This window comes from Eikenella longinqua (genome assembly GCF_001648355.1).
In the GTDB taxonomy this organism is placed as follows: Bacteria; Pseudomonadota; Gammaproteobacteria; order Burkholderiales; family Neisseriaceae; genus Eikenella; species Eikenella longinqua.
In genome coordinates, this window is sequence record NZ_LXSL01000032.1 from 52,838 (window position 1) to 163,549 (window position 110,712).

A 110,712-nucleotide genomic window follows, 5' to 3' on the forward strand; every position below is an offset into this window, starting at 1 on the left:
GAGCACCTGCCGGTATGCGCCCACCAGAATGTGCTGGCCGTTATCCGCATGGGCAAAATCGCCGCTGCCGCCAAAGGTACGCGCCCGCCCGCCGCACTGCCGCCCGGCTTCAAACAGGGTGATGCGGGCATGGCCGCACAGTGCTTCCGCCGCCGCCAGCCCCGCCCAGCCGCCGCCGATCACCGCCACACGCGGCGCGGCATTCATGGCTTAAACCCCAAGAGCCAGGTTTTCAGGGCGATGCGCGCCTTGCGCGGCTTCGGAATCGCCAGCTTGTAGCGCAGCACGTTAGCGGCGCCGTCGCGCTCGATTTCGTTGAGCAGCGCGTAATAAATGGCGGCCATCACCAGCCCGGCCTTCTGGCCGCGCCGCTCGGCAGCAGGCAGCAGGGCCACGGCTTCGCGGTAGGTTTGGCGGGCGCGGGCTACCTGAAAAGCCATCAGCTCGGCAAATTCCGGGCTGCCTTTGCGTTGCAGAATATCGGCGGCGGGCACGCCGAAACGCTGCAAATCTTCCACCGGCAGGTAAATCCGCCCCAGCCCGGCATCTTCGCCCACGTCGCGGATGATGTTGGTGAGCTGCAGGGCGAGGCCCATTTTGTCGGCATAATCGAGCACGGCGGGATCTTGGAAACCGAGGATGCGGGTAATCAGCCTCCCCACCGCGCCGGCCACGCGCCGGCAGTATTGCTGCAAGGCGGCGAAATCGGCATAGCGGGCGGGGCTCAAATCCATTTCCACGCCGTCGAGCACGGCGGTCAGCTCGTTTTCAGGTAGCCCGAAGGTGGGGGCGACTTCGCGCAGGGCTTGGTTTACGGGATGCTCGGGCAGGGTGGCGCCGTGGAAGATTTTGGCCGTGTCTTGCCGCCACCAGGCCAGCGTTTGCGCGGCCACGGCGGGGTCGGAGCAGTTGTCGGTCGCGTCGTCGAGCTCTCGGCAGTAGGCATAGAGCACGGTCATGGCGCGGCGTTTTTCCGGCGGCAGGAAGCGGAAGCCGGCGAGGAAACTGGAGCCGCTGGCTTCGGCTTTTTGGCGGCAGTAGTCGAATGGGGTCATAAAATCTTCATCAACATGCTAATCAAACTTGGAGGCTACCTGAAAAACAGGCAGTTTGTTTTAATGATGGCTGCGGGCTTTCATTGCACGGCAGCCGATATTTTCAGGTAGCCTCAAATGCGGGAAAAGGCTACCTGAAAAATCGGCAAACCGGTTTTCAGGTAGCCCCTCCCCCGTTTGCATGGCAAGGCCTATTCCCTGCTGGAGCCCACGCGGATGCCGTGCTCCATCTGGCCGGCTGGGGCGCTGCCTTTGCCGCCTTTCTGGTTTTCGGAGAGGCGTTGCAGGTAGCCTTCGTCGATGTCGCCGGTGGCATAGCAGCCGTTGAAGCAGGAGCTGTCGAAGCCTTCGATGGCGGGGTTGAGCGCACGCACCACGTTTTCCAAATCGGCCAAATCTTGAAACACCACGCCGTCGGCGGAAATTTCGGCGGCGATTTGCTCGGCGTCGCGGCCGTTGGCAATCAGCTCGCTGCGGGTGGGCATGTCGATGCCGTACACGTTGGGGTAGCGTACTTCGGGCGCGGCGGAGGCGAAATACACTTTGCGGGCGCCGGCGGCGCGCACCATTTCCACAATTTCGCGGCTGGTGGTGCCGCGCACGATGGAATCGTCCACCAGCAGCACGGATTTGCCGGCAAATTCGCTGTCGATGGGGTTGAGCTTCTGGCGCACGGATTTTTTGCGCGTGGCCTGGCCGGGCATGATGAAGGTACGGCCGATGTAGCGGTTTTTAATCAGGCCTTCGCGGTAGGGTTTGCCCAGGTGCATGGCCAGCTGAAGTGCGCTGGGGCGGCTGGTGTCGGGGATGGGCATCACCACGTCGATTTCGTCGGCATTCAGGCTGCGTTTCACTTTTTCGGCCAGAGTGACGCCCATATCGAGCCGCGCCTGATACACGGATACGCCGTTCATCACCGAATCCGGCCGCGCGAAATACACGTATTCAAACAGGCAGGGCAACAGGCGCGGCGCCTCGGCGCATTGGCTGCTGTGAAACTCGCCGTTGAAGCCGATAAACACGGCCTCGCCCGGCGCGATATCGCGCACCAATTCATAGCCCAGGCTGGGGAACACGATGGATTCGGAAGACACCATATAGGCGGTGCGCCCTTCGCCGTCGGTGTGTTTGCCCAACACCAGCGGGCGGATGCCGTGCGGGTCGCGGAAGGCGAGCATGCCGTAGCCGGCAATCAGTGCCACCACGCCGTAGGCGCCACGCACTTGGCGGTTGAGCGCGGAAACGGCGTGGAAAATATCGCCCACTTCCAGCTCGGTGCGGCCGCCCATGATGTGCTGCAACTCGCTGGCCAGCACGTTGAGCAGCACTTCCGAATCGGAGCCGGTGTTGATGTGGCGCAGGTGGCGGCGGTGCAGGGCGGCATAGAGCTCCTCGGTGTTGGTGAGGTTGCCGTTGTGCGCCAAAACGATGCCGAAGGGCGAGTTCACATAGAAAGGCTGCGCCTCGGCGCTGCTGCCGGCATTGCCCGCCGTGGGATAGCGCACATGGGCGATGCCCGCGTTGCCCACTAGGTTGCGCATATCGCGCGTGCGGAACACATCACGCACCATGCCGATGTCTTTGTGCATATGAAACATATTGCCCTCGGCCGTTACGATGCCCGCCGCATCTTGCCCGCGGTGCTGCAACACCTGCAAGCCGTCATACAGCAACTGATTTACCGGCTCATACGCCACCATGCCCAACACGCCACACATAAATTCACTCCCCCGGCTCTTGCCGGTAATCAACATGATCCGCCATAAACGGCGGCAGATAGGGCACGGCCAGCTTGGCCAGCCCCTCGAAAACGAAAGCGGTTTGCGAATGCCGCCATTCCTCGCTGGCGGGCAAATCGGTAAACGCGCAGGCCAGCACCACCAGCGTGACCGCCAGCACGCCCTTCACTGCGCCAAATAGCCCGCCCAGCAGGCGGTTTACCCCGCCCAAGCCCACCGCGCCCGCAGAAGAAGTGAGCACGGTTTGCAGCAGGCGGAACAATAACCTCGCCAGCAAAAACACGCCGATAAACGCCACCACCACAGCCAACGCCGGCGGGCGCAGGCTACCTGAAAGCCAATCGCCCACCGGCGGGGAAAGCAGCTTGGCCGCCAACAGCGAGCCCAGCCACGAAACCAGACCCACCAATTCGGCCACCACGCCGCGGAACAGCGAAATCAGCGTGAAGGCCGCAATCACAAACAGGGCGGCATAATCGAATAAAGTCATCAGCGCTCCAGCAGCATGCCGTCCAAACCCTGCGCCTTAATCTTGCCCAGCGCCTGATTGGCGGCCTGCCGGTTGGGATAAGAGCCGGTGCGCACACGGTAGAGCGCGTTGCTGCCTTTATTGGGCGGCGCGGCCACATAGGCGCTCACGCCCGCATCCGCCAGCCGTTTCTGCACCGAGCGCGCCTGCTCCTCGCTGGTATAGGCGCCCACTTGGATCACCATACGCTTGTCCGGCTGGGCGGCTTGGCCCTCGGCCGCTTTGCCGCCGGAAGAAACCTGGTTGGCGGCACGGTTGTTCAAAATATCTTCCGGAGAAAGGCGGTTGTTGCGCCGCTCGGGCTTGCGCTCTTCATTGCGGCGCGAACGTTCGGCGGGCTTGCTTTCCGGCTGGCGCGCGCGCGGCTGCTGGGCAGCGGGCTGCTGCGGTTTCTCGGCTTCGGCACGGCGGGGATGCTCTGCGGCTGGCTTGGCCGGTTGCGCGGCTGGCGGCACAGCAGGCTTAGCCTGCGGCACGGGCGGCTCGGGGCGGTTGTTTTCCGCTGCCGCTCGGCGTTCCGGCGCAGGTTTGCTTTCCGCACGCGGCTCGGGTGCCGGGCGGCGCGCTTGGGCGGGCGGGTTGGCGGCGCTGCCTGAATTGGCCAGTGGATTGGGCAGCACGGCGGTTTGCGTATCTACCGGTTTGGCAGGCTGCACGGGCGGCGGAGCGGGCTGTGCAGCCGGCGGCACCGGCTCGGCCACCACCACTTCCTGCGGCGCAGACACCGGCTGCGGCGGCATTTCCACCGAAGTATCCGCGCCATCGGGCACTTCCGCCACCGGCTCGGGCAGCGGCTGCACGTCCACCACGGCGGAAGCTGCGGTTTCGCCGCCGCTCACGGTTACTTCGCCGGGTGCGGCGTTATTCTTATCGCTGCCCAGCACTTTGGCCAGCAGCAGCGCCACCACGGCGGTGAGCAGCAGCGCGCCCACCAGGCGGCGGCGGTTTTTGCGCTTGATCTGCTCGTATTCTTCCAGATGGCGCCAATTGGGGTTGGATTGCGGGGGCATAACTGATTATTCCTGTTGCGACGGCTTTCCCTAGCCAGCCGATTTTTTCCCCAGCCAGGCAGCGAGCCTCAGCAGTACAGGCAGCACGGCAAGGCGGGCTCACGCCGCAGGGGGAAAGAAGTGGCTTGGCTACATGATTTCGGCCACCGTGTGAAACGAACCAAATACGACAATTCTATCATTTTCGCCTGCCTCCGATAAGGCGGCGCGGTAGGCCTCGGCCACGCTGCCAAACAGGCGCACATTGCCGATGCCGGCGGCTTGCAGGTGCGCTTGCAAGGCTTCTGCCGAGAGGCCGCGCGGCAGCGGCAGCGGCGCCACCAGCCATTCGTCGAACTGGTCTTGCAGCAGCTCGAGCACGGCGCCGATGTCTTTATCCGCCAGCATGCTGAACACGGCCAGCCGCTTTTGCGCGAAAGGCAGCGCGATGAGGCTGCGGCGCAGGGCGCGGGCGGCGTGCGGATTGTGCCCCACATCCAAGATGGTGAGTGGGCGGCCGGGCAGCACTTGGAAGCGCCCGGGGTGCTGCACATCCAGCAGGCCGCGCTTGATGGCGCCGATATCTACCGGCAGGCGCGCGTTCAGGCATTCGAGCACGGCCAGCGCGCAGGCGGCATTGCCGAGCTGATAAGCGCCGCGCAGGGCGGGAAAGGGCAGCGCGTTGCGCTTGCGGCTACCTGAAAACTGCGGGCTGTGCTCGGGATGGAAGTGAAACGACCATTGCTGCTGCTCCAGTTTGCTGAAGCCGAAATCGCGCCCGGCCAGGAGCAAATCGGCGCCGATGGCTTCGGCGTGGCGGCGCAGCGATTCGGGCGGCGGGTTTTGCCCGCAGATGGCGGGTTTGCCGGGGCGGAACACGCCGGCTTTCTCAAAGGCGATGGCTTCCACCGTGTCGCCCAAGAAGGCTTGGTGATCCAAATCGACGGAAGTGACCATGGCCACGTCGGCATCGAAAATGTTTACCGCGTCGAGCCGCCCGCCGAGGCCGACTTCCAAAATCATCACGTCTACTTCGGCGCGGTGGAAAATATCCACGGCGGCCAAGGCGTTAAATTCGAAATAGGTGAGCGCGGTGTTGCCGCGGGCGGCTTCGATGCGCTCGAACGCGGCCACGATGGCTTCGTCGGAGGCAGGCCGGCCGTTTACGCAGATGCGCTCGTTGTAGCGCAGGATGTGCGGGCTGGTGAGCATGCCAGTGGAGAAGCCGGCGGCGCGGTAGATGCTTTCCAAAAAAGCGCACACCGAGCCTTTGCCGTTGGTGCCGGCCACCACAACCACGGGGCATTGCGGCTGCAGGCCCATGCGTTCTTGCACGGCGCGGATGCGCTCCAAGCCCATGTCGATGCTGCCGTGGCTGTGGGCGGTGCCGCCGGTGTAGGCGGTTTCGAGGTGGGCGAGCCATTGGGGGAGTGTTTTCATTTGTTCGGCCTTGTTTGCGGGGAGGCTACCTGAAACTGGTGTCTTGCGGCGCAAGGCAGCGTTTCTGCGTGGCTAAAAAACGGCGGGGCTGATGTTTCCACTGTGCCAAGAGATTGTATTCAGGCGGCCTGCTTCAACTGATTCAGGCTACCTGAAAACGGTTAAACCTTTTTCAGGTAGCCTGCGGCGGCATTATACCGCAGCCCGGTTTATAGCGGATTAGCTTAACTTCCGCTACGGCGTTGGCTCTCCTTGCTGTATTGCTCGTACTGTCTGCAGCTCGCCGCCTGGTATCGGAAGCATGTTAATCCGCTATTGGCTTGTGGCACTCGGCAAAGCGGCGGCAATCAGCCCACTCATGGCGGCATCGATTTGCGCGGCCACGTTTTCCGCCGCGCCCAAATTGCGCCCGGCCACCAGCGGCAGCACACGCCGGTAGCACACCTGCACGCACCCATTTTGCTCGCACACCAGCACTTTCAGCGGTAGCTCGGCAGCCAGCAGCAAATCGGCCTGCATCAGCGGCGTGCCCTTGGCCGGGTGGCCGACAATCAGCAGGCAGGCGGGCGCGAGCGGCAGGCCGTGTTCGTCGGCCAAACTGGAATGAGGGATTTCGGCAAACAGGGTGAGCCCTTGGGCGGCAAAAGCCTGTTTCAAAGCGGAAAGCGTTTTGACAAAGTCTAAACGGCTGGGCAGGATGAGGTAGTTGGGATTGCTCATGAAATTGGCCTTATATATGATTGCGCCGATATGCAGTATGGTTTTGCAGATTAATACTGCTGATTTTAATGCAGCGGAATTATAGTGGATTACCTTTAAACCAGGACTGCATTGCCTCGCCTTGCCGTACTACCTGTACTGTCTGCGGCTTCGTCGCCTTGTCCTGATTTAAAGTTACTCCACTATAGAAATAAAAATCGCCGCTTTATCCGTTTTACCGAGAGATTCGGCTTCAACACGGCAATACGCTTTTCCGCCCGACCACATTCAATCACGGAGTGTTTATGAAACCCTATATCAAATCTTTTTTCCTGATTCTTGTGCTGTTTCCGCCGCTGCTGGCGGCATCCGCATTGATGATTTCGGAAGGTTTTTCAGGCAATTCGGCGGTGAGTTTCACATCAGCCGATTTCCAATGGTATTTCAATTTGTTTATCTGGCTATGGTTTTTCAGTCTGCCTGCGGCGCCGGTGTATGCCGGGCTGGCGGCGGCGCTGAAGCTGCGTCGCGGCTGGCGCGCGGCGGCAATATCGGCGGCGTTGGGCTCGGGGCTGGCGGCTGTTTCGATTGCGGCGGGCGAACTGACGATGGGCGACGGCTTTGTGGAATGGGACGTGGTGGCGAGCGCGGCAATATGCACGGGGATGGCCGCTGCGGTGATATCGGCATGCCTGCCCAAACACGCAACCGTGGCGGATTAAATGCGGGCATACAGCCCCGTTTTTTCAGGTAGCCTGTCTCTTTAAGGCGGCCTTTATCCAATCATGGTGTTTGTGTCAATCCTGCATATCCGCCTGCTTGGTTTGCTTCCTCCGCGCCTGCCCCCACCGCGCCCACACGCGCAGGCGGCGCAGGCCTTCGGCATCGGCGGAATCCGGCCACACGGCCTGGTGGAGCCGCCGCCCGCTATCGGTGTGCCAATGCAGGATTTGCAGCCACGGCAGCACCACGCCGCCGCGCAGGGTGGCGGCCACGGCAATCTGCTGCGGTTGCAAAAACAGCACCGCCCCGCCGCCGCTGTCCACCGCCAATCGGGTAATCCGCAGCGGCCGGCGCAGGGCGTGCCAGGCGGCGAAGGCGGTGAGCGCAAGGCCGAGCCAGCGCGGCCAGCCGGCGAAATACAGCAGCCAGATGGCGGCCAGCCACAGCCACGCCGCCGCGTGCACGATGCGCCGCAGCCGCGAGGGCTTGAAGGCTACCTGAAAAGGCTGCACGGCATCACATCATATTGTCCACAACGGGGCTGACGCGGATGTCGTCGTCGTCCAAATCCAGCACCATGTCGTGAAATTCGAGGTCGAAGAAGCGGGCAAACAGCTCGGGCGTGAGCTCCGGCCACTGCTCCTGTGGCACTTCCCAGGAGGCGATTTCGCCGCTGAGGATGTTGCGCCAATGCTCGCCAAAGAGGCCGGCGCTCTCTTCGGGCGTGTCGGTTTGCTCAATCAGATACACGCTGCAATTGCTGCGGATTTGGGAAAGGGTGAGGTCGGGCAGGTCGTCGCCGGTGCTTTTGAGCCAGGTGAGGAAGGCTTCAGTGGGCTTCACCACCACGGCGCTGCGGTCTACGAAATACATGGGGGTTCCTTGGGTGTGAATTGGGATGGTTTCAGCCAGCCTTTGGGCGGAAGTGCCGCAGGCTACCTGAAAAATTTGCGCTGCGGAATAAGCAAGCGGCTTGGCCAATCGGATTTTCAGGTAGCCTGTTTGCCAGCGCAGGCTACCTGAAAATTGCGGCGATAGCGGATTAACCTAACTTTCGATACGGCGTTGGCTCGCCTTGTATCGAAAGTGTGTGAATCCGCTATAGTTTACAGCGGATAATCGTAATCCACCACCAGCGGGGCATGGTCGGAAAATTTTTCCTGCTTATACACGTGGGCGGCTTGGGCGCGCCCGGCCAGGGCGGGGGTGGCCATTTGGTAGTCGATGCGCCAGCCCACGTCTTTGGCGTAGGCCTGGCCGCGCTGGCTCCACCAGGTGTAGCCGGGCGCTTCGGGATAGAGCGTGCGCCAGATGTCCACCCAGCCGAGCTCGGCAATCACTTTGCTGATCCACTCGCGCTCTTCGGGCAGGAAGCCGGAGTTTTTCAAATTGCCTTTCCAGTTTTTCAAGTCGATGTTTTGGTGGGCGATGTTCCAGTCGCCGCAGATGACGATATCGCGGCCTTGGGCTTGCAGATCGCGCAGCATGGGGTAGAAGGCATCGAGAAAGCGGAATTTCACTTGTTGGCGTTCGTCTGAGCTGCTGCCGGAGGGCAGGTAGAGCGAAATCACGGATAAGTTGCCGAAATCGGCCTGCACAAAGCGGCCTTCGGCATCGAATTCGGCAATGCCCATGCCGGTTTGCACGCGGTCGGGCTCTCGTTTGCTGTAGAGCGCCACGCCGGAATAGCCGCGTTTTTCGGCGCAGTGCCAGACGCCGCGCATGCCGTGCGGGGCTTGCATGCTGTTGTCCAAATCGGCTTCTTGGGCTTTGAGCTCCTGCACGCACACGATGTCGGCGCCGCTCTGGGCGAGGTAGTCGTGAAAACCTTTTTTATAGGCGGATCGGATGCCGTTTACGTTGGCGGAAATAATGCGCATGATGGTTCCAAATGATGGGTGGATGAGGGGGAAAAGGCTACCTGAAAAACGGTTTTCAGGTAGCCTGCTTGGCCAAGGTTTGCCGCCACACCAGATAATCACGCAGGGGCGGCATGGGCGGGTTGATGCAGTGCGGGCAGATGCCGGTTACGTCTTCATCGTCAAACTCTTGGTGGAAAGCGTCGGGATCGAAGCGGGATTGCTGCAACACGGCCTGCGCCAGCGCCTGCTGCTGCACCACGTCGAATTCGTAGCCGAGCAAAATTTCGGCCAGCAGGCCGGTCTCGGCGCGGCTGAACCGGGCGCTATTGGATTGAATCAGGCGGATGTAATCGGCATTGCGGATTTTTTGTTGCAGTAAAACGGAGATATCCATGAAGGAGAAGACTACCTGAAAAAGGTAGGGAAATTCGGTTGAAGATTTGGTTGGAAATATGGGATTTTATTCAATGCAGCAATTCGCAGTTTTTATCGATATTGTTTCCGCCGGGGAAGACGGTTTTATTATCGCAACGGCTGCTGCTGCTTTCGCAAAGGCGCACAGTTTGGTCTTGGTTAATCAGCAATACGCGAGGTTCTTTGTTCACATCGAAAGCCACGGCTTTAATCGTATATTTATCGCCCAGCACGCCGCGCGCATTGCCTTGGAATTTGATGCAGAAATGGGCGGTTTGGGTAACCGGGATAGCCGGCCAAGAGGTGGAATTGGCTTTGAAAGTGCGGTTTCGCGTATAAAAGCGTTCCATTGCCCGGCTGTTTTCCAACAAAGCAGCATTCGCTTCTTCCAAACGCGATTTGCGCATAAAAGATTGGTAGGAAGGATAGGCAATCACCGCCAAAACCGCCACAATCGAAATGATCACCAGCAGCTCGATTAAGGTGAACCCGCGCTGTGTGCGAACAGATAAGCCGCTCATCTTGCTGCTCCTTATAAATAATGAAGCGGCAGTATAAACGGCTTTGGGGAGAAAGGGAATAGCTTGTTATCAGTATTGCTCGCAGTTGCTCGTGTTGCCGTCGCTATCAATATTGCACCGGTTTAAAATACCGATGCTGTTGTAATAGATCCCTTTGGTTTCACGAGAATTTCTAGCATTTGGCCTGGCGATGATTTCGTAGCTATCCGCTTTTGGCGAACCCGGGGCAAACGTGATATCAAAAAAATCTGTGCTCACCGGTGCTGAAGCCTGATTACCTGCGGTAGTATCATTCAGCGTTCTGGCTTTAGAATACAAACGCTCCATACTCCGAGCCTTATCCATGATGCGCGCTTTTGCTTCCTCCATGCGCGCTTTTCGGATGAAAGAGTCATAGCTGGGGAAGGCAAGCGTTGCCAAAATACCAATAATGACCACAATCATCATCAGCTCCATCAGAGTAAAGCCCTGCACTTTTGATTTATTCATTATTTTCCCTTCAACGTCTTTACACCCCAGCAAGCACCAATACTTTTATTTTTATGGTGTAACCCACTATTTTTCAAACTGCAATTAAACAGGCTACCTGAAAGCAGGAGCTTTACGAAACCCAAACCGCCCGTAAGCATCTTTCCCTACTTTTCAGGTAGCCGCTCCCTTTAAATCCTAATCCGGCTGGCTTCTCGCCCGGTAAATCTCTTCCTTCATCTGGCGTATTGCAGCCGGCAAACCCAAAAACAGCGCCTGTGCAATCAGCGCATGGCCGATATTCAACTCGCGAATCGGCAGAATACGCGCCACCGGTGCCACATTGTGAATCGTTAAGCCGTGACCGGCGTTTACCACCAAGCCCAGTTCCGAAGCGAAGTATGCCGCTTCTTCCAACCGCAGCAACTCACTTTGCCGCACCGTATGCGAAACCGCATCGGCATAGGCACCGGTGTGCAGCTCAATGGCTTGCGCACCAACATCACGTGCCGCGCGGATTTGCTGCTCGTCGGCATCAATAAACAACGACACGCGGATACCAGCTGCATTCAGCTTCTGCGTAAACTCTGCCACCTTCTGCTGCTGCGCCAACACATCCAAGCCGCCTTCGGTGGTCACTTCCTGCCGTTTTTCCGGCACGATGCACACATCTTCCGGCTGCACCTGCAAGGCGTTTTCCAACATTTCTTCGGTAAGCGCCATTTCCAAATTCATCCGCGTACGGATGGCTTGTTTGATGGCAAATACATCTACATCTTTGATGTGACGGCGGTCTTCACGCAAGTGCAGAGTAATCAAATCGGCACCGTGGGTTTCCGCCACCAACGCCGCTTCCAGCGGGCTGGGGTAAATCGTGCCGCGTGCATTGCGCACCGTGGCAACGTGGTCGATATTTACGCCTAAAAGCATATTCCGTCCTTTCCTGAATACCTAGTCGGCATCATAAATGACACACGCTTAAATTATATAAGCAACATGCGTGCCATCCATCATTACTTCTTACAAAACATTGCCGACACTATACAATTCAATCAAATCGCTCTCAATTACACCAACTACTTGGAGTCACTTACAAATCCCAAGGCTACCTGAAAGCCTGTATCTGCTGCAACACCTGGCGCGATTTAATCCCCTCCGGCAGGCGGGAATCCAGCAGCAGGCGGGTAATCTGCCGCGCCTGCTGCAAGGCGGCGGCATCGGCAAATTCACCGCTATCCAGCTGCATCAGCACTTCGCCGCACGCCGCCACGCCGCTCTGGATTTCGTGCGCAGGCAAGGCGCGGCGCTGTTCCAGCGGCAGCACGGCGTGTTCGGGGCGCAGCCAGTATTGCCGTGCGGCCTCCACCGGCCTGCCATCGCTGTCGTGCCGCAAATCGGGCGCATAGCCGGACAGCGTGAGCAGCGCCCATTCGAAGCGGCGCAACGCGGCGGCATGGTTCGGCTCGCTGCACAAGGCGCGCATAACTTGGCGCAAAGCCTCATACAGCGCGGGCTGCGGGTCTTCGCGCGCGGTGAGCTTCTGCACCAGCTCGTTCACATACAGCCCGCTGAGCAGCGCCTTGCCCTGCGGCTGCGGCCAGCCACCCAGCCATTCGGCGCGGTGCAGCGTTTTCAGCTCTTCCCGCCCATACCAGGCTACCTGCACCGGCACAAACGGCACCAGCACGCCGCGCAGCTCGCTCTGCCGCTTGCGCGCGCTGCGCGCCACCACCGTCACCCGCCCGTAGTCGCGGCTGTAGAGCTCCGCCAGCAGGCTGGTTTCGCGCCACGGCGTGGCCGACAGCAGGAAGGCCGGCTGGGAATCGATGCGGTTGAGCTGTTTCATGTGGGGTATCAAAAGGATGAATAGAAGCCGGCCTGTGCGTTCGGCCGGCATTTTTCGCTTCGCGGGCGCTTGGCCTTAGCCGCGCCAAGGTATCGTTTTAGCGAATGCGCCCCGCTCATTTTTAACTCCGTTGAAGCTCACGTTTTCAGGTAGCCTTTATGGGCGTTGAAAATGGCGGTAGCGGTTTGCCTGCAAACGATTTGGCCGGTTTTCAGGTAGCCTGAAGCCGGTTTGGCTGGGCTTTATCTGCGGCGGCCCTCGCCCGGCAGCGGCATATCCACCCACTTCATCACCGAGGCTACTTCCGCTGCGTTCAGCTCATAAAACTGCCCGCGTTTCAAACGGTTAGGCAAAGCAATCGGCCCGAAGCCGGTGCGCACCAGGCGGCTCACGGTGAGGCCGAAGTGCTCGAAAATACGGCGCACTTCGCGGTTGCGCCCCTCTTTGAGCACCACATTATACCATTTGTTCGCGCCCTCCCCGCCCTGGCTGTGGATGCGCTCCACCTGCGCCAGGCCGTCTTCCAGCATCACGCCTTCGCCGGTGAGCTGGCGCATCTGCTCGATTTCCAGCTCGCCCAACACGCGCACTGCATATTCGCGCTCCACCTCGAAGCTCGGGTGGGCGAAACGGTTGGCCAGCTCGCCGGAAGTGGTGAGGATCAGCAGGCCGCTGGTGTTGATGTCCAAGCGCCCGATGGCCACCCAGCGGCTGCTCGCCGCCTGCGGCAGGCGGTCGAAAATGCTCACGCGCCCTTGCGGGTCGTCGCGCGATACGATTTCGCCTTCCTGCTTGTAATACAAGATGATACGCGGCAACCTATCCGGCCATTTCAGCTTCACCACGCTGCCTTTCACCAGCACTTGGTCATCCGGCTGCACCTTGTCGCCCAGCTGCGCCGGCTTGCCGTTTACCGAAACCCAGCCGTTTTGAATCCACTCCTCCATCTCGCGGCGCGAGCCCACGCCGGAAGCGGCCAACGCCTTTTGCAGGCGCACCGGCTCGATGCCGCTCAAATCTGAACGCTGCTCCTGAAGCTGGCGCACGCGGCTCTGCACTTTCTGGTTAGCTGGGCGCACGGCCAGCTTTTTCGCCCGCGCCACACGCGTTTTCGGCGCAGAGGGTGCGTTGCCCGCTTTGTCGCGCGCCTGTCGCTTGGGGCTACCTGAAAATTTTTCATCGGCGCGGCGTAGGCCAGGCTTGCTGGAAGAGTTTTGTTTTTTCATCGGGTTATCCTAACTCGTGATATTGATCGACGGTTCTTCTGCGGCACGGGGCGGCAGGGTTTCTGTGAAAAAGGCTACCTGAAAATGTGAACTTACACGGAGTAAAAATCAGCAACGCGACTTTCGCCCAAACCATATTTCGGCAAAACCATAGCGGAATTTTTGTGCGGCTCAAGCGGCAAGCCGATAGACAATGGAAACGGCGTTTCTCGGCAGCGGCAAAGGGCAGTTTACGTTTGCGGCACAATGTGCCGTAGATTGGCGTTTTTGCGGATTACTCTACAAACGCACGATTCGGTTGGCGCTGAAGTTTCAGCCACCCTGAAGCTGCCTGTTATTTTTAGTTTCGCAGAAATTCCACTCCCTTCGGAAACATCGTTTTCAGGTAGCCTGCTGCCGGGGGAGGCTATCTGAAAATCTGTGCGGCCGTTTGCATGGTTTAGTGGCGCTGCACTTTGCGCACTTGGGGGATGGTGTAGAGGGCGTGGATGATTTGGCGCAGTTGGGTGTGGTCGGCCACTTGGAGGTCGAAGCGGAATTCGATGAAGCCGTCGCCGTTTTCTTTGGCTGAGCTGAGGGTGTCAACGGATTCGATGTCGGCGCCGTGGCCGGATACGGCTTGGGCCATGGCGGCGAGCAGGCCGTGGGCGCGTTTGGCGGATACGGTGATGCTGGTGGGGTAGTGTTTTTTCTGTTCGATGCCTTCCCAGTTGGCGTCGAGCTGCTGCTCGGGCGGGGCTTTGAGGGTGTTGGGGCAGGTGTCGCGGTGGATGATGAGGCCGTGGTCTTTCACCAGGAGGGCTTTGATGCTGTCGCCGGGGATGGGGCGGCAGCAGGGGGCGAGCTGGATGCGGCCGCTGTCGCTGCTGCCCACGCTGATGGGGGCGATTTTCACGCTGCTGCTGTTGGGCTGTTTGCCGGCGAGCTCGGCGATGTGCATGGCCACGGATACGGGGGCGAGCCTGCCCATGCCCACGTCGTAGAGGATGTCTTCGAAGCTGGTGTTTTTGCGGCTGAGGTCGTCGAGGTAGCTTTGTTTGAGGTCTTCGGAGAGGAGCAAATCTTGCGGAAGCAGGCCGGTGAGGGCGCGCTGGAGGAGCTGCTCGCCGAGGCGCACGGCGTCGCCGCGGTCGATGTGTTTGAGCTTGTTGCGGATGGCGCTGCGGGCGCGGCCGGAAATGACGAAGTTGAGCCAAGCGGGGTTGGGGCGGGCGATGTTGGAGGTGATGATTTCCACGCTGTCGCCGGTGCGCAGGCGGGTGCGCAGGGGCACCATGGTGTTGTTCACGCGGGCGGCGATGCAGCGGTGGCCGATATCGGTGTGCACGGCGTAGGCGAAATCCACGGGGGTGGCGCCTTCGGGCAGCACGAGGATTTTGCCTTTGGGGGTGAACACATACACTTCGCGCGGGAACAAATCGACTTTAACATGCTCGAGGAATTCGATGGCGTTGTCCCCCTGGGCTTGGAAGTCGAGGATGTTTTGCAGCCATTGGTGGGTGCGCTGGGCGGCGGGGTCGTTTTCGGCGTTTTTGTAGAGCAGGTGGCTGGCCACGCCTTCTTCGGCCACTTTGTCCATCTCGCGGGTGCGGATTTGCACTTCTATCGGCAGGCCGAAGGGGCCGACGAGGGTGGTGTGCAGGCTTTGGTAGCCGTTGGCCTTGGGGATGGCGATGTAGTCTTTGATGTGGCCGGGCTTGGGCTTGTAGAGGCTGTGCAGCGCACCGAGGGCGGCGTAGCAGGCGGGGATGTTGTTCACAATTACGCGGAAGCCGTAGATGTCCATCACTTCGGAGAAATGCAGTTTTTTATCCTGCATTTTCTTGTAGATGCTGTAGAGGTTTTTCTCTTTGCCGCGGATTTTGGCTTCGATGTTGGCGCTCACCAGGCGCTGGCTGAAGGCGCTCAGCACTTTGCCCACCACGTCGCGGCGGTTGCGGCGGCTGGCTTCGCGGGCGCGCTCGAGTACGGTGTAGCGGTTGGGCAGCAGGTATTTGAAGGAGAGGTCTTGCAGTTCGCGGTAGGCGTGGTTCAGGCCAATGCGGTTGGCGAGCTGGGCGTAGATTTCCAGCGTTTCGCGGGCGATACGGCGGCGGCTGTCGGGCTTTTTGGCATCGAGCGTGCGCATGTTGTGCAGGCGGTCGGAAAGTTTGACGATGATGACGCGGATGTCTTTGGTCATCGCCATGATGAGCTTGCGGAAGCTTTCGGCCTGGTGTTCGGCCTGGCTGTCGTATTCGAGCTTTTCGAGCTTGGAGAGGCCGTCTACCATGTCGGCGATGGCTTGGCCGAATTCGGCGGCAAGCTCTTCTTTGCTGGTGCCGGTGTCTTCGAGCACGTCGTGCAGCACGCCGGCGCAGAGGCCTTGGGCGTCGATGTGCCATTCGGCGAGCTGCTGGGCCACGGCCATGGGGTGGGTGATGTAGGGCACGCCGCTGTTGCGGAATTGGTTTTGGTGGGCGCGGATGCCGAAATCGCAGGCGCGGTTGAGCAGGGCTTGGTCTTCGGTTTTCAGGTAGCCTGCGGCGCGCAGCAGGGCTTGGCGGCTGCGCTCGATGATGAGGTGGTAAACTTCGTTGATTTGCCGGCGGCAGCGGTTGAGCTGGGCTTCGCGGCCTTCGCTGCCGGCGGTGTGGATGTGGTGGTGGATGATTTCGGTGCACACGTCGCCGAATTGGGGCTGGAGCAGCCCGATGTCGGCCTGGGTGCCGAGGTCTTCCATGGCGGTTTGAATCAGCACGGCGCACAGGGCGTGCACGCGTTGTTTTTCTTCGGCCAGGGCGGTGGCGAGATCGAAGGCGCGGGCGAGTTTGTCGGTGTGCCCCTGCTGCTCGGCGGTTTGGTAAACGTAGGCGCAGGCGGCTTCCAAGAGCGCCCAGCGTTCCATTTTTTTCAGGTAGCCTGTTTGGGCAAACAGGGTTTCCCGCAGGGCGGCGATGGAGGGGTTGTAACCGATGCTCGCGGCAATCATGATGGCTCGGGATTACTTGTTGCGCGAGAGGATTTCTTCGCCGATTTGGCCGGCGGCGATTTCGCGCAGGGCGGTGACGGTGGGCTTGTTGTTGCGGATGTCGTCTACCAGGGGCATGGAGCCGTTGGCGAGCTGGCGGGCGCGGTAGGCGGCGGCCAGGGTGAGGTTGAAGTGGTTGGGGATGCGGCCGATGCAGTCTTCTACGGTAATGCGTGCCATGGTGTGTTCCTTATATGTGTTGGTGAAAAGGGATAAAGGGTTTCAGGTAGCCTTTTGGCAGATGGGGCTACCTGAAAAATATCAGGCGTTTTCGCTGCTGCCAGCGAGCAGTTGGTGCACAAAGGGCTCTTGGTTTTCGCGGCGGAAGCGCTGGGATTTGATGATGTGCAGCAGGGCGTTTTCGGCGGCCACGAGGTCGTCGTTGACCACGAGGTAGTCGAACAGGGCGGCCTGCTCGATTTCGCTGCGGGCTTCGGCCAGCCGCCGGGCGATGACTTCGGGGGCGTCGGCGGCGCGCTGGCGCAGGCGTTGCTCCAGGGTTTGCAGCGAGGGCGGGGCGATGAAGATGCTGTGCGCCTGCGGCAGCTGGCGGCGGATTTGCTCGGCGCCTTGGGTGTCGATTTCGAGGATGACATCTACCCCTTGGCGGGTGAGGCTTTCTAGGCTTTGGGTGCTGGTGCCGTAGTAGTTGCCGTACACTTGGGCGTATTCCACGAATTGGCTTTCTTCTATCATGCGCTCGAATTCGGGCACGCTCACAAAGTGGTAGTGTTTGCCGTTTTCCTCGCCGCGGCGCGGGGCGCGGGTGGTGTGCGACACGGACACACGGATGTCGGCATGATGCTGGAGCAGCCGGGAAATCAGCGTGGTTTTGCCGGTGCCGGAGGCGGCGGAGATGACGAAAATGTTGCCTTGCATGGTGTGAAATGTTTTGGTGTGGAGTTTGGGCGTATTATCGCATAGGGTTCAGGCCTTTGAAAGGGCGGCCGATAGGGCTTTTCAATCTGCCCGCGGCTGGTTTTCAGGTAGCCTCAACTTGGCCTGCGCGGGCTTGGGGCTACCTGAAAACCAGCCGCCCCCGCGCTTTTGCTTTTGCGGGAAACGGGGTAAAATCGCGCTTTCCAAAACGGGCATTGCATCATGACTAAATTTATTTTCGTAACCGGCGGCGTGGTATCTTCATTGGGTAAAGGTATCGCCGCCGCTTCTATTGCGGCCATCCTCGAATCGCGCGGGCTGAAGGTAACCATGCTCAAGCTCGATCCCTATATCAACGTGGATCCGGGCACGATGAGCCCCTTCCAGCACGGCGAAGTGTTTGTAACCGAAGACGGCGCGGAAACCGACCTCGACCTCGGCCACTACGAGCGCTTTATCGACGCCACGCTCACCCGCGCCAACAGCTTCAGCGCCGGGCAGGTGTATGAAAACGTGATTGCCAAGGAGCGTCGCGGCGATTATTTGGGTGGCACGGTGCAGGTGATCCCGCACATCACCGACGAAATCAAACGCCGTATTCACGAAGGCGCGGCGGGCTACGACGTGGCGATTGTGGAAATCGGCGGCACGGTGGGCGACATCGAATCGCTGCCGTTTTTGGAAGCCATCCGCCAGATGCGCAGCCAGCTCGGCCGCGCCAACACGCTGTTTGCCCATTTGAGCTATGTGCCCTACATCGCCGCAGCGGGCGAAATCAAAACCAAGCCTACGCAGCACACCGTGAAGGAAATGCTCAGCATCGGCCTGCAGCCCGACATCCTGATTTGCCGCATGGATAGGGAGCTGCCCGACGACGAACGCCGCAAAATCGCCCTGTTTTGCAACGTGGAAGAGCGCGCCATCGTGGGCAGCTACGACGTGGAAAGCATCTACGAATGCCCCGAAATGCTCTACAACCAAGGCATCGACACGATTATCTGCGAGCAGCTGCAACTGAACGTGAAGCAGGCGGATTTGACGGAATGGAAGAAAATCGTCCGCGCCATCAAAAACCCGCAGCACAAAGCCAATATCGCCATGGTGGGCAAATATGTGGATCTCACCGAATCCTACAAATCGCTCAGCGAAGCGCTGAAACACGCCGGCATCCACACCGAAACCGAAGTGCGCATCACCTATATCGACAGTGAAACCATCGAGCAGGAAGGCACCGCCGGCCTCAAAGGCTTTGATGCCATCCTTGTGCCCGGCGGCTTCGGCACGCGCGGCGTGGAAGGCAAGATTGCCGCCGCCCGCTATGCCCGCGAAAACAAAGTGCCTTATTTGGGCATCTGCCTCGGCATGCAGATTGCGCTGATTGAATTTGCCCGCCACATGGCCGGCATGGAAAACGCCAATTCCACTGAGTTCGACTTGAAAACGCCCTATCCTGTGGTGGCGCTGATCGACGAATGGCAAACCGCCGACGGCGCGGTGGAAAAACGCGACGAACACGCCGATTTGGGCGGCACCATGCGCCTGGGTGCGCAGGAAGTGGAACTCGTGCCCGACAGCCTCGCCGCCGCCGTGTATGGCAGCACCCGCATTAAAGAGCGCCACCGCCACCGCTACGAAGTGAACAACCATTTCGTGCCCGCGCTGGAGCAGGCCGGCCTGGTGGTGAGCGGCGTATCCAGCGGTCGCGAACGCTTGGTGGAAACCATCGAGCTGCCGCAGGGCGAACATCCGTGGTTTTTTGCCAGCCAGTTCCACCCGGAATTCACGTCCACCCCGCGCAAAGGGCATCCGCTGTTTACTTCGTTTATCAAAGCGGCCTTGCAGCATAAGGAATAGGCGCGTGTGCGATTGAATAAAGGCTACCTGAAATTTTCAGGTAGCCTTTTGCTTAATACACTAGAAAGGAACGAAACTCATGACCGAGCAAGAACTGATACGCTGCTTCCAGCAAGCTCTGGCCGATATTGCCCGGCTGGCCGGCGCCATCGGCGAGCAGCACTGGCAGCAGGCTTTTTTCGATAGGGCGCGGCAAACGCTGGCCAACGAAGCCCTGCCAGCGCGCGAACGCCTGCGGCTGGCCTGCGAACAGAGCCATGTGTTCGGCGGCATGGGCTCTTGGAACGATTCCCCGCCGTTTTCGCCCTTCACCAGGCGGTAGTTGAGCCAGGCAAACACGGGGGCGGCGAGGAAGGCGGTGATCATGGCGAATTTGAGCAGCTCGGCTATGGCGCCGCTAAACCAGAAAATCATTGCCAGGCCGGAGCCGGCCACCCAGATATTCCAGGCAAAAAGCTCGATGTTGCCGGTTTTGTCGCGGCCGCGCAGCAGGCGGATGGGCTCGGCGATGGCGCGGGCGTAGCCGTCTACTACGGTGATGGTGGTGCCGTACATGCAGGCAAAGGCGATGAAGGCCACCAGCGGGCGCGACCAGCCGCCAATGGTAACGGCATACATATTAATCAGCTGGCTGATGTATTTGCCGCCCGCCATCTGCACTTCTTCGCCGTTGCCGTATTGTACATAGGCGCCCAGGGCGAGGAACACCACGGCCAGCACGGCGCTGGTGATGAAGCCCACGTTGAAATCGAAAATGCCGTCGCGGTAGCTGGAGGGGTTGAGCCGCTGCTTTTCGGTCACCCACAGCGAGTTGATGGCGGAAATCTCAATCGGCGCGGGCATCCAGCCCATCAGCGCAATCAGAAAGCCCAGGCCGGCCAGCGTCCACGGCGTGGGCTCGACAAAATCGGGCTTCATCTGCATGCCGCGCGACATGGCGATGGCGGCGGCCACAGTGGCGATGGTGAGGCTCACGATGATGAGCTTGGATACGTTGTCTAAGGCTTTATAGCGGCCGCTGGCGAGGATGATCAGGCAGGAAGCCATAATCAGCGCAGACACGGCGCCCGTGCCCAGCGTGAGCGAGGGAATGGCCATTTTCACGATGGCGGCGGTAACCACTGCCACCGCGCCGGCGTTGATGGTGGCCGAGGCCACGCACAAAATCAGGAACACCCACAGATAAAAGCGGCTTTTCTCGGCATAGCCTTCAATCAGGCTTTTGCCCATGTCCAGCGTGTAGTGTGCGCTGAAGCGGAAAAACGGGTATTTGAACAGGTTGGTGAGGATGATGATGAGCGCGAGCTGCCAGCCGTAGAGCGCGCCGGCCTGGGTGGAGGCGATGAGGTGCGAGCCGCCCACGGCGGCCGACGCCATCATGATGCCGGGGCCCAAGGCGTTGATTTTGCTTTTCCAAGTGGAAGTGTGCGTGTGGTGTTCAGACATGGTTCTTTTCCGCCGTTGCGGGCGGCCTTCACGAAAAAAGGGCGCATTTTAACGTAAATCAAAACGCGCTTCGATAAATATTTGGCTATTTTGTGTTTTATTTTTGGGGCTGTACTAGATTAGCAGTGATGTTACCCTCAAAATATGAAGATAACTCACTGCAAATTAAAGAAGAAAGCACAAAAAGAACTGCTCCGTTTTTTGTGTTGGAAGTTACCGCCCGTTCCTCTGCCGATATTTTAGGCATACAACCCAACTCTGCTATCCTGTTCTACCACAAAATTCGCCAAGTCATCAGCCATCATCTGGCACTGGCGGCCGATGAAATTTTCGCCGGCCCGGTCGAATTGGACGAAAGCTATTTCGGCGGACGCCGCAAAGGCAGACGCGGGCGTGGTGCGGCAGACAAGGTAGTGGTATTCGGCATCCTGAAACGACAAGGACGGGTCTATACCATTGTGGTGGATAACGCCAAGTCTGAAACGTTACTGCCTGTCATCAAAAAGAAAATCATGCCGGACAGCATTGTCTATACCGACAGCCTGAGCAGTTACGACAAGTTGGGCGTGAGTGGTTTTATCCATCACCGTATTAACCATTCCAAGGAATTTGCAGACCGTCAAAACCACATTAACGGCATTGAGAATTTCTGGAATCAGGCAAAACGTGTCTTACGCAAATACAACGGAATCGACCGCAAATCTTTCCTGCTGTTCTTGAAAGAATGCGAATTTCGGTTTAACTTCGGCACACCGTCCCAACAGCTTAAAATCCTGCGGAGATGGTGTGGAATTTAGGGCTAATCTAGTACAGCCCCATTTTTAAAAGAGAAAGTTTATATCCATGCAGTATTGGCCACTGTTGGCTTGATAAGCAGCGATATGAAGCTGATAGAGATATGTCTTGATGAAGATAATGAAATAATAGAATTCCATTTCTCATTGGCCAGCATAAACAATATGGAGCTTGGCCTCATACAGGATATGATAGACGCCTATATCGACAGGAGCACCTTTACCGGAAATGTGATGATGCATTTTTTAAACAAAGAAATAACGAAGGCTATATTGAAGGCTATTTGCAGGAAAGAATGATATTTTTATAATCAGCAGCAGCTTTTAGCGTGTGAAAAAACAATTGGACGATCACGCGGCTACCAAATATTTCCAGGCTCTCCAACCATGTCCCCCGAACAGCAAAACGACATCCTCAGTATCAACCAAGTGCAGCTCCTCCTGGCGGAAAAACGCACCGCACTGGCGGTGATGCGCACCGGCATTGCCGTGCTGGCGCTGCCGCTTTCCATTTTCAGCGTGCTGATTGCCACTTCCCGCTGGTATGACGTGATGGATGTGTGGCTGTTATTGATGTTGGTGATGGGTATCAACTCGGGGCTGGCGGTGTTCGGCGTGTATCTGATTGCCCGCTCCATGCGCCGCATGCGCCAATACGACCGCCTGATTGTGGAAATCAAATACAGCCACGATTCGCTGCGGCCGCTGATTAAGTCTTAGCCGGTTGCGGCTGCGCGGCAATGTAAGGTTTAGCTGCGCAAAAAATCGTTTCACTCATTTTCAGGTAGCCTCACACAGAAAGGGAAAAAGAATGGAACCCGTGGAATTACAAGATATTCCCAAGTATTTCTGGAAGACATCCAAGACCTCACGCAGGCCTTTCCGCGTGAGTTTCCCCACCTGTTTCGGCAAATCAAAGAGTACTTGGGCATTGCCGGCAAACACATCTACATCACCGATTTCGTGGAAGACCAAAATCAAGAAGACAGTTTCTACGGCTATTTTTTCGACGCGCTCAACAGAAAAATCTATCACTATGCCTTTGAAGGCGAGAAAACAGCGTTCCGTGAAGCAGATATGGCCGCGCTCACGATGCGGGACACTTTCAGCATCAAAGTGCTGCATCTTCTGGCATATAGCGAATCAAATTAGCTTTTGATACCAGGCAGCGAGCCGCAGACAGTACAGGAGTATGGCAAGGCGGGCTAACGCCGTAGCGAAAGTTAAGTTGGTTCGCTATGGCGGGCAAATAAAAAGAGCGGGGCGACAAGCCCCACTCTTTATTTTTCAGGTAGCCTATCTAACGAGGCTACCTGAAAAATTCTGCATCCTTAGCCCTGCCGCTTTTTCGCCAGCAGCGCATCCAGCGACCATGTACCGCCGCCCGCCGCCGCCAGATACAGGAACACGAAGCTATACAGCGCCGCCGCCTCGCCGCCGTTCATAAACGGCACCAGCGCATGCCCGCCGCCCGCAACGTGGCCGATAAAATAAGCCACCGCCATCTGGCCGGAAAGGATAAACGCCGCCGGCCGCGTGAACAGGCCGAGCAACACCAGCAGCCCGCCGCCCAGCTCCAGCATCCCGGCCACGCCGTAGAGCGAGAAGAGCTGCAGCCCGTCGAACATCGCCACATGCGGCAGGCCGAGCAGCTTGGCCGTGCCGTGTAGCATAAACATATAGCCCGCGGCAATCCGCAGAACAGACAGTACCATCTGGCGGCAGTTTTCCAGATTCATGATTTTTTCCTCTTCAAAGTGATGAAACAAAACATATGTTGAAAGTACGGAACGCAGTATAATGATTTCCCAAAATCATAACCACAGCCGTATAAACAACACAGTTTTTCCCAAAGAGAAAACATGGATACCCTACTCAGCATGAAAGTGTTCTGCCAAGTGGTGCACAGCGGCAGCTTCACCCGCGCCGCCGAGCAGCTCGATATTTCCGTGCCCATGGCCAGCAAACACGTGGCCCACCTCGAGCGCAGCCTCAACGCCCGCCTGCTCTACCGCAACAACCGCCGCCTCAGCCTCACCGAGCAGGGCGAAGCCTACCACCGCGACTGCCTCGCCGCGCTCGATATGCTCGAGCAGGCTGCCGCCCGCGCCGCCGGCAGCACCGCCCGCCCGCAAGGCCGCCTGCGCGTGAGCATTCCCGTGTGGTTTGCCAACCCCGTGTTTGCCGGCTGGATGAGCGAATACCGGCAGCGCTACCCCGAAGTCTCCCTCCAGCTCACGCTCACCAACCACAGCGTGAACCTCGACGGCGACGGCGAAGACATCGCCCTGCGCCTCTCCAAGCAGCCCGCGGAAAACCTGATTGCCCGCGCCCTGGCCGAAATCGAGTTCTGCCTCGTGGCCGCCCCCGCCTACCTCGCCGCCCACGGCACGCCCGCCGCCCCACAGGATTTGGCGGCGCACCAAGCCATCCTGCCCAGCTACACCGACGTATCCAGCCTGCCGCTGCGCCGCCACGGCGAAACGCACACCGCCGAGCTGCAAGCCGCCATCTATAGCAACAACACGCAGATGATCTACCAATTGGTGTGCGCCGGCGCCGGCGTGGGCTACCTGCCAGAATGGCTGCTGCGCGCCGACATCCAAACCGGCCGCCTGCGCCGCCTGCTGCCGGATTACCAAGCCGCACCCCTGCCGTTTTACGCGGTTTATACACAGCGCAAGCTTTTGAGCGCCAAGGTGCGCAGTTTTATTGATTTTATGGTGGAGAAAGCGGCGGGTGAGGCTACCTGAAAAATATAGCGAACCAACTTAACTTTCGCTACGGCGTTAGCTCGCATTGCCGTACTACTTGTACTGTCTGCGGCTCGCTGCCTGGTATCGAAAGCCAATTTGATTCGCTATAGTGCGGCGGAATCTAAAAGGCTACCTGGAAACCGGTGTTGGATTTTCAGGTAGCCTTTGGGCGCTTAACCTGCGCCGCTGGCATAGCGCAGGAAGGCTTCGAGGCTGGCGGCTTCCCGGGTGCAATCGCCGCTGTCGTGGTCGGGCAGCCATACCGCGCCTTGGTGCAGCACGAAACAGTTGCCGCTGCCGTCGCCGGCGAAGGCGATGCCGTGTTGCAGCAGGCCGGCGGGCAGGGTTGCGTGTCCGGCAAAATGGCGGCGCAGCCATTCGGTGTTTTTTATAGTGGATTAAATTTAAATCAGGACAAGGCGACGAAGCCGCAGACAGTACAAGTAGTACGGCAAGGAGAGGCAACGCTGTACTGGTTTAAATTTAATCCACTATACCACTTGCGGCAGGCTGTCGATTTCGATGCCGAGGTCGCAGCCGGTGCCGAAGTGTAGCAGCAGGGCGCGGTAGGGCGGGGGAAAGGCGGTGCCGAGTTGTTGTTCGGCGGCGGCAATCTCGGCTTTGGTTACGGGGGTGCCGGAGAGCAGCTCGTCGGCCAGGCCGTCTTGTTTGGCGTATTGGGCGCGGATGCGGGCTTCGAGCTGGGTGAGGAAGGTGTGGGGCATGGGGTTTTTAGCGGAGGAGTAAGGGGATAGGCTACCTGAAAAACGGGCGTGGCCGTGGCGAATAGGTTGCTGCACATGTTGTGCCTGTCAAAATGGGTTTCAGGTGGCCTTGGGGCGGGATAACAGGCTACCTGAAAAATAGCAAACGGATGGCAACCGGCCTAGTGTGCCGACTTATCCAGCCACACCCGCCGCGAGAGGGTGAACAGCAGCGTGATGCCGCACAGGGTGGAGGCCAGCATCATGGCGGGCATGATGCGCGCGGAGCCGTCGTGCAGCTGGGTGGCGAGGAAGCCCATGGCGGCGGCAATCAGCACCTGGCTGGAAATCAGCACGCCGTTGGCGCTGCCACCCTCGGCCTTGAAATAACTCATGAAGCAAGCCTGCGTATTGGCCACAATCAGACCCTGTGCGCCCACCGACAGCATCACCAGCGGCGCCAGCAGCCACAGCGGCGGCCGCGCCAAACCTTGCGAGAGCAGCATCATCAGCAAATTGGCCGCCAGCTGCACCGCGATGCCGATGAGCAGGATATTGGCCGGATTGCTGCCGCTCTTCAGCCGCCAGGCCGTTACGCGGTTGAAAAACACCATGGTAATGATATTAAGACCGAACAGCAGCGTGTAGAAGCCGTTGCTCAAGCCGTAAAACTTCATATACAGCGAAGGTGATTCGGTGAGGAACACAAACATCGAAGAAAAGCTGAACGCCTGAAAAAACAGAAAGCCTAGAGATTGCGGCTTGGCAAACACGCTGCGGTAGCCCGTGAGAATAATCCAAAGCGCCGAGCCCGCAGGCCGCGCCGTCGGGCGGTTGGCCGGCAGGAAACGCCATTGCAGCAGCCACACCACCCCCGCATACGCCAGCAAAAACGCAAACACCGCCCGCCAGCCGCCGATAAGCTGCATCAGCCAGCCCACCATCGGCGCCAAAACCGGCGCCGCCATCATAATCACCCCGATCAGCGCAAACATCTGCGCCGCACGGCGCCCTTCATAATGATCGCGCACAATCGCCCCGCCGCTCACCGCCACCATGCCCGCGCCGAAAGCCTGCACCATCCGCAGCAGCATCAGCTGAGGCAGCGTTTGCAAAATAATCAGCCCGAAGCTGGCCAAAAGATACAAGCCCAGCCCGGCCAGCACCACCGGCCGCCGCCCCTTGAAGTCCGACCACACCCCGCCCAGCAGCACCCCCGCCGACTGCCCCACCAGGAAAATGCTCAGACTCTGCTGGATGTCTGTTTCACGCACGCCCAAGCTGGCCGCCATCGCCGGCACGGCAGGCAGATAAGTGTTGATGGAAAACGGCATCACCGCCGCCATTGCCGCTAAAAGCAGCGCCATTTGTTTGTCGGAAAGATGGGAGGGGGAAGAGGTGTTCATCAGAAATAAAATATTGAAAATCAATAAAAATCATCGGATAAAGTAATACGCCACATAGCCGCTGAAGGCCGCCAGCGGCAAGAGTTGCAACAGCGCGCGCCGCTTGGCCGGCACATCCTGCCGCAAATGCGCCGATACCAGCGCAAACAGCACATATTTCAGCAAAAACACACAGGCGCAGCACATAATCACGCCATTTTGCAGATAGCCCGTAGCATCCGCCGCCGGATTCAGCGCAAACCACAGCGCCAACAGCAGCGGCAGCAGGCACACGGCCAGCCAGCTTCGTAGTGAGGGAGACATAGCGATTCCTTATTGATGGTTGTGTGGCGGCAGCCGGAGGCTACCTGAAAATGTGCGGGCTACCTGAAAGCGTTGGCTTCAAGGCCATGAAAACGCAGTGCAGTGGCGTTTCTGGGCGGCTAAAAAGATTTTGGCTACGGCTTGCCGCCTAACCCGGCCGTGCGGGCTATATTTTCAGGTAGCCCATTATATCGCCGATTGCCGCCCGCCGTGCCGCGATAGCCGCAATTTATCGCCCGCGCCGCCCGAATGGTTATTCTGTTGGGCAGGCTATATAATTCCGCCAGTTTCACCGCACAAGCCCGCCCGCCATGAGCCTCATCACCCACCTGCGTCCGGCACGCATCCAAGACTGCGAACACATCTACAACGCCCACCAATACGCCGTGCGCTACACCTGCGCCCGCAACTACAGCGAAGCCGTGCTGCAAGCCTGGCTCGCCCTGCTCAGCCCCGACAGCTACCTCGACACCCTCGGCGACGAGCGCAAGCGCCTCTGGGTGATCGAATTCAAACACCACATCCAAGGCTTCTTCCAAATCAACCTGCAAGAATCCCAGCTCGACGCGCTGTATGTGCACCCCTTCGTGCAGCGCCAAGGCCTCGGCACCGCCCTGCTCGGCCGTGCCGAAGAGCTGGCCTACCAAAGCGGCCTGGGCATGCTCAAGCTCTACGCCTCGCTCAATTCCGAGCCCTTCTACCTGCTCAACGGCTACCAGCCCCTAGGCGAAGCCGTGCTGCCGCTCAACCCACAAGTGGGCATCGAATGCCGCCTCATGCGCAAGCTGCTCACTAATCTTTAAATACTGGCTTTCAGGTAGCCTGATCGATTTCTAGGCTACCTGAAAATCTACAATACGGGTCTATCCCAGATTTGCTTTTTAGCTAGTCCCAAAGCCCATCCCGCCCCATCGCAAGGAGCCGCTATGAAACCCACGCCCATCCTGCTTGCCCTGTTCGCCTTGCCCGCCTGCACCTATCTCGACGGCCCCGGCGGGCGTTTCTTCTCGCTCGATTTGCCGGTGGAGAGCACCCACACCGTGAGCCGCACCGTGCGCGTGGATGCCTCCCCCGGCACCACCGTGATCATGAGCGAAAGCTCCCCGCTCGACGGCTACTACCGCCCCGCGCTCAACCCCGGCAGCGGCGGCCGCACCCTGCTGCGCCAAGCCGCCGACAACGCCTGCCTCAGCCTCGAGCGCGGCAGCGTGCCCGCTTATCTGGTGAGCCAGCCCTGCCACGGCCGCAACAACCAGCAGTTTATGTTTAACGGCCCGCGCCTGAGCGTGAATGGGCTGTGCCTGGAAGCCGTGGGCGGCGCCGGCAGCCCGGTGGCCGCCGCAGCTTGCCATCATGGCCAAAGCCAGCATTGGTTTGCCGAGGGCGGCCACATCCGCAGCGCCGCCAACGGCCTGTGTTTGGAGAGCGGCGGTGGCGCGGTGCGCCTGCAATATTGCAATAACGGCATGGGGCAGCGGTTTTACCGATAGTTTGGTTGTGGGTTGTGTGGAAGTGAAGGCTACCTGAAAATCATCCACTAGGTTTTCAGGTAGCCTTTTGCTCGGCTGTATGCACGGTATTTCAGCGCTGATGCTCAATAGAAATATTGCCGCGAATCGGCACGGCGGGGCGCCAGTTGCCGGTGCAGATGGTGGAGCCGGCGCTGGTGTGGCAGCTGCGGTGTTCGGTGTAGCCGATGCCGCCGCGGCTGTATTGCTCGGTGGTTTGGATTTGCCCGCCGCCGTATTGGCTGCCGCCGTTGTAGAAGTAGTAGCTGCGGCTGGGGTAGTAGGTGGGGGCGTCTTCCGGCCAGGTGGAGTAGTAGCCGGAATAGGGGTTGATTTGCAGGTTGATTTGGGTGTGGGTTTCGGCTGCGGCGGCGCTGCTGAAGAGGGCGGCGCAGAGTAGGAGCAGGGTGGGGCGCATGGTGGTCTCCCTAGGGTGGATGGGCGGGTAGTGCCAAGCGGCGGCGGGAAGTGCTATAGTTAAACCGTTCCTTCCGGCAGGCGGCGGAACGGGCGGCTTGGCCTGAGTTGGAAGGGTAATTGCTATGTTAATCATAAGCGCACGGCCCGATTCCGCCCGGCAGTGTGCCGATTATTATAACTATTTGCCGGGAAACGGTTTATGCTTTACAAAGCGTTTCCCTTGCAATCTCCCCTTCACTATTTTCAGGTAGCCTTATGCCCCAGAAGCCCCCCATCCTTTGCCGCGAACTGAGCCTGCTGGCTTTCAACCGCCGCGTGCTGGCGCAGGCGCGCGATCCGCAAGTGCCGCTGTTGGAGCGGCTGCGTTTCCTGTGCATCGTGTCTTCTAATTTAGACGAATTTTTCGAAGTGCGCATGGCGTGGCTGAAAAAGGAAAACCAGCTCAACCCGCACACCGAGCTCGACAACGGCACCACGCCCGCCGAAACCATGGCCGCGGCCGCCGCCGAAGCCAAAAAGCTGATTCAGGAACAGTATGAGCTGTTCAACCAAGAGCTGATTCCCGCGCTGCGCGAAGAAGGCATCTTTTTCTACCCGCGCCGCCAGTGGACGGCCGAGCAGCGCGCCTGGATTGAAAGCTATTTCGACCGCGAGCTCTTGCCCATCCTTACCCCGCTGGGGCTCGACCCTTCCCACCCCTTCCCGCGCCTGCTCAATAAATCGCTCAACTTCGCGGTGGAGCTTTCCGGCAAAGACGCGTTCGGCCGCGCTTCCGGCATGGCCGTGGTGCAGGCGCCGCGCATCCTGCCGCGCGTAGTGAGGCTACCTGAAAACTTAAGCGGCGGCGGCTACGGCTTCGTGCTGCTTTCCTCCATCCTGCACGCCTATGTGCACAAACTCTTCCCCGGCATGGCCGTGGAAGGCTGCTACCAATTCCGCCTCACGCGCAACAGCGAGCTCACGGTGGACGAAGAAGACGTAACCAACCTGCGCGCTGCCGTGCAAACCGAGCTGCGCGGGCGGCAGTATGGCGACGAAGTGCGGCTGGAAGTGGCCGACAACTGCCCGCCGCAGGTGGCCGAATTCCTGCTGGCGCAATGCAACCTGAGCCCGAACGAGCTCTACCAGGTGGTGGGCCCCGTAAACCTGGTGCGCCTGATGGCCGTGCCCGATATGGTGGACCGCCCCGATTTGAAGTTCCCGCCCTTCTCCCCCGGCCTGCCCAAAGATGTGCGCAAAGACCAGCCGATGGCCGAAGTGCTCAAACGGCAAGACGTGCTGCTGCACCACCCCTACCAATCCATCGCCCCCACCGTGCGCTTCATACAAGAAGCCGCCGCCGACCCGGATGTGGTGGCCATCAAAATGACGATTTACCGCACCGGCACCCATTCCGACCTCGCCCGCGCCCTGATTGCCGCCGCCAACGCCGGCAAGCAGGTAACCGTGGTGGTGGAGCTGATGGCGCGGTTTGACGAAGAAAACAACGTCAACTGGGCCAAACGCTTAGAGAGCGCTGGCGCGCACGTGGTGTATGGCGTGTTCGGCTACAAAGTGCACGCCAAAATGGCGCTCGTGATCCGCCGCGAAGGGGGCGGCCTCAAACGCTACGCCCACCTCGGCACCGGCAACTACCACCAAGGTACCTCCCGCATCTACACCGATTTCGGCCTGCTCACCGCCGACGAAGCCATCACCGCCGACGTGAACGCCATCTTCATGGAAATCACCGGCCTCGGCCAGCCCACCCGGCTCAACAAACTCTACCAAAGCCCCTTCACCCTCAGCGATATGCTGCTGGAGCGCATCGCCGCCGAAACCGCCGAAGCCCGCGCCGGCCGCCCCGCCCGCATCATCGCCAAGATGAATTCGCTCATCGAGCCCGGCATCATCCGCGCCTTGTATGAAGCCAGCCGGGCCGGCGTGCAGATTGATTTGATTGTGCGCGGCATGTGCACCCTGCGCCCTGGCGTGCCCGGCCTTTCCGAAAACATCCGCGTGCGCTCCCTCATCGGCCGCCTGCTCGAACACGCCCGCGTGTTTTACTTCCACCGCGGCGGCCGCGAAGACCTCTTCATTTCCAGCGCCGACTGGATGGGGCGCAACTTCTTCCGCCGCATCGAAACCTGCACCCCCGTGGAAAACCCCGCGCTGAAAGAACGCATCGTGCGCGAAGCCCTCACCCTCGCCCTGGCCGACAACCGCAAAGCCTGGCTGATGCAGCCCGACGGCAGCTACCTCCGCGCCCAGCCGCAGGCCGGCGAAGCCGTGCTCGACGCGCAGGAAACCCTGCTAAACGAATACCGGCGCAAATAGCGCGGGATGTAAAAAGGCTACCTGAAAAAGTTTGGCAAACATTTTTCAGGTAGCCTTTTTTTTGCTTGCGCGGCGTTATTTCTTGGCTTCCGGCGCGGTTTCGGCGAGCACGGTGCCGGCGAGGTAGTCGTGCAGAAACTGGCGGGAGGGATGGATGAGGGCGAAGCCGAAGGGCAGTATCCACCAGGCCAGGGCGAGGCCGGCGAGGGTTTTGGGCGGCAGGGGGGTGAGCTGGCGCAGGATGCCGAAGGAGGCGAGCGGCAGCAGCAGGAGCAGGAGGGTGGCCCAGAGGAAGCGCAGGCGCAGTTGGCGCAGGGCGGGGCGGCTGCCGGCGGGGGTTTGCAGCCGGAGGCGCCACACTTTCATGGGCAGGGTTTGGCCGCGCGGGCTGTGCCAGCAGAGGCGGAAGTAGCCCCACCATGTGGCGAGGATGATGAGCGCCACGGCGGTTTCGGCGGCAAGCGGCACGGTGTGCAGCGCCATATTGGCGGCGGCGGGGATGAAGGCAACGCAGGTTACGGCAGCGAGCAGCAGGGCTTCGTAGCCGAGGGCGGCGAGGCGGCGGGGGAGGGAGGCGGGCGTGGGCGGGGTCATGTGCGGTGTGGGCGGGTTCAATTGAATTTCGATACCAGGCGGCAAGTATAGGGAGTATGGCAGGGGGCGGCAATGCGGGGGCGGGTTTTAAGGTAGCCCGCTGTAGAAGGAATGGATGGCTTGGGCGTGCCGGCTGAGGCTACCTGAAAATGGGTCGAGCACGAGGTCGGCGGGGAGCTTGCGCAGCCAGGTGAGCTGGCGTTTGGCGAGCTGGCGGGTGGCGGCGATACCTTGGGCGATGAAGGTGCTGCGGTCGGTATCGCCGCTGAGGTGTGCCCAGGCTTGGCGGTAGCCCACGCAGCGCACGGCGGGATACTCGGGCGTGAGCTGGGGGTATTGGGTTTGCAGTTGGCGCACTTCTTGGAGGAAGCCTTGCTCGAGCATGGCGTGGAAGCGTTGCTCGATGTTGAGGTGCAGGCGTTCGCGTTGGGCGGGGATGAGGGCGATGCTGTGCAGGTTGAGCGGCGGGGCGGCCTGCTGCTCGGCGAGGTGTTGGCTGAGGGGGCGGCCGGTGAGTAGCCACACTTCGAGGGCGCGTTCGATGCGCTGGCTGTCGGCGGGCTGGAGGCGGGCGGCGGTGGCGGGGTCGGTTTGTTGCAGTTGGGCGTAGAGGTGGGGCAGGCCGTGTTGTTGTTTTTGCTCTTGCAGCCGGCGGCGGATTTCGGGGTCGGCGGCGGGCAGGCTGTTGAGGCCGCGGGTGAGGGCGTGGTAGTACATCATGGTGCCGCCCACGATGAGGGGCAGGCGGCCGCGTTCGCGGATTTGGCGGCACAGGCGCAGGCAGTCGGCGAGGAAGTCGGCCACGCTGTAGTTTTGCGGGGGGTCGATGATGTCGATGAGGTGGTGCGGCACGGCGGCGCGCTCGGCGAGGCTGGGCTTGGCGGTGCCGATGTCCATGCCGCGGTAGATCAGGGCGGAATCGAGGCTGATGATTTCCAGCGGGATGCGGCCGGCCAGCTCGAGGGCGAGCGCGGTTTTGCCGGCGGCGGTGGGGCCGAGCAGGGCGAGTGCGGATGGCGGGGGCGGGGCGGGCATGAGGCTACCTGAAAATGAGCGAAGCGAATTTCTGCGAAGCTAAAATAAGCAAAGCGCGTTTCTGCGAAGCCAAAACGCGGCTGCAACCAAGTTAAAACTCAGATGAAACGGGCAGGGCATTCTAGCAGCGCAGTGGGGAAACATAAACAGCGGATCATGCCCGCGCACTGGCTGCACTTTCAGGCTACCTGAAAATCGGGTAGAGTTCTGCCTGAGTTTAACTTTCGCTTACACCCCTTATGAAGCCCAGCCAATTTCGCCGCATCGGCATCGTTACCCGCCCCCACACCCCGGAGCTGGGCGAAACCCTGTGCGAGCTGGTGTCGTTTTTTTTGACCAACGGGCTGGAAGTCTTGCTAGACGAAGAATGTGGCAGCGGCCTGCTTTCCGCCGATTTGGCGCCGTGCTGCCATCGCGTGGGCAAAGAAAACATGGGCGAGCGCTGCGATTTGGTGCTGGTGCTCGGCGGCGACGGCACGTTTTTATCCGTGGCGCGCCAGCTCGCCCCGCACCGCATCCCCCTGATGGGCGTGCACCTCGGCCACCTCGGCTTCCTCACCCAAGTGCCGCGCCAAAGCATGATTGAAGACATCTCCCGCATGCTCGCCGGCCAATACCTGCCCGAAGAGCGCATCATGCTCGAATGCAGCGTGCAGCGCGACAACGAGCCCGGCAGCACCCTACTCGCGCTCAACGAAGTGGCCATCAGCCGCGGCGGCGTGGGGCAGATGATTGAATTTGAAGTATTTATCAACCAAGAATTCGTGTATACCCAGCGCTCCGACGGCCTCATCGTTTCCACCCCCACCGGCTCCACTGCCTACGCCCTTGCCGCTGGTGGGCCCATTTTGCAATCCACCCTGCGCGCGCTCACCCTCGTGCCCATCTGCCCGCAATCCATGACCAACCGCCCCGTGGTGGTGCCCGACAGCTGCGAAATCGAAATCCTCATCACTAAGGCCGACAGCGCCCGCGTGCACTTCGACGGCCAATCCCACCTCGACCTGCACAGCATGAACCGCCTCACCATCCGCCGCTACCGCAACACCCTGCGCGTGCTCCACCCCACGGATTACCAGTATTACAAAACCCTGCGCCAGAAGCTGCATTGGGGCGAGCAGCTAGTGTAGGGCGGCGGTTGAAGCTAAGAAGGCTACCTGAAATTTTCAGGTAGCCTTCCCTCCGCTCAAACCTCTTCCACCCCTTCCACCACCGCCGTCTCCCCCTCAATCCGAAACGCCACCTCCCAGCTCCCCACCGCCATCTTATACACCCGCAGCGGCGCATCCTGATAAGCCGGGCGCGGGTCTTGCGCAATGCTCTGCTCCACCAGCAGGCAGATTTCCGGCGGCAGCTCATCCTTCCCCGCCCCTTCCGCCCACACCACCCGCAGCGGCACCGGCGGCGCAGGCGCAAAGCCCGCCGCCGCATCCGGCTTCGCCTCCACAAACGGCAGATACGGCTTAATATCCAACACCGGCGTGCTATCCAGCAAATCTGCCCCGCCGCACCACAGCCGTACCCCGCCCTCCGTATCAATCCGTTCCAGCTTCAGCAGCGAAAGCCCCAGCGGGTTTGGCCGAAACGGGCTGCGCGTGGCAAACACCCCCATCTTCCGGTTGCCGCCCAAACGCGGCGGCCGCACCAAAGGCTGCCAGCCCGCCCCCGCCACCCCGTGAAACACAAACTGCACCCACACATGGCTGAAAAGCTCCAGCCCCCGCACACAATCCGCCGAAAACTCCGGCAGCAGCTCAATACACACCCCCGCCGCCGGCACCAAGCCCGGCTGGCGCGGCACCCCAAACTTCTGCTTATAAGGCGAACGCACAAACCCCACCGCCCGCAAAGAATAAATATCACACATCATCACACCCTATATATAGACACAACACAGCCAAAAGGTTACCTGAAAACGAGGTTTCGGCAAAGCCGAAGCCGAGTTTCAGCGCAGCTAAAACTTTGTGAGGCAAAGCCGGAACCTCATTTTCAGGTAGCCGCATCAGGCTAAGGCTACCTGAAACGCCATTCCCTCCACTATAAAAAAGCGGCAAACCAAAAGCCCGCCTCCCGCCCTGAAAACCATTTCCCCGCCGCCATACCAAAAACCCGCCCAAAATCGGCAGCACGCGCAAATTGACAGGTCGGAACCCCTAAAACGGCAAACTATGCAAAAAGCAGGGCCAAAAACTGACGATAAATGTCAGTTTTCCCTGCGCGGCAATGGCAGGCAAGAAAATTTTTAGACAATACGGCAAAGCTGATATTGATATAAAATCTATATAAATCAATATACTGCTAAAGATGTGCGCCAAAAATTTCAAATTGTGGCACAGCCGTTGCTTTACCTTTCTTGTGGCGATGGCAAACAAGCCTAGCCGAATTGAAGTTTAGTTGTCTCCTTTCTTTTGGTTGAAGTCCCCGGGTCGCAAGATTCGGTTTTATGTAAGTTCCATTTTTTAACAAGGAAAATGTCATGTTGAAACAAGTACAAAAAGGTTTTACCCTGATTGAGTTGATGATCGTTATCGCCATTATCGGTATTCTAGCCGCTATCGCCCTGCCGGCTTACCAAGACTACGTTGCCCGCTCTCAGGCTACTGAAGGCTTCAAAGCTACCGCCGGCGTACAGACCGATATTGCTACTTTCTATGCTGACCAGAACAAATGGCCGGATAACAGCACTTCCGCCGGTAAGGCAATTTTGGATGGTGCTCAGGCTCTGGAAGGTAAATATTTCGCTGCAAAAGGTGTTTCTGTAGACAGTACCGATGGTTCCATTTCTATCGTATTCAGTTCTGGTGCTAACGATGGTGAGACTCTGAAACTCAAACCGACCGCAGTTGCTGCTACTGGCCAGATTTCTAAATGGACCTGCTCTGGCTTCGCTAACAAGAGCCGTATGCCCACCAGCTGCCAGTAATCATTTAGTGGGATAACCTAACTTGGAATCCTTAGTTGGTTTCCTGCAGCCCCTCTCCGGGTTCGGAGAGGGGCTGATTTCTCAAAATGGTAGATAAAATTATATAGTTGGATAAATCATGAATAAAATAAGTGCAAATAGGGGGTTTACGCTGATTGAGCTGATGATTGTAATTGCGATCATTGGTATTTTGGCCGCCATCGCTTTGCCAGCCTATCAGGATTATATTGCCCGCGCCCAAGCCGCCGAGGCATTAAAATCCACAGAAGGGCTGAAAACCGATATCGGCACATATTATTGGCTAACTGGCGAATATCCAAAAGCCGGAAATCCCATTATGGCTACTGCTACTGCATTGGAAGGCAAGTATTCTCAGGCCGGAGGCACACAAATTACTCCCGACAATGGAGTGATCACGGTAACCTTCAATAAAGGTGCAAATAATGGCAAGACGGTTGTTCTTACCCCAACCGCAAACCTAGGTAACCGCCAGATCATCACTTGGAAATGTAGCGGAACGGTAGGCGAAACGCGCTTGCCGGGCTCATGCCAGTAATTGAAATGGGTTGGATAAGATTTAAAATAAAGCGCAGACCGTGATGAGATTTAGATTAAAGGCGGCAGGCATCCATTTGCTGATTTCGGCCGTGGTGGCTTTAATCGGCATCGGCTTGGTATTTTGGGTGTGGCATCCCGCTCCGCTGCAAAAAGCGGTGGGGGTAACGCATATCTTCTTGATGATGCTGGGCATTGATGTGGTGTTGGGCCCTCTGCTCACATTATTGGTGGCCAGCAGCAAAGAGAAGAAAACGCTGAAGTTTGATTTGAGCGTGATCGCGGCGGTGCAATTGGCAGCTTATTTATACGGTATGTACAGCATTGCCGTGAGCAGGCCAGTGTATATTGCATTCGATACATTGCGCTTTGAAGTGGTGCAGGCAGATTCGGTGGTGCGCGTGGCAGAGAAAACGATTTTGCCGGCATACCAATCTAATTCTTTGTTTGCGCCGCAATGGGTGTCGGTGCGGCCATATAAAGATGCGGCTGAGCAAAGCCAGCGAACCTTTATGGAGCTGCAAGAAGGCATTTCCCCATCCATGCAGGCGGATTTGTATCAGCCGCTGAATGATGGCTGGAGTGGCATGCAGGAGCGCAAACATAGCTTGGAAGAGCTGAAGCAATATAATTCGGAAGAGCAGGTGGCGCAGGCATTGGCAGCTTACCCGCAGGCAGATGGCTATCTGCCGCTGAAAGCGCCGGCTGAAGATATGGCTGTGTTGTTGGATAGCAAGCAGAAACAAGTGCTGGGAATCGTGGATTTGCGGCCTTGGAAAGAATAGCATAAAGAATATTAACAGGCTGTTTGGAAGAGTATCCAAACAGCCTGCTTTTATTTTTCAGGTAGCCTCAAAGGCTACCTGAAAATTTTTGAGCGCTCACTTTGCATCCCTAAACCCCCGCTTCAAATGCACCATCAGCAACGCCACCGCCGCAGGCGTAACCCCCGAAATCCTGCTCGCCTGCCCCACGGTTTCGGGCTTGTGCTGGTTGAGCTTTTGCTGCACTTCGGCAGACAGGCCTTTCACTTTGCCGTAATCAATGTTTTCAGGCAGCCTTAACGTCTCAATATCCCGCCGGCTGTCGATTTCTTCGTTTTGGCGGTCGATATAGCCTTGGTATTTGACCTGGATTTCCACTTGCTCCACCACGTTTTCAGGCAGCCTGCACTCGGGTTCTGCATCGGGCAGCGTCATCAGCGCGGCGTAATCCAGATTCGGGCGGCGCAACAAATCGTGCAGGTTGGCTTCGCGGGAAAGTTTTTGCCCGAACACGCGGATTTGCTCGCTTTCAGGTAGCCTTTGCGGCGTGTACCACGTTGTTTTCAAACGCTGTATTTCGCGTTCTATGGCTTCGCGTTTTTCGTTGAACATGCGCCATTGCGCTTCGCCCACCAAGCCGATTTTGTAGCCGTCTTCGGTTAGGCGCATATCGGCGTTGTCTTCGCGCAGTTGCAGGCGGTATTCGGCGCGGCTGGTGAACATGCGGTAGGGTTCGTTCACGCCTTTGGTGATAAGGTCGTCCACCAATACGCCGAGATACGCCTGTTCGCGGCGCAGCAGGAGCGGGTCTTGTCCGCGGACGTACTGCACGGCGTTCGCTCCTGCCAATAAACCTTGTGCGGCGGCTTCTTCGTAGCCGGTCGTGCCGTTGATTTGTCCGGCAAAAAACAATCCCGCAATGGTTTTGGTTTCGAGGCTGGCTTTGAGGTTGCGCGGGTCGAAGTAGTCGTATTCGATGGCGTAGCCGGGGCGCAGGATATGGGCGTTTTCCAGGCCTTTCATGCTGCGGACGAGCGCGAGCTGGATGTCGAACGGCAGGCTGGTGGAGATACCGTTGGGGTAGTATTCGTGCGTGGTCAGGCCTTCGGGTTCGAGGAAAATCTGGTGGCTGTCTTTGTCGGCAAAGCGGTTGATTTTGTCTTCGATAGACGGGCAATAGCGCGGCCCCACGCCTTCGATTTTGCCGGTAAACATGGGGCTGCGGTCGAAGCCGCTTCGGATAATGTCGTGTGTTTTCAAATTGGTATGCGTAATCCAGCAGGACACTTGGCGCGGGTGCATATCGGCACTGCCGCGCACGGACATGACGGGCACGGGCGTGTCGCCGGGCTGTTCGGTAAGTTGGGAGAAATCGATGGTGCGCCCGTCGATGCGCGGCGGCGTGCCGGTTTTCAGACGACCTTGCGGCAGGTTCAGTTCTTTCAGGCAGCCTGAAAGCGATTGGGCGGCGGGGTCGCCCGCGCGGCCGCCTGCGTAGTTTTCCATACCGATGTGGATTTTGCCGGCGAGAAACGTGCCGGCGGTGAGCACCACGGCGCGGGCTTGGAAAGTCAGCCCCATTTGGGTGGACACGCCGGAGACGCGTCCGCCGCTGAGCGTGATGTCAGTAACCGCCTGCTGGAAAAGCTCCAGATTTTCCTGGTTTTCCAGCATTTCGCGGATGGCGGCCTTGTACAAAATGCGGTCGGCCTGAGCGCGCGTGGCACGCACCGCCGCGCCTTTGCTGGCGTTCAGGCGGCGGAACTGGATGCCCGACATATCGGCAGCCAACGCTATCGCGCCGCCGAGCGCATCGACTTCGCGCACCAAATGCCCTTTGCCGATGCCGCCGATGGAAGGGTTGCACGACATTTGTCCGAGTGTTTCGATGTTGTGTGTGAGCAAAAGCGTCTGCGCGCCCATGCGTGCGGCGGCAAGCGCGGCTTCCGTGCCGGCGTGTCCGCCGCCGACGACGATGACGTCGTAGGTTTTGGGGTAGGTGATGGTGGGCATGGTGTGTGTTGGGTTGGATAACGAAAATCGAGCGATTATACGCGGTTTTGCCGCCGAATGAGGCCACCTGAAATTTTCAGGTAGCCTCAATGGGGAGGACGAGTGTGCGCGCAGGGCTTGTTTGGCGGTATGTCTGATGATTTTTCAGGTAGCCCCTAGCCCAGCAGAGGCTACCTGAAAAATTCGGCACCGTGGGTTTGGGCGTTGTGGAAACTCGCTTCGCTCGTTTTACTCTGTTGCAGCGCATGTTTTCAGGTAGCCTTTCCGGCTGGCGGCGCGGGGCAAGAGGCTGGCTGAAAGTGCTACAATACGCAGTTTCTTTTTATTGGATTTTCCGGCTTCATCATGTGCAAACACCCTCATCAAAACCACGGCAAACCCACACACACCCGCGACAACGACACCATCCGCATCCGCGGCGCGCGCACGCATAATTTGAAAAACGTCGATTTGGACATCCCGCGCCACAAGCTGGTGGTGGTAACGGGGCTGTCGGGCAGCGGCAAATCGTCGCTGGCGTTCGACACGCTGTATGCCGAAGGGCAGCGGCGTTATGTCGAGAGTCTGTCCGCCTATGCGCGGCAGTTTTTGCAGATGATGGACAAGCCCGATGTCGATTTGATCGAAGGGCTGTCGCCCGCGATTTCCATCGAGCAGAAATCCACCAGCCACAACCCGCGTTCCACCGTCGGCACGGTTACGGAAATCCATGATTATCTGCGCCTTTTGTACGCCCGCGTCGGCACGCCGTATTGCCCCGAACACAATCTGCCGCTATCCAGCCAAACCGTATCACAGATGGTCGATGCCGTGTTGAAGCTGCCGGAAGATACGCGCGTGATGATTCTTGCGCCGGCGGTGCGCGAGCGTAAGGGCGAGTTTGTCGATTTCTTTGCAGACTTGCAGGCGCAGGGTTTTGCGCGGGTGCGCGTGGACGGCGAGGTTTATCAGTTGGACGAAGTGCCGAAGCTGGAAAAAAACATCAAGCACAATATCGATGTCGTCATTGACCGCGTGAAAGTGAAGGCGGACATCAAGCAGCGGCTGGCGGAAAGTTTTGAAACCGCGCTGCGCCACGGCAACGAGCGCGCGCTGGCGATGGAAATGGACAGCGGCGAAGAGCATTGGTTTTCCGCCCGTTTCGCCTGCCCCGTGTGTTCGTACAGCCTGCCCGAATTAGAGCCGCGCCTCTTTTCGTTCAACAACCCGATGGGTTCCTGCCCGACTTGCGACGGCTTGGGCAACACCAATTTCTTCGACCCCGAAAAAGTGGTCGCCCATCCCGAATTGTCGCTGGCAACGGGCGCGATTGACGGCTGGGACAAGCGCAACCAGTTCTATTTCCAAATGATTCAGTCGCTGGCGCGGCATTACGGTTTCGATGTGCAGGCTGCTTGGGAAACGCTACCTGAAAAAGTAAAAAAAGTCGTGCTGCACGGCTCGGGCAAAGAAGTCATTGATTTCACTTACCTGTCCGAACGCGGCACCACCTTCAACCGCAGCCACGCCTTTGAAGGCATCATCCCCAATCTCGAACGCCGCTACCGCGAAACCGACAGCGAAACCGTGCGCGAAAAACTGCGCGAATACCAAAACCACCGCGCCTGCCCAAGCTGCGGCGGCGCGCGTTTGCGCAAAGAAGCCCGCTACGTTTACGTCAGCGGCGAACCTTTGCACGAAGTTTCCGCCTGGCCGCTGACCAAAACCCACCGATTCTTTGAAACACTGGATTTGGACGGCAACAAAAAACAAATCGCCGAAAAAATCCTCAAAGAAATCACCGAACGGCTCGGCTTTTTGATTAACGTCGGGCTGGATTACCTCAATCTCTCCCGCTCCGCCGAAACCCTCTCCGGCGGCGAAGCCCAGCGCATCCGCCTCGCCAGCCAAATCGGCAGCGGTCTGACCGGCGTGATGTACGTTTTGGACGAACCCTCCATCGGGCTGCACCAGCGCGACAACGACCGCCTGCTCGCCACCCTCAAACGCCTGCGCGATTTGGGCAACAGCGTGATTGTGGTCGAACACGACGAAGACGCCATCCGCGAAGCCGATTTCGTCGTCGATATGGGCCCGGGCGCGGGCGAACACGGCGGCAACGTACTGATTGCCGACACGCCCGAAAACGTTGCCAAATGCGAACAATCCGTTACCGGACAATATTTAAGCGGCAAAAAATCCATCAGGCTACCTGAAAAACGCACGCCCGTTAATCCCGACCGAATGCTCATCCTCAAAGGCGCGCGCGGCAACAACCTCAAAAACGTAACCCTCGAATTGCCGCTCGGTTTGATTACCTGTATTACCGGCGTTTCAGGCAGCGGCAAATCCACCCTGATTAACGACACCCTCGCCAAAATCACCGCCCGCGAACTCAACCGCGCCCAAGAAGAACCCGCCCCGTATGACGACATCCACGGCCTCGAACATCTCGACAAAGTCATCAACGTCGATCAATCCCCCATCGGCAGAACCCCGCGCTCCAACCCCGCCACCTACACGGGTCTCTTCACCCCCATCCGCGAACTCTTCGCCGGCGTACCCCTCTCGCGCGAACGCGGCTACAACGTCGGCAGATTCTCCTTCAACGTTAAAGGCGGCCGCTGCGAAGCCTGCCAAGGCGACGGCGTGATTAAAGTCGAAATGCACTTCCTGCCCGACGTGTACGTCCCCTGCGAAGTCTGCCACGGCAAACGCTACAACCGCGAAACGCTCGAAATCCAATACAAAGGCAAAAACATCAGCCAAGTCCTCGACATGACCGTCGAAGAAGCCCGCGAATTTTTCGACGCCGTCCCCACCGTATCGCGCAAACTGCAAACCCTTATGGACGTAGGGCTCGGCTACATCCGCCTCGGCCAATCCGCCACCACCCTCTCCGGCGGCGAAGCCCAACGCGTCAAACTCGCCCTCGAACTCTCCAAACGCGACACCGGCAGAACGCTCTACATCCTCGACGAACCCACCACCGGCCTGCACTTCGCCGACATCGCCATGCTGCTGGAAGTCATAGGTCGTCTGAAAGGCAAAGGCAACTCGATTGTGATTATCGAGCATAATCTGGATGTGATTAAAACTGCGGATTGGATTGTGGATTTGGGGCCGGAAGGGGGAGATGGCGGGGGGAGGATTATTGCTTGTGGTAGCCCCGAGGAAGTGGCGAAGGTTAAGGGGAGTTATACTGGGAAGCATTTGAATAAAATAATTAGAGGAGCTGGTCTATGATAGATTCTATTTTGCAAAAAGTTGTAGAACCTATTTCTGAGAAATTAATTAAAACACTTTCAGAAAGATTTAAAGGTTATCTTAAAATTAAAGCTATAGAAAAGTCTGATATTTTGCCATACATTAATCTTCTATCATATACTAAAACATTATATGGAAATGATAAACCTATATTAATTTCTGAATTTTATCATGAACCAAGGATTTTAATGCCAAATAAAACAGAAGTAACACATGAAAAATTTATAGACTTAATAGCGCAAAAAATATTTTATTACTTGGTCAAATGGGGCAAGGGAAATCTATTTTTTTGAAAAAGCTATCTTTAGATTTAATTTCAGAAGGGAAGCTTGTATTATTCTATGAATTAAGATTTTTAAAAGAAAATGATGATCTAATAAATAATTTAATTGATTTATTAAAAGATATTACAAAACAAGATGATATATCTAAAGATTTGTTTTTTAAACTATCGGAGACAGATAATATTTATTTGATTTTTGATGGATTTGATGAAATGAGCTATAAAGTATCAGAAACATTTATCAAAAACTTAAAAAAATTATTGTTATATTCAAAATTTCATATTATTTTATCTTCCAGGCCAGAGTATTATGCTGAATATGCATCAGAGCAACTATATAAATTAGAATTAGATAAGTACCAGTTTGAAGACCAAGCGGAATTAATTAAAAAATTAATTACTCAAAAAAATAAAGACTCATTAGAATTTAATTTGGAAGAGAATGAAATTGAAATTCAAGAAATTATATCCCAAATAGAAAATAGTGAAACTGAAATTAAAAACTTATTGCAGACGCCTTTAATGGTAATTTTATATATTCTAAGGCTTCAATCAAAATATACCCCAGCTAAAAATTTAAAAGAATTTTTTACTGATTTATTTCAAGTTGCTTTTACTAGGCATGATATTACAAAAAATAACTTTCGTAGAGAAAGAAAAAGTTCACTAGGGGATAGTGAGCTTTTAGATATATTTAAATTATTTTGCTTTGATACAAAAGATTACTCTGAATTGACTTTTGACAAAACCAGATGTCTATTTCATCTAAAATCAGCCATTAATGACCTAGGCTTGCAAAGTAGAGTTACACCAGATGAAGTTTTTGATGAATACACCAAAGTAATTTGCTTTATTGTTAATGCGCATAAAAATGATCAATTTATGTTTTTACATAGAAGTATTCAAGATTTTTATGCTGCACTATATATTTCAGAGCAAGAAGCCAAAAATAAAGAATATTTTTATTCTAATATCATTGAAAATAGATATGCAGAATTCTATTCTTGCGTATTTTTCTTACAAGAAATTGATAAATTTTCTTTTATTGAAAATATCGAATTGCCAGTAATAAGAGAATTTCTTGATAGATACAAAAATTCTTGCGACCTTCCTGTTTATAAAAAAATAGAAAATATCTTTAAAAATAAATTTAAAGTAGGTAACTGGTACGCTACCAATAGGATTAGAAATAGGTTCTTTCCTGATGGTAAAGAATTTTCTGAAACAGATAGTAAAATGGTTGATGATGTAATATCTTATTTAGAAAAATATGCTTTAGATTTAGAAAGTGAATTGCAAAATAAACAGAAAGCAAATCGGAAAAGATTTTCTCCAGGTTTAGTGGTAGATTTTGATTTACATACATTATAAAATCGACAGTCTTGAATATAGATACGGCTTCCACATCAATCCAAAGCAAGCTGTAGTCTGCATCCTAAACCACCGTGTGTGCGGTACGCACGCACGCGGCTGTCTAGTTTGCAGTTTGCCATCTAAAGCTACCTGAAAGCGTGAGTTTCAACGAAGTTAAAACTCACTTCGTTCGTTTTCAGGTAGCCTTTTCTTAATTTGGCGGCAGCCGCAGGTTCAAAAAGCAGAAACCGCCGTTATCCGCCAAACAATGCCGCCTTGCCTTCCGCGCCGGAAACATCCAGCACTTCGATTCCTGCACCGTCCAGCACGGCCTGCGTCAGCATGGCCACGCCGCCGGATGGGCCGATTTCCAAAATCCACCGCACGCCCAGCGCAGCCATGCTGCGGCATTCGGCCACCCAGTCCACCGGATCCATCAGGATATTGTGCGCAATGCCGCGCGCCTGTTCCGCGTCCAAACCGCAGGCGGCCGCCCATTCGGCCACTTGCGCCACGGCGGGCAGCATGGCGGGGTGGTGGAAGCCGACTTCCACGTCCAGCCGCCACAGCAGGTTTTCAGGCGTTTGGCCGTTTGCGTCTTTCACCGTGTCCGACAACACGCCGCACACGCGCGCCACCGATTCGGGCTTGCCGCTGACGACAAAACCGTCCGCGCTGTTCTGCAAGCCGATACACGGGCGGTCTGCCGGATGCGCTTTATCTTCGGGATACAGTTCGTCAATCACGGCGGCAATCTGTCCGCGGCTCACGCCCTGCACCATCACCATCGGATGATTGCCGTCGTGCAGATACATGCCGGTTTTGCGCCCTTGCAGCGTGGCGGCCGCGCCGACCAGTTCGGCCAAGGCCAGCAATTTGGCGGTGTGCTGCGGCTCGCGTATCAGATAACGCCCGAGTATGCCCTGCGAATGCCCGATCACGCCGGCTGCCTTGCCGCTGTCCAGCCCGCGCGCTTCCAGCGTGTGCAGATTGGCGATTTGCGCAAGGAAAATGCTGGGCGCGCTCACGGCGGCACGCACCAAATCGATGCCGTCCGCGCCGTTTTCCGCCCATTTTATCGGCTCGAAACCCTGCGGGCGGGCGGCGGCAAGCTGCTCTGCCACGGGCGCCAGGATTTGGGCGGCGGCGGCGGTGATTTCGTTTGCCTTGCTCCGCGCGCCTTCTGCCAAAGCCTCGCGCAGGGTGCTGATCCAATCGAAGCCCTGCCCGGAAAAGCAGAGGGCGAAGGGTTGACTGTGCAGTTGTTCAAGTAGGCGTTTTTGTTCAGTCATGATGTTTGCTCCCGTAAGTGGTGGATTTCAAACGGCTGAAGACCTTTGCAAATTCCCCGCCTTTGGCGCATTTCTGCGCGATGCGCTTCTCAAACGCTTGACTACCCGCACGGTATGTCTGCGCGTTTGCGATACTATCGCTTTGAACTGCGCTCAAATCCGGGGTTTTGCCAAGGTCTTCTCCTGTGCCGTCCGCAAGATGCCAATTGGTGCCGGCGAATAAACTGCTTAGAGTGACTATACTGACTGTGGCGGCGGCGGGTGCTGTGTTAGGTCAAAGATTGGGTGCTTTTGGGAGGCGTGTGGGTGTGATAGAGGCTACCTGAAAACGAGCGCAGTGAGTTTCTGCGCAGCTAAAACGAATGCAGTGAGTTTTTGCGAAGCTAAAACGGGCAAAGCGGGCTTCTGCCTTGGCGGTTTTAAGGCAGAAGCCCGCTTCGTTGAGGCTGCGCTTTCAGGTAGCCTCACGCTGTGCGGGCGGGCTATTCCAGCTCGAAGCAGCCGACGGTTTCGACGTGGGCGGTTTGCGGGAACATGTTGACGATGCCGGCGCTGCGGAAGCGGTAGCCTTTGCCCACGAGCACGGCGGCGTCGCGGGCGAAGGTGGCGGGGTTGCAGGACACATAGACGATGCGGCGCGGCAGATAGGGCGGGTGCAGGGCTTGAACGAGGGCGTAGGCGCCGCTGCGGGGCGGGTCGAGCAGGATTTTGTCGAAGCGGCCCCAGGCGGCGACGGTGTGCCCGGTGGTTTGGAAAAGGTCGGCGCTGTGAAATCGGGTGCGTTCGGCGAGGCGGTTGAGGCGGGCGTTTTGCGCGGCGCGTTCAGTGAGCGCGGGGGAGCCTTCGATGCCGGTAACGTGTGCGCCGGCGGCGGCGATGGGCAGGCTGAAGTTGCCGAGGCCGCAGAAGAGGTCGGCAATGCGCTCGCCGGGCCGGGGCTGCAACAGCTGCATGGCGCGGGAAACGAGCAGGGCGTTGGCGGCGGGGTTGACTTGGGTGAAGTCGCCGGGGCGGTAGGGCAGGGTGAGCTGGTATTCGGGCAGGCTGTAGCTGAGCTGGGGGCTTTCGGGAAGGAGGGGGCGGGCGGGCTGCTGCGGGGCTTGCAGCCAGATGTGCCAGTGGGCGGGGAGGGCTTGGGCGGCTTGGATGAGCTGGGCGCGGGCGGCTTGGGGCAGGCGCTGGATGTGGAGGGTGAGGGCGTTGGCGGCGGGGCTGTGGTGCAGCTCGATGGTGCGCACGGGGGCGTGCAGGCGGTTGAGTTGTTGCAGCAGGGTGCGGATGTTGCCCAGCTGGGCGGAGAGCTGGGGGGCGAGGATGGGGCAGCTGTGGATGTCGATAATGCGGTGGCTGCTGCGGCTTTGGAAGCCGAGGAGGGTTTGGCCTTGGCTGTGGTGGGCGCTGAGGCGGGCGCGGTGGCGGTAGCCCCAGGCTTGGCCGTAGATGGCGGGGAGGAGGTATTGGGGGCGGACTTTGCCGAGGCGTTGGAGCTGTTCTTCGAGGATGCGTTGTTTGTAGGCGACTTGCACGCTGCTGTGGGCGTGTTGGAGGGTGCAGCCGCCGCATTGGCTGTAGTGGGGGCAGGCGGGGGCGGTGCGGTAGGGGGAGGGGGTGAGGATGCGGGTGGCTTGGGCTTCGCTGTGATGTTTTTTGCTGCGGGTGATTTGGTAGGCAACGGTTTCTTGGGGCAGGGCGCCGGTGATGAAGGTGGTTTTGCCTTGGATGCGGGCGACGCCGCGGCCTTCGTGGTCGATGTTGTGGATGGTGGCGGTGTTCATGGTGGGGCTAGGGAAGGATGAGGCTACCTGAAAAATGTGGTGGCAGATTTTTCAGGTAGCCTTTGGGGGTTGGTTTGGTTTGCTGGAGGCTAAGCTTGCTTTTTCAGGTAGCCTTTGCGCCTATTCGTGATCGCCGGGGGAGCTGGGGGATTCTTCTTGGCTGGGGATGCGGTAGCTTTCGTCGGCCCAGGTGCCGAGGTCGATCATTTTGCAACGTTGGCTGCAAAAGGGGCGGTGGGGGCTGGCTTCGCTCCATTCTACTGGGCGGCGGCAGGTGGGGCAGGGTACGGTGGGGGTGCTCATGGTTTGTCGGTGATGGGGTCGAAGCTGCACATTTTGAGGGTGAAGGGGATGTTTTCTTCGAGCTGTTTGCCGCGGGGGCTTTCTTGGGTGGCTTGGGTGAAGCGGATGTGGGTGAAGTATTTGTTGGCGGAAATTTCAGGCAGGGTTTGGCAGGATTGGGCAACATCGACGACGAGCATGTGGATGTTGTTGCCGAGCTTGGCGTTTTGGTAGTTGCCGAGCACGGCGCAGCAGTTGAGGCTGTAGCTGTTGCGGCGCAGGATGCGCAGGAGCAGGCTGATGGCTTCGCTGGTGGGGGTGAGGGAGCGGATCCAGCAGTTGAGGTCGGCGAGGCGCTGCTCGTGGGGCAGTTGCAGCCAGTAGTGGTAGGAGGGGAGGTCGAAGGGGCTGGTGCCGCCGGATACGAGCATGCGCTGCTTCACGCCCATGAGCCATTCGTTTTCGCGCAGGTGTTGGCCGAATTTCTGCTGTACTTCTTGTAGGTTTTGGGTGGCTTGGTAGAGGGCTTCTTGCTCGGGGGTGGCGTCGTATTGTTCGCGTTCGGATTGGGAAATCTGCTGGCGCTGGCGTTCGAGCTCTTGCAGGATGTCGAGCTTGAGCTCGGCGCGGGCGGCGCAATCCATGATTTCAAACAGGGTGCCGAGGGCGGCGTGGTGCGCCCAGGCGGATTGTTGGTCGCGGGTGGTGTAGAAGCGGGAGAAGAGGTGCTCGAGGCGCAGGAAGTTGCGCACGCGTTCGGAGAGGGGGTGCTCGAAGGTGATGAGGTCGGACATGGTTCAGCTTCCGAAAAGGTGTTGGTAGATAAGGTGCTGGCGCGCCACGGCAGCGCTGAGCTCGGGCAGGCCGGCTTCGTTGCAGATGATGTCGTCGGCAATGCGGCGCCGCGCCTGGCGGCTGGCTTGGGCGGCCAGAATGCCGGCAATCATATCACGGGAGAGGCCGCTGCGTTCGGTAGTGCGGCGGATTTGCGTTTCTTCACTGCAATCGATGAGGAGGATGCGCTGCACAAGGCTTTGGAAAACAGGTTGTTCGGCAAGTAGGGGGATTTCGATGATGCCGTAGGCGGCTTGGGGGAATTGCTGCTGGCGGGCGCGGATGTCGGCGAGAATCAGCGGGTGGAGGATGCTTTCGAGCCGGGCTTTGGCTTGAGGGGATTGGAATACGAGCTGGCGCAGGTCGGCGCGTTTGAGGCTACCTGAAAAATCGAACAGGCTGCTGCCGAAGGCATCACGGATGGCGGGAAGGGCGCCGCCGCCGTCTGCGGTGAGGGCTCGGGAAACGGCATCGGCATCAATCAGCGGCACGCCGTGTTGGGCAAACAGGCGGGCGGCGGTGGATTTGCCGCTGCCGATGCCGCCGGTGAGGCCGACCCAGGCGGTCATGTTAGATAAACCCGGATTTTTGCAGCCACCAATGAATGCCTTGCAAGATATACTCGTTGGCGGCAAAAACCAGCCAGCCGGCAATGGCCAACGCGGGGCCGAAGGCGATGGGCTGGCCTTTGGCGGCACGCATCACCAGCGCGGCCACCAGCCCCACCAGCGCGGCCACGAATACGATCACAGGCAGGGTGCTCACGCCGAGCCAGGCACCGAGCGCGGCCAAGAGTTTGAAATCGCCGTAGCCCATGCCTTCTTTGCCGGTGATGAGTTTGAACAGGTGGAACAGTAGCCACAGGCTCAGGTAGCCGACCACCGTGCCGAGCAGAGCCGAGGGCAGGGGCACGAAGCCGACCTGCCAGTTGAACAACAGGCCGAGCCAAACCAGGGGCAGGGTGAGCTGGTCGGGCAGCAGTTGGGTATCGGCGTCGATAAAGGTGAGCGCCACCAGAATGGCAGTGAACACGAGGCCGCCGAGGGTGAGATAGGTGTCGCCGTAGCGCCATGCAACGATGCCGAACAGGATGCCAGTGAGCAGCTCGACGGCGGGATAGCGCCAACCGATGGGGGTGTGGCAGCTGTGGCAGCGGCCGCGCAACAAGAGGAAGCTGATAATGGGGATGTTTTGCCACGGTTTCACCGGACTGCCGCATTGGGGGCAGCGCGAGGGCGGCGTGCTGAGGTTGAACGGCTTTTGGTCTTCTTCATCCAGCGGCAGATTGAGATGCTGTTTGGCGGCGACTTGCCATTGTTTTTCCAGCATTACCGGTAGGCGGTAAATCACCACGTTGAGAAAACTGCCTACCAGTAGCCCGAGCAGGGCGGCAAAGGGGATATACAGGCTGGGTTCGAGATTGGTCATAGGGATGGGAGAGTGTGTTTTCAGGTAGCCTGCCGAGGGAAGGCTACCTGAAAACCGTTTGACGATTGATATAAAGATGCTTCAGCGATGAATACTAGCCGACTACGTTACCCAAGTTGAAGAGCGGCAGGTACATGGAAACCAGAATCACGCCGATGATGCTGCCCAATACCACCATGATGATGGGTTCCATCAAAGAGGACAAGGTCGCAACTGCTGCATCTACTTCTTCTTCATAGAATTCAGCTGCTTTGTTCAACATGTCGTCCAGTGCGCCGGATTCTTCACCAATAGAAGTCATTTGCAGAACCATATTGGGGAATAGGTTTGTGGAGTTCATGGCGCTGGTTAGCGAGGTACCTTGATTAACTTGGTTGCGGATGCTGCGGGTGGCTTCCTCATAGATAATGTTGCCTGAAGCACCGCCCACAGAATCAAGTGCTTCCACCAAGGGAACGCCAGCTGTAAACAGGGTGGCGGTAGTACGCGCCCAGCGGGCAATGGTACCTTTTTCTACAATATTGCCGAAAACAGGAAGTTTCAATAGCATGCCGTCTACTCGTTTTTGTAAATCCGGAGAGCGTTTATGCCACTGGATAAAGCCAGCTACCGCTCCGACCATACCGATAATGACCAACCAGCCCCAAGACACCATAAAATCCGAAATGCCCATCATGAATTGCGTGAGCGCAGGCATAGGGGCGTTCATGCCGTCGTATACCTTTTTAAACTCAGGCAATACGAACATCATCATAATCATAACCAGCACAATAGCTACCACAACTACTGCGATCGGGTAAGTCAGGGCACTCTTAATTTTTTTCTTAATAGCAAGGGTTTTTTCTTTATAGACGGCTAGCTTATCCAATAAGTTTTCCAGCACACCGCCAGCCTCACCCGCATCCACCAAGTTGCAATAAAAATCATCGAAATACTTGGGATGCTTGCGGAAAGCATTGGCCATGGAAGTACCTTGCTCAATGTCGTTACGCACTTCCATCAAAAGTTTAGTCATGGAGGCGTTTGAATGGCCTTTCGCCACAATATCAAATGCTTGCATCACCGGCAAGCCGGCTTTCATCATGGTGGCCAGCTGGCGGGTAAATACGGTAATGTCAGCTTGAGTGATTTTTTTCTCACGAACTTTTTTCTTTTTGCTTAAGCTGATGACTTTAATTCGGCGACGAGCCAGTTTGGCACGGGCGTCTTGTTCGTCTTTGGCCACAACTTCGCCGCGCACCATCTGCTCGGTTTCCATGTGACGGCCTTCAAACTCAAAACTCAGTCCGGTTTGCTTTTTTGTGGATTTGGTATTTTTTACAGCCATGATGATTCCCTTTTGAATTAAAACTGATTTTTAGGTTTAGTCGTTGGTGGTGGCAAGAATTTCTTCCAAGGTGGTAATGCCCTGCATTGCCTTGAGAATACCTGCCCGACGCAGATCGACCAATCCATCGGCATAAGCCTGTTCGGCAATATCCACCTCTGTGCCGTTGTTGATGATGATTTTTTGCATCGCATCGGTAACCGGCATGATTTCATACACACCGGCACGACCTTTGAAGCCTTTGCCTTTGCAGCGGTCGCAGCCCACTTGGCGGTAGAGCTGCCAATCGTCTTTTTTCAAATCTTCTTCGGTAAAGCCGACTTTCAGCAAGGCTTCGGCCGGTGGACGCTCAATCGGCTGTTTGCAGGTACACAAACGGCGAACCAAGCGCTGCGCCATAATCAGATTAACCGAGCTGGCGATGTTAAACGGCGCCACGCCCATATTCAGCATACGCGATAAGGTGGCCGGCGCATTGTTGGTATGCAGGGTTGAGAACACCATGTGGCCGGTTTGGGCAGCCTTAATGGCAATGTCGGCGGTTTCCAAGTCGCGAATCTCACCCACCATGATGATGTCCGGGTCTTGACGTAGGAAAGCCTTCAGCGCAGCAGAGAAGGTCAAGCCTTGTTTGTCGTTCACGTTTACCTGGTTGATACCGGGCAAGTTGATTTCCGCAGGGTCCTCGGCAGTGGAAATATTAACGCTGTCGGTATTCAAAATGTTCAGGCAGGTATACAGCGATACGGTTTTACCGGAACCGGTCGGGCCGGTTACCAGCACCATGCCGTAGGGACGGTGGATGGCTTCCAGTAGCAATTCTTTTTGGAAAGGCTCGAAACCCAGCTGGTTGATATTCAGCGTTGCTGCATCTGAGTTCAGAATACGCATTACGATTTTTTCGCCGAACAGCGTGGGCAGCGTGTTCACACGGAAGTCGATCGGTTTCTGGTTTTTGTTGAACTGAATCTGGATACGGCCGTCTTGCGGCACGCGCTTTTCGGAAATGTCCATTTTCGACATAACCTTGATACGCGAAGCAATCTGTCCGCGGATATTCAGCGGGGGCTGTACCACTTCGCGCAGCTGACCGTCGGTACGGAAGCGGATGCGCGCCATTTCTTCGTAGAATTCGAAATGGATATCCGAAGCCCCAGTGTTCAGGGCGTCAGACAGCACCTTGTGGATAAACTTGGCAATCGGCCCGTCTTCTTCCTCGTCGTCTACCATCATGGCGGCTGGAGCTGCTATTCCGGTGGAGTCGGAAGAAATTTCATCCAAAATCGAAGTGGAGGTTTGACTGGCAAATTCCAGCAGGCCATCCAGCTGTTCATCGTTAATGAGCACCAAATCGACCATCAGGCCGCTGGGGAAAATCAGCTTTTGGTATGTTTGCAACAAAGTAGGGTCGGAAACGCCCAAAAACAGTTTCTGGCCGCGTTTGAATAAGGGTACGCAGCGATGCTCGGTCATTTGCGCATCGTTGAGTACGTCCTGCACCATCATGGAGCGGGAATACTGCGATAAATCCAAAATGGGGTAGTGGAACAGTTTGGCCAGCAGCTGAGCCAAATCCGCTTGCTTGATGATGCCGGCCTCGGCCAGCATGGGGATGATATTTTTGTTTTGATTAATTTTTTCTCGGTATTTTTCAACCTGGTCCTGTTCGATGAGTTTGTTTTGAAACAGGACGCGCAATAGTCCGACGCTCATATATTTGCCTGAGTAAAGTAGAACGAATTTGAAAAAATCGGCACTTTATTTGCTCTTAGATTGCTGCCGACAATACCCACATTTTAGTAATAATGCTTTTACATACTATAGTTAAGATGTGATTATAAGTTAAATCACGGTAAGAATATACCGTTTGCCGAGCCGGCTCCGCTTAGGCGGCTTCCCAGTGCTCGATATACAGCTGCAATTCGCATTGGTTGCGCCACTGGTTGGCCACTGGACGGTATACGGTGCGGATTTTGGCTGGCAGTTCTTCGGTGCAGCGGAAAAACATGGCTTCCACCACCTGCCCGCCGCAATTTAGGCCGGCTTTTTTGTGTCCGTTGCCCACGATGCGCTGCCACAATACTTCGAATTGGTTGTGGAAACTGGGCGGCTGGAAGCCGTGCCCCCATACTTGCTTGGCTAGGGTTTCCGCTGTTTGCAGCGAGAGTTCGTCCGGTTTCAGGCTGCCGTCGGTTAATAAGGTGCGGGTGAGCGTGTCTTGGTCGAGCAGCTCGGCCAGCAGGGTTTCAAAGGCTACCTGAAAAGTTGGGAATGCTGCTTCGCGGATGCTGAGGCCGGCGGCCATGGCGTGCCCGCCGAATTGCAGGACGAGATTGGGGTGGCGCTTGGACAGCAAGTCGATGGCGTCGCGCAGGTGCAGGCCGGGAATCGAACGGCCGGAGCCGCGCAGTTCGCCGTTGCCGGCCGGGGCGAATACGATGGCCGGGCGGTGGAAACGGTCTTTGAGCCGGCCGGCCACGATGCCGATCACGCCTTGGTGCCAGCCGGCATGGAAGGCGGTGATGCTTAAACTGTTGCCCACGATGATTTGGTCGGCTGCCGCCACGGCTTCTTGCAGCATGGATTGCTCGATGTCTTGGCGAGCACGGTTGAGCTCGTTGAGCTGTTCGGCCAGGGCGGAGGCTTCGCCCGGTTCGCTGGAGAGCAGGCAGGCGATGCCGATGTCCATCTTATCCAGCCGGCCGGCGGCGTTGATGCGCGGGCCGATGGCAAAACCGAGGTCGAAGGGTTTAGCTTCCCGTATATCGCGTTTGGCTACCTGAAAAAGCGAGCGGATGCCGATGCGGGTTTTGCCGGCCCGCATCCGGTTGATGCCTTGCGTAACCAGGATGCGGTTGTTGTGGTCGAGGGGCACCACGTCGGCCACCGTGCCCAGTGCCACCAAATCGAGCAGGTCGGCCAGATTGGGTTCAGGTAGCCTGTTCGGGGCAAACCACTGCTGCGCGCGCAAATGTGCACGCAGTGCGGTCAGCACATAGAAAATCACGCCGACGCCGGCCAAGTTTTTGCTGGCAAAGCCGCAGCCGGGCTGGTTGGGATTAACGATGATGCAGTTTGGCAGATTGTCAGCCGGAAGGTGGTGATCGGTGATGATCACGTCCATGCCCAATTCTTTGGCGCGTTCCACGGCAGCGGCGCTGGACATGCCGTTATCTACGGTGAGCAACAGCTGTGTGCCGCGTTGGGCGGCCACTTCGGCCAAGTGCGCCGTCAGCCCGTAGCCGTGTTTGAAACGGTCGGGCACCAAAAAATCTACCACCGCCCCCATGCGGCGCAGCCCCAAGATGCCGACCGTGCAGGCGGTGGCGCCGTCCACATCGTAATCGGCAATAATCAGGATGCGTTCCTGATTGCGGATGGCTTGTGCCAGCCGCTTGGCTGCGGCTTCGATATTTTTCAATGATTGGAACGGCAGCAGGCTGCCCAGATTGGTATACAGCTCCTCTGGAGAGCGCACGTTGCGCGCGGCAAACAGGCGGGCCAGCAGCGGCGGCGTGCCGGCATTCAGCAGGGTTTGCTCGGCCTGGGCATCGGGCTGGCGTGTGCGGATAACGGTATGCATAAACCGGGGAAGGTGATGGAATCGAAGGGTTTATTATACCTCAAATGACAGGGTGAAATGCTTGGCTAGAGGTGCGTCGGCGGAAATGCCAAAAAGTTTTTTATTTTTTAAAACAATCTAGTGGGGAAATCTGCTTAAATTTTTTCAAGATAGTGCTTGCAATAAAATGGATAGTTTGGTTTAATGCGCATCTTCTAGTGCTGTGCACGACACGGGTGATTAGCTCAGTTGGTAGAGCGTCTGCCTTACAAGCAGAATGTCGGCGGTTCGACTCCGTCATCACCCACCATTTTTTTGCGCGCGCGGTGGTAGCTCAGTTGGTTAGAGTACCGGCCTGTCACGCCGGTGGTCGCGGGTTCGAGTCCCGTCCACCGCGCCACACGAAATAAAGCCCTTCTGCTGAAAAGCAGGAGGGCTTTAACATTTCCTGCCTGCCGTGTAAAAACGAATTGATTTTGTGGTATATTCGCCCGGCTAATAAGGGTTGTGGAAACCAACTGTTTTCTGCTGAACAACCCAGATTTTCAACCAACTTCAGGAGCTGTGTAATGGAATTTCGTATTGAAAAAGACACCATGGGCGAAGTGCAGGTGCCGACCGAGCGTTATTGGGGCGCGCAAACCGAGCGTTCGCGCAACAACTTCAAAATCGGCCCGGCCGCTTCCATGCCGCAGGAAATCATTGAAGCGTTTGCCTATTTGAAAAAGGCGGCTGCCTTTGCCAATGCCGATTTGGGCGTGTTGCCGGCGGAAAAACGCGATTTGATTGCCGCCGCCTGCGATGAAATCCTGGCGCGCAAGCTGGACGGCGAATTCCCACTGGTGATTTGGCAGACCGGCTCCGGCACGCAGTCCAATATGAACCTGAACGAAGTCATTTCCAACCGCGCCCATGTGCTCAACGGCGGCAAGCTGGGTGAGAAAAGCGTGATCCATCCGAATGACGATGTGAACAAATCGCAGTCTTCCAACGACACCTATCCCACCGCCATGCACATTGCCGCTTACCAGAAAGTGGTGCGGCACACCCTGCCCGCCGTGAAGCGTTTGCAGCAGACTTTTGCCGCCAAGGCAGCCGAGTTCGCGCAGGTGGTGAAAATCGGCCGCACGCATTTGATGGATGCCACCCCGCTGACTTTGGGGCAGGAATTTTCCACCTATGCCGCCCAGCTCGCCTTCGGCATCCGCGCGCTGGAAAACACCCTGCCGCATCTGGCCGAGCTCGCCTTGGGCGGCACCGCCGTCGGCACCGGACTGAACACGCCCAAGGGTTACGATGTTCAGGTAGCCTCCTATATTGCCAAGTTTACCGGCCTGCCTTTTGTGACCGCGCCGAACAAATTTGAAGCGCTGGCCGCGCACGACGCCTTCGTGGAAACCCACGGCGCGCTCAAGCAGCTGGCCGTGTCGCTGTATAAAATTGCCAACGATATCCGCTTGTTGGCTTCCGGCCCGCGTTCCGGCATCGGCGAAATCCTGATTCCTGAAAACGAGCCCGGCTCGTCCATTATGCCTGGCAAGGTAAACCCGACCCAATGCGAGGCGCTGACCATGGTGTGCGCCCAAGTATTGGGCAACGACACCGCCATTTCCTTTGCCGGCACGCAGGGGCAGTTTCAGCTCAACGTGTTCAAACCGGTGATGGCGGCCAATTTCCTGCAATCGGCGCAGCTCTTGGCCGACGCCTGCATTTCGTTTGACGAGCACTGCGCCGCCGGCATCGAGCCGAATCTGCCGCGCATCCAGATGCAGCTCGACAATTCGCTGATGCTGGTCACCGCGCTGAACACCAAAATCGGCTACGAAAATGCCGCCAAAATCGCCAAAGCGGCGCACAAAAACGGCACCACGTTGCGCGAAGAGGCGGTGAAATCCGGCCTGCTCACGGCGGAGCAGTTTGACCAATGGGTGCGCCCGGCCGATATGGTGGGCAGCCTGAAGTGAACCTGATATCGGATTGACGCGGCTTCGCGCCGCAAAGAAAGCGCATGCCGGAAACGGTGTGCGCTTTTGTATTGGCTGGGGAAAGAGGCTACCTGAAAAACGGTGGGGTTGTTTTCAGGTAGCCTTCTGAGCAGCTTGGGGCGAATGTTTCATGCGGTATGGTTTTGTGGTTTTCTGTGAGCGACAAAAAGGCTACCTGAAAATTTCCTGCTGAGTTTTCAGGTAGCCTTTTGCTGTTTGCAGATGAATTCAGCGGATGATGCTGCGCCGGGAGTCGGCGAGGAAGTCGTTGAGGATGGCCAGCTCGGGTGCGCCGGCGGCCAGCTCGGTGATTTGGCGGCGGGCTTCTTCGAGGGGCCGGCCTTGGCGGTAGAGGATTTTGTAGGCGTTTTTCACGTTGGCGATCTGCTCGGGGGAAAAGCCGTTGCGGCGCATGCCTTCGCTGTTGATGCCGGCGGGCTCGGCGCGGTAGCCGGCGGCCATGAAGTAGGGCGGCACGTCTTTGTGCACGCCGGCGGCGAAGGCGGTCATAGCGTAGCGGCCGATTTGGCAGAATTGGAACACGAGGGTGTAGCCGCCGAGCACGACGTAGTCGCCGATGGTTACGTGGCCGGCGAGGGAGGCGTTGTTGGCGAAGATGGTGTGGCTGCCGACCACGCAGTCGTGGGCGAGGTGGCAGTAGGCCATAATCCAGTTGTCGTCGCCGATGCGGGTTTCGCCGATGCCGGTAACGGTGCCGAGGTTGAAGGTGGTGAATTCGCGGATGGTGTTGCCGTTGCCGATGATGAGGCGGGTGGGCTCGCCCTGGTATTTTTTGTCTTGCGGGATTTCGCCGAGGCTGGCGAATTGGAAGATGCGGTTGTGCTCGCCGATGGTGGTGTGGCCGTTGATGACGACGTGCGGGCCGATTTCGGTGCCGGCGCCGATTTGCACGTTGGGCCCGATCACGCTGTAGGCACCGACTTTAACGCTGCTGTCGAGCTGGGCTTGGGGGTCGATAATCGCGGTGGGGTGGATTAGGGACATGGGTTTTCCTTAATGGGGCGGCGGGCGGGAGAGGCTACCTGAAAAATGCAGCCGGGGCGGGCTTGATGGCGGTGAAACGAGGTTTTCGCCATGCCGCCGCGGCTGCCGCCGAAGCGGTAGGGCTACCTGAAAATACGGGCTATTTGTCTACCGCGCGTTTGGCGCACATGATCACGGCTTCGGCGGCGATTTGGCCGTCTACGGTGGCGGTGGCTTTGAATTTGCCGATGTCGCGCTTGTGGGTAATCACGTCCAAGTGGATTTGCAGCTGGTCGCCGGGCACGACTTGGCGTTTGAATCGGGCGCTGTCGATACCGACGAAGAAGTAGATTTCGTTTTCCTGGCGCTCGCCGCGGCTGAGGATGGCGAGCACGCCGGCGGCCTGCGCCATGGCTTCAATCACCAACACGCCGGGCATCACGGGGAAATCGGGGAAGTGGCCTTCGAAAAAGGGCTCGTTGATAGAGACGTTTTTGATGGCGGTGAGGCTTTTTTCTTTTTCAAAGCCGATCACGCGGTCGAGCAGCAGGAAGGGGTAGCGGTGCGGCAGCAGGCGTTGCAGGGTGCGCACGTCTAAGGGCAGTTCGATGGATTCTAATTGCATGTTATTGTTCCTTTGTTGGTTTTACTGTGTTTTCTAAATCTTTCACGCGGCGGTGCAGCTCGTTTAAATGGCGCAGGTGCACCGCGTTTTTCACCCAGTCGCGGTGGGTTTGCAGCGGATAGGAGCTGGCGTAGTAGTTTGGCTCGCTGATGGAGGCGGCCACCAGGGTACCGCCGCCGATAAAGGTTTTGTCGGCCACTTTGATGTGCCCGACAAACATGGCGGCACCGCCGATTTGGCAGTAGGCGCCGATGTGGGTGCTACCGGCAATGCCCACGCAGGCGGCGATGGCGGTGTGTGCGCCGATGTGCACGTTGTGGGCGATTTGCACGAGGTTGTCGATTTTCGCTCCCTCGGCGATGACGGTGTTTTCGATGGCGCCGCGGTCGATGGTGGTGTTGGCGCCGATTTCCACGTCGTTGCCGATGGCCACGCTGCCCACCTGCGGGATTTTGTACCAATGGTCTTGCGCCCAGGCGTTGCCGAAGCCGTCGGCGCCGATCACGGTGCCGGAGTGGATTTCTACTCGGTCGCCGAGGGTGCAGCCGGCATACACGGTTACGTTCGGGTGCAGGGTAACTTGTTGACCCAGCACACAGTCGGCTTCCACCACGCAGTTGGCCAGAATGCGGCAGCCTTCGCCCAATACGGTGTGCTCGCCGATGTAGGCGTTGGCGCTGATTTCGCAGCTGGCGGGCACGACGGCGCTGGCTTCCACCACGGCGCTGGGGTGGATGCCGGCTTTGGGCAAGGGCGCGGGGTGGAACAGGCGGGCGGTTTGGGCGAAGTAGAGCTGCGGGTTGTCGCACACGATGAGGTTGCGGCCGGGCAGTTTGTCGGCCAGCTTGTGGTGCACAATCAGGGCGCCGGCCTGGCTGGCGAGGGCTTCGGGCAGGTGTTTGGCGTGGGCGACGAAGCTGATGCTGCCTTCCTGTGCGGCATGCAGCGGGGCAATTCGGCTGACGGCCACGTCTTGTCCTACGATGCGGCCGCCTAATGCGGCGGTGAGTTGGGAAAGCGGTTTCTGCATTTTTCAGGTAGCCTGTGTGGCGGATGAGCCGGGCGGGCTGTGCTGCCGAAACCCGGCTTGGGCTGCGTTTATGTTTTTCAGGTAGCCTTTATTGGCTGTTGAGGGCGCGGATGACTTCGTCGGTGATGTCGAAACGGCTGTTGACGAAGATGGCGTCTTGGATAATCAGGTCGTAGCCGTCGCGGCGTGCCAAGTCGGTGATGACGCGGTTGGCGGTTTGCTGCAGGGCGGCGAATTCTTCGTTGCGGCGCAGGTTGTACTCTTCGGTGAGCTGGGCGGCCTGGCGGCGCAGGTTGCGGTCGAGCTCGATCAGCTGCTGCTCGGTGCGGCGGCGTTCGGCGGCGTTCAGGCGGCCTTGGTCGAGGCGGGTTTTCAGGGCGATGCCCTGGTCACGCAGCCGTTGCAGCGCCTGCTGGCGGCTGCCGAATTCGCTTTGCAGCGTGGTTTGGATGCGCTGCGCCTGGGTGGATTCCTGATACACGCGCTCGGTGTCGATGAAACCGAGCTTCTGCACGCCGTCGGCGGCGGCCGGCAGCGCCAAAACGGCGGCAAGGGCGGCCGCGGCGAGGCGGGGGAGGGTGGACTTCATGGCTTGCCTTCCTTAGAACGTCGTGCCCAGCTGGAACTGGAAGCGCTGGATTTGGTCGCTATCCTCTTTTTTCAGCGGATGGGCGAAACTGAATTTCATCGGGCCCAGGGGCGAGAGCCAGGTGAGCGCCGCGCCCACGGAATAGCGCAATTCGTTGCTGAAGGTGGAACGGTGGTCTTGTTTGTAGTAGCCGTTGGTACCGTTTGGTTTGGCGGGGCCGTAGGCATCGGGAGTGTAGGTTTTGCCGTCCCACACGCTGCCGGCGTCGGCAAACACGCTCAGGCGCACGGAACGTTGGTCTTTCACGCCGGGGAAGGGGAACAGCAGCTCGGCGGAGGCATAGGCTTTATAGGTGCCACCGTAGTTCACAATGTTTCTGCCGCCACTGTAGTTCTCATACACTTTCGGGCCGAGCGAGCCGCTTTCGTAGCCGCGCACGGAGCCTAGGCCGCCGCCGTAGAAGTTGTTGAAGAAGGGCACGGTGGAGGTGCCGCCGAACTTGCCGGCATAGCCCACTTCGCCGCCGAGCATCAGGGTGAAGCTCTTGCTCAAGGGGAAGAACCAGCGCTGGTCGTGGGTGAGGATGTAGTATTGCAAATCGCCGCCGGGCAAGCCGAGGTCGGCGTTTACGCTGGTGGTGTAGCCGCGGGTTGGCCACAGGGCATCGTCGGTTTTGTTGCGACCCCAGCCGATGTTGCCTTTGAGCAGCCAGTTTTTCTCGCCGTGTTCTCGAATAAAGTCTTGGTATCGGTAGGGTTGGTTCAGCTTGTCGCCGTGCAGCTTCACGGTGAGGTGCTCCACGCCGAGGCCGAAGTTTACGCGGTCGTATTCGGTAATAGGCACACCCATGCGCGCGCCCACGCCGATGCGGGTGGTTTCGTAGTTGTTTGAGCCGATGCTGCTGGAGCTGGATTTGTAGGGCATGAAGCCGCGGTAGTAGATGTCGTAGCCCAAGCTCACGCCGTCGGGGGTGAAATAGGGGTCGGTAAACGACAGCGAGGCAGTGTTTTGGGTTTTGCCGCGGGCAATGCGGAAGTTGGCGGATTTGCCGGTGCCGAACAGGTTATCCTGCGCCACGCCGGCGGAGAGCACCAGGCCGGTATCCTGTACCCAGCCGGCGGCCACTTCCACCGAGCCGGTGGAACGCTCTTTCACCGATACGTCGATGTCCACTTGGTCGGGCGTATCGGGCAGCGGGCGGCTTTCCACTTTCACATCGTCGAAGTAGCCCAAAAGCTGGATGCGGTCTTTGGAGCGGTTGATTTTGGCCGAATCGTAGGGCGCGGCTTCGGTTTGGCGCATTTCGCGGCGAATCACCGCATCGCGGGTTTTGTTGTTGCCGGAAATGTGGATTTGGTTCACATAGTATTTGCGGCCGGGGTTTACCGTGAGTACGAAATCCACGGTGTGGTTGGCCTGGTCGGGCTGCGGCTGCACGCCCACTTGCGCCAGCGCGTAGCCGGCCTGACCCATGCGGTCTTGGATGGCTTGCAGGCTATCCACCATCTGCGAGCGGTTGTAGCGCTTGCCTTCGCGCATTTTCAGCAGGGCTTCCAGCTCTTCGCGCGGCACTTCGCGGGTGTCGCCCTCAATGCGCACTTTGCCCCAGCGGTAGCGCTCGCCTTCGTGCACCTTAATCCACAGGGTTTGTTTGGTGCGGTCTTGGTTGTAGCGCACGTCGGCATCTTCCACCCGGCCTTCGAAGAAGCCCTCGTTTTGGTAGAAGTCGGTGATGGATTGCAGGTCTTTGCGGAATTGTTCGTCGGAGAAACGGTCGTCTTTGGAGAGCCAGCTGAGCATGCCGTGGCGGTCGAGCTTCATCTGGTGGCGCAGGGTGCGGTTGGAGAAGTGCTGGTTGCCTTCGAAGTCGATTTCTTCGATGCGGGTGGTGGCGCCTTCGTCGATTTTCAGCGTGATGTCCACGCGGTTGCGCGACAGGCGGGTTACTTCCGGCGTAACGGTGGCGGAGAGTTTGCCTTGGTTGGCGTATTCCTGCTGCAAGCCGGCCACGGCCTGGTTCAGGATGGCTTGGTTAAACGGCTGCGATTGCCCCAGGCCGAAGCTGTCGAGGTTTTTCTTGATGGCGTCGCTGGGCAGGGTTTTGCCGCCGGTTACGGTGAGGGTGTTGATGATGGGGCGCTCCACCACGGTGAGCAAAACTTGGTTGCCCATGGTTTCCACGCGCACGTCGTCGAACAGGCCGGTGGCGTAGAGGTTTTTGATGATTTGCTCGCCTTCGCCGTCGTTGAAGGTGCTGCCCACTTTCACCGGCAGGTAGCCCAGCACGGTGGAGGGGTCGGTGCGTTGCAGGCCTTCGATGCGGATGTCTTGGATGGTAAACGGTGCGGCGGCCAGCGCCCAAGAAGACAGGCCGGCTGCAAACAAGGCGAAAGAAAGTTTGTTCAGTTTCATGCTTTATCCCAATAATCGGGTGATATCGTTGAAAAAGGCCACCAGCATCAGCATCAGCATCAGGGAGAGGCCAAAACGCAGCCCCCACATCTGCGCTTTGGCGCTGACGGGCTTGCCGCGAATCCATTCGGCGGCATAATACATTAAATGAACGCCGTCTAAAATAGGAATCGGCAGCAAATTCAAAATCCCGAGGCTGATGCTGACCACGGCGAGAAATTCCAGGTAATCCTGAATGCCGGAGGCGGCGGTTTTGCCGGCGTAGTCGGCGATGGTGAGCGGGCCGGAGATGTGGCTCACGGAAGCCTGGCCGGTGAGCAGGCGGGCAAACAGGCGGCCGGTGAGCGCGGTGTAGGTGCCCACGCGCTCTATGCCCATTTCAGCGGCACGAGGCCAGGAGGGGTGGTAGCGGTAGGTGGCGAGCGACATCCAGCGCCGGTCGGTTTCGGAATCGAAGCCGGCAAAGCCGTAGCGCTCGCCGTTGCGGTCTTCGCGGCTGTCGGGGCGCAGGGCTACCTGAAAAGGTTTGCCGCCGCGCAGGATATCTACGGTGAGCTTGTCTTGCGGATGCCGGCGGATGGCGGTGGTTAATTCCGGCCAGGTGTGTACGATTTGCCCGTCGATGGCCACCACGCGGTCGCCTTTGCGCAGGCCGGCGCGTTCGGCGGGCGAGCCTGGCTGGATGGTGGCGAGGATGGTGGTTTTGCGCAGGGCGGTGAGGCCGAAGTAGCCGCCACGACGCGCCACTTCTTTGGCTTCGGGCGTGCCGGCGGCGTCGATGGTGCGCACGGTTTCTTGGCCGTTGGCCTGGCGCACGGCTACCTGAACTTTGCTCGCGTCCAGATTCAAAATGATTTCCGACTGCGCATCGCCCCAAGTGGCCACGGCTTTGCCGTTTACGGCTTGGATGGTGTCGCCGGGGGCGAAGCCGGATTTTTCGGCCAGCGATTCGGGCGCCACCATGCCCACCATCGGCCGCACTTCCTGCGCGCCGAAGTGGCCGAAGGAGAAGGTGTAGAGCAGCACGGCCAGCGCCAGATTGGTGAGCGGGCCGGCGGCCACCACCAGTATGCGTTTGAAGGGGTGTTGTTTGTCGAAGGCGTAGGGCAGGTCGGCCTCGGGCACGTCGCCCTCGCGCGTATCGACCATTTTCACATAGCCGCCCAGCGGAATCGGCGCCAAACACCATTCGATGTTGCGCCAGCGTTTGTTGAAAAACGGCGTGCCGAAGCCCACGGAGAAGCGCAGCACTTTGATGCCGCACCAGCGCGCCACCAGCAAATGCCCCAGCTCGTGCAGGCTGACCAAAATCATGATGGCCACGATAAACGCGCCAACGGTATAGAGAAGAGACAAAGATGCTCCTTGAGCCCGGCTTGCTGCTTGAGGCTACCTGAAAAATCGGGGTTTCAGATTTTCACTGCGCCGAAGCTTGCGTTTTCAGGTAGCCCGATGATGTGCCGGAGAATAGGGGAAACGCCGTATTGTAATGGAAACAGGCGGTTTGGACAAAACATTGTGGGCAGGGCTCAGCCCAGCCGCTCCACATAATCCGTCGCCGCGCGGCGGGCGGCGGCATCCCGGGCCAGCAGGCCTTCCAGGCTTTGATGGCTACCTGAAATATCCTGCTCCAGCGTGTGCCGCACCACCGGCGCGATGTCGGTGAAGCGGATGCGGCCGTCTAGAAAGGCAGCCACGGCGATTTCGTTGGCGGCGTTGAGTACGCAGGGCACGCCGCCGCCGGCCTGCATGGCTTGGTAGGCCAGCTCGAGGCAGGGAAAGCGGCGGTAGTCGGGCGCTTCGAAGGTGAGCGCGGCGAGGCTGGCGAAATCCAGCGGCGCGGTGCCGGAGGCGATGCGCTCGGGCAGGCCGAGGCAGTAGGCGATGGGCGTGCGCATATCGGGCGTGCCTAGCTGCGCCAGCACTGAGCCGTCGGTGTAGCGCACCATGCTGTGCACCACGCTTTGCGGGTGGATGACGGTTTCGAGCTTTTCCGGCGGGCAGCCGAACAGCCAGTGCGCCTCAATCAGCTCGAGGCCTTTGTTCATCATGGTGGCGCTGTCTACGGAGATTTTGCGCCCCATCTGCCAGTTGGGGTGTTTGACGGCTTGGGCGGGGGTGATAGCGGGGAAGTGGGCCAGATTGGTGTGTAGGAAGGGGCCGCCGGATGCGGTGAGGATGATGGATTCGACGCCGTTGTGTTTCAGGTAGCCTTTGTTGGGCGGCAGAACTTGGTAGATGGCGTTGTGTTCGCTGTCTACGGGCAGGATGTGCGCTCCGGCCTGTTCGGCGGTTTGCATGAAGAGGCTGCCGGACACCACCAGCGTTTCTTTGTTGGCCAGATAGATGGTTTTGCCGGCGCGGGCAGCGGCAAGCGTGGGCGGCAGGCCGGCGGCGCCGACAATGGCGGCCATCACGCCGTGGGTTTCGGGCGCGGTGGCGATGTCGATGAGGGCTTGAGCGCCGTGCAGCACTTCGGTTGGGCAGCCGGCGGCGGCGAGGTGTGTGCGCAGCTCGGCGGCTTGGGCTGCATCGGCGGTAACGGCGTATTGCGGGCGGAAGGATAGGCACTGCTCGGCCAGCTTGTCGGTTTGGCGGTGGCCGCTGAGGGCGAAAATGCGGAAACGTTCGGGATGGCGGGCAACGACGTCGAGCGTGCTGCTGCCGATGCTGCCGGTGCTGCCGAGGATGGTGAGGGATTGGGTCATGGCGGGTGGCGGTGTGTTGGCTGTTTTTGGCTGTGCTGAAATTTGCTTTGCTTGTTTTTGGCTGCGTTTTAGCTTCGCAGAAATTTCGTTTTAGCTTCGCAGAAACTCCGTTTTCTTTGGAAACTGTGTTTTAACTTCGTTGAAGCTGGCGCTTTCAGGTAGCCTGTTTGTGTGGGTGGGTGGGGTTGCTTTGGGCTGCTTAAAGCGGTTTGGCAAATGGGGAACTATACTGCTTTTTGCCTGTGCTTGCTATTGGGCGGCAGGGAGGAACGGGAAAGGCTACCTGAAAACGGGCTCCGGGCATTTCTACGAAGCGGAAATTTTAGCTTCGCAGAAACTTCGTTGCGTTGCGTTTTCAGGTAGCCATTTTGCTTGGGGCGGATGGCTTAATCGCGCGTCCAAGTGGTGCCGCCGGCGCCGTCGCGCAGGGTGATGCCTTGGGCGGCAAGCAGGTCGCGGATGCGGTCGGATTCGGCCCAGTTTTTGCTGGCGCGGGCTTGTTGGCGCTGGGCGATGAGGGCTTCGATTTCTTCGTTGCCCAAGCCGCCTGCCGCCGTGCCGCCTTGCAGGAATTCGGTAGGGCTGCGCTGGAGGAGGCCGATGGTGCCGGCCAGGGCTTTGAGGCAGCCGGAAAGCTTGGCAGATTGGGTTTTGTTGGCTTCGCCGGCCAGCTCGAACAATACGGCCACGGCCTGCACGGTGTCGAAGTCGTCGTTCATGGCGGCGAAGAAGCGGCGGGTGTAATCGTTGGCTTCGGAGTCTACCTGAAATTCTGCGGGCGGCACGTTGGCCAAGGTGTTGTAGAGGCGGGTGAGGGCATTTTTGGCGTCGTCCAAATGCGCGTCGGAATAGTTCAGCGGGCTGCGGTAGTGGGCGCGCAGGATGAAGAAGCGCACAACTTCGGGGTCGTATTGCTTCAACACTTCGCGGATGGTGAAGAAGTTGCCCAGCGATTTGGACATTTTTTCGCCATCGACACGGATGAAGCCGTTGTGCAGCCAATATTTGACATGGCTGGCAATATTTTGGCCGTGGTGGGTGTGCGCGTGTTCGTGCCCGCAAACATGGCCGCTGGCGCCCACGCTTTGGGCGATTTCGTTTTCGTGGTGCGGGAACTGCAAATCCGCGCCGCCGCCGTGGATGTCAAACGTATCGCCGAACAGGTTGTCGCTCATGGCAGAACATTCGATGTGCCAGCCCGGGCGGCCGTTGCCCCACGGGCTTTCCCATGCCGGCTCGCCTTCCTTGGCGGCCTTCCACAACACAAAATCCAGCGGATCGCGTTTGAAACCGTCCACTTCCACGCGCTCGCCCGCGCGCAAATCATCCAGCGATTTGCCCGATAACTGCCCGTAGGCGGGGAACTCGCGCACGGCGTAGTAAACGTCGCCATTCGCGGCGGGATAGGCTTTGCCGTTTTGAATTAGGGTTTCAATCATGGCAATCATTTGCGGGATGGTTTCCGTCGCCTTCGGCTCGATGTCGGGGCGCAACACGCCCAGCGCGTCGGCATCTTCGTGCATGGCTTGGATGAAACGCGCGGTGAGCTCGCCGATGGTTTCGCCGTTTTCGGCCGCACGGGCGATGATTTTGTCGTCGATGTCGGTGATGTTGCGCACATAAGTGAGCGGATAGCCGCACTCGCGCAACCAGCGGGCAATCATGTCGAACACCACCATCACGCGGGCATGGCCGAGGTGGCAGTAGTCGTACACGGTCATACCGCAAACGTACATGCGCACGTTTGCGGGGTCGATGGGGGCGAAGGGCTCTTTTTGGCGGGTGAGAGTGTTGTAGAGGGTGGTCATGGTTGGGTTTAAATTATGGTTAGTGAAAGAGGGAAAGGCTACCTGAAAACATCAGCTTCGGCGCAGCCAACACAGGTTCGGCAGAGCTGCATTTATTCGCCATCGGCATCGGCGGGGCAGTTTGAGCCTTGGTAGGTATACCACTGGTTAATGTGGGTTTGGTGGGTGGAATTACGCCCGGTGTCGGTGGAGTCGATGGAGAAAGATACGGCGGGGCGGCCTTGCGGGTCGTTTTTCAGCGCCATGCCCACGGTGTAGGCATCGAGGCCGGGCTTGGCTTGGGCAGGGTTGAGCAGGGTGTAGGCGTGGCCGGTGGCGGTTTGGCGTTCTGCAAAACGGCCTTGCGGGTAGAGGCCGGTGGTGCGGCGGCGGATTTGCTCTTGCAGCCAGGCTTGGCTGTCGGCAGGGATACAAACTTTCCGCTCGGCATGGATGGAGGGCGAACGCGGGCGCGGGATGGCGTCGGGTTCGTCGGCGGGGCGGTAGCTGCCCCCATCGTTGCCCTGGTATAGATAGAGGCCGGTGGGGAGCTCGGCGTGGGAAAAAGCAGCGGCAAACAGGGCGAGGGCGGGCAGGAGGAGGCGGGCGGGGCGCGGCATATTTTCAGGTAGCCTATCGGGTTGTCGAGCGGGCATTGTAGCCGAAAGCCCTGTTGCCAGCCATACGGCGGGCGGATGAATGTAAACAAATATCTGGAAAGTTTGATAAACGGTAAATCTTGCGGCGGCGGCTTTTGTTTGCGCGGCGGCTCGCCTATAGTGGCTGCCTGCAAGGCAAAATGATTGCAATAATATTTCAACCGCATCCTGAAAGGATAACGAAAATGATGAAACGTCTGACTATTTTGGCTTTGGCTGCCAGCTTCACCCTGAGCGGCTGCGTAACCGACCCGGTTACCGGCCAGCAAACTATTTCTAAAACCGCGCTCTACGGCTTGGGCGGCGCGGCTGCCTGCGGCGCTATCGGCGCGCTCACCCACGGCAGCAAAGGCGCGCGCAATGCTGCTTTGGGCTGCGGCGTGGTGGGCGCCGGTGTGGGCGGTTATATGGACATTCAAGAGCGCCGTCTGCGCCAAGAGCTGGCCAACACCCAAGTGGCAGTGGAACGCCAGGGCGACCAAATCAAGCTGACCATGCCCAGCGGTGTCACCTTCGCCACCAACAGCTCCGCGCTCAGCCCGAACGCCGTGAGCTCGCTCAACACCGTGGCCGACGTGCTGACCCAGTATCCGGAAACCACCATCACCGTGGCCGGTCACACCGACAACACCGGCAACGACCGCATCAACAACCCGCTCTCGCAGCAGCGCGCGCAATCCGTGGCGGGCTACCTGAACGGCCGCGGCGTGGCCGCCAACCGCATCAGCACCGTGGGCTACGGCTCGCGTTCGCCGATTGCCGACAACTCCACCGAAGTGGGCCGTGCGCAAAACCGCCGGGTGGAAATCCTCATCAACCCGACTTCGCAGGCGCGCCAGCAGTAAGCGGTTTGGTGTGAAACTTGGAAACGGCACGGCAGCCCGCCGTGCCGTTTTGCATGGAATGTGGAAGAGGCTACCTGAAAATTTTAGCTGCGCAGAAACTCACGAAGCTCGTTTTCAGGTAGACTTTTGGTTTTAATTGCGTTGAAACTGTGCGTTGGCTTCGCAGAAACTCCGCTTTCAGGTAGCTTGTGCAGCCAGACGAATGTAAACGATTGCCGAGGGAATAGGTAAACGGCTTCGGCTGCCCAAGCTCTCCCGTTCTCGCAATCCCCTATTTTCAGGTAGCCTGCGCGCGGTTGGGGCTACCTGAAAATATGCGATTGCCTGAAACCGCCGAATAATCGCCGCTGTATTTTCAGGTAGCCTCTGCGGGCATGGCGGCGTGGCGGCAGATGGTTCACGTTTGCTCCGGTTTGTCCACCCGCTGTCGGCAGGCAAACAACACTTGTTATATATATGCCGATGCGGGGCGGATTGTTGGCGTTTTCTTTGTTGAATCAGGCGTCTTCCGCTATTTTATGCGCAAGGCGGGAGCGGGGCGGAGTGTTGCGTTACTACAACTTATGTTGCGTTTCTGCTAAAATGGCGCCCGTGTTCCACTCTTTCATTTGATTATGCTGCTCGACTTAAACCGTTATTCCCCCGCCGTTTTCCGCAATGAAGCCCGTCGCATGGGGGCTTTGGCGATGCCTATGCTCTTGGCGCAGATTGCCCAGGTGGGGGTGGGGTTTGTGGATACGGTGATGGCGGGCGGCGCGGGCAAGCCGGACTTGGCCGCCGTGGCCTTGGGCAGCAGCGCCTTCGTTACAGTGTTTATCACCTTCATGGGCATCATGACTGCGCTCAACCCGATGATTTCCCAAGCGCACGGCGCGGGCGAAACCGAGCAGGTGGGCGAATTGGGGCGGCAGGGCATGTGGTATGGCCTGATGCTGGGCTTTGTGGGCATGGCCGTGCTGTGGCTGATGGTGCAGCCGATCAATCATTATCTGGATTTGAGCCCGGAAGTGAAACGGCAGTTTTCGCAGTATGTGGGCTTTGTGGCGCTCTCCATGCCGGCGGCCATGGTGCACCGTGCGTTGCATGCCTTCGCTTCCAGCTTGGGCAAGCCGAAACCGATTATGTGGATGAGCTGGATTACTTTGTTTATGAATATCCCGCTGAACCATATTTTCGTGTATGGCGATTTGGGCATGCCGGCGTTGGGCGGCGCGGGCTGCGGCCTGGCCAGCGCGCTGGTGTTTTGGTTTAACGCGGCCGCGCTGTGGGTGTATATCGCCAAGCAGAAATATTTCCAACGCTTCGGCCTGCTTTCGCGCTTTTCCAAGCCGAATGCGAAAATCCTGCGCCAGATCACCAAATTGGGCGTGCCGATTGGTTTGTCGTTCTTCTTGGAAGTGAGCCTGTTTACCGTGATGATGCTGCTGATTGCCCGCCTGCCGGGCAATGCGGAAGACCATGTGGCCGCGCAGCAGGTGGTAAACAGCATCACCAGCCTGATTTATGTGATTCCGCAGGGCATCGGCGCGGCGGTAACCGTGCGCGTGGGCTTTTCCATCGGCGCCGACCGCTACTACCAGGCGCGCTATGCCGCCGGCGTGGCGCTTTCTTCCGGCGCGGCTTTGTCGATTATCACGGCGGTGCTCACCGTGCTGTTCCGCTACCCGATTATGCGGATTTACACCGACGACGCGGCCGTGATCGAATTGGGCGCCACGATTCTGCTGTTTGCCGCCGCCTTCCAGCTGGCCGATGCCATCCAATGCATCGCTTCCTATGCCCTGCGCGGCTATAAGGTGACCAAGCTGCCGATGGTGATTCACGCCATCGCGTTTTGGGTGGTCGGCCTCGGGCTGGGTTGCCTCTTGGCCTTCGGCACGCGGCTGGGGATTTACGGCTTTTGGGCGGCGCTGGTGTTGTCGCTGATGTGCGCGGCGGTGGCCCTGCTGTGGTGTTTGGAAGGAGTGAGCGAAGAAATGCTGGAGCATCAAGACGATGATTAAACTGCTGCGCCATGCCGATTTGAGCGGGCTGAACACATTCGGCCTGAGTGCGCGCGCCGCCGCCCTGTGCGAGCTGGACAGCGCCCAAAGGCTACCTGAAATCCTGCGCCTGCCTGAATACAGCCGCCAGAGCGTGCTGTGGCTCGGCGGCGGCAGCAATGTGCTCTTTATGCGGGATTACGACGGGCTGGTGGTGCGCATGGCCAATAAGGGCATCGACGCGCCCGAGCCGATAGGCGGCGGCAAAGTGCGCCTCACCGCGCAGGCCGGCGAAAACTGGCACGATTTCGTGCAGCACACCATCGCGCTGGGCTTGAGCGGCCTGGAAAACTTGAGCCTGATTCCCGGCACGGTGGGCGCCGCGCCGGTGCAGAATATCGGCGCATACGGCGTGGAGGCGAAAGACTGCATCGCCGCCGTGCATGCTTGGGATTTGGATGCCGGGCAGCCGGTGCGCTTTGAAAACGCCGCCTGCCGCTTTGCCTACCGCAACAGCCTGTTTAAGCAATCCGGCGGGCGTTATGTGATTACCGCGGTGGAGTTTGCGCTGGATACCGTATTCCAGCCCAAGCTGCATTACGGCGATGTGCAGAGCGAAGCCGAGGCCGTGGCCGGGGGCGCGCAGCTCACCGCCGCCGCCGTGGCCGAAGCCGTGTGCCGCATCCGCCGCCGCAAGCTGCCCGACCCGGCGCAGATGGGCAGCTGCGGCAGTTTCTATCAAAATCCGATTGTGCCGGCCGAGCAGGCCGCCGCGCTGAAACGGCAGTATCCCGCGCTGCCGGTGTATCCGCAGCCAAACGGCCAGGCCAAGCTCGCCGCCGGCTGGCTGATCGACCAATGCGGCTTGAAAGGCCACCGCGAAGGCAATGCCGGCGTGCACCAGAAGCAGGCGTTGGTGTTGGTTAACCTTGGCGGCGCCAGCGCGGAAGATGTGCGCCGCCTGTCTGAGCATGTGCGCGGCTGCGTGTTCCAACGCTTCGGCGTGTGGCTGGAGCCCGAGCCGGTGTGGCTGGGCTAGGGTGAAACAAATATAAGCCGCACAAATTTTCAGGTAGCCTGATTCCATTAGGGAAGGCTACCTGAAAAATTATGGGCGTGAAGGATGGCTGTTTCTTTTTCAGGTAGCCTTCATGCCCTTGCCCGCCAAAGGTTTGCACTTTATGCCACGCCTTTTGCCAGAAATGGTAATCAGGCAACGTTTCCCGCCTTTTATGCGGGCATAAAGTTGCCGACACTATACCGAAAGGGGCAGAGGCGGCTATAATCGCGGCGGCAGGCGGCACGACCACGCTGCGGTTGGCTGCTAAACGGGCCATACAGCAACGGAGAACAGCACATGACCAAGAAAAACGGCAAACCCAGCACCTACGACCGCGTGGTAGACATCAGCCTCAAGCTCTTCAACGAAGAAGGCGAGCGCAAAATCAGCACCAACCACATCGCCCAAGCCCTCGGCATCAGCCCCGGCAACCTCTACTACCACTTCCGTAACAAAGACGAGATCATCGTCCAGCTCTTCCGGCGCTACAGCGGCAAGCTGCTCGACTACATCCAGCAAACCCCCCTGCCCGACAACATGGCCAAAATGGGCGAATACATGAGCGGCGTGTACGACATCCTCTGGGAATACCGCTTTTTATTCAGCGACGTCAACACCCTGCTCACCCGCAGCAAAGAGCTTTTGGGCGAGCACAACGAATTCACCCACATCAAAATTTCCCCGCTGCTCGTGCGGATATTCACCGAGCTGCGCGCCAAAGGCATCCTCGACGCCGACGACGAAGCCCTGCGCGAGCTCGGCCTCAACGTATGGCTGCTCACCAAATACTGGTTTGACTTCGACAACTCCCAGCACATCGGCAACTGGGACGACGGCGCCAAACGCCGCGGCATCTACCAAACCATGAGCCTGGTGCACGGCTTCGTGGCCAAAGAACACTATCAAAACTACTGCGAGCTGATGGCGCAATACCGCTCGTGAACCGGCGGCGCAGCAAGCAAACCACGGCGGCAGGAAGCAGTTCCCGCCGCCGTTTGCCGTTGGAGGCTACCTGAAAGTTTCAGCTAGCCCAAGCTGCGGCTACGGGCTAACTAAAGGCTACCTGAAAAATATCCCGGAGCAAGCACTCAATTTTGCAGCCAATTGATTGTTCCGCCAGCCTGTTTTGCGGTACTATCCGCCTGTTCCCGCAGCGGTTGGCCTGCCAACGGCGCGGGAATACCGGCTTGCTGTTAGAGCCGTTTGTCCGATTTCAACCCGATAGGAGTGTGCACCATGAATTTGAAAACTTTATCTGTGATGGTGGCGGCTTTGTTTGCCGTGTCTGCCTGCGGCGGCCAGCCGTCCGGCGCGGCGCAGAATGCCTCTGCCGCGAGCCAGGCTTCGGCCGTGTCCGATGCCGCTGCGGCGTCTGACGCATCCGCTGCTGCGGTTTCCGATGCGGCGGCCTCGGCGGCTTCCGAAGGCGCGGCTAGCGTTTCCCAGCCGCAGGGCGCGTCCTCCGGCCTGAGCAGCCTGTCGGATAGCGGCATGAAGGAATCCGCCCACAATATGGCGCAGGGCGACACGCTCACCACCCGCGAAACCGCGCAGGGCACGGCGGTGAATTTGTCGTCCGACGTGCTGTTTGATTTCGGCCAGGCCGGCCTGAAGCCGGAAGCGGCGGGCGCGCTGGAGAAAGTGGCGGCCATGATTAACGAGCGCGGCGCGGCGGCGAAGGTTACCATCGTGGGCTACACCGATGCCAAAGGCAGCGCGGAATACAACCGCAGGTTGTCGGTGAGCCGCGCGCAATCGGTGAAAGACTGGCTGGTGCGCCACGGCGTGCAACAGGCGATTGCCGTGGAAGGCAAGGGCGCGGCCGATCCGGTGGCTCCCAATGCCAAGCCCGACGGTTCGGACAATCCGGAAGGCCGTGCGCAAAACCGCCGCATGGAAATTTTGATTGCTTCGGGCGAAGCGGGCAAATAAGCCCGGCGGCCGGAATAAAAGGCTACCTGAAAACGCAACGCAGAGCAGTTTCTGCGAAGCTAAAATTTTCAGGTAGCCTTTTCGTTTGCCTTTTGTTGGGGAAACTCGGGAAGTTATTGCCCTTCGGTTTGCCGGATATAGACATCCACCCGGGCGCGACGCGCGGCTTCTTCGGCACGGGTTCGGCGCAGCAGCTCGGCGGCGGTGAGGCCGCGCCTAGGCGCTTCTTCGGCGGCGTATTCGGGCATTTTTTCATCGACCAAGGCTTCTATTTGGCGGCGCAGACGGGCGCGTTCGGCGCGGCTGTCGATACATAGTTTGTTGGAATCGGCGTTGAGGCGGTAGTTTTTTGCGGGGGAGTGGCGTAATTGGTGGCGACAAAGCTCTGCTTTGGGATGGTCAAAGAGCAGTATTAAAGATAATTCGTTGAAATATGCCGATACTTCTGGGTTGTCTCGGTAGCAGAACGCACCAGTGGCTAAGGTGTCCGTGTCTTTGATGAGCTGTTCGCACTCAGCAGCGAGGGTGGGCGTGGCAGAATGGGGGGCGGCTGGCTGGTGTTGTGCGACGGCGGGGGCGGACAAGGCGGCAAACAGGAGGAGGGCGAGGAGTTGGCGCATGGGATTCCTTGAGCTTTGTGAAAACGGAGCTTGCTTGAAACGGGAACAGACATTTTCAGGTAGCCCGGATGAGGCTACCTGAAAATGAATGGGCTGCAGGAAAGCTTATGCCGACGGTGCGGACAAGGCGGCCGGCTGGGCGCTTAGCACACTTTATAACCGGGCTCGGCGCCTTCATCGGGGCTGAGGATACGGGAGGAGCCGTCGGGCAGCTCGGCACTCAGAATCATGCCTTCGGATACGCCGAATTTTGCCATTTTGCGCGGGGCGAAGTTGGCGACGGCGATGACCATTCTGCCGTTCAATTCGGCGGGATTCGGGTAGGACGCGGCGATGCCGGAGAAGATGATGCGTTTTTCAAAACCGAAATCGAGGTCGAATTTTAAGAGCTTGGTGCTGCCTTCGACGGCTTCGCAGTTCAATACTTTGGCGACGCGCATGTCGATTTTCATGAAGTCGTCGAAGCTCGCCTGTTCGGCGACTTTTTCGTATTTGCTGTCTTCAACAGGCACGGCTGCGGCGGCAATGCTTTGTTTGTTGGCTTCGATTAAATCGTCCACTTGTTTTTGCTCCACTCGTTGCATTAAATGTTCGTATTTGTTGATGGCGTGTTCGCCCAAGGTTTCGCGCGTGTTCGCCCAGGTAATCGCGTCCAGATTGAGGAAACGCGCGGCGTTGGCGGCGGTTTGCGGCAATACGGGGGCGAGGTAGGCGGTCAGCATGGTGAAGGCGTTGATGAGTTCGCTGCATACTTCGTGCAGGCGTTCGTCTTGACCTTCTTGTTTGGCGAGCTCCCACGGTTTGTTGGCATCGACGTATTCGTTCACGGCGTCTGCCAATGCCATTATGTTGCGTAGGGCGCGGGCGTATTCGCGGTTTTCGTATTGCTCGGCGATGGTGTCGCTTTCGGCAGCGAGTTTTGCCAGCAATGCGCTGCCTGAAACGTCTTTCAGACGACCTTCAAAGCGTTTAGCCAGAAAGCCTGACGCGCGGGCGGCGATGTTGACGTATTTGCCGACGAGGTCGCTGTTTACACGCGAAATAAAGTCTTGCAGGTTCAAATCGATGTCTTCGATTTTGCTATTGAGCTTGGCGGCGATGTAGTAGCGCATCCACTCGGGGTTCAGGCCTTGTTCCAGATAGGATTTGGCGGTGATGAAGGTGCCGCGCGATTTGGACATTTTTTGTCCGTCCACGGTCAAAAAGCCGTGTGCATAGACGCCGGTCGGGGTGCGGTGGCCGGAGAAATGCAGCATGGCGGGCCAGAACAGGGCGTGGAAATAGAGGATGTCTTTGCCGATGAAGTGGTACATCTCGGTTTGGCTGTCGGCTTTGAAGTATTCGTCGAAATCGATGCCGATGCGGTCGCACAGGTTTTTAAACGATGCCATGTAGCCGACAGGCGCGTCCAGCCAAACGTAGAAGTATTTGCCCGGCGCGTCGGGAATTTCAAAACCGAAATACGGCGCGTCGCGGGAGATGTCCCAGTCGGACAGGGTGGTTTCTTCGCCTTCGCCCAGCCATTCTTTCATTTTGTTGAGGGCTTCGGGTTGAAGATGGGGCTTGCCGTCGTGCGGGTTGTTGCCGGAAGTCCATGCTTTGAGGAAGTCGGCGCACTCGCCCAGTTTGAAGAAGAAGTGTTCGGATTCGCGCAATTCGGGTTTGGCACCGGAAACGGCGGAATACGGGTTAATCAGTTCGGTCGGGGAATAGGTCGTGCCGCAGACTTCGCAGTTGTCGCCGTATTGGTCTTGGGCGTGGCATTTGGGGCATTCGCCTTTGACGAAGCGGTCGGGCAGGAACATTTGTTTTTCGGGGTCGAAAAGCTGCTCGATGACGCGGCTCTCAATCTTGCCGTTGGCTTTGAGTGCGCGGTAAATGTCTTTGGAAAACTGTTTGTTTTCAGGGGAATGGGTGCTGTAATAATTGTCGTAGCCGATGTGGAAGCCGGTAAAGTCGGCAAGATGCTCTTCGCGCACTTTGGCAATCATGTCTTCGGGCGCGATGCCTTGTTTTTGTGCGGCAAGCATCACGGGCGTGCCGTGGGTGTCGTCGGCGCAGCAGTAGTGGCATTCGTTGCCGCGCAGTTTTTGGAAGCGCACCCAAACGTCGGTTTGGATGTGTTCGACCATGTGGCCTAAATGGATGCTGCCGTTGGCATAGGGCAGCGCGGAGGTAACGAGGATTTTGCGTGGTTTGCTCATGTTGGAAGCTCGGTTAAATCGTGTGAAAACAGGGTGGCATTATGCCACAAAGGGTAGGCCCTTAGCAGGGAGAAGGCTACCTGAAAGTACTGGCTGCAGCGAAGCTACAAATATTTTTCAGGTGGCCTTGGATGGGGAAAGGGCTACCTGAAAAAGCCGGCTTCAAGTGCAAACCGTTTTTCAGGTAGCCTTTTGCTTGGCTCGATTATTTTTAGCTTCGCTGCAGCTGGCGCTTTCAGGTAGCCTCTGCGTTTAGGGCTGCTTATCGTCTGCTTCGGCTTTGGGCTTTTCGGGGAACACGAAAGACGCGCCCACGCCCAGCGCCAGCACCACCAACACCACCATCAGCGAAGCATTGGGCGAAATCTCGTAGCCGTGCTGGAACAGGTGCTCGGAGGCGGAGAGGGCGAGCTTGATGGCGATGAAAAACAGCAGTGCCACCACGGCTTTTTCCAAGTGCACCAGCCGCCCGCGCAAGGCTTCGAGCACGAAATACATGGTGCGCAGGCCGAGGATGGCAAACATCATGGCGCTATACACAATCAACGGTTCTTTGGATACGGCAATCACCGCCGGCACGCTGTCGAAGGCAAACATCACGTCGGAAAGCTCGATGATGGCCAGGCACAAAAACAGCGGCGTGGCCACCAGCGCGCCTTTTTTCACCGGCTGCGGATGGTTTTGCTCGGGGTGTTTCAAATCTTCGCCGGCCGGCTCGAGCTGCACGTCGGGGTGCAGGCGGCGAGCTTCTTCCAGCTCGTGCCCGCGCAGGAAGAAGTTGTGCCCGTAGAGGCGCGGCCACACGGGGAAGAAGCGGTGCACCCAGCGGTAGGCCAGGTGTTCGGAATAATCTTCGTTGGCCTCGGCTTCATCGTCGCGGCGCAGCATCATCACCGCCGTCCAGCCCACAATCAGCGCAAACAGGATTTCCACATACGGGCCCAGCGCCAAGAGGCCGGTGCCGATGGCCACGAAAATCAGGCGGAACACAATCGCGCCGATGATGCCCCAATACAGCACGCGGTGGCGCAGCCCCTCGGGAATGTTGAACCAGGAAAACACCGCCATGATCACAAACAGGTTGTCCACCGACAGCACTTTTTCCAGCGCATAGCCGGTGAGGAACAGGCTGGCCATCTCGCTGCCGTGGTGCACCCACAGATAGCCGCCGAACGCCAGCGACACCAACACCCAAAACACCGACCACAGCGCGGCGCTTTTGAGCGACATGGGCTTGTCGCTGCGGTGGGCAAACAAATCAATGGCAATCGCGCCCACGGAGAGCACAACGAATACGGCAACGGTTTCCAGCGGGAAGCCTAAATGGTGGGTGGTCATGGGAGAATCCTTATGGTGGTGTGTGATGGAGGCTACCTGAAAAACACAGGCAGGTTTGGGCGGGAAGCAGGCTACCTGAAAACGGTTTATATCTGCACAAACATTTTGTAATACTCAATCTCGCTGCGCGCAAAGGCAATCACCAGCCGGTCTTCGCCTTTGGGGATTTTCTTGCCGCCCATGCCGCCGATGCATATGCCCAGGTCGGGGAAGGTGAGGTAGTATTCGTCTTCCACATAGTCGTGCTGCGCTTTCCAGGCGGCGATGCTTTCGGCAGAAAACACGGGCAGGCCGTTTAGCGTGGGATGGGTGTGTTTGCTGCAAACGATGGATTTGAGCTGCCTACCCTCATGCCGGTAGATCAGCTCGCAGGCGGAGCGGTATTCGGTGGTTTGGCGCATGATGTTGTCGATCAGGATGCGGCCGGCTTCGCCCCATTCTTGGTTGATGTCTTCGAAAGTGGCGTCCAAACGGAAAATCTCCGAGCCGGTGATTACCGATTCGAATGGTGTGATGATGAAATCGTTCATGGCGTCGGGTGTTTCACGGGAAGGGTGTGTGTAGAGGCTACCTGAAATTTTAGCTTCGCAGAAACTTCACTGCGTTGCGTTTTAGCTTCGCAGAAACTCGTTGCGCTCGTTTTAGCTTCGCAGAAACTCGCTGCGCTCGTTTTCAGGTAGCCTTTCGCAGGGCGGCATTGTAATTCAAGCGGCGGGCGGCGGCAGCAAATTTTGCATATTGCTGCAAAAGGCGCTCGGCTTGCCTGCGGTTTGCCTCCTTGGCATAAAAGGCTACCTGAAAACACGGCACAGCTTATTTTCTGTGCGGCTAAAGTTTTCAGGTAGCCTTTGCTTAGCGCTTTTCAGCCGGGCTTACTGCTTGGGCGGCAGCTCTTTGGAGAGGTAGAGCCAGGTTTCGATCACCGTGTCCGGGTTGAGCGAAATGGTTTCGATGCCTTGCTCAACCAGCCATTTGGCGAAGTCGGGGTGGTCGGACGGGCCTTGGCCGCAGATGCCGATGTATTTGTTCAGCTTGCGGCAGGCTTTGATGGCCAGGTGCAGCATCACTTTCACCGCCGGGTCGCGCTCGTCGAAGGTGCCGGCAATCGGGCCGCCGCTGTCGCGGTCCACGCCGATGGTGAGCTGGGTCATGTCGTTGGAGCCGATGGAGAAGCCGTCGAAGTATTTCAGATATTGTTCGGCCAGCACGGCGTTGGTGGGCAGCTCGCACATCATGATCAGGCGCAGGCCGTTTTTGCCGCGTTCGAGGCCGTTTTCCTTCAGCAGGCGGATCACGGCTTCGGCTTCGTTCAGGGTGCGCACGAAGGGAATCATGATTTCCACGTTGGTGAGACCCATTTCGTCGCGCACGTGTTTGAGCGCTTTGCATTCGAGGGCGAAGCAGTCTTTGAAATCGGGCGAAACGTAGCGGGCGGCGCCGCGGTAGCCGAGCATGGGGTTTTCTTCGTGCGGCTCATACAGGTTGCCGCCGAGCAGGTTGGCATACTCGTTGGATTTGAAGTCGGAAGTGCGCACGATCACCTTTTTCGGATACACGGAGGCGGCGATGGTGGCGATGCCTTCGGCCAGCTTGTCGATGTAGAAATCCACCGGCGAGGCGTAGCCGGAAATGCGGTCGGTGATTTGGGCTTGCAGCTCGGCGTCTTGGCGGTCGAATTCGAGCAGGGCGCGCGGGTGGATGCCGATTTGGCGGTTGATGATGAATTCCATGCGCGCCAGGCCAATGCCTTCGCTGGGCAGGCTGGAGAAGCCGAAGGAAAGCTCGGGGTTGCCCACGTTCATCATGATTTTCACCGGCGAGGCAGGCATGTTGTCGAGCGCCAGGTCGATGATTTCCACTTTCAGGAGGCCGTCGTAAATCAGGCCGGTGTCGCCTTCGGCGCAGGATACGGTAACGCTCTGGCCGCTGGTGAGCACCTCGGTGGCGTCGCCGCAGCCCACTACCGCCGGAATGCCCAGCTCGCGGGCGATGATGGCGGCGTGGCAGGTGCGACCGCCGCGGTTGGTGACGATGGCGGAGGCGCGTTTCATCACCGGCTCCCAATCTGGGTCGGTCATGTCGGTTACCAATACGTCGCCGGACTGCACTTGGTCCATTTCGGCGGCGGTTTTGATCAGGCGCACGGTGCCTTGGCCGATTTTCTGGCCGATGGCGCGGCCTTCGCACAATACGGCGGATTTTTCTTCGATGCGGTAGCGGCGCAGGGTGCTGTTGCGCTCTTCCTGAGATTTCACGGTTTCGGGGCGGGCTTGCAGGATGTAGAGCTTGCCGTCCAGGCCGTCGCGGCCCCATTCGATGTCCATCGGGCGGCCGTAGTGCTCTTCGATAATCAGCGCGTATTTGGCCAGCTCGGTCACTTCTTCGTCGCTGATGGAGAAGCGTTTGCGCTCGGCTTCGTCCACGTCCACCACCTGCACGGATTTGCCGGTTTCGGCGGTGTCGGAGAAGATCATCTTAATCAGTTTGGAGCCCATGGTTTTGCGCAGGATGGCGGGGCGGCCTTGGCGCAGGATGGGTTTGTGTACATAGAATTCATCGGGGTTCACCGCGCCCTGTACCACGGTTTCGCCCAGGCCGTAGGAGGCGGTAACGAACACCACTTGGTCGAAGCCGGATTCGGTGTCGATGGTAAACATCACGCCGGAAGCGCCGCTGTCGGAGCGCACCATGCGCTGCACGCCGGCAGACAAGGCTACCACGTCGTGCGCGAAGCCTTTGTGCACGCGGTAGGAGATGGCGCGGTCGTTGTAGAGCGAGGCGAACACGTGGTGCATGGCTTCTTTCACGTTGTCCAGGCCTTGAATATTGAGGAAGGTTTCCTGTTGTCCGGCAAAGGAGGCGTCGGGCAAGTCTTCGGCAGTGGCGGAGGAGCGCACGGCCACGGAGATTTGGTCGGTGCCGGCGTCGGCCACGAGTTTGTCCCACGCGGTTTTGATATCGGCTTCCAGCTCGGCGGGGAAGGGGGTGTCCAAAATCCACTGGCGGATTTGCGCGCCCACGCGTGCCAGCTCGGCCACGTCGTCCACATCCAAGGCGGCCAGCGCGGCGGAGATGCGCTCGTTCAGCCCGTTGTGCGATAAAAACGCGCGGTAGGCTTCGGCCGTGGTGGCAAAGCCGCCGGGCACGCGCACGCCTTTTTCAGCCAGCTGGCTGATCATTTCGCCCAGGGAGGCGTTTTTGCCGCCCACCTGTTCCACGTCGGTCATACGCAGATTTTCAAACCAGATTACATTGTTGCCAGACATGTTCTATTCCATCCTATATATGTGATTGAGGGAAAGCGCGGCTATTTTAGCCGCTGGGCGTGCTTCTGTCATGCCCCGTGCGCGGGAAGCTGCTAGAATACGGCGTTTGTTTGATTGATCTGCCCGCTGAAGGCTACCTGAAAGGAAAAAACCATGCCGCCCTGCACCCGCCACGCCATTTTCATCTCCGACCGCACCGGCCTCACCGCCGAGGGCATGGGCGACGCCCTGCTCAACCAGTTCGACAACATCGAATTCAAACGCTTCACCTACCCCTTCATCGACACCCCGGAAAAAGCCGAGCGCATCGTGGCTGAAGTAAACAAAATCGCCAGCGGCTGCAACCTGCGCCCCATCATCTTCACCAGTATCGTAAACGAAGACATCCGCCACATCATTAGAAACTGCAACGGCCTGCACCTGAGCTTTTTCGACGCCTTCATCAACAAGCTCGAAGAAGAGCTCGGCACCCAGGCCGTGCTGCAAGTGGGGCGCACCCACGGCATCCAAGACACCGAGCGCTACGACGCCCGCATGGAAGCCGTAAACTTCTCCCTCAACCACGACGACGGCGTATCCGCCAAAGACCTGGCCGATGCCGACGTAATCCTCATGGGCGTATCCCGCAGCGGCAAAACCCCCACCTGCCTCTACCTCGCCCTACAATACGGCATCCGCGCCGCCAACTACCCGCTCACCCCCGATGATTTGGACAGCACCGACCTGCCGCGCATGGTGAAGCCCTACAAAGGCAAAATCTTCGGCCTCACCATCGACCCCGCCCGGTTGCACCACATCCGCACCGAGCGCCGCCCCAACTCCCAATACGCCAGCCCCGAAAACTGCCGGCGCGAAGTGCACGAAGCCGAATCCATGTTCCGCCAGCACAACATCCCCCACACCAGCACCACCCACAAATCCGTGGAAGAGCTCGCCGCCGGCATCATGCAGGCCTGCAAACTGCAACGGCGCACGTAAACCCTGCCGCAGTGTGAACAAAAGGCTACCTGAAAACGAGCTTCGCGAGTTTCTGCGCAGCTCGTTTTCAGGTAGCCTTTATCCTTTGACTGGCGGTGACGGATGGCCTGCCGAGAACAAGTACGACAAAAGGCTACCTGAAAACTGAAACATGGTTTCAGGTAGCCTGTTGGTTGGCTGCCGCGGATTCAGCGCTGGCCGTAGATGCTGTAATCGTAGCCGGTACATAAAGGTTTGCGCACTTGCCAATAGCTGCAATTGCCCGCGCCGTGCCGCGCTTCGCAGGAATGCATGGCTTTGGCGGCCGCCTGCCGGTCGTTTTTGTCTAAGGCAACGAAGATGTCTGCCGCCGATTTTGCGCGGCTGTCGGGCTCCACCACGGCTGCGCAGGTGTTGGCAAAGGTTTTAATTACTCGGCAGTTGGCGGAGCGGCATTGCCGCAGGGCTTCTTCCACGGCTCGGCGTTCCGATGCATAGCCGCCGCTCCACATAGATTGGCGGGTGTCGAAATCGTAGGCGATGGCCATATAAAACGGCGTGCGGCGCAATTGGGCGATTTCGGCCTGCACCTGCGCCTCGCGCCGCTCCCAAGCGCGCACTTCGGCGGCGGAGGGGCCGCTCGGGGCAGTTCGCCGATTATTCTGCTGCTGTTGGTAATACATACCGAGTTCGTTTTGCTGCCGCTGGAACTCTTGTTGCTGAATTTGCGCTGGTGTGGGTTGTGCCCAAGCCGCGCCCGCGCCGCATAGCAGCAGCGCCGCCAATACGCCCGCCGCCGTGTGGGTGATGTTCTGTTTCATCTTGCCGCTCCTGTTTGCAAAGGGGGAAAAGGGGTGTTTCCGCTGGCGGGATTGTAACAAAAAACAAAATCTTGTATAGCGCTGCCCGCTGCTTGGAGGCTACCTGAAAAATAAGCCCGCAGCTTGGGCATGAATGCCCAGCCTGCCGCGAGCCAATGCGGCAAATAAAGGCTACCTGAAAACGTGAACTTCAATGCAGCTAAAACCCTATCTCGGTTTTCAGGTAGCCTCCTTATCCTGCGCCTCTGCCGCCGCAGGCAGTTTGCTATACAATAGCGCCCAATCCGAATTTCCCCGCTGGACACCCCATGCTAACCTACCTCCCGCCCGAGCAACGCCCCGCCCCGCCCACTTACGAGCGGCCTTGGCTTTTGCTGCTGCTGGCTTTCGTTTGGCTGTGGCCGGGCGTGTTTGCCCACGATTTGTGGCAAGACGAGCCGCAGGTGTATGCCGTGATCCGGCAGGTGCTGGAGGGCGGGCAGTGGTGGCTGCCGCTGGATGGCGACGTGCTGCATTGGGATGTGCCGCCCTTGTATGTGTGGCTCTCGGCGCTGTTTGTGAAGCTGTTCGGGCGGCTGCCGCCTTATGAGGCGGTGCGCATGGTGAACGCGGCGCTGGCGGCGGTGTCGATGGCGGCCATGGGCGGGGCGGGGCGGATGCTCTTGGGGAGGCGCAACGGGCGCACGGCGGTGCTGGTGCTCATCGGCTGCCCGGGCTTGCTGATGATGAGCCACTTCGTGGGCGGGCAAATCGTTGCCCTGTGCGGCTTGAGCCTGAGCTTTTATGCGCTGGCGATGGCGCGGCAGAAAACGGTGAAGGCGATTGTGCTCACGCTCTTGGGCTGGACGGTGCTCTCGCTTTCCGGCAGCCTGGTGCCGCTTTTGGGCGTGATGCTCACCACGGCGCTGTTGCCGCTAGACAAGCATTGGCACAATAAGCGCTTCTGGCTCACGCTTTTGGCGGCGGCGGGGCTCACGCTGCCCTTGCTGTTTGTGTGGCCGCTGGTGCTCAACGGCTTGTCGCCCGAGGCTTTTGCGCAATGGTGGCGGTATCATGCGCTCGCGCCCTTCGGCGGATTCGGCCGGCTGGGTTTTAATTTTTCCGCCGGCTATTATCTGAAAAACCTGCTGTGGTTTGCCTTCCCGGCCTGGCCGCTGGCCTTGTGGACGCTCTACCGCCAGCGCCGCCTGCCGCGCCACGGCTGGAACAGCTTGTGTGTGATTTGGCTGCTGGTGTTCGGCTTGCTGCTGGCCGTTTCGCCGCAGCGCAATGAAGACAGGCTGCTGGTGTTGCTGCCGCCTTTGGTGTTGGCGGCGGCGGCGCAGGCCGACCAGCTGCGGCGCGGCGCGGCGGCGTTTTTCAACTGGTTCGGCATCATGACGTTCGGCTCGCTGGCGCTGTTTGTGTGGCTCGGCTTTTTTGCCATGAATTTCGGCTGGCCGGCCAAGCTGGCCGAGCGGGCGGCTTATTTCAGCCCGTATTATCAGCGGGATATCGATTATTTTCCGGTGATTGTGGCGGTGTTGTTCACGCCGGTGTGGCTGCTGGCCATCACGCGCAAATATGTGCGCGGGCGGCAGGCGGTTACCAATTGGGCGGCGGGGCTCACGCTGTGCTGGTCGCTCATCCTCACGCTGTTCCTGCCCTGGCTGGATGCGGCCAAAAGCTACCGCCCCGTGGTGGAGCGGCTGGAAACGGCGCTGCCCGCCGATGCCTGCGTGTCTGCCCAGCATCCCGTGGTGCGGCACGCCTGGCAGGAATACGGCCGATACCCGCTGGGCGAGGATTGCCGCTTTGTGGCCACCCTGCGCCGCGACGCTGTGCCAGAGGCCGCCGAGCTGGCCGTGGCCGCCCGCCCGCGCGAGAAGCACGAAGCCTTTGTGTTGTGGCAGCGGGATGAATAGTTTAGAGGCTACCTGAAAACAGACGGCAGCATTTTCAGGTAGCCTTTCCATCACCCCCATCGCTGCCGAAACCAACCGCAAAAGGAAACATCATGCTCACATTCAATACCAAACTGCTCCTGGCCGCCATCGCGCTGCCAGCCTTGGCCGGCTGTGCCGCATCATCATCTGCCCCGCAGAGCCAGCCGCAAGCCGCCGCCCGGCCTGCCGCACAAGCCGACCGCCAGCAATGCCTGAACTACCTGATCGACGGCTTCAAGCTCTCCACCTTCGTTACCGGCGACTGCCAAACCAACGCACGCGATACCGAGCGCTACCGCGCCGTGGTGGAAAGCGTGCGCCAGCGCTTCGCCGACAGCGGCTGCCCCAGCGTGGTGAAACGCGAAGAGTTGCGCCCCCTTATCCGCCGCGAGCTTAGCCGCGTGCCCGGCAACGCACGGCAATACTGCGCCGCCATCAAAACCGAAATGCCCGCCATCGAACAGCGCTACCGCAGCCGTTAAACCAAAGGCTACCTGAAATTTCAGCTAACCTCTCAATCCAACCGAAACTGTAATATATATATATATAAGGAAACCCAAATGAAAGCCCACCATCTCGCCCTGCTCGCCGCCGCCTTCCTGCCCGCGCTGGCGCAGGCCGCCCCCGCCCAAGCCAGCAAACAGCAATGCCAAGGCTACCTGAAAGACAGCTTCGACATCATGATTTACGCCACCACCTGCCAGCCCGATGCCGCGCAAGACAACCGCTACAAAGTCGCCTTCCAAACCATCATCGAGGAGCTCAACCAAAGCAGCTGTGAACGCGTGCTCAGCGCCGACGAAGCCAAAGCCTTCCTGAGCCGCCAAACCGAAGGCAAACAGCCGCCGCAATACTGCGCCGCCATCCGAGATTCCGTGCAGCGCAGCCTGCAACGCTACGGCAGCGGCAGCCGCTAAGCCCCTGTTTTTCAGCTAGCCTTCCCGCCCCAATCAGCCTACCTGAAAACGGCAGCCGCCCCGCCCAACCCATCAGGAGAACCGCATGACCCAAGCCCGCAACGTCGATGCCACCGAAATCGACAAATTCAGCCGCCTCGCCGCCCAATGGTGGAACCCCGAAGGCGAGTTCAAATCCCTGCACGACATCAACCCCCTGCGCCTCGGCTTTATCCGCGAACACAGCGGTGGGCTGACTGGTAAAAATGTGCTCGACGTGGGCTGCGGCGGCGGCATCCTCAGTGAAGCCCTCGCCCGCGAAGCCGCGCAGGCGCTCGGCATCGACATGGCCGAAAAATCCCTTCAGGTAGCCCAAGCCCACGCCGAGCAGCAAGGGCTGGCCAACCTGCAATACCGCTGCGTGAGCGTAGAAGAGCTCGCCGCCGAGCAGCCCGCCGCCTATGACGTGGTCACCTGCATGGAAATGCTTGAGCACGTGCCCGACCCCGCTTCCGTGATTGCCGCCTGCGCCCGGCTCGCCAAGCCCGGCGGCAGCGTGTTTTTCTCCACCCTCAGCCGCACCGCCAAATCCTACGCCCAAGCGATTGTGGCCGCCGAATATGTGCTCGGCCTGGTGGCCAAGGGCACGCACGATTGGCAGCGCTTCATCAACCCCGCCGACCTCGCCCGCCTCTGCCGCCAAGCCGGGCTGGATGTGGCCGCCGCCAGCGGCCTCACCTACAACCCGCTCACCCGCCGCTACCGCCTCTGCCGCCAAACCGATGTGAACTATATGATTGCCTGCCGCGCGGCGGGTTGATTGCGGATGCCGCGCCAAATGGCAGCGCCAGCAGGCTGCACGGCGCTAATTGCACACTCTGCCGCCAATTTTTCAGGTAGCCTCCCGCCGCCTGGAGGCTACCTGAAAAATAAACAGCCGTTATCCAACACATCCACCAGCCAATCATCCAACAACATGGCCAAAATCCACTTCTTCAGCGCCGGATACTGCACCCACCCCGCCTGCGTGGCGGTGCGCGGGGCGGGCTGGCGCGCCTGCGAGTTTCCCGCGCGCGTGTTCCTATTCGAAGTGCGCGGCCGCTTCTGGCTGTGGGACACGGGCTATGCCAACCATTTTTTCGATGCCGCGCGCGGCGTATACCGGCTCTACCGCTGGGTAACGCCCGTGTATTTTTCGCCCGAGCAGGGCATGGCGGCGCAGTTGGCCGCCCAAGGGCTGCGCGCCCGCGATTTGAGCGGCATCATCCTCTCGCATTTTCATGGCGACCACATCGCCGGCTTGAAAGATTTTCCCGCCGTGCCGCTGATTGCCTCGGGCGAAGGCTGGGCGAAAATCCGCCGCCTGCGCGGCCTGCCCGCCCTGCTCAAAGGCTTCCTGCCCGATTTAATGCCGCAGGATGTGGAAAGCCGCCTGCTGGCCGCCGAAGCCTTTGCCGTGCAGAGGCTACCTGAAAACTTGAAACCGTTTGAACGCGGCTGGGCGCTGCCCGAAAGCGGCGGCGAAATCGTGCTGCTGCCGCTGCCCGGCCACGCGGCCGGCCACTTGGGCGCCTTTGTGCACACCGAGCGCGGCTGGGTGCTGCTGGCCGCCGATGCCGCCTGGTCGCAACGCAATTTCCGCGCAGGCCGCCCGCCCGCCGCCGTGAGCCGCCTGATTATGGACGATGCCGCCGCCTTCCAAAACACGTTAAACCAGCTCGCCGCGCTTAGTCCGCAAATCCCCGTGTACCTCAGCCACGAGCTGGAAGAGGCTACCTGAAAACAATGTTGCAACGCAGTTCAAACGCAGCTTGGCGGCGTTTTGCCCAGCCTACATGGCAGCGGAAAGTTTCAGGTAGCCTTCCTGCGCAAAAGGCTACCTGAAAAAGTATTGCCAAGCAGTTAAACCGATTAAAAGCAAAGCAACTATTCTGTTTTCAGGTAGCCCCCAACGCCATAAGGCTACCTGAAAACGAACGCAGTGAGTTTCTGCGAAACTAAAAATCCCAACCCATCCCGAAAGCCCGCCATGCGCCTGCTGCCCCTGCTCACCGCCTACCACCGCGCCCGCCGCCTGCGTTTCACCAGCCGCCCCGCCTTGGAGCAATACCAACAGCAACAGCTGCAACGCTTCTTCGCGCGCACCCTCAGCCGCAGCCCCTATTTCTCGGGCTACCTGAAAAAGCCGTTCGCCCAATGGCCGCAGATGGATAAGGCGCTGATGATGCAGGAATTCAGCCGCATGAATACCGCCGGCCTAAACCGCGAGGCAGCCATGGCGCTCGCTTTGCAGGCCGAGCAGAGCCGCGATTTTTCGCCCACGGTAAACGGCATCAGCATCGGCCTGTCTTCTGGCACGTCGGGCATGCGCGGGCTGTTTGCCGTGTCGCCGCGCGAACAGGCGGTGTGGGCTGGCATTATGTTGGCCAAAATGCTGCCGAACGGCCTTTTGAGCGGCGAGCGTGTGGCGCTGTTTCTGCGTGCCGGCAGCAATCTTTATCAGGCGGTGAGAACGCCCTGCCTGTCGTTTGCCTATTATGATTTGTTCCGCCCGTTTGCCGATTTGCTGGCCGAGGCCGAGCGCCAGCAGCCCACCATCGTGGTGGCGCCGGCGCAGGTGTTGGCGGCCTTGGCGGAGGCGGTGCGGGCAGGGCGGCTGAAACTGGCACCGAAGAAGGTGGTGTCGGCGGCGGAAGTGTTGGGCGCGGCGGAGCGCGAGTTTATCCGCAGCGTGTTTCCCAATCTGCACGAGGTATACCAAGCCACCGAAGGCTTCCTCGCCGCCACCTGCGCACACGGGCGGCTGCATCTGAACGAAGAATTCGTCTATTTCGAACGCGAATGGCTGGATGATGAACGCTTTGTGCCCGTTATCACCGATTTCACGCGACAAACCCAGCCCATCGTGCGCTACCGACTGAACGACGTGCTGGCAGTGAGCCCCGAGCCCTGCCCCTGCGGCAGCGCCTGCACCGTATTGAGCCGCATCGAAGGTCGCTGCGACGGCGCGCTGGTGTTCGGGCGGAAAACCCTGTTTGCCGATGCCGTATCGCGCGCCATCGCCCAAATCCTGCCGTGGAATGTCGATTACCGCCTCACCCAAGAGCGGCACATCCTGACCCTTCAGGCCGCCCTCTCTGCCGGGCAGTGGCAAGCGTTTACCGCCCACCTCAATGCTTTTCTCGCCGCCCAAGGCGTGCCCGCAGCCGCTCTGGAATGGCGGCTGGATGCCCGCACGCCGGAGCAGGATTTCACCAAAAAGCGGCGGCGGATTGTGTGTGTGGAAGCGGGTTAAGGCCGAAGATCTGGAATTTGGCGCGCCAACCGGTCTCCAGGCAGGGGGTGAACGAAAAAAGCTGCAGAAAGCGGCTTTTTTGCTGCCCGGAAGGGGGATACCAAGAAATATTGAAGGAGTGTGGTGTGTATGGCAGTAAAATTGCTTGCTACAGGGATACCTGTCTTGGTTTTTCTTTGTGGGAAAACGGGTTATAATAGAAACTACCAGATAAAGTGAATTCTATTGTTTTTCTTGCGGCGATAGAATTTACCAATGATAGGAAAGCGTTACTTATCTACTCAAGCAATGGAATGACAGAAATGAAAACTCCTAATCTACAAAAACATTTCAAGCCAACCATATTGGCAGCGGCCATTTTCGGCTTCGGCTTCAGCTTCACCACTCAAGCGGCAACCGTGCCTATCAGCAATATTCCTCTATCGGGCGTAACCATCAAGCACGGCCCGAACATTACCCTCACGCCATCCGTAGAGCACCCGACAGCCGGTGCGGCTTATTCTAATAACGAATTTATAGATGACGGATATCCTACCTTAATAATTGGTAGCAGTCAGGCAGAACGGCAAAACCAATGGAAGCGTTATTATCTCGGTTATTTCGATAATACCAAGTGCTATACGTTTAAAGAGTATGGCAGTACTAACGGATATTTTGAGGTTTCTTCAAGAGCCAGCACTGATGCTGCAGGCAATGTGGGTTTGTGCCCCGGTAATACTGACGAATATAGTGGCAACTTCCTAAACTGGGCCACGATGTCTGCCGTGGATATTTTCCGCTATTCTCTAACTGGCGGTAACCGGGCGCGCGGTATGGGCAATGATCCAACTAACTATGAGGCCGGCGATACGACTAGCAGTACATTCCTACGCCGAGCTTATGTGAATCCGCGTCAACAGCAGAACGGTCAGCAACACTTTCGCTTGCGCTTAAGAGCGATTCATATTGCTTCTCCAACCGCTGCAAACTTTATGTTCCTGAAAAGGATTATTCCTGCCAGCATGGTGGACTCTTTTGCCACTACCTCGGATGCGGTTGGTTTGCCTAGGGCGTTGGGTTTCCGCTACTATGCTTCCCCCATCCCTGGTAAACCTTCTTTGCAATCTCCTCAGCAGCAGCCTCAAGTGGCAGCCAGTGAGAAAATCGGCAGACCTAACAAGATCTTCTTTGTGAACGAAAGTTTCTTTGTTACGCCGGTGCGTATGAACCGTGATGGCGCGTTGATGTATCAAGACCGCGATATAATTAATCCCCTCATTGCTCCAGGAGCAACTAAATCCATTGTTAATGTGGCAAAAAACGCCTCTCTTGGTAAAGACAACCTGACGAATTTTTGGCTTCCGGTGGTGGTGAAGGCTTGTGATCCTGGTACTTCCGGCGCATCTAGCTTGCCATCTAACTGCCGTCAATACGGTAGCGTGTACAAACCGGAAGGATTGATGCAGAAGTATGGCCGTGGCTCCGGACCGGATAGCCGCCCTGCGCGTTTCTCCGTTTTTGGCTATCAATTGGCACATACTAATGATGTGAGCGGCGGCGTGTTGCGTGCTCGTATGAAATATCTGGATCGTACGCAAACGGAAAACAATATTACTTATGGTCGGGAGTGGGATGAAAGAACCGGTGTGTTAGCGGTAAATCCAGATAGCGATGATGCTAAACAAACAGGGGTTACCAATAGCGGTGCGATTAACTATATCAATAAATTTGGGGATGCTGGCAATTATAAAGGCTACGATACTGCCGCCGAGCTGTTTTATACCGCTCAGCGCTATCTGCGCCATAAAGGGATGCCTGCCTATTATGAGCAGACTCAGCGTCAATTCGGTATTAATCCTCGTTCAGCCGATGGATTTCCGATGATTTACAACTGGGATGATCCTCTCACTCGCGGCTTGGCTTCTCCAGATGAGGCGCAATGCCGATCTAATACCATGATTCTGATTGGCGATACCTTTACCCACGATGAAAAAGATTTGCCCAATTTTATTCCCAGCAGCGGTGTAAAAGACGATCCTGAAATTAAAACGCAAGAAATTTTATCGAAAATTTTGGATCAGGAGAGATTTAAAGGACTTGGCGGTTCAACATGGGATTGGTCTCGCGGTTCTGGCGGTAAGAATAGGATTCCCTATTCTCCAGCCGGTATTGTTGCTCTGGCCTATTGGGGTAGAACTCAAGATATCCGAACAGATATTACAGGTAATCAACATATCAATACTTTCATGATTGATGTGCTGGAAAACGGTAAAGGCCGTTTTGAGCAGAATGATGAGAACTCAATCGGTAATGCTTATTATTGGGCAGCAAAATATGGCGGTTTTAACTATGCACCTGATGATCCTAAAAATCCTGTTGTGATGCCGAATGACTCTCGCGGCAGTTGGACTGCTGATGCGCCAGGAGTCAGCAGCTCACCGATATTGTTCCCTGAAGGGATGCCGAGAAACTTCGCCTTAGGTAACAGCCCGGAAAATATGATGCAGGCTTTGGAAGATGCATTTAAAAAAGCCAATGAATATACTGATCCATCCCAAGCATTTGTGGGAGTAACTGAGCATCAGAATGAAACGCTGAAAATCGGTAACTCACTTGGTTTGCAGTCTTCTTATAACGTGGATGAACTGTCGGGCGATGTGATTACACAGAGAATCGGCTTGCAAGGGAATGGCTTAACTTTTACTCCTGCATGGCGTGCTTCTTCTAAGTTAGAAGTATTCCATACAGCCACAGGTTGGGGCTCCCGCAAGTTGTTTACCGAAAGTACCAGTGGCAGTACTGTACAGTTTACTCCCGGAAATGCAGCAGCTTTCTCTAGCGCGATGAATGCCGGCGCTTCTGCTAATAGCCTGATTCAGTACACATTGGGTGATCCGAGCTTAGAAGGCTCTGCTTGGCGCAAACGCGAGAGAGGCTTGCTGGGCACCATCATCAATTCCGGTGTGCAGCCTATCTTGCCGCCGCAGCAGAAACCTAATGGTTGTGAATACGCCAATAGGAATATCACCGTTCGTCCCAACTTCTATGCCACGGCCTCCAATGCTGGTGTGTTGCATATCTTGAATCAGGATGGCGGTGAAGTGATGGGCTATATCCCGTCTACTGCGTTGCCAAAACTGTATAGCTTGTCGTTGCGTACAGATAACCCGCAGCATCAGTATTTGAATGATGGTACGCCGGTTACAGGCGAAGTTTGCTTCGGCAACACGGCAAAATCCATCGTGGTGGGCTCGGCAGGCCGTGGTGGTGCTTCGGTGTATGCCTTGGATGTTACCGATTTGAGTAACCCCAGCGCGTCTAATGTGCTATGGGAATTCTCAAATGCCGATGATCCCGATTTGGGCTTAACCGTTGGCAAACCGACTATTGCCAAAGATAAAGACAACAATCCGATTGTGATCTTTAGCAGCGGTGTAAACAGCAATTCCAACAGCGGCTACCTGTATATTTTGCGCGCCGATAATAATAGTGGTGTTTGGCAGCTTAATCGCAACTACTGGAAAGTGCCGTTGGGTCAGGAAGGTGTGGGTGAACCTACAATCTATGACCAAAATGGCGACGATATTCCGGAAGCCGTGTTTGTTGGCGATTTGAGCGGCAAAATGTGGCGAGTGAACTATGATGCCACTAGTAGCACTTGGGCTAAGGCTTATAACAACCAGCCCCTGTACACCCCCAGCGGCACAGGCTCACCGATTACGGCTGCTCCGACAGTGGTGCAAACCGGTGGTCACCTGTATGTGATTGCGGGTACCGGCCAGTATTTCTCACTGAATGACGTTGCGCCGGGCGTGCAGAACTATGCGCTGGGCCTCTTCGCCGAACAAGGGCCGATTAGCGATAACGATTTGTTGGGGCAGAGCATTGGTAGCAGTGAAGATGTTGATGCTATTTATTCAACCAACAAAAACCTGCAGCAGAAACTTTATCAGATTACTCGGAATGCCTTACAGAGCCACCATAAAGGCTGGCGCTTGAAACTGCTTTCAGGTCAGGCCATTGTGTCTCAGCCTGGTGTGAGGGCGAACCGTGTGGCTACCTTTACGGCAGTACGCAGCCTTCCGAATAGCACCAATGTGTGTAAAGCAAACGGTGCCACGGCATTGATTGCAGTGGATCTGCAAACTGGTGGTCAGTACAATCTGCCGGCATTCGATACCAACAAAGACGGCCGCTTTGATGGCGCCGATAAATTGGGCGGTATGCTGGAAGTGGGTGGTATCATGGCTCCGGTTGGTACTGCTAAAGAGGCTGTAGTGGCTGGCCAACGCAGTATCCGTAATATCCTTGCTGGTGATACTGGTCTTATGGAGGCACCGACCAACACCTTTGAAACTGCCCTCATCCGCCGCATCTCTTGGCGTGAGATTTTCGACTAATTCTGCTTCGCCAAATGCAAAGCCGTCTGAATGTTCAGACGGCTTTTTTGTGGACAGCCGGATGATGGGTGCTTGCTGCCGTTGCCTAAGTCATACCCAACACGCTATAGCAAATGAACTTAACTTTCGCTAAAGCGTTAGCTCTCCTTGCCAGACTACTGTATCGTTTGCCGCTCGCCGCTTGGTATTGAAAGCGTGTTCATTCGCTATAAAGGGCTACCTGAAAAATTCCACTCGAAAAACCAGCAATGAAACCATTGCCCCCTTGCTATAATCCCACCCCATCACACATCTCGCTTCAAGAAACGGATTTTTCATGCTCCCCCTGCTCACCGCCGCCGACAACGCCGAATGGCTCGACAACCTTGGCGAAAGCGGCAAATCGCATCTGCTCGCCTTATTTTCGCGCGAAGAATTCGGGCTGAACCAGCTGCTCGGCAGCCTTTCCGGCACGCGCGGCTGGCTGGATTTCGCGCTGGCCGTTGGCATTTTGCTCGGCACCTATTTCCTGGCCGGCAAGCTGCTGGCCAAACTGCCGGACGACGACGGCAAAACCTATCTGCTGCGCCACATCTGGCGGCGCACTTGCTGGCCGCTGCTGATGCTGCTGGCCGGTGCGGCGGCCTTGGTGGCGTGGTACGGGCTGCTCGGCGCCACAGCGGTGTGGCTGCGGCTTCTGGTGATGGCGGCACGCTGGATGCTGCTGATTCGCGTGGTGCTGGCGGTGTTCCATTCGGCCATTCCGGCCAACCGCTTTTCCTCGCGCATGGAGTCTTCGCTGGCCGCCGCGCTGTGGGGCGCCTTCCTGCTGTGGGCTTCCGGCATCGACGACATCATTATTGCCTGGCTGCGCGGCCTGCAATTTTCGGCGGGCTCGGCGCGGCTCTCGCTCTATACCGTGCTCACCGGCCTGCTGTGGGTGGGGGTGATGGTGGTGGGCGCCATGTGGCTGTCGCGCTATATCGACACACGCCTGAAAGGCAGCAAACGGCTCGACCCCAACCTGCAAATCATGCTTTCCAAGCTGGCGCGCACGATATTGCTGATTTTGTCGGTGCTGATTGCGCTGCCGCTGGTGGGGATCGATTTAACCGTGCTTTCCGTATTCGGCGGCGCATTCGGCGTGGGCTTGGGCTTCGGTTTGCAGAAAATCGCCAGCAATTATGTGTCCGGATTCATCATTTTGGGCGACCGCTCGGTGCGCCCCGGCGACCGGCTCACGGTAAACAACTTCACCGGCTATGTTACGCAAATCACCGCCCGCTTCGTGGTGTTGCGCAGCGCCGGCGGGCAGGAAGCGCTGATTCCGAACGAAACCTTCATCACTTCCGCAGTGATCAACGAATCTTACACCGGCAAATCGCTGTGGCAGAGCCTGGATGTTCAGGTAGCCTACCACACCGATTTGGCGCAGGCTTTGCAGATTTTGCAGGAAGCCGCCGCCGCGCAGGACAGGGTGAAAACCGACCCGCCGCCCAAAGCCTATCTGATTGATTTTGCCGACAACGGCATCAACCTGCGCCTCGGCTTCTGGGTGCGCGACCCGGAAAACGGCTTCCTCGGCCTCAATTCCGCCATCTTGCTCACCGTGTGGCAGCGTTTCAACGAAGAAGGCATCGAATTCCCCTTCCCGCAGCGCGAAGTGCGCATACTGAACCAAGAGCTCTCGCCCGATGCCGCCGCCCTGCTCAAAGCCGGCTACCGCGCGCAGGGCGACACCGCCTCCGACGAAGTGGCCGGCAGCAGCGCGGAGCCGCCGCGATGAGCCCCGCCTACAAACGCCCCGAATCCGTGCTCGTGGTGCTGCACGACGGCTGCGGCCAAGCCCTTCTGCTCGAGCGCGTATCCCCGCCCGGCTTCTGGCAATCCGTCACCGGCAGCCTCGAAGCAGGCGAAACCCCCTTTGCCACCGCCCTGCGCGAAGTGGCCGAAGAAACCGGCATCCACCTCGCCCCCGAAGCCCTCACCGACTGGCACACCCAAAACGAATACGAAATCTACGAACACTGGCGCCACCGCTACGCCCCCGGCGTTACCCGCAACACCGAGCACGTTTTCTCCGCCGTGATTCCCCGCCGCCCCGTGCGCACCGCCCCCGCCGAACACCGCGCCCAGCGCTGGCTGCCGCTGGCCGAAGCCGCACAGCTCGCCTTTTCCCCCTCCAACCGCGAAGCACTGTTGCGCCTGGCCGCCGAAACCGAAAGCAGGCTACCTGAAAAATTGACGGCATCCCCCGCTTTAAGCCATGATACGGCCAACAAATAAACGAGCGATTACCATGGACACCCTGCTGCAAGAAGTTACCCAAAAGCTGGCCGAACGCGGCGAAACCATCACCTGCGCCGAATCCTGCACCGGCGGCCAGCTTGCCGCCGAGCTCACCCGCCTGCCCGGCAGCTCCGCCTGGTTTGAAACCGGCTTCATTACCTACAGCAACCACGCCAAACAGCAGCTGTTGAACGTGAACGCCGCCACCCTCAGCCACTACGGCGCCGTGAGCGAAGAAACCGTGCGCGAAATGGCGCTGGGCGCGCTCATCGCCACCAAGGCCGACTACGCCCTGAGCATTTCCGGCATCGCCGGCCCCGACGGCGGCAGCGAAGGCAAGCCCGTGGGCACGGTGTGGTTCGGCCTGGCTACCAAGCAGCGCATTTGGGCGAAAGAACAGCGTTTCCAGGGCGACCGCGCCGCCGTGCGCGCCCAGGCCGTGCGTTTTGCGCTGATGCTGATGAAGCGGTATTTGGAACGCTAGTTTCCCGCTAACGAAATCGAAATAAAAGGCTACCTGAAAACGGGTTGACACGGTTTTCAGGTAGCCTTTTTGTTGCCGCAGATTTTTGCGCAACGGCGTTGCCATACCTGCCTGCGGTTTGCCGAACTCTTCTGTGGGAAAGGGATAAGGTTTCAGGTAGCCTCAGCCGGGGATGGAGGCTACCTGAAAATATAGCGAACCAACTTAACTTTCGCTACGGCGTTAGCTCGCCTTGCCGTACTTCTGTACTGTCTGCGGCTCGCTGCCTGGTATCAAAAGCCAATTTGATTCGCTATAGGGCTGCGGTAAGTCGGGTTGAGGTGGTTTTACGGCGGGGGCGTATCCTGGGGCGGGTGGTGCAGGAAGATGCCTTGTTCGGTGATGGTCCAGAGGGCGGCGTCGCTGCCCATGGTTTTGAGGGCGTTGTTGGTCCAGGTGTTGCAGGTGTAGAAGAGGCTGTAGCTGCCGGTGGCTTCGTAGAAGGCGTCGTGATCGCCGTATACCAGATGAGTGGGGATGGGGCGGGTGCGGCCGTTGTGCCATTGCAGGCTTTGGCGGATGTAGGAAACGAGGCGGCGGTATTGGGGGCGGCTGATGCGGATGGGGGCGCAGCGGGTGCAGCCTTCGAGGCTGTGCAGGTAGGTGGCGTGGACGGCGTTGCTGGAGAGGCCGGTGGCGGCTTTGAGGGCGGTGCCGGGGCGGAGGTCGGCCCAGGTGGGGGTGGTGAGGTAGAAGTTTTTGTCGCCGAGGCCGATGGCGAGCCAGGGGGCGTATTCTCGGCTGCGGGTGTGCTCGGCGGGGAACACGGCCCGCCAGTCGGCTTCGCTGCTTACGGCGGGGACGACGATGTCGGTGTGCACGCCGTTGGAGAGCAGCCAAACGGTGATTTCGGGCTCGCCTTCTGCGCGGCCGGGGCTTTTGATGTGAGGCAGCAGCCAAACGGCGGTGCCGTAGAGCAGGAGCAGGGCGGCGAGGCTGAGAAGGCTGCGGCGGATGAGTCGGATGAGGCGGCGGAGTGTGGGCATGGCGGAATGTGAGGCTACCTGAAAACGGAGCTTCCGAAGGAAGCGGAGTTTCTGCGAAGCTAAAACGGCGCGTTCGGAGGAAGGATGCGGCGTTGTTTTGGCGAAACTCGCTGCGCTCGTTTTCAGGTAGCCTGTGGGTTGGCTAAGGGTTGGGGGTATAGTGTTCCAATAGGTGTTCGACTTCGGTGGGGTGGGTGAGGGTGCGCAGTTCGGCGAAGAGCTGTTCGGCCTGGAGGTGGTGGGGTTTCATCATGCCGAGCCATTGTTTGAGGCGGGCGACGGGGTAGGGGGTGTCGCCAGCTTCTTGACGGCAGAGCTGGAAGAATTGGCGCATCCAAACGAGGTAGTCGGCAAAAGGGGCGGGATCGGGCGGGAGGCCTTGGTTGTGGCGGGCGATTTGGCGGCCGAGGTCGGGGGTGATGACGGCGCCGCGCCCGAGCATGACGCTTTGGCAGCCGCTGCTTTGCCGGATGGCGAGGTAGTCGGCCAGGCTGAATACATCGCCGTTGGCAATCACGGGGATGGATACGGCTTGGCGGATGCGGGCGATTTGCGGCCAGTGTGCGGGTGGGCGGTAGCCTTGGGTTTTGGTGCGGGCGTGCACGGCGAGGGCGGCGGCTCCGCCTTGGGCGATGGCTTGGGCGCATTCGATGGCGAGGTGGTCGCTGTCGTAGCCGAGGCGCATTTTGGCGGTGAGGGGGATGTTTTCAGGTAGCCTTTGGCGCACGGCGGAGACGATTTGGCGGATGCGTTCGGGCTCGCGCAGGAGGATGGCGCCGCCTTGGTGTTTGTTTACGGTGGGGGCGGGGCAGCCGAAGTTGAGGTCGATTTTGCGGGCGCCGGCGGCTGCGGCGGCGCAGGCGTTGGCGGCCATGTTTTCCGGGTCGCTGCCGAGGAGCTGGAGGGTGCAGGGGGTGCCGGCGGGAGTGCGGCAGCCGTGGTCGATTTCGGGCATGTGGCGCCGCCAGGTGGCGCGGGAGTGGAGGGTGTGGGTGATGCGCACAAATTCGGTAACGCATTCGCTGTAGCCGCCGATGCGGGTGAGGAGGTGGCGCATAACGGGGTCGAGCAGGCCCTGCATGGGGGCGAGGATGAGGTGCATAGTGAAGGAGGCGGCGTGCAAAACGGGGATTTTACCGCGTTGGGCGGGGTTGCCGGATATTTTTTCAGGCGAGCCGGATGGCTTGAAACAGCTTCCCTTTTTCAGGTAGCCTGTTATGCGACAGTGAGGCTACCTGAAAAGGGTGCTCACTATTTTTCAGGTAGCCTAAACCGCGCAAACGGTCTAAACTTCCCCTCCCGCTCATTTCTTTCCCATCCATCATGCCCGAACTGCCCGAAGTTGAAACCACCCGCCGCGGCATCCAGCCCTATATGCAGGGCAAAACCGTGGCCGAAGTGGTGGTGCGCCAGCCCAAGCTGCGCTGGCCGGTGCCGCCCGATTTGGCGCAGCAGCTTGCCGGCAGCCGCATTGTGCACATCCGCCGCCGCGCCAAGTATTTGCTATTTGAGTTTGCCCACGGCGTGATGCTGCTGCATCTGGGCATGTCGGGCAGTCTGCGCGTGTATCCGGATGGCAGCGCGCCGCCGCCGGAAAAACACGACCACCTCGACATCATCACCGCCGACCACACCGTGCTGCGCCTGCGCGACCCGCGCCGTTTCGGCGCCGTGCTGTGGTTTGCCGGCGCCGCCGAGCAACACCCGCTGTTGCAGCACCTGGGCCCCGAGCCGCTGCAAGACGAATTCACCGCAGGCTACCTGAAAACCGCGCTCTCGCGCCGCAAAAGCGCTGTGAAAACCGCGCTGATGGACAACAAAATCGTGGTGGGCGTAGGCAATATTTATGCCAACGAAGCGCTGTTTGCCGCCGGCATCCTGCCCACGCGCCGCGCCGACCGCGTTTCCGCCGAGGAGTGCCGCCGCCTGGTGGCCGAAATCCGCAGCGTGTTGCAACGGGCGCTGGAAGCCGGCGGCAGCAGCCTGCGCGATTTCCTGCACAGCGACGGCCAAAGCGGCTATTTCCAGCAGCAATATAATGTGTACGGCCGCGAAGGCGAGCCCTGCCGGGCGTGCGGCACGCCGATTGCGCGGCAGGTGCTCGGCCAGCGCAGCAGTTTTTATTGCCCGCAGTGCCAGCACTGAAATGTTTTCAGGTAGCCTGATTTTTCAGGTAGCCTTTTGCCACTTCCCACACCAATAATGATGAACACACAACCCACTTCCCTCTTCACCCGCCTCTTCCGCCTGCTGCACCTGTTGTGCTGGTTTTTCATTACCGCCGTGAGCCTGTTTCGCCTGCGCGAATACAACCAGAACAGCAAAGACGTGATGCAGCGGCTCGCGCGCAGCATGCTGAAAGTGCTGCACATCCGCATTGAAGCCAACCCGGCCAACCCGCCGTTTCCGCCCGTGTTCCTCGGCGCGGCCAACCACGTTTCCTGGCTCGACCCGATGATTTTGATGGCCATGTATCCCACCGTGTTTATCGCCAAGCGCGAAATCCGCTCCTGGCCGATTATCGGCGCGGTGGTGGCGCGCACCGGCGCGGTGTTTATCAACCGCAACAGCCGCAACGACGTGGCGCCGGTAAGCGAAGCCATCGTGCGCTCGCTCACGGCGGGGCACAGCGTGTCGTTCTTCCCCGAAGCCAAAGCCTCGGAAGGCACGGGCACCCTGCCGTTTAAGGCCGCGCTGTTCCAATCTGCGCTCGATAGCGGCCTGCCCGCCGTGGCCGTGGCGCTGCGCTATTGCGATGCGGCGGGCAAACGCAGCATCGGTCCCGCTTATGCGGGCAACACCAGCCTCTTCACTTCGCTGTGGCGCATCGTATCCATGCCCGAAATCATCGTGCGCGCCGACTGCTCCGCGCCGCTCGCGCTCACCGCCGAAGAAGCCGCCGACCCCTCCGCCCGCTTCCTGCTCAAGGATAAGGCCGAGGCTTTTGTGGGCGGGGTGGTGAACGGGGGCGATTGAGGCGTTTGGGTTTCGCTCGCGTTCAGGTTTTCAGGTAGCTTCTGGGGCTACCTGAAAAATTTTCGGCAGGCCAGGTATGGATGCACGGCCTGCAAGCGGTTTGCAAGGAAGTGCAAACGGCCTGCTCGCGGCACGGCAAAAGGCTACCTGAAAATTTTGGCTTCGCAGGAATCCGCGTTGCTCATTTCAGGTAGCCTTTTTATCGGCCGATCACGCTTGGCAGGCTAACGTTTGGGCACGGCTTGCAGCAAGACGCGGTTGGCGCTGTCGAGCAGCTCCAGCCGGCCGTTGGCGAGGCGGTAGGCGGCCACGTTGGGCAGCACGTTTTCGGCAAGCCGGCGCTCTTGCAGGTGGATGGCTTGCGGGCAGCCCATCAGGGTGGTGAAGGCCGGGCCGAAGCTCAAGGAGTGGCCTTGTTGTTGGTAGCTGCCGCCCAAGGTGTTGCAGCCGACGTTGGCGTTGAAGCGTTGGGCTTCGGGGTTGAAGCGCAGCAGGCTGCGGGGGGCGGGGCGGGTTTGGCCGATGCGGGTGATGCGCCATTGGCCGGCCAGCGGCGGCTGTTCGGCCTGCGCGGCGGGCGGGGCGGAGGACGCGGGCGCGTTGGCTGCGGAATCGGCGGGGTGCGCGGCGCAGGCGGCGAGCAGGAGGGCGGCGAGGTAAATCGGTTTCATGGTGTATCTCCTTTCGGGTGAACAAAAAACACGGTTTGAAGCCCGGGCAAGCTTTTGGTTTGCCCGGGGGTAATCGTTGGATGTGTGCGTGTCGGTTGGTCAGCGTTTGGTGAACACCAGATCCCACACGCCGTGGCCGAGGCGTTTGCCGCGGGCTTCGAATTTAGTTTCGGGGCGGTAGGCGGGGGTGGGGGCGTAGGTTTCGGCGGTGTTTTGCAGCTCGGGGAAGCTGCCGAGCACTTCGAGCATTTGGGCGGCATATTCTTCCCAATCGGTTGCCAGGTGGAGATAGCCGCCGCTTTGGAGCTTGGGCAGCAGTTTGGCCACGAAGGGGGGCTGGATGAGGCGGCGTTTGTGGTGGCGTTTTTTGTGCCAGGGGTCGGGGAAGAAGATGTGGATGCCGGCCAGGCTGCCTTCGGCCAGCATGGTTTCCACCACTTCCACGGCGTCATGCCGCATCACGCGGATGTTGGTGATGCCCTGCTCGGCGATGAGTTTGCACAAATTGCCCACGCCTGGGCCGTGCACGTCGATGGCGAGGAAGTCTTTTTCAGGTAGCCTTTGGGCGATTTCGGCGGTGGCGGTGCCCATGCCGAAGCCGATTTCGAGAATTTTGGGGGCTGCGCGGCCGAAGGCGGCGTTTAAATTGAGGGGCGCGTTTTGGAAGTCGAGGCCGAAGCGCGGCCAGTTTTCGTCGATGGCGCGCTGTTGGGCGGGGGTCATGTGGCCTTGGCGCAGCACGAAGGATTTGATGCTGCGCGGGTGTGCTTGCTGGGGATTGGAGGTGCTCATATTCGGTGCGGGCGTGAAAATAGTACTATATTGCCAGCATCGGGCGGGGCGCTCAAGTTTCGGCGGCGGCAAGGCGAACACAGCGGCGGTGCTTTGTGCGATAATCCGCCCGATTTATTCACACTTCAGATATTAGGGAATGATTATGGCAGAAGCAAAGAGCAAGGCAGATAAAGACCTGTCGCCGGCAGAATCCAAGGCCAAGGCGCTGGCTGCGGCGCTGGCGCAGATTGAAAAGAATTTCGGCAAAGGCGCCATCATGAAGATGGACGGCAGCCACCAGGATGAAAACTTGGAAGTGGTGTCCACCGGCTCGCTGGGCGTGGATTTGGCGCTGGGCGTGGGCGGGTTGCCGCGCGGGCGCATTGTGGAAATCTTCGGGCCGGAGTCTTCCGGCAAAACCACGCTGTGTTTGGAAACCATCGCGCAGTGCCAGAAAAACGGCGGCGTGTGCGCCTTCATCGATGCGGAAAACGCCTTCGACCCGATTTACGCGCGCAAGCTGGGCGTGAAGGTGGAAGAGCTGATGGTGTCGCAGCCGGACACGGGCGAGCAGGCGCTGGAAATCTGCGATATGCTGGTGCGCTCCGGCGGCGTGGACATGGTGGTGATCGATTCCGTGGCGGCGCTGGTGCCCAAGGCGGAAATCGAAGGCGAAATGGGCGACAGCCACGTGGGCCTGCAAGCCCGCCTGATGAGCCAGGCCTTGCGCAAGCTCACCGGCCACATTAAGAAAACCAACACTTTGGTGGTGTTCATCAACCAAATCCGCATGAAGATCGGCGTGATGTTCGGCAGCCCGGAAACCACCACCGGCGGCAACGCGCTCAAGTTCTATGCCTCCGTGCGCCTCGACATCCGCCGCATCGGCCAGATTAAGAAGGGCGACGACATCCTGGGCAACGAAACCCGCGTGAAAGTGATTAAAAACAAGGTTGCCCCGCCGTTCCGCCAGGCCGAGTTCGATATTCTCTACGGTGAGGGCGTGAGCCGCGAAGGCGAGCTGATCGACTGGGGTGACAAAATCGGCATCATCAAAAAATCCGGCGCATGGTATAGCTACAACGGCGACAAAATCGGCCAAGGCAAAGACAACGTGCGCGTGTGGCTGAAGGAAAACCCCGAAGTGGCCGCCGAAATCGAAGCGAAAATCCGCCAGGAAGTCGGCATCAATATCGAAATCACCGAAGGTCAGCGCGACGAAACCGACGGCGAGCAGCCCGAAGAGTAAGCGCGTGATAAAGGCTACCTGAAAATGCTTGGCACAAGGTTTTCAGGTAGCCTTTTGTGTGATTTTTCAGGTAGCCTTCAATTTTTCAGGTAGCCTTCCTCCTATCCCCACATTCCCAAACACCATGATCACCCTGCAACAATTCCGCAAACAAGCCGCCGCCGGCTACAACCGCATCCCGCTGGTGCAAGAGCTGCTGGCCGATTTGGACACCCCGCTCTCGATCTACCTCAGGCTTGCCAACCGCCCCGTCAGCTACCTGCTCGAATCCGTGGTGGGCGGCGAGCGTTTCGGCCGCTATTCCTTTATCGGCCTGCCCTGCCGCACCTATCTGAAAGCCAGCGGCCGCCATGTGGATGTGTATGAAAACGGCCGGATTGTCGAACAACACGACGGCAACCCGCTGCCCTTCATCGAGCAGTTTCACGCCCGCTACCAAGTGCCCGAAATCCCCGGCCTGCCGCGCTTTATCGGCGGCTTGGTGGGCTACTTCGGCTACGAAACCATCTACCACTTCGAGCACATCGCCCACCGCCTCAAACAGCCCGCGAAAGCCGACCCCGTCGGCACGCCCGACATCCTGCTCATGCTCTCCAAAGAGCTCGCCGTGGTAGACAACCTCAGCGGCAAAATCCACCTCATCGTGTATGCCGACCCCGCCGAAGACGAAGCAGGCTACCTGAAAGCCCGCGCGCGGCTGGAAGAATTGCGCGAACAGCTGCGCCAAAGCGTGGCCCTGCCGCTCTCCCTCGGCAGCCTGCCCACCCGGCCGCAGCACGAAACCGGCGAAGCGCGCTATAAAGAATACGTACGCCGCATCCGCCAATATATTTTGGAAGGCGACTGCATGCAGGTGGTGCCCAGCCAGCGCATGAGCCTGCCCTTCGCCGACAAGCCCCTCAGCCTCTACCGCGCCCTGCGCACGCTCAATCCCTCGCCCTATCTGTTTTACTACGACTTCGGCGATTTCCACGTGGTCGGCTCCTCGCCCGAAATCCTCGTGCGGCGCGAGCAAAACAGCGTTACCGTGCGCCCCATCGCCGGCACCCGCCTGCGCGGCGCCACCCCCGCCGAAGACGCCGCCCACGCCGCCGAGCTTTTGGCCGACGAAAAAGAAACCGCCGAACACGTCATGCTCATCGACCTCGGCCGCAACGACGTGGGGCGCATCAGCCAAACCGGCAGCGTGAAAGTAACCGACAAAATGGTGATCGAGCGCTATTCGCACGTGATGCACATCGTGTCCAACGTGGAAGGCGAGCTCAAGCCCGGCGTGGGCAATATGGAAATCCTCGCCGCCACCTTCCCAGCCGGCACGCTTTCCGGCGCCCCCAAAATGCGCGCGCTGGAAATCATCGAAGAGCTCGAGCCCGCCAAACGCTGCATCTACGGCGGCGCCGTGGGCAACTGGAGCTTCAATCAAGACATGGACTTGGCCATCGCCATCCGCACCGCCGTGATTAAAAACGGCACGCTCTACGTGCAAAGCGGCGGCGGCATCGTGGCCGATTCCGAAGAAGACGCCGAGTGGCAGGAAACGCAAAACAAAGCCCGCGCCGTATTGCACGCCGCCGAGATGGTGCAGCAGGGGCTGGACGGATAGCGGCAGAAAGGCTACCTGAAAAATAGTTTTCAGGTAGCCTTAAAAATAGGGCGGGCAAACAAAAACCCTTCGTTTCGCAACGAAGGGTTTTCTCAATTTGGCGGAAGCGGTGAGATGGAGTTAGCATTTTAACATAATGATTTATATATATTTTCATGCAATTAAATATTGAAGTACCATAAAAAATACCATGAAAATTCATCTTTGTCCGTGCAGAAATTCATCACGCATCCGGATAACATCAGCCTGATTATACAGGTTGTCGCGGCCTAACTGAATCGGCGCGGGAATTTTCCCTTGGCGGCGATAACGCCAGATTGTCGGGGTGCTTGGTGGTTTCTTGCCGGGTATTGTCCAAAGTTTTTTTACTTCTGGCAACGGAATATATCCATCCATTTTAAATCTCCAATCAAATAATAATCTTGATGATGGACTGCTCGCCGTCCACTTCTTCCAGCCCGTCTAATTCGCGCAAGCCTTGCATAGCTACTTCGTACAATATCCGGCTAAGGTTCTCACGGGTTACGCCTTCGCTCGTTATCCTTGCTTCGCGGATTTCGTATTCCGGCTTGTCGTGTATCTTCAGCCAAATCTCGAAGCGGTATTTGCGCGGTTTGTCAAAGATGCGCTTGCGTTTCACGGGGTCGGCAAAGTCGCCGAACATCTCTGCCGCTTCCTGGAATTCGGGGTAGGTATCCGCACCCACCAAAGGGAAGGTGCAGTAGCCGCGATAGGGTTTAGACGGTTTCTTTTTTCTGTTCCGCCCCATTCACGTTCTCCCGTATCCATGCTTTAGCGGAAATACACGCATCATGTAACTCAAGCAGGGTTGCCCGCGTTACGATAAATGGGTCGTCAGGTTGGCTGAATACCCACAACCCCAGGTCATTCGCGTGTAGAGCAGGGGATTTCTGAGTACACTCGGCATCCACCCAGGCGAACGGTGTGCCAAACCACTGGAACTGGGCAATATCTTCCCATTCGGCTTTCACTTTTTCGTGAAGCTGTTTGCGAGTCAGTCTCTCCATTTCAATCTCCAAAGTTAAACCATTATTTTTTCTGGCAACGGAATGATTTGCCACATCGGTCGCCACAGATGCAAACAGTATGGATGTAGGCTCACATGGTTTTCTGCCGCCACATGTAGCTGCATTACCACTTCATCATCATTCCAAAATTTACGTTTTACGTAGTCCATTTCTTCCCAAGTTGGGCAACGATGTGGAAGGCTTACACTAACATGTTCCCACCCCAGACCAACTCCTACCATTACGTTCAATACTTCACGTTTTTTGCCTTTGATGTACGGCAAATGGAATAAACCGTTTCTATCTCCTTTCTTGGATAACCAAGGTGCTCTTTGCACTCTGTACTTTTCCGGATATTCTGATCGCATTTTTTCTCCAAAATCAAAACCGCCCGAAGGCGGCCTAGTGAATCAATATCTCCAACGTGGCTTTACTTGGGATAAATAACACGCCCAAAATAGACAGGGCATACATCAATCTATAGCGGAATTTCAGCCCGGGGATGGTATGAAATTTAATCATGTGCACCGCGTAGTACACAGACCAAAACAAAAAGACGGCATTGGCTATGCCGTCTATGGCGTGGATAATATCAATGAGCCATAATTTCATTCCACATCTCCTCTACAGATTGCGTTCAATACATCGGCGTGGGCTTGGGCGGCTTCACGGGACAGATGAATGAATCCTGCTTCGAGAGCATCCATGTCTTGCTTAGTGCTTGCCCATACGCAGCGTTTTGCCTCAAATGCATCGGTACGCTGAATAACCATGTAGAATTTGTCCATTTCGGATAATCCACGACTGACGGGTCTCGGGAACTCATGCCGCCCTACACGGGTTACTTGTGGCTTGCGGCGGTATCCTACATCTGGGTGCCAGTCTGGATTCTCGGTCAAATCCTCCCAGTCTTGCACCCATTCATCGCCTATTTTGGTTTTCGATTCCGAAGTTTCCCACCGCTCCCACGGAGTATCCGTTTCGGCGGCATCTTGTGCGTATTGCAGCATCAATGCTGCGTGTTTATGTGCTGTCATTTTCAGACCCCTTGTTCAATACTTTCAATTTCTACGGGAACATTCATCAATGTTGCCATTTCAATAGCCGAAACCACATCGTTTTGTTCCAATTTAGACAAATACGAATCCCCTTCAACATTAACGTGTCGCAGGGTTGCAATTACATCATTACGACTTACTTGTATGCGAACATAAGTTCCTGCGTATTTGCTGAAATCAACAGCGATTGTCCCAAAATGAAATAGTGCCATTTTTACACGGCCTCCGTATGAGCCATCAATACGCAGAGAAGATGGTTATAATCCCCGCTGGTACATTCATTTAAAACCTTTTTGATTTCTTCGCGTTCCCAACCTTGGCGGCGGGCATTCTTTTGAAATTTGCCCATCAACGCAAAAGCGTCGCCGTCCAATCCGACAAGATTAATTGATACCCGCATCGGCTGGCTGAATAAGTTTTCCATGATTCAATCTCCAAAATTAAAGCCGCATTACGCGGCGGGGTTTGTGGTGGGCGGGGCGGGGAACGGTTGCCAATGCGTGATTCCGTCAGTACGGCATACTCCTAACCACATCCTTCTGTCTACGCTGTAATAGGCAGTAACGATTCGCATGTAGAAAGAACTGAAGGTTAAATATCTTTTGCTGCTTTCAGGCAGCCTATCCTTCACACTTATCCATTCGGATTGCTCTGCATGGCTTTTCGCGGCGCACCATGCGGTAAACATATCTTCTGTGTAGAAATTGCAATAACGTCCAATTTCGGATTTATTAAGAGGCAATTGTATGCCGCATATGTTCTCGTAGAACCATCCTTCAAACGCGTTGCGCTCTTGTTCGATTCTTTCGGGGGTCATTGCACATCTTCCTCTTTCACAAACACGCCGTCTTTCATCACGCCGCGCCGGTCTTTGATTTCGTCATAGGCTTGGGCGATGCAGTCCTCAATTTTCAGGCCGTTCTGGGCGGCAAGGATGGTGAGCACCACCGCGCAATCGCCGATGCTGTCGGCGATACGGCGGCGCGGGCGGCCACGGGAAATATCGGCGGCCAGTTCGCCGGTCTCTTCTACGAGCTTGGCCAGCTGTCGGAAACTGTCGCTGCCTGCGATAAGGTTGCGGGCTTCTGCCCATTCGCGGATTTGGGTAAATGTTTTCATGGTTGCTCCTTATGCAACGAATAAATCGCCCTGTTTGGATGCGTTGGCTAAATTCTGCACAGCTTGATTGAAATAGCTTTCTTTCAATTCCGCGCCGATAAACCTGCGCCCCATCTCTAAGGCTACAAAGCCTTCTGAACCAATGCCGACAAATGGGGATAGCACGATATCGCCGGGGTTTGTCCATAAGTCCACGCCCCTGCGGATTACGTCTAATTGCAGTGGGCAGATATGCCTTTCATCGTCATGCTCTCTTGCGCTGCGATATTGCAGCGTGTCAGATGGGTCAATGTCCATCCATATCGGGCTGGCGACTTTTTGCCATTTATCCACGGGGTATTGTTCTGGGTTGTGGATGACTTTATCGGTGATGTCGCCGGGGGTGCGCATGGTAATCAGATAATCAGGGATGCCTTGGCGGCACATGCTGGCATTCGTGCGCACGGTTTTATGCAGCAGCCCGAGTGCTTTAGTGCGCTGCATGGCGGTAACGGGGTCTTTCCAGATGACGACTTCGCTGGCATAGATAAAGCCGTGCTGTTGGAAGCAGCGGATTAACTCGCCTCGGAAGTCTTTCAACCCGATATAGCCATCCCGCTCCTTGCTGGTGGGGAGCTGCATGCAGTGGAATGACACGTTTCTGCCCGGCTTCATCACCCGCGCCAGCTCGGCTACGAGGTAGGAAAAATGCTCGAAGAACTCGGCATCGCTGCGGCAGTTGCCCATATCGCGCGGGCTGTTGCTGTAGGTGTAGAGGCTGGCAAACGGGGGGCTGAAAATCGAATAGTCGATGGATTGGCTCGGCAGCCCGCTGACTACCTCTACGCAGTCGCCGTTGTACAAGCTCCAGTTATCGCCTGATTGTTGTTTGATGATGTCCATGTTTGGTTCTCGCTGATTAACCAGCCCGGCAGCCGCATGGCTTCGTTGCGCTGGTATGGATTAAAAATTCGTTGTTGCCCGATGACGGATTCTTTCACCGCCTCTCCGGTGGCGGCTGAAAGCTCGTCTGCCATAGCTTTGGCATCGCGCTCTTTGCGCTTGATGTTGGCTACCACGCTGCCTTCTTCTTCGCTGGCGATGATGTGGACAAATACCTCTTTGCTTTGCCCAAAACGCCAACAGCGGCGCACGGATTGATAATAGGCTTCGTAGCTGTCGGTTACGCCGACAAATGCCATATTGCGGCAATGCTGCCAGTTCATGCCGAATCCGAAGATGCTGCCTTTGGATAACAGCACTTGGGTTTCGCCAAGCCGCCATGACTGCTCTAATTCCAGCCGCTCTTCTAGGTCGGTGCTGCCGCGAATCGATGCCACGCTGATACCGGCTTGCTGGAAAGCATCCTCAAGCGCGTCTTGCTCGGCGTTGAGGTCGCACCAAACCAGCCATTTTTCGCTCGATTCGGACACGAGCCGGACGCACTCGACTACGCGCTGGGTAATCGAACGGCGGCGGGCATCCCGCCTATCCTGCATTTCGGTGGCTTCCACCGGGAATAAAAAGCCACGCTCGTTGGCGTGGTCAATATCGGATACGGCTTGGGCTTTAACTTCAAACTGGCCGATAACGGCTTCGAGGGTGTCGGCGGCTTCTGTTTCGTTGTCGAAGTGGGCATCGAGAACGGCGCGGATGTCGTCGGCGCATTGGTAGAGGGTTACTTGCATGGGGTTCTCCAAGTAAAAAGCCACGTGGATATCCGAGCAGTTCGGCCAGCTGATCGGCGCGGAAGTATGGCGCCGGCAGACGTATGCCCGCTTTCTGGATGCCGCCAACTTCGCGCAAGGCAACCCGCAGGCCGACCCGGCGCAGGAAATCGTGAGCAAGTATCTGGTGGAGCGGATGGTGTCGCTTACCGCCGAATCGGCGCAGTTCGAGCTGGCCGCTCCTTCGGAAGCGGACGGGGCGGTGATTCCGGCGCGGCTGATGCTGCACGATTACTGCCCGTTTGCTTATCGCGGCGAGGCCTGCGGCTACAAGGGCAAGCCGGTGGCCGACCGCTTCAATATGCCCACTTCCGACCCGCTGAAGGACGAATGCAGCCACCAGCTTCTCGGCTGCCAGGCGCGGCACGGCGCGGATGCGGCGCTGCCGTTCGGCGGCTTTGTGGGGGTGGATAAAACCTTGAGCGCATGATTAGCACGGGTAGCTGCAAGGCTTTATAGATAGATGCTTTTCTTTTGTCTTGTTTGCTAAGAACAAAGCCACAAAAGACACGATCATGGCGAGCATAACGTGTGGCGGCTGGTTTGGGTCATTCAATCTCGCTTCAAACTCGGTGCTTCCATCTTTACGGAAGAAGGTAATGCCGATGTCTGGGTCATGCCGCCATTCCGGCATAAGCGAAAATAACTGTTCTTTGATTTTAGCCACCAGTTCGGCATCAATCTCGGTGACGGATTGGTTATGCGCAAAGCGGTTTCTGATTCTGGCAACGTTGTGGAACAGCTCGGATACTGCATTCGGCAAGCCGAGGTTTACGGCAATTTTGCGTTTGGCGGCAAAGATGGTTGAGGTGTTAGCAAAAAAATTGGCACGGTTACAGGCGGCATAAATCCATGCTTCGATGATTTGCTCCGCTGCTAAATGGGTACGTAAAACCGAGCCAATCACATCAAGGGTGCTTAATGCCGACTTGACCAATTCCATCCTTTCTATGGATGTGACCGGAAGATGCTCTATAAACATTTCAAAATTGAACGGCGAGGCAGTCATAATGATTAAATCCTTGAATATTATTCTGAATAACCAAACTGGAAATCTGATGCTGATGCTGGAGTCAGAACAGGGCGAAGCGGTATTTTATTACGATAAAAACGGCTGCAAAACCACGGTGGCGGGCAATCTTGATTTGGCACGCCTGCTGCCAAGCAACATCGGTTTTACCATTACCGGGGACGGGAAGGCTGCCTGATATGAAACTGACTAAAAACGTGCAGGCGGAGATTTTGGCGCACGCAGAAAAAGAAGCGCCGCGCGAATGCTGCGGCCTGGTGCTGCAGGCCGGGCGGAAACAACTGTACCGGCGCTGCGGCAACGCGGCGGCCGAGCCGACCGAGCGCTTTGAAATTTCAGGGGCTGATTGGCTTTGTGCCTTGGATGTAGGTAAGGTCATCGCCATCGTGCATTCGCACCCGCAGGGCGAGCCGTGGTTGTCGGGTGCCGACCGGCAGGCGCAGGCGGAATTCGGCCTGCCGTGGGTGTTGGCGGTGTCGGGCAGCCTGAAAGTGTTTGAACCCGTGCCGCACCTGCGCGGGCGGGTGTTTGATTACGGGCGCGCCGACTGCTACAGCCTGCTGGCGGATGCCTACCATCTGGCGGGGATTGACCTGCCGTCAGTGCGGCGCGGCCAAATCGACGACGACGCGGCGCAGGGGCGCTTCTTGGCGCTGGCCGAAGCGGCGGGGTTTTACCGGGTGCGCGATTTACAGCCGGGCGATGTGGTATTGACCGAATTCGACGGGCTGGCTTCGCATGTGCTGCTGTATTTGGGCAACGGCGAAATGCTGCACCATGCTTTCGGCCAATTAAGCCGCCGTGATGGCTACGGGCCTTATTGGCAACGGCACACGCACAGTATTTGGCGGCACCGGCAATGGCGGCCTGAGATGTTGCAGGCGGTGCTGAATGATTTGGCGTGTCGTGGTTAGCATGTGCTAGAATGCGGCACATGAAAATTATCCAGCCACAAACTATTGCTTCCGATTTAAGCAAGGAGTTAGATGCAGCCTATTATGTTTCGCATCTAAAACCTTTTAAGCTCGCGCGTCTGACAGATGAAGCGAAGAAATTGTTTAATACATCTGAAGCCTATATTGGTTACGTTACTTTAGGCGCGTTGGCTGTGTTTTACGATAATTTGACAGATGATCAGAAACTATCGGCAGCAGAGAAAAAGTTTGATATTGCCCGGCAATGCCCACATGACGCTTATGTGGTGGATGCGTTTCTTTTTAATTCGCTCGCCAGACTGCATCGGCGTGAA

114 protein-coding genes, 2 tRNA genes and 3 pseudogenes (2 of these 119 only partly in view) are annotated in these 110,712 nt (G+C 58.1%); 46 read left to right on the forward strand and 73 right to left on the reverse strand.

Annotation, left to right across the window (positions count from 1 at the left end):
• The 8 genes from hpnE to A7P95_RS10215 form a co-directional block, all read right to left on the reverse strand.
• On the reverse strand, nt 1-207 hold the 5' portion of the coding sequence (gene hpnE, locus A7P95_RS10185; protein ID WP_067594923.1) for a hydroxysqualene dehydroxylase HpnE. 1,098 nt of this gene lie to the left of the window's left edge; the window shows 207 of its 1,305 coding nt (coding positions 1-207); its start codon is at nt 205-207; the stop codon falls past the left edge of the window.
• Entirely contained in the window at nt 204-1,055 is an 852-nt protein-coding gene (gene hpnD / locus A7P95_RS10190) for a presqualene diphosphate synthase HpnD (protein ID WP_067594926.1), read from the reverse strand. The genes hpnE and hpnD overlap by 4 nt, the downstream gene beginning before the upstream one ends.
• Before the next feature lie 60 nt (nt 1,056-1,115).
• Nucleotides 1,116-1,238, reverse strand: coding sequence for a hypothetical protein (locus tag A7P95_RS12370; RefSeq protein ID WP_255593118.1), 123 nt, complete (start codon nt 1,236-1,238; stop codon nt 1,116-1,118).
• An 8-nt stretch (nt 1,239-1,246) separates the two neighbouring features.
• The gene (gene purF, locus A7P95_RS10195; RefSeq protein ID WP_067594929.1) at nt 1,247-2,773 is read right to left on the reverse strand and encodes an amidophosphoribosyltransferase; all 1,527 of its coding nucleotides are present in this window, start codon (nt 2,771-2,773) and stop codon (nt 1,247-1,249) included.
• A 4-nt stretch (nt 2,774-2,777) separates the two neighbouring features.
• Nucleotides 2,778-3,284, reverse strand: a complete 507-nt coding sequence (locus A7P95_RS10200) for a CvpA family protein (protein ID WP_067594931.1) — start codon at nt 3,282-3,284, stop codon at nt 2,778-2,780.
• A complete protein-coding gene (locus tag A7P95_RS10205; RefSeq protein WP_067594934.1) occupies nt 3,284-4,333 on the reverse strand; it encodes an SPOR domain-containing protein in 1,050 nt (349 codons plus the stop codon). Before A7P95_RS10205 ends, A7P95_RS10200 begins: the two co-directional genes overlap by 1 nt.
• A 129-nt stretch (nt 4,334-4,462) precedes the next feature.
• Nucleotides 4,463-5,752, reverse strand: a complete 1,290-nt coding sequence (gene folC, locus A7P95_RS10210) for a bifunctional tetrahydrofolate synthase/dihydrofolate synthase (protein WP_067594938.1) — start codon at nt 5,750-5,752, stop codon at nt 4,463-4,465.
• Nucleotides 5,753-6,064: 312 nt separating this feature from the next.
• Nucleotides 6,065-6,472: a DUF302 domain-containing protein gene (locus tag A7P95_RS10215; RefSeq protein WP_067594941.1), complete on the reverse strand. Its 408-nt coding sequence runs from the start codon at nt 6,470-6,472 to the stop codon at nt 6,065-6,067.
• A 284-nt stretch (nt 6,473-6,756) separates the two neighbouring features.
• Between A7P95_RS10215 and A7P95_RS11800 the strand changes: the two genes are divergently transcribed.
• Nucleotides 6,757-7,173 (forward strand): hypothetical protein, encoded by a 417-nt coding sequence (locus A7P95_RS11800; RefSeq protein WP_156503586.1) that lies wholly within the window; start codon nt 6,757-6,759, stop codon nt 7,171-7,173.
• A gap of 75 nt (nt 7,174-7,248) precedes the next feature.
• On the opposite strand, the gene A7P95_RS10225 is transcribed toward A7P95_RS11800, so the two are convergent.
• From A7P95_RS10225 to A7P95_RS12375, 13 genes are all read right to left on the reverse strand, one after another.
• Nucleotides 7,249-7,686, reverse strand: a complete 438-nt coding sequence (locus tag A7P95_RS10225) for a protein YgfX (RefSeq protein ID WP_067594945.1) — start codon at nt 7,684-7,686, stop codon at nt 7,249-7,251.
• Nucleotides 7,687-7,690: 4 nt separating this feature from the next.
• Nucleotides 7,691-8,047, reverse strand: coding sequence for a hypothetical protein (locus A7P95_RS10230; protein WP_067594948.1), 357 nt, complete (start codon nt 8,045-8,047; stop codon nt 7,691-7,693).
• Nucleotides 8,048-8,280: 233 nt separating this feature from the next.
• Nucleotides 8,281-9,057 (reverse strand): exodeoxyribonuclease III, encoded by a 777-nt coding sequence (locus A7P95_RS10235; RefSeq protein ID WP_067595254.1) that lies wholly within the window; start codon nt 9,055-9,057, stop codon nt 8,281-8,283.
• A 52-nt stretch (nt 9,058-9,109) separates the two neighbouring features.
• Nucleotides 9,110-9,430, reverse strand: coding sequence for a hypothetical protein (locus A7P95_RS10240; protein WP_067594950.1), 321 nt, complete (start codon nt 9,428-9,430; stop codon nt 9,110-9,112).
• Nucleotides 9,431-9,500: 70 nt separating this feature from the next.
• The gene (locus A7P95_RS10245) at nt 9,501-9,971 is read right to left on the reverse strand and encodes a type IV pilin protein (protein WP_067594953.1); all 471 of its coding nucleotides are present in this window, start codon (nt 9,969-9,971) and stop codon (nt 9,501-9,503) included.
• Between the two features lie 69 nt (nt 9,972-10,040).
• A complete protein-coding gene (locus A7P95_RS10250; RefSeq protein ID WP_225748368.1) occupies nt 10,041-10,460 on the reverse strand; it encodes a type IV pilin protein in 420 nt (139 codons plus the stop codon).
• 177 nt (nt 10,461-10,637) lie between these two features.
• A complete protein-coding gene (gene pdxJ, locus A7P95_RS10255) occupies nt 10,638-11,369 on the reverse strand; it encodes a pyridoxine 5'-phosphate synthase (RefSeq protein ID WP_067594955.1) in 732 nt (243 codons plus the stop codon).
• 175 nt (nt 11,370-11,544) lie between these two features.
• A complete protein-coding gene (gene recO / locus A7P95_RS10260) occupies nt 11,545-12,285 on the reverse strand; it encodes a DNA repair protein RecO (protein WP_067594962.1) in 741 nt (246 codons plus the stop codon).
• Between the two features lie 242 nt (nt 12,286-12,527).
• On the reverse strand, nt 12,528-13,511 hold the full coding sequence (locus A7P95_RS10265; RefSeq protein WP_067594965.1) for a pseudouridine synthase: 984 nt from the start codon (nt 13,509-13,511) through the stop codon (nt 12,528-12,530).
• Between the two features lie 439 nt (nt 13,512-13,950).
• Nucleotides 13,951-16,482 (reverse strand): RelA/SpoT family protein, encoded by a 2,532-nt coding sequence (locus A7P95_RS10270; protein ID WP_245636602.1) that lies wholly within the window; start codon nt 16,480-16,482, stop codon nt 13,951-13,953.
• Nucleotides 16,483-16,494: 12 nt separating this feature from the next.
• Complete coding sequence (gene rpoZ / locus A7P95_RS10275) at nt 16,495-16,701, reverse strand: DNA-directed RNA polymerase subunit omega (protein ID WP_067594968.1); 207 nt, start codon at nt 16,699-16,701, stop codon at nt 16,495-16,497.
• An 81-nt stretch (nt 16,702-16,782) separates the two neighbouring features.
• Nucleotides 16,783-17,400, reverse strand: a complete 618-nt coding sequence (gmk, locus tag A7P95_RS10280) for a guanylate kinase (protein WP_067594971.1) — start codon at nt 17,398-17,400, stop codon at nt 16,783-16,785.
• An 81-nt stretch (nt 17,401-17,481) separates the two neighbouring features.
• On the reverse strand, nt 17,482-17,616 hold the full coding sequence (locus tag A7P95_RS12375) for a hypothetical protein (RefSeq protein ID WP_281179425.1): 135 nt from the start codon (nt 17,614-17,616) through the stop codon (nt 17,482-17,484).
• Nucleotides 17,617-17,622: 6 nt separating this feature from the next.
• On the opposite strand from A7P95_RS12375, the gene A7P95_RS10285 reads away from it, so the two are divergent.
• Complete coding sequence (locus tag A7P95_RS10285; RefSeq protein ID WP_067594974.1) at nt 17,623-19,254, forward strand: CTP synthase; 1,632 nt, start codon at nt 17,623-17,625, stop codon at nt 19,252-19,254.
• A 300-nt stretch (nt 19,255-19,554) separates the two neighbouring features.
• Here the strand turns inward: A7P95_RS10285 and A7P95_RS10290 are convergent.
• A pseudogene (locus A7P95_RS10290) lies at nt 19,555-20,700 on the reverse strand (NRAMP family divalent metal transporter); the annotation flags it as partial.
• A gap of 144 nt (nt 20,701-20,844) precedes the next feature.
• Between A7P95_RS10290 and A7P95_RS10295 the strand changes: the two are divergent.
• From A7P95_RS10295 to A7P95_RS10310, 3 genes and pseudogenes are all read left to right on the forward strand, one after another.
• Nucleotides 20,845-21,497, forward strand: a pseudogene (locus tag A7P95_RS10295) (IS1595 family transposase).
• 384 nt (nt 21,498-21,881) lie between these two features.
• The gene (locus A7P95_RS10305; protein WP_067594983.1) at nt 21,882-22,214 is read left to right on the forward strand and encodes a hypothetical protein; all 333 of its coding nucleotides are present in this window, start codon (nt 21,882-21,884) and stop codon (nt 22,212-22,214) included.
• A gap of 204 nt (nt 22,215-22,418) precedes the next feature.
• The gene (locus A7P95_RS10310; RefSeq protein WP_245636603.1) at nt 22,419-22,646 is read left to right on the forward strand and encodes a hypothetical protein; all 228 of its coding nucleotides are present in this window, start codon (nt 22,419-22,421) and stop codon (nt 22,644-22,646) included.
• Nucleotides 22,647-22,825: 179 nt separating this feature from the next.
• Here A7P95_RS10310 and A7P95_RS10315 read toward each other — a convergent pair whose 3' ends face one another.
• Nucleotides 22,826-23,233 (reverse strand): DoxX family protein, encoded by a 408-nt coding sequence (locus A7P95_RS10315; RefSeq protein WP_082890802.1) that lies wholly within the window; start codon nt 23,231-23,233, stop codon nt 22,826-22,828.
• 123 nt (nt 23,234-23,356) lie between these two features.
• On the opposite strand from A7P95_RS10315, the gene A7P95_RS10320 reads away from it, so the two are divergent.
• Together A7P95_RS10320 and A7P95_RS11805 are read left to right on the forward strand one after the other, a co-directional pair.
• Nucleotides 23,357-24,247: a LysR family transcriptional regulator gene (locus A7P95_RS10320; RefSeq protein ID WP_067594986.1), complete on the forward strand. Its 891-nt coding sequence runs from the start codon at nt 23,357-23,359 to the stop codon at nt 24,245-24,247.
• A gap of 392 nt (nt 24,248-24,639) precedes the next feature.
• Nucleotides 24,640-24,762, forward strand: a pseudogene (locus A7P95_RS11805) (IS5/IS1182 family transposase); the annotation flags it as partial.
• Here the strand turns inward: A7P95_RS11805 and A7P95_RS11810 are convergent.
• From A7P95_RS11810 to A7P95_RS10335, 3 genes are all read right to left on the reverse strand, one after another.
• Entirely contained in the window at nt 24,742-24,975 is a 234-nt protein-coding gene (locus A7P95_RS11810; RefSeq protein ID WP_067594989.1) for an SMI1/KNR4 family protein, read from the reverse strand. The pseudogene A7P95_RS11805 and the gene A7P95_RS11810 sit on opposite strands and share 21 nt — an antisense overlap.
• 161 nt (nt 24,976-25,136) lie before the next feature.
• Entirely contained in the window at nt 25,137-26,360 is a 1,224-nt protein-coding gene (locus A7P95_RS10330) for a multidrug effflux MFS transporter (RefSeq protein ID WP_067595266.1), read from the reverse strand.
• A 30-nt stretch (nt 26,361-26,390) separates the two neighbouring features.
• Nucleotides 26,391-26,663 (reverse strand): hypothetical protein, encoded by a 273-nt coding sequence (locus A7P95_RS10335; protein WP_067594992.1) that lies wholly within the window; start codon nt 26,661-26,663, stop codon nt 26,391-26,393.
• Nucleotides 26,664-26,974: 311 nt separating this feature from the next.
• On the opposite strand from A7P95_RS10335, the gene A7P95_RS10340 reads away from it, so the two are divergent.
• Both A7P95_RS10340 and A7P95_RS11815 read left to right on the forward strand, forming a co-directional pair.
• Nucleotides 26,975-27,466, forward strand: a complete 492-nt coding sequence (locus A7P95_RS10340; protein WP_067594995.1) for a GNAT family N-acetyltransferase — start codon at nt 26,975-26,977, stop codon at nt 27,464-27,466.
• A gap of 123 nt (nt 27,467-27,589) precedes the next feature.
• Complete coding sequence (locus tag A7P95_RS11815) at nt 27,590-28,153, forward strand: RICIN domain-containing protein (RefSeq protein WP_067594997.1); 564 nt, start codon at nt 27,590-27,592, stop codon at nt 28,151-28,153.
• 91 nt (nt 28,154-28,244) lie between these two features.
• Here the strand turns inward: A7P95_RS11815 and A7P95_RS10350 are convergent, their stop codons facing one another.
• Nucleotides 28,245-28,589 carry a hypothetical protein gene (locus A7P95_RS10350; protein WP_067595001.1) on the reverse strand — a complete coding sequence of 115 codons (345 nt, stop codon included), beginning with the start codon at nt 28,587-28,589 and terminating at the stop codon, nt 28,245-28,247.
• 257 nt (nt 28,590-28,846) lie between these two features.
• On the opposite strand from A7P95_RS10350, the gene ppk1 reads away from it, so the two are divergent.
• On the forward strand, nt 28,847-30,907 hold the full coding sequence (gene ppk1, locus A7P95_RS10355) for a polyphosphate kinase 1 (protein WP_067595003.1): 2,061 nt from the start codon (nt 28,847-28,849) through the stop codon (nt 30,905-30,907).
• Nucleotides 30,908-30,982: 75 nt separating this feature from the next.
• Here the strand turns inward: ppk1 and A7P95_RS10360 are convergent, their stop codons facing one another.
• The gene (locus A7P95_RS10360; RefSeq protein ID WP_245636604.1) at nt 30,983-31,522 is read right to left on the reverse strand and encodes an RDD family protein; all 540 of its coding nucleotides are present in this window, start codon (nt 31,520-31,522) and stop codon (nt 30,983-30,985) included.
• Between the two features lie 66 nt (nt 31,523-31,588).
• Entirely contained in the window at nt 31,589-32,536 is a 948-nt protein-coding gene (miaA, locus tag A7P95_RS10365; RefSeq protein ID WP_067595009.1) for a tRNA (adenosine(37)-N6)-dimethylallyltransferase MiaA, read from the reverse strand.
• A gap of 239 nt (nt 32,537-32,775) precedes the next feature.
• Here miaA and A7P95_RS10370 point away from each other — a divergent pair, with 239 nt between their 5' ends.
• A complete protein-coding gene (locus tag A7P95_RS10370) occupies nt 32,776-33,666 on the forward strand; it encodes an NAD(+)/NADH kinase (protein ID WP_067595012.1) in 891 nt (296 codons plus the stop codon).
• 56 nt (nt 33,667-33,722) lie between these two features.
• On the opposite strand, the gene tsaA is transcribed toward A7P95_RS10370, so the two are convergent.
• The gene (tsaA, locus tag A7P95_RS10375; RefSeq protein ID WP_067595268.1) at nt 33,723-34,403 is read right to left on the reverse strand and encodes a tRNA (N6-threonylcarbamoyladenosine(37)-N6)-methyltransferase TrmO; all 681 of its coding nucleotides are present in this window, start codon (nt 34,401-34,403) and stop codon (nt 33,723-33,725) included.
• A gap of 609 nt (nt 34,404-35,012) precedes the next feature.
• On the opposite strand from tsaA, the gene A7P95_RS12275 reads away from it, so the two are divergent.
• From A7P95_RS12275 to tfpZ, 3 genes are all read left to right on the forward strand, one after another.
• On the forward strand, nt 35,013-35,459 hold the full coding sequence (locus A7P95_RS12275; protein ID WP_067595015.1) for a pilin: 447 nt from the start codon (nt 35,013-35,015) through the stop codon (nt 35,457-35,459).
• Between the two features lie 127 nt (nt 35,460-35,586).
• Nucleotides 35,587-36,015, forward strand: a complete 429-nt coding sequence (locus A7P95_RS10385) for a pilin (RefSeq protein ID WP_425387473.1) — start codon at nt 35,587-35,589, stop codon at nt 36,013-36,015.
• Between the two features lie 43 nt (nt 36,016-36,058).
• Nucleotides 36,059-36,799: a TfpX/TfpZ family type IV pilin accessory protein gene (gene tfpZ / locus A7P95_RS10390; protein WP_067595020.1), complete on the forward strand. Its 741-nt coding sequence runs from the start codon at nt 36,059-36,061 to the stop codon at nt 36,797-36,799.
• Nucleotides 36,800-36,895: 96 nt separating this feature from the next.
• Here tfpZ and mnmG read toward each other — a convergent pair whose 3' ends face one another.
• Nucleotides 36,896-38,791: a tRNA uridine-5-carboxymethylaminomethyl(34) synthesis enzyme MnmG gene (mnmG, locus tag A7P95_RS10395; protein ID WP_067595023.1), complete on the reverse strand. Its 1,896-nt coding sequence runs from the start codon at nt 38,789-38,791 to the stop codon at nt 36,896-36,898.
• Between the two features lie 345 nt (nt 38,792-39,136).
• Between mnmG and uvrA the strand changes: the two genes are divergently transcribed.
• From uvrA to A7P95_RS11345, 3 genes are read left to right on the forward strand one after another with little or no spacing between them, the layout of a single operon-like run.
• Nucleotides 39,137-42,016: an excinuclease ABC subunit UvrA gene (gene uvrA / locus A7P95_RS10400; RefSeq protein ID WP_067595026.1), complete on the forward strand. Its 2,880-nt coding sequence runs from the start codon at nt 39,137-39,139 to the stop codon at nt 42,014-42,016.
• Nucleotides 42,013-42,330: a hypothetical protein gene (locus A7P95_RS11820; protein WP_156503588.1), complete on the forward strand. Its 318-nt coding sequence runs from the start codon at nt 42,013-42,015 to the stop codon at nt 42,328-42,330. Before uvrA ends, A7P95_RS11820 begins: the two co-directional genes overlap by 4 nt.
• Nucleotides 42,327-43,691, forward strand: a complete 1,365-nt coding sequence (locus tag A7P95_RS11345; protein WP_245636605.1) for an NACHT domain-containing protein — start codon at nt 42,327-42,329, stop codon at nt 43,689-43,691. The genes A7P95_RS11820 and A7P95_RS11345 overlap by 4 nt, the downstream gene beginning before the upstream one ends.
• A gap of 236 nt (nt 43,692-43,927) precedes the next feature.
• On the opposite strand, the gene A7P95_RS10410 is transcribed toward A7P95_RS11345, so the two are convergent.
• The gene (locus A7P95_RS10410) at nt 43,928-44,965 is read right to left on the reverse strand and encodes an ACP S-malonyltransferase (protein WP_067595032.1); all 1,038 of its coding nucleotides are present in this window, start codon (nt 44,963-44,965) and stop codon (nt 43,928-43,930) included.
• On the opposite strand from A7P95_RS10410, the gene A7P95_RS12050 reads away from it, so the two are divergent.
• Nucleotides 44,964-45,188 carry a hypothetical protein gene (locus tag A7P95_RS12050; protein WP_156503589.1) on the forward strand — a complete coding sequence of 75 codons (225 nt, stop codon included), beginning with the start codon at nt 44,964-44,966 and terminating at the stop codon, nt 45,186-45,188. The genes A7P95_RS10410 and A7P95_RS12050 overlap by 2 nt on opposite strands.
• 259 nt (nt 45,189-45,447) lie before the next feature.
• Here A7P95_RS12050 and rlmD read toward each other — a convergent pair whose 3' ends face one another.
• The 8 genes from rlmD to recJ all read right to left on the reverse strand — a co-directional run bounded on the left by rlmD (nt 45,448) and on the right by recJ (nt 54,194).
• On the reverse strand, nt 45,448-46,740 hold the full coding sequence (gene rlmD / locus A7P95_RS10415) for a 23S rRNA (uracil(1939)-C(5))-methyltransferase RlmD (protein ID WP_067595034.1): 1,293 nt from the start codon (nt 46,738-46,740) through the stop codon (nt 45,448-45,450).
• Between the two features lie 120 nt (nt 46,741-46,860).
• Complete coding sequence (gene yacG / locus A7P95_RS10420; RefSeq protein ID WP_067595036.1) at nt 46,861-47,043, reverse strand: DNA gyrase inhibitor YacG; 183 nt, start codon at nt 47,041-47,043, stop codon at nt 46,861-46,863.
• Nucleotides 47,040-47,816, reverse strand: a complete 777-nt coding sequence (gene zapD, locus A7P95_RS10425; RefSeq protein WP_067595039.1) for a cell division protein ZapD — start codon at nt 47,814-47,816, stop codon at nt 47,040-47,042. The genes yacG and zapD overlap by 4 nt, the downstream gene beginning before the upstream one ends.
• A gap of 3 nt (nt 47,817-47,819) precedes the next feature.
• Nucleotides 47,820-48,425 (reverse strand): dephospho-CoA kinase, encoded by a 606-nt coding sequence (gene coaE / locus A7P95_RS10430; RefSeq protein WP_067595042.1) that lies wholly within the window; start codon nt 48,423-48,425, stop codon nt 47,820-47,822.
• A 1-nt stretch (nt 48,426) separates the two neighbouring features.
• Entirely contained in the window at nt 48,427-49,284 is an 858-nt protein-coding gene (locus A7P95_RS10435; protein ID WP_067595045.1) for a prepilin peptidase, read from the reverse strand.
• Nucleotides 49,285-49,378: 94 nt separating this feature from the next.
• Nucleotides 49,379-50,611 carry a type II secretion system F family protein gene (locus A7P95_RS10440; protein ID WP_067595048.1) on the reverse strand — a complete coding sequence of 411 codons (1,233 nt, stop codon included), beginning with the start codon at nt 50,609-50,611 and terminating at the stop codon, nt 49,379-49,381.
• A 36-nt stretch (nt 50,612-50,647) separates the two neighbouring features.
• Complete coding sequence (gene pilB, locus A7P95_RS10445) at nt 50,648-52,324, reverse strand: type IV-A pilus assembly ATPase PilB (RefSeq protein ID WP_067595051.1); 1,677 nt, start codon at nt 52,322-52,324, stop codon at nt 50,648-50,650.
• Between the two features lie 172 nt (nt 52,325-52,496).
• Nucleotides 52,497-54,194, reverse strand: a complete 1,698-nt coding sequence (gene recJ / locus A7P95_RS10450; RefSeq protein ID WP_067595054.1) for a single-stranded-DNA-specific exonuclease RecJ — start codon at nt 54,192-54,194, stop codon at nt 52,497-52,499.
• Nucleotides 54,195-54,407: 213 nt separating this feature from the next.
• Here recJ and A7P95_RS10455 point away from each other — a divergent pair.
• The 3 genes from A7P95_RS10455 to fumC all read left to right on the forward strand — a co-directional run bounded on the left by A7P95_RS10455 (nt 54,408) and on the right by fumC (nt 56,137).
• Nucleotides 54,408-54,483: transfer RNA gene (locus A7P95_RS10455), tRNA-Val, on the forward strand.
• Nucleotides 54,484-54,496: 13 nt separating this feature from the next.
• Nucleotides 54,497-54,573: transfer RNA gene (locus A7P95_RS10460), tRNA-Asp, on the forward strand.
• Between the two features lie 169 nt (nt 54,574-54,742).
• Nucleotides 54,743-56,137 (forward strand): class II fumarate hydratase, encoded by a 1,395-nt coding sequence (gene fumC / locus A7P95_RS10465; protein ID WP_067595057.1) that lies wholly within the window; start codon nt 54,743-54,745, stop codon nt 56,135-56,137.
• A gap of 249 nt (nt 56,138-56,386) precedes the next feature.
• On the opposite strand, the gene lpxA is transcribed toward fumC, so the two are convergent.
• The 9 genes from lpxA to A7P95_RS10510 all read right to left on the reverse strand — a co-directional run bounded on the left by lpxA (nt 56,387) and on the right by A7P95_RS10510 (nt 66,949).
• Nucleotides 56,387-57,163, reverse strand: a complete 777-nt coding sequence (gene lpxA, locus A7P95_RS10470; protein ID WP_067595059.1) for an acyl-ACP--UDP-N-acetylglucosamine O-acyltransferase — start codon at nt 57,161-57,163, stop codon at nt 56,387-56,389.
• Between the two features lie 139 nt (nt 57,164-57,302).
• Nucleotides 57,303-57,767: a 3-hydroxyacyl-ACP dehydratase FabZ gene (gene fabZ / locus A7P95_RS10475; protein WP_067595070.1), complete on the reverse strand. Its 465-nt coding sequence runs from the start codon at nt 57,765-57,767 to the stop codon at nt 57,303-57,305.
• 1 nt (nt 57,768) lies between these two features.
• Nucleotides 57,769-58,797, reverse strand: a complete 1,029-nt coding sequence (gene lpxD, locus A7P95_RS10480; protein ID WP_067595073.1) for a UDP-3-O-(3-hydroxymyristoyl)glucosamine N-acyltransferase — start codon at nt 58,795-58,797, stop codon at nt 57,769-57,771.
• Nucleotides 58,798-58,885: 88 nt separating this feature from the next.
• On the reverse strand, nt 58,886-59,386 hold the full coding sequence (locus tag A7P95_RS10485) for an OmpH/Skp family outer membrane protein (protein WP_067595076.1): 501 nt from the start codon (nt 59,384-59,386) through the stop codon (nt 58,886-58,888).
• A gap of 12 nt (nt 59,387-59,398) precedes the next feature.
• Nucleotides 59,399-61,798, reverse strand: a complete 2,400-nt coding sequence (bamA, locus tag A7P95_RS10490; RefSeq protein WP_067595079.1) for an outer membrane protein assembly factor BamA — start codon at nt 61,796-61,798, stop codon at nt 59,399-59,401.
• A 3-nt stretch (nt 61,799-61,801) separates the two neighbouring features.
• Complete coding sequence (gene rseP / locus A7P95_RS10495; protein WP_067595083.1) at nt 61,802-63,154, reverse strand: RIP metalloprotease RseP; 1,353 nt, start codon at nt 63,152-63,154, stop codon at nt 61,802-61,804.
• 173 nt (nt 63,155-63,327) lie between these two features.
• Nucleotides 63,328-64,506 carry a 1-deoxy-D-xylulose-5-phosphate reductoisomerase gene (ispC, locus tag A7P95_RS10500; protein ID WP_067595086.1) on the reverse strand — a complete coding sequence of 393 codons (1,179 nt, stop codon included), beginning with the start codon at nt 64,504-64,506 and terminating at the stop codon, nt 63,328-63,330.
• Between the two features lie 386 nt (nt 64,507-64,892).
• Nucleotides 64,893-66,314, reverse strand: coding sequence for a cysteine--tRNA ligase (gene cysS, locus A7P95_RS10505; protein ID WP_067595089.1), 1,422 nt, complete (start codon nt 66,312-66,314; stop codon nt 64,893-64,895).
• A 92-nt stretch (nt 66,315-66,406) separates the two neighbouring features.
• Nucleotides 66,407-66,949: a hypothetical protein gene (locus A7P95_RS10510; protein ID WP_156503590.1), complete on the reverse strand. Its 543-nt coding sequence runs from the start codon at nt 66,947-66,949 to the stop codon at nt 66,407-66,409.
• Nucleotides 66,950-67,137: 188 nt separating this feature from the next.
• On the opposite strand from A7P95_RS10510, the gene A7P95_RS10515 reads away from it, so the two are divergent.
• From A7P95_RS10515 to A7P95_RS10535, 5 genes are all read left to right on the forward strand, one after another.
• The gene (locus A7P95_RS10515) at nt 67,138-67,797 is read left to right on the forward strand and encodes a YiaD family glycine zipper/OmpA-like lipoprotein (protein WP_067595095.1); all 660 of its coding nucleotides are present in this window, start codon (nt 67,138-67,140) and stop codon (nt 67,795-67,797) included.
• A gap of 614 nt (nt 67,798-68,411) precedes the next feature.
• Entirely contained in the window at nt 68,412-69,800 is a 1,389-nt protein-coding gene (locus A7P95_RS10520; protein WP_067595098.1) for an MATE family efflux transporter, read from the forward strand.
• A complete protein-coding gene (gene murB / locus A7P95_RS10525; protein ID WP_067595101.1) occupies nt 69,793-70,818 on the forward strand; it encodes a UDP-N-acetylmuramate dehydrogenase in 1,026 nt (341 codons plus the stop codon). Before A7P95_RS10520 ends, murB begins: the two co-directional genes overlap by 8 nt.
• A 318-nt stretch (nt 70,819-71,136) precedes the next feature.
• Nucleotides 71,137-71,781, forward strand: a complete 645-nt coding sequence (locus A7P95_RS10530; RefSeq protein ID WP_067595103.1) for a TetR/AcrR family transcriptional regulator — start codon at nt 71,137-71,139, stop codon at nt 71,779-71,781.
• Between the two features lie 294 nt (nt 71,782-72,075).
• Entirely contained in the window at nt 72,076-72,771 is a 696-nt protein-coding gene (locus A7P95_RS10535; RefSeq protein ID WP_082890805.1) for an OmpA family protein, read from the forward strand.
• 113 nt (nt 72,772-72,884) lie between these two features.
• On the opposite strand, the gene A7P95_RS10540 is transcribed toward A7P95_RS10535, so the two are convergent.
• The 5 genes from A7P95_RS10540 to ppsA form a co-directional block, all read right to left on the reverse strand.
• The gene (locus tag A7P95_RS10540; protein ID WP_067595107.1) at nt 72,885-73,391 is read right to left on the reverse strand and encodes a hypothetical protein; all 507 of its coding nucleotides are present in this window, start codon (nt 73,389-73,391) and stop codon (nt 72,885-72,887) included.
• A gap of 143 nt (nt 73,392-73,534) precedes the next feature.
• Nucleotides 73,535-75,595: a methionine--tRNA ligase gene (metG, locus tag A7P95_RS10545; protein WP_067595110.1), complete on the reverse strand. Its 2,061-nt coding sequence runs from the start codon at nt 75,593-75,595 to the stop codon at nt 73,535-73,537.
• 252 nt (nt 75,596-75,847) lie between these two features.
• Nucleotides 75,848-76,933, reverse strand: coding sequence for a TerC/Alx family metal homeostasis membrane protein (locus A7P95_RS10550; protein WP_067595113.1), 1,086 nt, complete (start codon nt 76,931-76,933; stop codon nt 75,848-75,850).
• Nucleotides 76,934-77,019: 86 nt separating this feature from the next.
• Nucleotides 77,020-77,463: a hypothetical protein gene (locus tag A7P95_RS10555; protein ID WP_067595121.1), complete on the reverse strand. Its 444-nt coding sequence runs from the start codon at nt 77,461-77,463 to the stop codon at nt 77,020-77,022.
• A gap of 342 nt (nt 77,464-77,805) precedes the next feature.
• Nucleotides 77,806-80,199 (reverse strand): phosphoenolpyruvate synthase, encoded by a 2,394-nt coding sequence (ppsA, locus tag A7P95_RS10560; protein WP_067595124.1) that lies wholly within the window; start codon nt 80,197-80,199, stop codon nt 77,806-77,808.
• 153 nt (nt 80,200-80,352) lie between these two features.
• Between ppsA and ppsR the strand changes: the two genes are divergently transcribed.
• Together ppsR and A7P95_RS12380 are read left to right on the forward strand one after the other, a co-directional pair.
• The gene (ppsR, locus tag A7P95_RS10565; RefSeq protein ID WP_082890806.1) at nt 80,353-81,177 is read left to right on the forward strand and encodes a posphoenolpyruvate synthetase regulatory kinase/phosphorylase PpsR; all 825 of its coding nucleotides are present in this window, start codon (nt 80,353-80,355) and stop codon (nt 81,175-81,177) included.
• A 13-nt stretch (nt 81,178-81,190) separates the two neighbouring features.
• Nucleotides 81,191-81,325: a hypothetical protein gene (locus tag A7P95_RS12380; RefSeq protein WP_281179427.1), complete on the forward strand. Its 135-nt coding sequence runs from the start codon at nt 81,191-81,193 to the stop codon at nt 81,323-81,325.
• Between the two features lie 40 nt (nt 81,326-81,365).
• Here the strand turns inward: A7P95_RS12380 and A7P95_RS10570 are convergent, their stop codons facing one another.
• A complete protein-coding gene (locus tag A7P95_RS10570) occupies nt 81,366-81,977 on the reverse strand; it encodes a DUF4189 domain-containing protein (RefSeq protein WP_067595127.1) in 612 nt (203 codons plus the stop codon).
• A 308-nt stretch (nt 81,978-82,285) separates the two neighbouring features.
• Between A7P95_RS10570 and A7P95_RS10575 the strand changes: the two genes are divergently transcribed.
• The 10 genes from A7P95_RS10575 to pncC all read left to right on the forward strand — a co-directional run bounded on the left by A7P95_RS10575 (nt 82,286) and on the right by pncC (nt 95,224).
• Nucleotides 82,286-83,881, forward strand: coding sequence for an ArnT family glycosyltransferase (locus A7P95_RS10575; protein ID WP_067595129.1), 1,596 nt, complete (start codon nt 82,286-82,288; stop codon nt 83,879-83,881).
• Between the two features lie 92 nt (nt 83,882-83,973).
• Nucleotides 83,974-84,384, forward strand: coding sequence for a hypothetical protein (locus A7P95_RS10580; protein WP_067595132.1), 411 nt, complete (start codon nt 83,974-83,976; stop codon nt 84,382-84,384).
• Between the two features lie 78 nt (nt 84,385-84,462).
• Complete coding sequence (locus tag A7P95_RS10585) at nt 84,463-84,819, forward strand: hypothetical protein (protein ID WP_067595135.1); 357 nt, start codon at nt 84,463-84,465, stop codon at nt 84,817-84,819.
• A gap of 85 nt (nt 84,820-84,904) precedes the next feature.
• The gene (ubiG, locus tag A7P95_RS10590) at nt 84,905-85,618 is read left to right on the forward strand and encodes a bifunctional 2-polyprenyl-6-hydroxyphenol methylase/3-demethylubiquinol 3-O-methyltransferase UbiG (protein WP_067595139.1); all 714 of its coding nucleotides are present in this window, start codon (nt 84,905-84,907) and stop codon (nt 85,616-85,618) included.
• Nucleotides 85,619-85,636: 18 nt separating this feature from the next.
• On the forward strand, nt 85,637-86,578 hold the full coding sequence (locus A7P95_RS10595; RefSeq protein WP_245636606.1) for an MBL fold metallo-hydrolase: 942 nt from the start codon (nt 85,637-85,639) through the stop codon (nt 86,576-86,578).
• A 249-nt stretch (nt 86,579-86,827) separates the two neighbouring features.
• Complete coding sequence (locus A7P95_RS10600) at nt 86,828-88,093, forward strand: F390 synthetase-related protein (RefSeq protein ID WP_067595145.1); 1,266 nt, start codon at nt 86,828-86,830, stop codon at nt 88,091-88,093.
• 215 nt (nt 88,094-88,308) lie between these two features.
• Nucleotides 88,309-92,472, forward strand: coding sequence for a pilus assembly protein (locus A7P95_RS10605; RefSeq protein ID WP_156503591.1), 4,164 nt, complete (start codon nt 88,309-88,311; stop codon nt 92,470-92,472).
• A 316-nt stretch (nt 92,473-92,788) separates the two neighbouring features.
• Nucleotides 92,789-94,237, forward strand: a complete 1,449-nt coding sequence (locus tag A7P95_RS10610) for a mechanosensitive ion channel family protein (RefSeq protein WP_082890807.1) — start codon at nt 92,789-92,791, stop codon at nt 94,235-94,237.
• Nucleotides 94,234-94,737, forward strand: a complete 504-nt coding sequence (gene nudB, locus A7P95_RS10615; protein WP_067595156.1) for a dihydroneopterin triphosphate diphosphatase — start codon at nt 94,234-94,236, stop codon at nt 94,735-94,737. Before A7P95_RS10610 ends, nudB begins: the two co-directional genes overlap by 4 nt.
• Nucleotides 94,738-94,750: 13 nt before the next feature.
• Nucleotides 94,751-95,224, forward strand: coding sequence for a nicotinamide-nucleotide amidase (gene pncC / locus A7P95_RS10620; protein ID WP_067595157.1), 474 nt, complete (start codon nt 94,751-94,753; stop codon nt 95,222-95,224).
• 326 nt (nt 95,225-95,550) lie between these two features.
• On the opposite strand, the gene A7P95_RS10625 is transcribed toward pncC, so the two are convergent.
• The 3 genes from A7P95_RS10625 to A7P95_RS11830 form a co-directional block, all read right to left on the reverse strand.
• Entirely contained in the window at nt 95,551-96,249 is a 699-nt protein-coding gene (locus tag A7P95_RS10625) for a TIGR02117 family protein (RefSeq protein ID WP_067595158.1), read from the reverse strand.
• A gap of 142 nt (nt 96,250-96,391) precedes the next feature.
• Complete coding sequence (locus A7P95_RS10630) at nt 96,392-97,351, reverse strand: tRNA dihydrouridine synthase (RefSeq protein WP_067595160.1); 960 nt, start codon at nt 97,349-97,351, stop codon at nt 96,392-96,394.
• 64 nt (nt 97,352-97,415) lie between these two features.
• The gene (locus A7P95_RS11830; RefSeq protein ID WP_156503592.1) at nt 97,416-97,574 is read right to left on the reverse strand and encodes a hypothetical protein; all 159 of its coding nucleotides are present in this window, start codon (nt 97,572-97,574) and stop codon (nt 97,416-97,418) included.
• Here A7P95_RS11830 and mutM point away from each other — a divergent pair.
• Nucleotides 97,573-98,394, forward strand: a complete 822-nt coding sequence (mutM, locus tag A7P95_RS10635) for a bifunctional DNA-formamidopyrimidine glycosylase/DNA-(apurinic or apyrimidinic site) lyase (protein ID WP_067595163.1) — start codon at nt 97,573-97,575, stop codon at nt 98,392-98,394. The two genes, A7P95_RS11830 and mutM, sit on opposite strands and share 2 nt — an antisense overlap.
• A 57-nt stretch (nt 98,395-98,451) precedes the next feature.
• Nucleotides 98,452-99,225 carry a 1-acyl-sn-glycerol-3-phosphate acyltransferase gene (locus A7P95_RS10640; protein ID WP_245636607.1) on the forward strand — a complete coding sequence of 258 codons (774 nt, stop codon included), beginning with the start codon at nt 98,452-98,454 and terminating at the stop codon, nt 99,223-99,225.
• Nucleotides 99,226-99,449: 224 nt separating this feature from the next.
• Here the strand turns inward: A7P95_RS10640 and A7P95_RS10645 are convergent, their stop codons facing one another.
• A complete protein-coding gene (locus tag A7P95_RS10645) occupies nt 99,450-99,896 on the reverse strand; it encodes an META domain-containing protein (RefSeq protein ID WP_067595166.1) in 447 nt (148 codons plus the stop codon).
• Nucleotides 99,897-99,995: 99 nt separating this feature from the next.
• Nucleotides 99,996-100,688 (reverse strand): tRNA (guanosine(46)-N7)-methyltransferase TrmB, encoded by a 693-nt coding sequence (gene trmB / locus A7P95_RS10650; protein ID WP_067595169.1) that lies wholly within the window; start codon nt 100,686-100,688, stop codon nt 99,996-99,998.
• Nucleotides 100,689-100,833: 145 nt separating this feature from the next.
• Here trmB and recA point away from each other — a divergent pair, with 145 nt between their 5' ends.
• Together recA and trpE are read left to right on the forward strand one after the other, a co-directional pair.
• Nucleotides 100,834-101,919 carry a recombinase RecA gene (gene recA, locus A7P95_RS10655; protein WP_067595283.1) on the forward strand — a complete coding sequence of 362 codons (1,086 nt, stop codon included), beginning with the start codon at nt 100,834-100,836 and terminating at the stop codon, nt 101,917-101,919.
• Nucleotides 101,920-102,043: 124 nt separating this feature from the next.
• On the forward strand, nt 102,044-103,522 hold the full coding sequence (gene trpE / locus A7P95_RS10660; protein ID WP_067595171.1) for an anthranilate synthase component I: 1,479 nt from the start codon (nt 102,044-102,046) through the stop codon (nt 103,520-103,522).
• A 198-nt stretch (nt 103,523-103,720) separates the two neighbouring features.
• On the opposite strand, the gene A7P95_RS11835 is transcribed toward trpE, so the two are convergent.
• From A7P95_RS11835 to A7P95_RS10705, 12 genes are read right to left on the reverse strand one after another with little or no spacing between them, the layout of a single operon-like run.
• Complete coding sequence (locus A7P95_RS11835; protein WP_156503593.1) at nt 103,721-103,918, reverse strand: MerR family transcriptional regulator; 198 nt, start codon at nt 103,916-103,918, stop codon at nt 103,721-103,723.
• Between the two features lie 13 nt (nt 103,919-103,931).
• Nucleotides 103,932-104,291, reverse strand: a complete 360-nt coding sequence (locus A7P95_RS10665; RefSeq protein ID WP_245636608.1) for a hypothetical protein — start codon at nt 104,289-104,291, stop codon at nt 103,932-103,934.
• Nucleotides 104,260-104,604 (reverse strand): hypothetical protein, encoded by a 345-nt coding sequence (locus tag A7P95_RS10670; RefSeq protein ID WP_156503594.1) that lies wholly within the window; start codon nt 104,602-104,604, stop codon nt 104,260-104,262. Before A7P95_RS10670 ends, A7P95_RS10665 begins: the two co-directional genes overlap by 32 nt.
• Nucleotides 104,565-104,918 carry a DUF7694 domain-containing protein gene (locus tag A7P95_RS11840; protein WP_156503595.1) on the reverse strand — a complete coding sequence of 118 codons (354 nt, stop codon included), beginning with the start codon at nt 104,916-104,918 and terminating at the stop codon, nt 104,565-104,567. Before A7P95_RS11840 ends, A7P95_RS10670 begins: the two co-directional genes overlap by 40 nt.
• Before the next feature lie 34 nt (nt 104,919-104,952).
• On the reverse strand, nt 104,953-105,162 hold the full coding sequence (locus A7P95_RS10675; protein WP_067595180.1) for a hypothetical protein: 210 nt from the start codon (nt 105,160-105,162) through the stop codon (nt 104,953-104,955).
• A complete protein-coding gene (locus tag A7P95_RS10680; protein WP_067595183.1) occupies nt 105,159-105,587 on the reverse strand; it encodes a hypothetical protein in 429 nt (142 codons plus the stop codon). Before A7P95_RS10680 ends, A7P95_RS10675 begins: the two co-directional genes overlap by 4 nt.
• A 2-nt stretch (nt 105,588-105,589) precedes the next feature.
• Entirely contained in the window at nt 105,590-105,820 is a 231-nt protein-coding gene (locus tag A7P95_RS11845; RefSeq protein WP_156503534.1) for a hypothetical protein, read from the reverse strand.
• 2 nt (nt 105,821-105,822) lie between these two features.
• On the reverse strand, nt 105,823-106,032 hold the full coding sequence (locus A7P95_RS10685) for a hypothetical protein (RefSeq protein WP_067595186.1): 210 nt from the start codon (nt 106,030-106,032) through the stop codon (nt 105,823-105,825).
• Between the two features lie 27 nt (nt 106,033-106,059).
• Nucleotides 106,060-106,425, reverse strand: a complete 366-nt coding sequence (locus A7P95_RS12525) for a DUF551 domain-containing protein (RefSeq protein WP_067595189.1) — start codon at nt 106,423-106,425, stop codon at nt 106,060-106,062.
• Nucleotides 106,422-106,727, reverse strand: coding sequence for a MazG-like family protein (locus tag A7P95_RS10695; RefSeq protein WP_067595191.1), 306 nt, complete (start codon nt 106,725-106,727; stop codon nt 106,422-106,424). The genes A7P95_RS12525 and A7P95_RS10695 overlap by 4 nt, the downstream gene beginning before the upstream one ends.
• A 9-nt stretch (nt 106,728-106,736) precedes the next feature.
• Nucleotides 106,737-107,609, reverse strand: a complete 873-nt coding sequence (locus A7P95_RS10700) for a DNA-methyltransferase (protein ID WP_067595193.1) — start codon at nt 107,607-107,609, stop codon at nt 106,737-106,739.
• Entirely contained in the window at nt 107,549-108,394 is an 846-nt protein-coding gene (locus A7P95_RS10705; protein ID WP_067595196.1) for a helicase-related protein, read from the reverse strand. Before A7P95_RS10705 ends, A7P95_RS10700 begins: the two co-directional genes overlap by 61 nt.
• A 28-nt stretch (nt 108,395-108,422) precedes the next feature.
• On the opposite strand from A7P95_RS10705, the gene A7P95_RS10710 reads away from it, so the two are divergent.
• Nucleotides 108,423-108,863, forward strand: a complete 441-nt coding sequence (locus A7P95_RS10710; protein ID WP_082890808.1) for a phage minor tail protein L — start codon at nt 108,423-108,425, stop codon at nt 108,861-108,863.
• Here A7P95_RS10710 and A7P95_RS10715 read toward each other — a convergent pair whose 3' ends face one another.
• Nucleotides 108,864-109,442 (reverse strand): hypothetical protein, encoded by a 579-nt coding sequence (locus A7P95_RS10715; RefSeq protein ID WP_067595202.1) that lies wholly within the window; start codon nt 109,440-109,442, stop codon nt 108,864-108,866. It abuts the gene before it with no gap.
• Between the two features lies 1 nt (nt 109,443).
• On the opposite strand from A7P95_RS10715, the gene A7P95_RS11850 reads away from it, so the two are divergent.
• The 3 genes in view from A7P95_RS11850 to A7P95_RS10725 are tightly spaced (at most 20 nt apart) and all read left to right on the forward strand, a layout consistent with a single transcriptional unit that may run on beyond the window.
• Complete coding sequence (locus A7P95_RS11850) at nt 109,444-109,641, forward strand: hypothetical protein (RefSeq protein ID WP_156503596.1); 198 nt, start codon at nt 109,444-109,446, stop codon at nt 109,639-109,641.
• A gap of 1 nt (nt 109,642) precedes the next feature.
• Nucleotides 109,643-110,377 (forward strand): C40 family peptidase, encoded by a 735-nt coding sequence (locus A7P95_RS10720; RefSeq protein WP_245636609.1) that lies wholly within the window; start codon nt 109,643-109,645, stop codon nt 110,375-110,377.
• A 20-nt stretch (nt 110,378-110,397) separates the two neighbouring features.
• A protein-coding gene (locus tag A7P95_RS10725; protein ID WP_067595204.1) for a hypothetical protein crosses the window boundary here: on the forward strand, nt 110,398-110,712 show its 5' portion. It continues 456 nt past the right edge of the window; the window shows 315 of its 771 coding nt (coding positions 1-315); its start codon is at nt 110,398-110,400; its stop codon lies beyond the right edge, outside the window.

Excerpts from the sequence above, each read along its gene's own strand:
- A7P95_RS10580 (WP_067595132.1), top strand. The coding sequence starts at position 83,974 with ATGCTCACATTCAATACCAAACTGCTCCTGGCCGCCATCGCGCTGCCA.
- rpoZ (WP_067594968.1), bottom strand. The coding sequence starts at position 16,701 with ATGGCACGCATTACCGTAGAAGACTGCATCGGCCGCATCCCCAACCAC.
- A7P95_RS10350 (WP_067595001.1), bottom strand. The coding sequence starts at position 28,589 with ATGCGCCCCACCCTGCTCCTACTCTGCGCCGCCCTCTTCAGCAGCGCC.
- lpxA (WP_067595059.1), bottom strand. The coding sequence starts at position 57,163 with ATGTCCCTAATCCACCCCACCGCGATTATCGACCCCCAAGCCCAGCTC.
- A7P95_RS10305 (WP_067594983.1), top strand. The coding sequence starts at position 21,882 with ATGTCCCCCGAACAGCAAAACGACATCCTCAGTATCAACCAAGTGCAG.
- A7P95_RS10630 (WP_067595160.1), bottom strand. The coding sequence starts at position 97,351 with ATGCACCTCATCCTCGCCCCCATGCAGGGCCTGCTCGACCCCGTTATG.
- metG (WP_067595110.1), bottom strand. The coding sequence starts at position 75,595 with ATGAGCAAACCACGCAAAATCCTCGTTACCTCCGCGCTGCCCTATGCC.
- A7P95_RS10665 (WP_245636608.1), bottom strand. The coding sequence starts at position 104,291 with ATGGGGCGGAACAGAAAAAAGAAACCGTCTAAACCCTATCGCGGCTAC.
- hpnD (WP_067594926.1), bottom strand. The coding sequence starts at position 1,055 with ATGACCCCATTCGACTACTGCCGCCAAAAAGCCGAAGCCAGCGGCTCC.
- A7P95_RS10440 (WP_067595048.1), bottom strand. The coding sequence starts at position 50,611 with ATGGCTGTAAAAAATACCAAATCCACAAAAAAGCAAACCGGACTGAGT.
- A7P95_RS10540 (WP_067595107.1), bottom strand. The coding sequence starts at position 73,391 with ATGCGCCAACTCCTCGCCCTCCTCCTGTTTGCCGCCTTGTCCGCCCCC.
- A7P95_RS10715 (WP_067595202.1), bottom strand. The coding sequence starts at position 109,442 with ATGACTGCCTCGCCGTTCAATTTTGAAATGTTTATAGAGCATCTTCCG.
- A7P95_RS10705 (WP_067595196.1), bottom strand. The coding sequence starts at position 108,394 with ATGCAAGTAACCCTCTACCAATGCGCCGACGACATCCGCGCCGTTCTC.
- A7P95_RS10205 (WP_067594934.1), bottom strand. The coding sequence starts at position 4,333 with ATGCCCCCGCAATCCAACCCCAATTGGCGCCATCTGGAAGAATACGAG.
- fabZ (WP_067595070.1), bottom strand. The coding sequence starts at position 57,767 with ATGCAATTAGAATCCATCGAACTGCCCTTAGACGTGCGCACCCTGCAA.
- bamA (WP_067595079.1), bottom strand. The coding sequence starts at position 61,798 with ATGAAACTGAACAAACTTTCTTTCGCCTTGTTTGCAGCCGGCCTGTCT.
- A7P95_RS11800 (WP_156503586.1), top strand. The coding sequence starts at position 6,757 with ATGAAACCCTATATCAAATCTTTTTTCCTGATTCTTGTGCTGTTTCCG.
- A7P95_RS10600 (WP_067595145.1), top strand. The coding sequence starts at position 86,828 with ATGCGCCTGCTGCCCCTGCTCACCGCCTACCACCGCGCCCGCCGCCTG.
- pncC (WP_067595157.1), top strand. The coding sequence starts at position 94,751 with ATGGACACCCTGCTGCAAGAAGTTACCCAAAAGCTGGCCGAACGCGGC.
- A7P95_RS10410 (WP_067595032.1), bottom strand. The coding sequence starts at position 44,965 with ATGACTGAACAAAAACGCCTACTTGAACAACTGCACAGTCAACCCTTC.
- mnmG (WP_067595023.1), bottom strand. The coding sequence starts at position 38,791 with ATGCCCACCATCACCTACCCCAAAACCTACGACGTCATCGTCGTCGGC.
- ispC (WP_067595086.1), bottom strand. The coding sequence starts at position 64,506 with ATGACCCAATCCCTCACCATCCTCGGCAGCACCGGCAGCATCGGCAGC.
- ppk1 (WP_067595003.1), top strand. The coding sequence starts at position 28,847 with ATGCCCCAGAAGCCCCCCATCCTTTGCCGCGAACTGAGCCTGCTGGCT.
- A7P95_RS10570 (WP_067595127.1), bottom strand. The coding sequence starts at position 81,977 with ATGAAACAGAACATCACCCACACGGCGGCGGGCGTATTGGCGGCGCTG.
- cysS (WP_067595089.1), bottom strand. The coding sequence starts at position 66,314 with ATGACCACCCTCTACAACACTCTCACCCGCCAAAAAGAGCCCTTCGCC.
- A7P95_RS10555 (WP_067595121.1), bottom strand. The coding sequence starts at position 77,463 with ATGAACGATTTCATCATCACACCATTCGAATCGGTAATCACCGGCTCG.
- A7P95_RS10675 (WP_067595180.1), bottom strand. The coding sequence starts at position 105,162 with ATGAAATTATGGCTCATTGATATTATCCACGCCATAGACGGCATAGCC.
- A7P95_RS10640 (WP_245636607.1), top strand. The coding sequence starts at position 98,452 with ATGATGAACACACAACCCACTTCCCTCTTCACCCGCCTCTTCCGCCTG.
- A7P95_RS12525 (WP_067595189.1), bottom strand. The coding sequence starts at position 106,425 with ATGACCCCCGAAAGAATCGAACAAGAGCGCAACGCGTTTGAAGGATGG.
- trmB (WP_067595169.1), bottom strand. The coding sequence starts at position 100,688 with ATGAGCACCTCCAATCCCCAGCAAGCACACCCGCGCAGCATCAAATCC.
- A7P95_RS10330 (WP_067595266.1), bottom strand. The coding sequence starts at position 26,360 with ATGAACACCTCTTCCCCCTCCCATCTTTCCGACAAACAAATGGCGCTG.
- ubiG (WP_067595139.1), top strand. The coding sequence starts at position 84,905 with ATGACCCAAGCCCGCAACGTCGATGCCACCGAAATCGACAAATTCAGC.
- A7P95_RS12375 (WP_281179425.1), bottom strand. The coding sequence starts at position 17,616 with ATGCCCGTTTTGGAAAGCGCGATTTTACCCCGTTTCCCGCAAAAGCAA.
- A7P95_RS10520 (WP_067595098.1), top strand. The coding sequence starts at position 68,412 with ATGCTGCTCGACTTAAACCGTTATTCCCCCGCCGTTTTCCGCAATGAA.
- purF (WP_067594929.1), bottom strand. The coding sequence starts at position 2,773 with ATGTGTGGCGTGTTGGGCATGGTGGCGTATGAGCCGGTAAATCAGTTG.
- trpE (WP_067595171.1), top strand. The coding sequence starts at position 102,044 with ATGATCACCCTGCAACAATTCCGCAAACAAGCCGCCGCCGGCTACAAC.
- A7P95_RS10230 (WP_067594948.1), bottom strand. The coding sequence starts at position 8,047 with ATGTATTTCGTAGACCGCAGCGCCGTGGTGGTGAAGCCCACTGAAGCC.
- A7P95_RS10595 (WP_245636606.1), top strand. The coding sequence starts at position 85,637 with ATGGCAGCGCCAGCAGGCTGCACGGCGCTAATTGCACACTCTGCCGCC.
- zapD (WP_067595039.1), bottom strand. The coding sequence starts at position 47,816 with ATGTCCGACCTCATCACCTTCGAGCACCCCCTCTCCGAACGCGTGCGC.
- A7P95_RS11810 (WP_067594989.1), bottom strand. The coding sequence starts at position 24,975 with ATGCCCCACACCTTCCTCACCCAGCTCGAAGCCCGCATCCGCGCCCAA.
- tfpZ (WP_067595020.1), top strand. The coding sequence starts at position 36,059 with ATGAGATTTAGATTAAAGGCGGCAGGCATCCATTTGCTGATTTCGGCC.
- nudB (WP_067595156.1), top strand. The coding sequence starts at position 94,234 with ATGAGCCCCGCCTACAAACGCCCCGAATCCGTGCTCGTGGTGCTGCAC.
- pdxJ (WP_067594955.1), bottom strand. The coding sequence starts at position 11,369 with ATGCTTTTAGGCGTAAATATCGACCACGTTGCCACGGTGCGCAATGCA.
- A7P95_RS10485 (WP_067595076.1), bottom strand. The coding sequence starts at position 59,386 with ATGAAGTCCACCCTCCCCCGCCTCGCCGCGGCCGCCCTTGCCGCCGTT.
- A7P95_RS11850 (WP_156503596.1), top strand. The coding sequence starts at position 109,444 with ATGATTAAATCCTTGAATATTATTCTGAATAACCAAACTGGAAATCTG.
- A7P95_RS12275 (WP_067595015.1), top strand. The coding sequence starts at position 35,013 with ATGTTGAAACAAGTACAAAAAGGTTTTACCCTGATTGAGTTGATGATC.
- A7P95_RS10370 (WP_067595012.1), top strand. The coding sequence starts at position 32,776 with ATGAAGCCCAGCCAATTTCGCCGCATCGGCATCGTTACCCGCCCCCAC.
- A7P95_RS10625 (WP_067595158.1), bottom strand. The coding sequence starts at position 96,249 with ATGCCCACACTCCGCCGCCTCATCCGACTCATCCGCCGCAGCCTTCTC.
- A7P95_RS10245 (WP_067594953.1), bottom strand. The coding sequence starts at position 9,971 with ATGAGCGGCTTATCTGTTCGCACACAGCGCGGGTTCACCTTAATCGAG.
- A7P95_RS10585 (WP_067595135.1), top strand. The coding sequence starts at position 84,463 with ATGAAAGCCCACCATCTCGCCCTGCTCGCCGCCGCCTTCCTGCCCGCG.
- A7P95_RS10270 (WP_245636602.1), bottom strand. The coding sequence starts at position 16,482 with ATGATTGCCGCGAGCATCGGTTACAACCCCTCCATCGCCGCCCTGCGG.
- A7P95_RS10695 (WP_067595191.1), bottom strand. The coding sequence starts at position 106,727 with ATGAAAACATTTACCCAAATCCGCGAATGGGCAGAAGCCCGCAACCTT.
- fumC (WP_067595057.1), top strand. The coding sequence starts at position 54,743 with ATGGAATTTCGTATTGAAAAAGACACCATGGGCGAAGTGCAGGTGCCG.
- A7P95_RS10320 (WP_067594986.1), top strand. The coding sequence starts at position 23,357 with ATGGATACCCTACTCAGCATGAAAGTGTTCTGCCAAGTGGTGCACAGC.
- miaA (WP_067595009.1), bottom strand. The coding sequence starts at position 32,536 with ATGCCCGCCCCGCCCCCGCCATCCGCACTCGCCCTGCTCGGCCCCACC.
- A7P95_RS10535 (WP_082890805.1), top strand. The coding sequence starts at position 72,076 with ATGAATTTGAAAACTTTATCTGTGATGGTGGCGGCTTTGTTTGCCGTG.
- uvrA (WP_067595026.1), top strand. The coding sequence starts at position 39,137 with ATGTGCAAACACCCTCATCAAAACCACGGCAAACCCACACACACCCGC.
- recA (WP_067595283.1), top strand. The coding sequence starts at position 100,834 with ATGGCAGAAGCAAAGAGCAAGGCAGATAAAGACCTGTCGCCGGCAGAA.
- A7P95_RS10265 (WP_067594965.1), bottom strand. The coding sequence starts at position 13,511 with ATGAAAAAACAAAACTCTTCCAGCAAGCCTGGCCTACGCCGCGCCGAT.
- A7P95_RS10720 (WP_245636609.1), top strand. The coding sequence starts at position 109,643 with ATGAAACTGACTAAAAACGTGCAGGCGGAGATTTTGGCGCACGCAGAA.
- A7P95_RS10510 (WP_156503590.1), bottom strand. The coding sequence starts at position 66,949 with ATGCCCGCTCGACAACCCGATAGGCTACCTGAAAATATGCCGCGCCCC.
- A7P95_RS10315 (WP_082890802.1), bottom strand. The coding sequence starts at position 23,233 with ATGAATCTGGAAAACTGCCGCCAGATGGTACTGTCTGTTCTGCGGATT.
- ppsR (WP_082890806.1), top strand. The coding sequence starts at position 80,353 with ATGCCGCCCTGCACCCGCCACGCCATTTTCATCTCCGACCGCACCGGC.
- murB (WP_067595101.1), top strand. The coding sequence starts at position 69,793 with ATGATTAAACTGCTGCGCCATGCCGATTTGAGCGGGCTGAACACATTC.
- A7P95_RS10530 (WP_067595103.1), top strand. The coding sequence starts at position 71,137 with ATGACCAAGAAAAACGGCAAACCCAGCACCTACGACCGCGTGGTAGAC.
- recO (WP_067594962.1), bottom strand. The coding sequence starts at position 12,285 with ATGAAACAGCTCAACCGCATCGATTCCCAGCCGGCCTTCCTGCTGTCG.
- A7P95_RS12370 (WP_255593118.1), bottom strand. The coding sequence starts at position 1,238 with ATGCAAACGGGGGAGGGGCTACCTGAAAACCGGTTTGCCGATTTTTCA.
- coaE (WP_067595042.1), bottom strand. The coding sequence starts at position 48,425 with ATGACCGCCTGGGTCGGCCTCACCGGCGGCATCGGCAGCGGCAAATCC.
- A7P95_RS10250 (WP_225748368.1), bottom strand. The coding sequence starts at position 10,460 with ATGAATAAATCAAAAGTGCAGGGCTTTACTCTGATGGAGCTGATGATG.
- gmk (WP_067594971.1), bottom strand. The coding sequence starts at position 17,400 with ATGCAAGGCAACATTTTCGTCATCTCCGCCGCCTCCGGCACCGGCAAA.
- A7P95_RS10685 (WP_067595186.1), bottom strand. The coding sequence starts at position 106,032 with ATGGAAAACTTATTCAGCCAGCCGATGCGGGTATCAATTAATCTTGTC.
- A7P95_RS10575 (WP_067595129.1), top strand. The coding sequence starts at position 82,286 with ATGCTAACCTACCTCCCGCCCGAGCAACGCCCCGCCCCGCCCACTTAC.
- A7P95_RS10700 (WP_067595193.1), bottom strand. The coding sequence starts at position 107,609 with ATGGACATCATCAAACAACAATCAGGCGATAACTGGAGCTTGTACAAC.
- A7P95_RS10285 (WP_067594974.1), top strand. The coding sequence starts at position 17,623 with ATGACTAAATTTATTTTCGTAACCGGCGGCGTGGTATCTTCATTGGGT.
- A7P95_RS10515 (WP_067595095.1), top strand. The coding sequence starts at position 67,138 with ATGATGAAACGTCTGACTATTTTGGCTTTGGCTGCCAGCTTCACCCTG.
- yacG (WP_067595036.1), bottom strand. The coding sequence starts at position 47,043 with ATGAGCACCCCCACCGTACCCTGCCCCACCTGCCGCCGCCCAGTAGAA.
- A7P95_RS10645 (WP_067595166.1), bottom strand. The coding sequence starts at position 99,896 with ATGAAACCGATTTACCTCGCCGCCCTCCTGCTCGCCGCCTGCGCCGCG.
- ppsA (WP_067595124.1), bottom strand. The coding sequence starts at position 80,199 with ATGTCTGGCAACAATGTAATCTGGTTTGAAAATCTGCGTATGACCGAC.
- folC (WP_067594938.1), bottom strand. The coding sequence starts at position 5,752 with ATGAAAACACTCCCCCAATGGCTCGCCCACCTCGAAACCGCCTACACC.
- A7P95_RS10610 (WP_082890807.1), top strand. The coding sequence starts at position 92,789 with ATGCTCCCCCTGCTCACCGCCGCCGACAACGCCGAATGGCTCGACAAC.
- recJ (WP_067595054.1), bottom strand. The coding sequence starts at position 54,194 with ATGCATACCGTTATCCGCACACGCCAGCCCGATGCCCAGGCCGAGCAA.
- A7P95_RS11830 (WP_156503592.1), bottom strand. The coding sequence starts at position 97,574 with ATGATGGATGGGAAAGAAATGAGCGGGAGGGGAAGTTTAGACCGTTTG.
- A7P95_RS11845 (WP_156503534.1), bottom strand. The coding sequence starts at position 105,820 with ATGGCACTATTTCATTTTGGGACAATCGCTGTTGATTTCAGCAAATAC.
- mutM (WP_067595163.1), top strand. The coding sequence starts at position 97,573 with ATGCCCGAACTGCCCGAAGTTGAAACCACCCGCCGCGGCATCCAGCCC.
- A7P95_RS10200 (WP_067594931.1), bottom strand. The coding sequence starts at position 3,284 with ATGACTTTATTCGATTATGCCGCCCTGTTTGTGATTGCGGCCTTCACG.
- A7P95_RS10240 (WP_067594950.1), bottom strand. The coding sequence starts at position 9,430 with ATGGATATCTCCGTTTTACTGCAACAAAAAATCCGCAATGCCGATTAC.
- A7P95_RS10435 (WP_067595045.1), bottom strand. The coding sequence starts at position 49,284 with ATGACCAATCTCGAACCCAGCCTGTATATCCCCTTTGCCGCCCTGCTC.
- lpxD (WP_067595073.1), bottom strand. The coding sequence starts at position 58,797 with ATGCAGAAACCGCTTTCCCAACTCACCGCCGCATTAGGCGGCCGCATC.
- A7P95_RS10680 (WP_067595183.1), bottom strand. The coding sequence starts at position 105,587 with ATGACAGCACATAAACACGCAGCATTGATGCTGCAATACGCACAAGAT.
- A7P95_RS11815 (WP_067594997.1), top strand. The coding sequence starts at position 27,590 with ATGAAACCCACGCCCATCCTGCTTGCCCTGTTCGCCTTGCCCGCCTGC.
- A7P95_RS11820 (WP_156503588.1), top strand. The coding sequence starts at position 42,013 with ATGATAGATTCTATTTTGCAAAAAGTTGTAGAACCTATTTCTGAGAAA.
- tsaA (WP_067595268.1), bottom strand. The coding sequence starts at position 34,403 with ATGTGTGATATTTATTCTTTGCGGGCGGTGGGGTTTGTGCGTTCGCCT.
- A7P95_RS12050 (WP_156503589.1), top strand. The coding sequence starts at position 44,964 with ATGATGTTTGCTCCCGTAAGTGGTGGATTTCAAACGGCTGAAGACCTT.
- rlmD (WP_067595034.1), bottom strand. The coding sequence starts at position 46,740 with ATGAACACCGCCACCATCCACAACATCGACCACGAAGGCCGCGGCGTC.
- A7P95_RS10215 (WP_067594941.1), bottom strand. The coding sequence starts at position 6,472 with ATGAGCAATCCCAACTACCTCATCCTGCCCAGCCGTTTAGACTTTGTC.
- A7P95_RS10335 (WP_067594992.1), bottom strand. The coding sequence starts at position 26,663 with ATGTCTCCCTCACTACGAAGCTGGCTGGCCGTGTGCCTGCTGCCGCTG.
- A7P95_RS11840 (WP_156503595.1), bottom strand. The coding sequence starts at position 104,918 with ATGCGATCAGAATATCCGGAAAAGTACAGAGTGCAAAGAGCACCTTGG.
- A7P95_RS10340 (WP_067594995.1), top strand. The coding sequence starts at position 26,975 with ATGAGCCTCATCACCCACCTGCGTCCGGCACGCATCCAAGACTGCGAA.
- A7P95_RS11835 (WP_156503593.1), bottom strand. The coding sequence starts at position 103,918 with ATGGATGGATATATTCCGTTGCCAGAAGTAAAAAAACTTTGGACAATA.
- A7P95_RS10550 (WP_067595113.1), bottom strand. The coding sequence starts at position 76,933 with ATGACCACCCACCATTTAGGCTTCCCGCTGGAAACCGTTGCCGTATTC.
- pilB (WP_067595051.1), bottom strand. The coding sequence starts at position 52,324 with ATGAGCGTCGGACTATTGCGCGTCCTGTTTCAAAACAAACTCATCGAA.